At 36.1% G+C, this 115,343-nt stretch carries 99 protein-coding genes, 3 pseudogenes, 1 riboswitch and 2 other annotated features (2 of these 105 only partly in view); of the genes and pseudogenes, 65 read left to right on the forward strand and 37 right to left on the reverse strand.

The genetic code is table 11. The features are described 5' to 3' along the window. The 4 genes in view from speE to nspC are tightly spaced (at most 13 nt apart) and all read left to right on the forward strand, a layout consistent with a single transcriptional unit that may run on beyond the window. Positions 1–618 carry the 3' portion of a polyamine aminopropyltransferase gene (gene speE, locus AC4BC5_RS07495; RefSeq protein ID WP_490497475.1) on the forward strand. 222 nt of this gene lie to the left of the window's left edge, so 618 of the gene's 840 nt are visible here — the last part of the coding sequence; its start codon lies off the left edge, out of view; the stop codon is at positions 616–618. Then, positions 619–1,464 (forward strand): agmatinase, encoded by an 846-nt coding sequence (gene speB / locus AC4BC5_RS07500; protein WP_490497476.1) that lies wholly within the window; start codon positions 619–621, stop codon positions 1,462–1,464. A 13-nt stretch (positions 1,465–1,477) separates the two neighbouring features. Further along, positions 1,478–2,680 carry a saccharopine dehydrogenase family protein gene (locus AC4BC5_RS07505; RefSeq protein ID WP_490497477.1) on the forward strand — a complete coding sequence of 401 codons (1,203 nt, stop codon included), beginning with the start codon at positions 1,478–1,480 and terminating at the stop codon, positions 2,678–2,680. After that, entirely contained in the window at positions 2,680–3,828 is a 1,149-nt protein-coding gene (gene nspC, locus AC4BC5_RS07510) for a carboxynorspermidine decarboxylase (protein WP_490497478.1), read from the forward strand. The genes AC4BC5_RS07505 and nspC overlap by 1 nt, the downstream gene beginning before the upstream one ends. A 70-nt stretch (positions 3,829–3,898) precedes the next feature. On the opposite strand, the gene AC4BC5_RS07515 is transcribed toward nspC, so the two are convergent. The 3 genes from AC4BC5_RS07515 to AC4BC5_RS07525 form a co-directional block, all read right to left on the reverse strand. Beyond that, positions 3,899–5,043, reverse strand: a protein-coding gene (locus tag AC4BC5_RS07515; RefSeq protein ID WP_490494800.1) for an IS3 family transposase whose coding sequence is annotated in 2 segments (ribosomal slippage) — positions 3,899–4,770 and positions 4,770–5,043 — 1,146 coding nt in all. Because the reading frame shifts where the segments join, the coding sequence is not laid out codon by codon here. A gap of 109 nt (positions 5,044–5,152) precedes the next feature. After that, positions 5,153–5,827 carry an MIP/aquaporin family protein gene (locus tag AC4BC5_RS07520; protein WP_490497521.1) on the reverse strand — a complete coding sequence of 225 codons (675 nt, stop codon included), beginning with the start codon at positions 5,825–5,827 and terminating at the stop codon, positions 5,153–5,155. A gap of 373 nt (positions 5,828–6,200) precedes the next feature. Next, the gene (locus AC4BC5_RS07525) at positions 6,201–7,067 is read right to left on the reverse strand and encodes a DNA adenine methylase (protein ID WP_490494801.1); all 867 of its coding nucleotides are present in this window, start codon (positions 7,065–7,067) and stop codon (positions 6,201–6,203) included. A 93-nt stretch (positions 7,068–7,160) separates the two neighbouring features. Between AC4BC5_RS07525 and AC4BC5_RS07530 the strand changes: the two genes are divergently transcribed. From AC4BC5_RS07530 to AC4BC5_RS07540, 3 genes are read left to right on the forward strand one after another with little or no spacing between them, the layout of a single operon-like run. Further along, positions 7,161–9,407, forward strand: a complete 2,247-nt coding sequence (locus AC4BC5_RS07530) for a DGQHR domain-containing protein (protein WP_490494803.1) — start codon at positions 7,161–7,163, stop codon at positions 9,405–9,407. Positions 9,408–9,453: 46 nt separating this feature from the next. Next, a complete protein-coding gene (locus tag AC4BC5_RS07535) occupies positions 9,454–9,798 on the forward strand; it encodes a MutH/Sau3AI family endonuclease (protein WP_490494805.1) in 345 nt (114 codons plus the stop codon). Continuing rightward, a complete protein-coding gene (locus AC4BC5_RS07540; RefSeq protein ID WP_490494806.1) occupies positions 9,771–10,955 on the forward strand; it encodes a MutH/Sau3AI family endonuclease in 1,185 nt (394 codons plus the stop codon). The genes AC4BC5_RS07535 and AC4BC5_RS07540 overlap by 28 nt, the downstream gene beginning before the upstream one ends. Before the next feature lie 25 nt (positions 10,956–10,980). Here AC4BC5_RS07540 and dcm read toward each other — a convergent pair whose 3' ends face one another. Further along, entirely contained in the window at positions 10,981–12,255 is a 1,275-nt protein-coding gene (dcm, locus tag AC4BC5_RS07545; RefSeq protein ID WP_490497522.1) for a DNA (cytosine-5-)-methyltransferase, read from the reverse strand. 275 nt (positions 12,256–12,530) lie between these two features. On the opposite strand from dcm, the gene AC4BC5_RS07550 reads away from it, so the two are divergent. The 10 genes from AC4BC5_RS07550 (at position 12,531) to AC4BC5_RS07595 (ending at position 23,649) form a co-directional block, all read left to right on the forward strand. After that, positions 12,531–13,235, forward strand: coding sequence for an HAD family hydrolase (locus AC4BC5_RS07550; RefSeq protein ID WP_490494808.1), 705 nt, complete (start codon positions 12,531–12,533; stop codon positions 13,233–13,235). A gap of 168 nt (positions 13,236–13,403) precedes the next feature. After that, the gene (locus AC4BC5_RS07555) at positions 13,404–14,324 is read left to right on the forward strand and encodes a peptidase U32 family protein (RefSeq protein WP_490494810.1); all 921 of its coding nucleotides are present in this window, start codon (positions 13,404–13,406) and stop codon (positions 14,322–14,324) included. Positions 14,325–14,336: 12 nt separating this feature from the next. Continuing rightward, on the forward strand, positions 14,337–15,578 hold the full coding sequence (locus tag AC4BC5_RS07560) for a peptidase U32 family protein (protein ID WP_490494811.1): 1,242 nt from the start codon (positions 14,337–14,339) through the stop codon (positions 15,576–15,578). A gap of 141 nt (positions 15,579–15,719) precedes the next feature. Then, on the forward strand, positions 15,720–16,172 hold the full coding sequence (locus AC4BC5_RS07565) for a GNAT family N-acetyltransferase (RefSeq protein ID WP_490494813.1): 453 nt from the start codon (positions 15,720–15,722) through the stop codon (positions 16,170–16,172). 63 nt (positions 16,173–16,235) lie between these two features. Beyond that, a complete protein-coding gene (gene gor / locus AC4BC5_RS07570; RefSeq protein WP_490494814.1) occupies positions 16,236–17,579 on the forward strand; it encodes a glutathione-disulfide reductase in 1,344 nt (447 codons plus the stop codon). Positions 17,580–17,850: 271 nt separating this feature from the next. Beyond that, positions 17,851–18,714, forward strand: a complete 864-nt coding sequence (locus AC4BC5_RS07575) for an SAM hydrolase/SAM-dependent halogenase family protein (RefSeq protein ID WP_490494815.1) — start codon at positions 17,851–17,853, stop codon at positions 18,712–18,714. 2 nt (positions 18,715–18,716) lie between these two features. Then, the gene (locus tag AC4BC5_RS07580; RefSeq protein ID WP_490494816.1) at positions 18,717–19,271 is read left to right on the forward strand and encodes an ECF-type riboflavin transporter substrate-binding protein; all 555 of its coding nucleotides are present in this window, start codon (positions 18,717–18,719) and stop codon (positions 19,269–19,271) included. Positions 19,272–19,376: 105 nt separating this feature from the next. Further along, a complete protein-coding gene (locus AC4BC5_RS07585) occupies positions 19,377–21,083 on the forward strand; it encodes an ABC transporter ATP-binding protein (RefSeq protein ID WP_490494817.1) in 1,707 nt (568 codons plus the stop codon). After that, entirely contained in the window at positions 21,080–21,919 is an 840-nt protein-coding gene (locus AC4BC5_RS07590; protein ID WP_490494818.1) for an energy-coupling factor transporter transmembrane component T family protein, read from the forward strand. Before AC4BC5_RS07585 ends, AC4BC5_RS07590 begins: the two co-directional genes overlap by 4 nt. 173 nt (positions 21,920–22,092) lie before the next feature. After that, a complete protein-coding gene (locus AC4BC5_RS07595) occupies positions 22,093–23,649 on the forward strand; it encodes an IS1182 family transposase (RefSeq protein ID WP_490494819.1) in 1,557 nt (518 codons plus the stop codon). Between the two features lie 104 nt (positions 23,650–23,753). Here AC4BC5_RS07595 and AC4BC5_RS07600 read toward each other — a convergent pair whose 3' ends face one another. The 4 genes from AC4BC5_RS07600 to AC4BC5_RS07615 all read right to left on the reverse strand — a co-directional run bounded on the left by AC4BC5_RS07600 (position 23,754) and on the right by AC4BC5_RS07615 (position 27,797). Next, positions 23,754–24,740 (reverse strand): polyprenyl synthetase family protein, encoded by a 987-nt coding sequence (locus tag AC4BC5_RS07600; RefSeq protein ID WP_490494821.1) that lies wholly within the window; start codon positions 24,738–24,740, stop codon positions 23,754–23,756. Positions 24,741–24,754: 14 nt separating this feature from the next. After that, positions 24,755–25,306, reverse strand: a complete 552-nt coding sequence (locus tag AC4BC5_RS07605; RefSeq protein WP_490494823.1) for a Gx transporter family protein — start codon at positions 25,304–25,306, stop codon at positions 24,755–24,757. A gap of 12 nt (positions 25,307–25,318) precedes the next feature. After that, positions 25,319–25,741 carry a NusG domain II-containing protein gene (locus AC4BC5_RS07610; RefSeq protein ID WP_490494824.1) on the reverse strand — a complete coding sequence of 141 codons (423 nt, stop codon included), beginning with the start codon at positions 25,739–25,741 and terminating at the stop codon, positions 25,319–25,321. Between the two features lie 121 nt (positions 25,742–25,862). Next, positions 25,863–27,797, reverse strand: coding sequence for an FAD-dependent oxidoreductase (locus AC4BC5_RS07615; RefSeq protein WP_490494826.1), 1,935 nt, complete (start codon positions 27,795–27,797; stop codon positions 25,863–25,865). A 273-nt stretch (positions 27,798–28,070) separates the two neighbouring features. Between AC4BC5_RS07615 and pplA the strand changes: the two genes are divergently transcribed. The 7 genes from pplA to tenA all read left to right on the forward strand — a co-directional run bounded on the left by pplA (position 28,071) and on the right by tenA (position 34,671). Next, the gene (pplA, locus tag AC4BC5_RS07620; RefSeq protein WP_490494828.1) at positions 28,071–29,009 is read left to right on the forward strand and encodes an extracellular electron transfer flavoprotein PplA; all 939 of its coding nucleotides are present in this window, start codon (positions 28,071–28,073) and stop codon (positions 29,007–29,009) included. Positions 29,010–29,138: 129 nt separating this feature from the next. Then, the gene (locus tag AC4BC5_RS07625; RefSeq protein ID WP_490494830.1) at positions 29,139–30,248 is read left to right on the forward strand and encodes an FAD:protein FMN transferase; all 1,110 of its coding nucleotides are present in this window, start codon (positions 29,139–29,141) and stop codon (positions 30,246–30,248) included. Positions 30,249–30,265: 17 nt separating this feature from the next. Beyond that, positions 30,266–31,210: a 1,4-dihydroxy-2-naphthoate polyprenyltransferase gene (menA, locus tag AC4BC5_RS07630; RefSeq protein WP_490494832.1), complete on the forward strand. Its 945-nt coding sequence runs from the start codon at positions 30,266–30,268 to the stop codon at positions 31,208–31,210. A 47-nt stretch (positions 31,211–31,257) separates the two neighbouring features. Then, positions 31,258–31,347: riboswitch (TPP riboswitch) on the forward strand. A gap of 105 nt (positions 31,348–31,452) precedes the next feature. Continuing rightward, entirely contained in the window at positions 31,453–32,016 is a 564-nt protein-coding gene (locus tag AC4BC5_RS07635) for an ECF transporter S component (protein ID WP_490494834.1), read from the forward strand. After that, positions 32,013–33,350: an ABC transporter ATP-binding protein gene (locus tag AC4BC5_RS07640; protein WP_490494836.1), complete on the forward strand. Its 1,338-nt coding sequence runs from the start codon at positions 32,013–32,015 to the stop codon at positions 33,348–33,350. The genes AC4BC5_RS07635 and AC4BC5_RS07640 overlap by 4 nt, the downstream gene beginning before the upstream one ends. Beyond that, a complete protein-coding gene (locus AC4BC5_RS07645) occupies positions 33,341–33,994 on the forward strand; it encodes an energy-coupling factor transporter transmembrane component T (RefSeq protein ID WP_490497523.1) in 654 nt (217 codons plus the stop codon). Before AC4BC5_RS07640 ends, AC4BC5_RS07645 begins: the two co-directional genes overlap by 10 nt. Positions 33,995–34,014: 20 nt before the next feature. Beyond that, a complete protein-coding gene (gene tenA, locus AC4BC5_RS07650) occupies positions 34,015–34,671 on the forward strand; it encodes a thiaminase II (RefSeq protein ID WP_490494838.1) in 657 nt (218 codons plus the stop codon). Between the two features lie 80 nt (positions 34,672–34,751). Here the strand turns inward: tenA and AC4BC5_RS07655 are convergent, their stop codons facing one another. The 3 genes from AC4BC5_RS07655 to AC4BC5_RS07665 are packed head-to-tail and all read right to left on the reverse strand — an operon-like array spanning position 34,752 to position 37,387. Next, positions 34,752–35,708 (reverse strand): biotin--[acetyl-CoA-carboxylase] ligase, encoded by a 957-nt coding sequence (locus AC4BC5_RS07655; protein ID WP_490494840.1) that lies wholly within the window; start codon positions 35,706–35,708, stop codon positions 34,752–34,754. A 31-nt stretch (positions 35,709–35,739) separates the two neighbouring features. Continuing rightward, positions 35,740–36,090 carry a hypothetical protein gene (locus AC4BC5_RS07660; protein WP_490494842.1) on the reverse strand — a complete coding sequence of 117 codons (351 nt, stop codon included), beginning with the start codon at positions 36,088–36,090 and terminating at the stop codon, positions 35,740–35,742. Beyond that, positions 36,068–37,387: a DUF1576 domain-containing protein gene (locus AC4BC5_RS07665; RefSeq protein WP_490494843.1), complete on the reverse strand. Its 1,320-nt coding sequence runs from the start codon at positions 37,385–37,387 to the stop codon at positions 36,068–36,070. The genes AC4BC5_RS07660 and AC4BC5_RS07665 overlap by 23 nt, the downstream gene beginning before the upstream one ends. A gap of 362 nt (positions 37,388–37,749) precedes the next feature. On the opposite strand from AC4BC5_RS07665, the gene rpoB reads away from it, so the two are divergent. The 9 genes from rpoB to AC4BC5_RS07710 all read left to right on the forward strand — a co-directional run bounded on the left by rpoB (position 37,750) and on the right by AC4BC5_RS07710 (position 53,655). Continuing rightward, positions 37,750–41,364 (forward strand): DNA-directed RNA polymerase subunit beta, encoded by a 3,615-nt coding sequence (gene rpoB / locus AC4BC5_RS07670; RefSeq protein ID WP_490494844.1) that lies wholly within the window; start codon positions 37,750–37,752, stop codon positions 41,362–41,364. A 127-nt stretch (positions 41,365–41,491) separates the two neighbouring features. After that, the gene (rpoC, locus tag AC4BC5_RS07675; RefSeq protein WP_490494846.1) at positions 41,492–45,142 is read left to right on the forward strand and encodes a DNA-directed RNA polymerase subunit beta'; all 3,651 of its coding nucleotides are present in this window, start codon (positions 41,492–41,494) and stop codon (positions 45,140–45,142) included. A gap of 114 nt (positions 45,143–45,256) precedes the next feature. Continuing rightward, the gene (locus AC4BC5_RS07680) at positions 45,257–46,246 is read left to right on the forward strand and encodes a LacI family DNA-binding transcriptional regulator (RefSeq protein WP_490494848.1); all 990 of its coding nucleotides are present in this window, start codon (positions 45,257–45,259) and stop codon (positions 46,244–46,246) included. Positions 46,247–46,381: 135 nt separating this feature from the next. Beyond that, positions 46,382–47,350, forward strand: a complete 969-nt coding sequence (locus AC4BC5_RS07685; RefSeq protein WP_490494849.1) for a PTS sugar transporter subunit IIAB — start codon at positions 46,382–46,384, stop codon at positions 47,348–47,350. Between the two features lie 13 nt (positions 47,351–47,363). Beyond that, entirely contained in the window at positions 47,364–48,185 is an 822-nt protein-coding gene (locus AC4BC5_RS07690) for a PTS mannose/fructose/sorbose/N-acetylgalactosamine transporter subunit IIC (protein ID WP_490494851.1), read from the forward strand. 14 nt (positions 48,186–48,199) lie between these two features. Beyond that, a complete protein-coding gene (locus AC4BC5_RS07695) occupies positions 48,200–49,027 on the forward strand; it encodes a PTS system mannose/fructose/sorbose family transporter subunit IID (RefSeq protein ID WP_490494853.1) in 828 nt (275 codons plus the stop codon). Between the two features lie 20 nt (positions 49,028–49,047). Continuing rightward, the gene (locus AC4BC5_RS07700) at positions 49,048–50,709 is read left to right on the forward strand and encodes a glycoside hydrolase family 13 protein (protein WP_490494854.1); all 1,662 of its coding nucleotides are present in this window, start codon (positions 49,048–49,050) and stop codon (positions 50,707–50,709) included. A 103-nt stretch (positions 50,710–50,812) separates the two neighbouring features. After that, positions 50,813–51,835 carry a LacI family DNA-binding transcriptional regulator gene (locus tag AC4BC5_RS07705; RefSeq protein ID WP_490494856.1) on the forward strand — a complete coding sequence of 341 codons (1,023 nt, stop codon included), beginning with the start codon at positions 50,813–50,815 and terminating at the stop codon, positions 51,833–51,835. A 203-nt stretch (positions 51,836–52,038) separates the two neighbouring features. Next, positions 52,039–53,655: a glycoside hydrolase family 13 protein gene (locus AC4BC5_RS07710; RefSeq protein WP_490494857.1), complete on the forward strand. Its 1,617-nt coding sequence runs from the start codon at positions 52,039–52,041 to the stop codon at positions 53,653–53,655. 175 nt (positions 53,656–53,830) lie between these two features. Here the strand turns inward: AC4BC5_RS07710 and AC4BC5_RS07715 are convergent, their stop codons facing one another. Genes AC4BC5_RS07715 through AC4BC5_RS07725 form a run of 3 tightly spaced genes read right to left on the reverse strand, consistent with a single transcriptional unit; the run spans position 53,831 to position 57,075 of the window. Further along, on the reverse strand, positions 53,831–54,691 hold the full coding sequence (locus AC4BC5_RS07715) for an ROK family protein (protein WP_490494859.1): 861 nt from the start codon (positions 54,689–54,691) through the stop codon (positions 53,831–53,833). 12 nt (positions 54,692–54,703) lie between these two features. Continuing rightward, positions 54,704–56,074: a glycoside hydrolase family 1 protein gene (locus AC4BC5_RS07720; protein WP_490494861.1), complete on the reverse strand. Its 1,371-nt coding sequence runs from the start codon at positions 56,072–56,074 to the stop codon at positions 54,704–54,706. Continuing rightward, a complete protein-coding gene (locus AC4BC5_RS07725) occupies positions 56,071–57,075 on the reverse strand; it encodes a LacI family DNA-binding transcriptional regulator (protein ID WP_490494863.1) in 1,005 nt (334 codons plus the stop codon). The genes AC4BC5_RS07720 and AC4BC5_RS07725 overlap by 4 nt, the downstream gene beginning before the upstream one ends. Before the next feature lie 175 nt (positions 57,076–57,250). Then, positions 57,251–57,491 (forward strand) — a binding site (T-box leader). A 53-nt stretch (positions 57,492–57,544) separates the two neighbouring features. On the opposite strand from AC4BC5_RS07725, the gene AC4BC5_RS07730 reads away from it, so the two are divergent. From AC4BC5_RS07730 to AC4BC5_RS07760, 7 genes are all read left to right on the forward strand, one after another. Beyond that, a complete protein-coding gene (locus tag AC4BC5_RS07730) occupies positions 57,545–58,648 on the forward strand; it encodes a 5-methyltetrahydropteroyltriglutamate--homocysteine S-methyltransferase (protein WP_490494865.1) in 1,104 nt (367 codons plus the stop codon). A 31-nt stretch (positions 58,649–58,679) separates the two neighbouring features. Continuing rightward, a complete protein-coding gene (locus tag AC4BC5_RS07735) occupies positions 58,680–59,156 on the forward strand; it encodes an S-ribosylhomocysteine lyase (RefSeq protein WP_490494866.1) in 477 nt (158 codons plus the stop codon). A 109-nt stretch (positions 59,157–59,265) separates the two neighbouring features. Then, the gene (locus tag AC4BC5_RS07740; RefSeq protein ID WP_490494868.1) at positions 59,266–60,042 is read left to right on the forward strand and encodes an SDR family NAD(P)-dependent oxidoreductase; all 777 of its coding nucleotides are present in this window, start codon (positions 59,266–59,268) and stop codon (positions 60,040–60,042) included. Positions 60,043–60,055: 13 nt separating this feature from the next. After that, on the forward strand, positions 60,056–60,925 hold the full coding sequence (locus tag AC4BC5_RS07745) for a MetQ/NlpA family ABC transporter substrate-binding protein (protein ID WP_490494869.1): 870 nt from the start codon (positions 60,056–60,058) through the stop codon (positions 60,923–60,925). Between the two features lies 1 nt (position 60,926). Next, positions 60,927–61,607, forward strand: coding sequence for a 5'-methylthioadenosine/adenosylhomocysteine nucleosidase (locus AC4BC5_RS07750; protein ID WP_490494870.1), 681 nt, complete (start codon positions 60,927–60,929; stop codon positions 61,605–61,607). A gap of 453 nt (positions 61,608–62,060) precedes the next feature. After that, complete coding sequence (locus tag AC4BC5_RS07755; RefSeq protein WP_490494871.1) at positions 62,061–63,584, forward strand: ABC-F family ATP-binding cassette domain-containing protein; 1,524 nt, start codon at positions 62,061–62,063, stop codon at positions 63,582–63,584. A gap of 4 nt (positions 63,585–63,588) precedes the next feature. Further along, positions 63,589–63,885: a hypothetical protein gene (locus tag AC4BC5_RS07760; protein ID WP_490494872.1), complete on the forward strand. Its 297-nt coding sequence runs from the start codon at positions 63,589–63,591 to the stop codon at positions 63,883–63,885. 52 nt (positions 63,886–63,937) lie between these two features. Here AC4BC5_RS07760 and AC4BC5_RS07765 read toward each other — a convergent pair whose 3' ends face one another. Next, positions 63,938–65,380 (reverse strand): DUF1958 domain-containing protein, encoded by a 1,443-nt coding sequence (locus AC4BC5_RS07765; RefSeq protein ID WP_490494873.1) that lies wholly within the window; start codon positions 65,378–65,380, stop codon positions 63,938–63,940. Positions 65,381–65,476: 96 nt separating this feature from the next. Further along, positions 65,477–66,205 (reverse strand): DUF554 domain-containing protein, encoded by a 729-nt coding sequence (locus AC4BC5_RS07770; RefSeq protein WP_490494874.1) that lies wholly within the window; start codon positions 66,203–66,205, stop codon positions 65,477–65,479. A gap of 202 nt (positions 66,206–66,407) precedes the next feature. Between AC4BC5_RS07770 and AC4BC5_RS07775 the strand changes: the two genes are divergently transcribed. The 7 genes from AC4BC5_RS07775 to AC4BC5_RS07805 all read left to right on the forward strand — a co-directional run bounded on the left by AC4BC5_RS07775 (position 66,408) and on the right by AC4BC5_RS07805 (position 72,284). Beyond that, the gene (locus AC4BC5_RS07775; RefSeq protein WP_490494875.1) at positions 66,408–67,499 is read left to right on the forward strand and encodes an ABC transporter substrate-binding protein; all 1,092 of its coding nucleotides are present in this window, start codon (positions 66,408–66,410) and stop codon (positions 67,497–67,499) included. After that, positions 67,489–68,325, forward strand: coding sequence for an alkaline phosphatase family protein (locus tag AC4BC5_RS07780; RefSeq protein ID WP_490494876.1), 837 nt, complete (start codon positions 67,489–67,491; stop codon positions 68,323–68,325). The genes AC4BC5_RS07775 and AC4BC5_RS07780 overlap by 11 nt, the downstream gene beginning before the upstream one ends. Then, positions 68,322–69,119, forward strand: coding sequence for an ABC transporter permease (locus AC4BC5_RS07785; protein ID WP_490494877.1), 798 nt, complete (start codon positions 68,322–68,324; stop codon positions 69,117–69,119). Before AC4BC5_RS07780 ends, AC4BC5_RS07785 begins: the two co-directional genes overlap by 4 nt. Continuing rightward, positions 69,116–69,946: an ABC transporter permease gene (locus AC4BC5_RS07790; protein WP_490494878.1), complete on the forward strand. Its 831-nt coding sequence runs from the start codon at positions 69,116–69,118 to the stop codon at positions 69,944–69,946. Before AC4BC5_RS07785 ends, AC4BC5_RS07790 begins: the two co-directional genes overlap by 4 nt. After that, positions 69,921–70,946 (forward strand): ABC transporter ATP-binding protein, encoded by a 1,026-nt coding sequence (locus tag AC4BC5_RS07795; RefSeq protein WP_490494879.1) that lies wholly within the window; start codon positions 69,921–69,923, stop codon positions 70,944–70,946. The genes AC4BC5_RS07790 and AC4BC5_RS07795 overlap by 26 nt, the downstream gene beginning before the upstream one ends. A gap of 71 nt (positions 70,947–71,017) precedes the next feature. After that, positions 71,018–71,287: a GTP-binding protein gene (locus tag AC4BC5_RS07800; protein WP_490494880.1), complete on the forward strand. Its 270-nt coding sequence runs from the start codon at positions 71,018–71,020 to the stop codon at positions 71,285–71,287. Between the two features lie 97 nt (positions 71,288–71,384). Then, the gene (locus tag AC4BC5_RS07805) at positions 71,385–72,284 is read left to right on the forward strand and encodes an NAD(P)H-dependent oxidoreductase (protein WP_490494881.1); all 900 of its coding nucleotides are present in this window, start codon (positions 71,385–71,387) and stop codon (positions 72,282–72,284) included. Positions 72,285–72,373: 89 nt separating this feature from the next. On the opposite strand, the pseudogene AC4BC5_RS07810 reads toward AC4BC5_RS07805, so the two are convergent. Next, positions 72,374–72,637 (reverse strand): annotated as a pseudogene (locus AC4BC5_RS07810) (YbaK/EbsC family protein); the annotation flags it as partial. A gap of 204 nt (positions 72,638–72,841) precedes the next feature. Continuing rightward, entirely contained in the window at positions 72,842–73,261 is a 420-nt protein-coding gene (locus AC4BC5_RS07815) for a hypothetical protein (RefSeq protein WP_490494882.1), read from the reverse strand. Between the two features lie 137 nt (positions 73,262–73,398). Between AC4BC5_RS07815 and AC4BC5_RS07820 the strand changes: the two genes are divergently transcribed. After that, a complete protein-coding gene (locus AC4BC5_RS07820) occupies positions 73,399–73,791 on the forward strand; it encodes a DUF4809 family protein (protein ID WP_490494883.1) in 393 nt (130 codons plus the stop codon). 232 nt (positions 73,792–74,023) lie between these two features. On the opposite strand, the gene mnmM is transcribed toward AC4BC5_RS07820, so the two are convergent. Genes mnmM through AC4BC5_RS07835 form a run of 3 tightly spaced genes read right to left on the reverse strand, consistent with a single transcriptional unit; the run spans position 74,024 to position 76,215 of the window. After that, positions 74,024–74,587 (reverse strand): tRNA 5-(aminomethyl)-2-thiouridylate-methyltransferase MnmM, encoded by a 564-nt coding sequence (mnmM, locus tag AC4BC5_RS07825; RefSeq protein ID WP_490494884.1) that lies wholly within the window; start codon positions 74,585–74,587, stop codon positions 74,024–74,026. Further along, complete coding sequence (gene mnmL, locus AC4BC5_RS07830) at positions 74,562–75,545, reverse strand: tRNA modification radical SAM protein MnmL/YtqA (RefSeq protein ID WP_490494885.1); 984 nt, start codon at positions 75,543–75,545, stop codon at positions 74,562–74,564. The genes mnmM and mnmL overlap by 26 nt, the downstream gene beginning before the upstream one ends. Positions 75,546–75,564: 19 nt before the next feature. After that, positions 75,565–76,215, reverse strand: a complete 651-nt coding sequence (locus AC4BC5_RS07835) for a phosphatase PAP2 family protein (RefSeq protein ID WP_490494886.1) — start codon at positions 76,213–76,215, stop codon at positions 75,565–75,567. 274 nt (positions 76,216–76,489) lie between these two features. Here AC4BC5_RS07835 and AC4BC5_RS07840 point away from each other — a divergent pair. The 4 genes and pseudogenes from AC4BC5_RS07840 to AC4BC5_RS07855 all read left to right on the forward strand — a co-directional run. Next, a pseudogene (locus AC4BC5_RS07840) lies at positions 76,490–78,499 on the forward strand (LysM peptidoglycan-binding domain-containing protein); the annotation flags it as partial. 262 nt (positions 78,500–78,761) lie between these two features. Continuing rightward, complete coding sequence (locus AC4BC5_RS07845) at positions 78,762–79,688, forward strand: LysR family transcriptional regulator (protein WP_490494887.1); 927 nt, start codon at positions 78,762–78,764, stop codon at positions 79,686–79,688. Between the two features lie 45 nt (positions 79,689–79,733). Continuing rightward, positions 79,734–79,956: a binding site (T-box leader), on the forward strand. 56 nt (positions 79,957–80,012) lie between these two features. Further along, on the forward strand, positions 80,013–82,427 hold the full coding sequence (gene leuS / locus AC4BC5_RS07850) for a leucine--tRNA ligase (protein ID WP_490494888.1): 2,415 nt from the start codon (positions 80,013–80,015) through the stop codon (positions 82,425–82,427). Between the two features lie 134 nt (positions 82,428–82,561). Beyond that, the gene (locus tag AC4BC5_RS07855) at positions 82,562–83,677 is read left to right on the forward strand and encodes a glycerate kinase family protein (protein ID WP_490494889.1); all 1,116 of its coding nucleotides are present in this window, start codon (positions 82,562–82,564) and stop codon (positions 83,675–83,677) included. 45 nt (positions 83,678–83,722) lie between these two features. Here the strand turns inward: AC4BC5_RS07855 and AC4BC5_RS07860 are convergent, their stop codons facing one another. The 3 genes from AC4BC5_RS07860 to murE form a co-directional block, all read right to left on the reverse strand. After that, complete coding sequence (locus AC4BC5_RS07860; RefSeq protein ID WP_490494890.1) at positions 83,723–84,133, reverse strand: Ohr family peroxiredoxin; 411 nt, start codon at positions 84,131–84,133, stop codon at positions 83,723–83,725. A 121-nt stretch (positions 84,134–84,254) separates the two neighbouring features. Beyond that, positions 84,255–84,482 (reverse strand): hypothetical protein, encoded by a 228-nt coding sequence (locus AC4BC5_RS07865; RefSeq protein ID WP_490494891.1) that lies wholly within the window; start codon positions 84,480–84,482, stop codon positions 84,255–84,257. A gap of 105 nt (positions 84,483–84,587) precedes the next feature. After that, a complete protein-coding gene (gene murE / locus AC4BC5_RS07870) occupies positions 84,588–86,099 on the reverse strand; it encodes a UDP-N-acetylmuramyl-tripeptide synthetase (RefSeq protein WP_490494892.1) in 1,512 nt (503 codons plus the stop codon). A 177-nt stretch (positions 86,100–86,276) separates the two neighbouring features. Here murE and AC4BC5_RS07875 point away from each other — a divergent pair, with 177 nt between their 5' ends. Then, a complete protein-coding gene (locus AC4BC5_RS07875) occupies positions 86,277–87,923 on the forward strand; it encodes a putative polysaccharide biosynthesis protein (protein WP_490494893.1) in 1,647 nt (548 codons plus the stop codon). Between the two features lie 53 nt (positions 87,924–87,976). Further along, the gene (locus AC4BC5_RS07880; RefSeq protein ID WP_490494894.1) at positions 87,977–88,696 is read left to right on the forward strand and encodes a pseudouridine synthase; all 720 of its coding nucleotides are present in this window, start codon (positions 87,977–87,979) and stop codon (positions 88,694–88,696) included. 49 nt (positions 88,697–88,745) lie between these two features. Here AC4BC5_RS07880 and AC4BC5_RS07885 read toward each other — a convergent pair whose 3' ends face one another. Continuing rightward, positions 88,746–89,603, reverse strand: coding sequence for an RluA family pseudouridine synthase (locus AC4BC5_RS07885; protein WP_490497524.1), 858 nt, complete (start codon positions 89,601–89,603; stop codon positions 88,746–88,748). A 190-nt stretch (positions 89,604–89,793) separates the two neighbouring features. Here AC4BC5_RS07885 and AC4BC5_RS07890 point away from each other — a divergent pair, with 190 nt between their 5' ends. Next, positions 89,794–91,971: a PBP1A family penicillin-binding protein gene (locus AC4BC5_RS07890; RefSeq protein WP_490494895.1), complete on the forward strand. Its 2,178-nt coding sequence runs from the start codon at positions 89,794–89,796 to the stop codon at positions 91,969–91,971. Between the two features lie 66 nt (positions 91,972–92,037). Then, positions 92,038–92,379, forward strand: a complete 342-nt coding sequence (locus tag AC4BC5_RS07895) for a YlbF/YmcA family competence regulator (protein WP_490494896.1) — start codon at positions 92,038–92,040, stop codon at positions 92,377–92,379. 40 nt (positions 92,380–92,419) lie between these two features. Here the strand turns inward: AC4BC5_RS07895 and AC4BC5_RS07900 are convergent, their stop codons facing one another. After that, the gene (locus tag AC4BC5_RS07900; RefSeq protein WP_490494897.1) at positions 92,420–92,977 is read right to left on the reverse strand and encodes a hypothetical protein; all 558 of its coding nucleotides are present in this window, start codon (positions 92,975–92,977) and stop codon (positions 92,420–92,422) included. A 256-nt stretch (positions 92,978–93,233) separates the two neighbouring features. Here AC4BC5_RS07900 and AC4BC5_RS07905 point away from each other — a divergent pair, with 256 nt between their 5' ends. Genes AC4BC5_RS07905 through AC4BC5_RS07915 form a run of 3 tightly spaced genes read left to right on the forward strand, consistent with a single transcriptional unit; the run spans position 93,234 to position 98,070 of the window. Next, on the forward strand, positions 93,234–94,418 hold the full coding sequence (locus tag AC4BC5_RS07905) for a metallophosphoesterase family protein (RefSeq protein WP_490494898.1): 1,185 nt from the start codon (positions 93,234–93,236) through the stop codon (positions 94,416–94,418). Beyond that, positions 94,418–97,084, forward strand: coding sequence for an ATP-binding protein (locus tag AC4BC5_RS07910; RefSeq protein WP_490494899.1), 2,667 nt, complete (start codon positions 94,418–94,420; stop codon positions 97,082–97,084). The genes AC4BC5_RS07905 and AC4BC5_RS07910 overlap by 1 nt, the downstream gene beginning before the upstream one ends. A 41-nt stretch (positions 97,085–97,125) precedes the next feature. Beyond that, positions 97,126–98,070, forward strand: coding sequence for a 3'-5' exoribonuclease YhaM family protein (locus tag AC4BC5_RS07915; protein ID WP_490494900.1), 945 nt, complete (start codon positions 97,126–97,128; stop codon positions 98,068–98,070). 41 nt (positions 98,071–98,111) lie between these two features. Here AC4BC5_RS07915 and AC4BC5_RS07920 read toward each other — a convergent pair whose 3' ends face one another. The 3 genes and pseudogenes from AC4BC5_RS07920 to AC4BC5_RS07930 form a co-directional block, all read right to left on the reverse strand. Beyond that, positions 98,112–99,083 carry a peptidylprolyl isomerase gene (locus AC4BC5_RS07920; RefSeq protein ID WP_490494901.1) on the reverse strand — a complete coding sequence of 324 codons (972 nt, stop codon included), beginning with the start codon at positions 99,081–99,083 and terminating at the stop codon, positions 98,112–98,114. Positions 99,084–99,207: 124 nt separating this feature from the next. After that, positions 99,208–99,561 carry a YtxH domain-containing protein gene (locus AC4BC5_RS07925; protein WP_490494902.1) on the reverse strand — a complete coding sequence of 118 codons (354 nt, stop codon included), beginning with the start codon at positions 99,559–99,561 and terminating at the stop codon, positions 99,208–99,210. Beyond that, positions 99,562–99,999, reverse strand: a pseudogene (locus AC4BC5_RS07930) (HIT family protein); the annotation flags it as partial. Between the two features lie 139 nt (positions 100,000–100,138). Here AC4BC5_RS07930 and AC4BC5_RS07935 point away from each other — a divergent pair. From AC4BC5_RS07935 to manA, 5 genes are all read left to right on the forward strand, one after another. Further along, positions 100,139–101,068 (forward strand): ROK family protein, encoded by a 930-nt coding sequence (locus AC4BC5_RS07935; RefSeq protein ID WP_490494903.1) that lies wholly within the window; start codon positions 100,139–100,141, stop codon positions 101,066–101,068. A 103-nt stretch (positions 101,069–101,171) separates the two neighbouring features. After that, complete coding sequence (locus AC4BC5_RS07940) at positions 101,172–101,966, forward strand: CppA C-terminal domain-containing protein (protein ID WP_490494904.1); 795 nt, start codon at positions 101,172–101,174, stop codon at positions 101,964–101,966. A gap of 77 nt (positions 101,967–102,043) precedes the next feature. Further along, on the forward strand, positions 102,044–102,550 hold the full coding sequence (locus AC4BC5_RS07945; RefSeq protein ID WP_490494905.1) for a P-loop NTPase family protein: 507 nt from the start codon (positions 102,044–102,046) through the stop codon (positions 102,548–102,550). A 21-nt stretch (positions 102,551–102,571) separates the two neighbouring features. Then, on the forward strand, positions 102,572–103,561 hold the full coding sequence (locus AC4BC5_RS07950; protein ID WP_490494906.1) for a serine hydrolase domain-containing protein: 990 nt from the start codon (positions 102,572–102,574) through the stop codon (positions 103,559–103,561). Positions 103,562–103,596: 35 nt separating this feature from the next. Next, entirely contained in the window at positions 103,597–104,547 is a 951-nt protein-coding gene (manA, locus tag AC4BC5_RS07955; protein WP_490494907.1) for a mannose-6-phosphate isomerase, class I, read from the forward strand. 74 nt (positions 104,548–104,621) lie between these two features. On the opposite strand, the gene AC4BC5_RS07960 is transcribed toward manA, so the two are convergent. Further along, positions 104,622–105,641, reverse strand: coding sequence for a LacI family DNA-binding transcriptional regulator (locus tag AC4BC5_RS07960; protein ID WP_490494908.1), 1,020 nt, complete (start codon positions 105,639–105,641; stop codon positions 104,622–104,624). A 205-nt stretch (positions 105,642–105,846) separates the two neighbouring features. After that, on the reverse strand, positions 105,847–108,117 hold the full coding sequence (locus AC4BC5_RS07965; RefSeq protein WP_490494909.1) for a glycoside hydrolase family 65 protein: 2,271 nt from the start codon (positions 108,115–108,117) through the stop codon (positions 105,847–105,849). Between the two features lie 248 nt (positions 108,118–108,365). On the opposite strand from AC4BC5_RS07965, the gene AC4BC5_RS07970 reads away from it, so the two are divergent. Next, the gene (locus AC4BC5_RS07970) at positions 108,366–109,175 is read left to right on the forward strand and encodes an endonuclease/exonuclease/phosphatase family protein (protein ID WP_490494910.1); all 810 of its coding nucleotides are present in this window, start codon (positions 108,366–108,368) and stop codon (positions 109,173–109,175) included. A gap of 36 nt (positions 109,176–109,211) precedes the next feature. On the opposite strand, the gene AC4BC5_RS07975 is transcribed toward AC4BC5_RS07970, so the two are convergent. From AC4BC5_RS07975 to AC4BC5_RS08000, 6 genes are all read right to left on the reverse strand, one after another. Next, positions 109,212–109,676, reverse strand: a complete 465-nt coding sequence (locus tag AC4BC5_RS07975) for a PTS sugar transporter subunit IIA (protein WP_490494911.1) — start codon at positions 109,674–109,676, stop codon at positions 109,212–109,214. A 3-nt stretch (positions 109,677–109,679) separates the two neighbouring features. Beyond that, positions 109,680–110,135, reverse strand: a complete 456-nt coding sequence (locus AC4BC5_RS07980) for a hypothetical protein (RefSeq protein WP_490494912.1) — start codon at positions 110,133–110,135, stop codon at positions 109,680–109,682. Positions 110,136–110,137: 2 nt separating this feature from the next. Next, positions 110,138–110,902, reverse strand: coding sequence for a MurR/RpiR family transcriptional regulator (locus AC4BC5_RS07985; protein ID WP_490494913.1), 765 nt, complete (start codon positions 110,900–110,902; stop codon positions 110,138–110,140). Positions 110,903–110,965: 63 nt separating this feature from the next. Next, complete coding sequence (locus tag AC4BC5_RS07990; RefSeq protein WP_490494914.1) at positions 110,966–112,297, reverse strand: 6-phospho-alpha-glucosidase; 1,332 nt, start codon at positions 112,295–112,297, stop codon at positions 110,966–110,968. Positions 112,298–112,313: 16 nt separating this feature from the next. Further along, positions 112,314–113,909 carry an alpha-glucoside-specific PTS transporter subunit IIBC gene (locus AC4BC5_RS07995; protein WP_490494915.1) on the reverse strand — a complete coding sequence of 532 codons (1,596 nt, stop codon included), beginning with the start codon at positions 113,907–113,909 and terminating at the stop codon, positions 112,314–112,316. An 807-nt stretch (positions 113,910–114,716) separates the two neighbouring features. Then, on the reverse strand, positions 114,717–115,343 hold the 3' portion of the coding sequence (locus tag AC4BC5_RS08000; RefSeq protein WP_490494916.1) for a type 1 glutamine amidotransferase. Its footprint extends 36 nt past the window's final position; the window shows 627 of its 663 coding nt (coding positions 37–663); its start codon lies off the right edge, out of view — the gene reads right to left on this strand; it ends in the stop codon at positions 114,717–114,719.

Below are 115,343 nucleotides of genomic sequence, written 5' to 3' on the forward strand. Positions count from 1 at the left end.
ATCATTAAAGATGTCTTGGTAATTGGTGGTTGCGATGGAGGCGTATTGCGAGAATTAGAAAAATATAAAGGCATTGAAACAATTGATGTTGTCGAGCTTGATGAACAGGTTATCCAAATTTGCCAAGAATATTTCCCCAAAAATCAAGAAACTTTTTCGGACGAACGAATTACGTTGTATTTTCAAGATGGATTGAAATTTGTTCGTGGTAAAGAAGACGCGTATGATTTGGTCATTGTTGACACAGCGAATCCTTTTGGGGTCAATGAGAGCTTGTTTACACGCGAATTTTATGGTAACTGCTACAAAGCTTTGCGTGAAGCAGGAACGTTGATTAGCCAACATGCCAATGGTTTTTATGAAGAGGATGAAGAAGCATTCCGCCATATTCGCCAACGTTTAACATCTGTTTTCCCAATTAATAAGTTATATTTGAGCAGTGTTCCAAGTTACGCAGCTGGTTATTTATTGTTTAGCTATTCAGCTAAAACTGCTGACCCAGAAATAGATGTTCAAATTGACGCGTGGGAAAAGCAAGAAATCTATACACGTTATTACAATACGGATATCCATCGAGGCGCGTTTTGTCTACCAAATTATATTAAGGAGCTGTTGTAGATGCAGGCAAATATTGAAACATTTATTGGGTGTGACGCATCCTTTGAAGAAGCACAAACGGTGTTATTTGGTGCCCCTTTTGATTCAACGACTTCTTTTCGTCCAGGGACACGTTTTGCCAGTAAAGCAATTCGCGGGGATTCTTTCGGCCTAGAAACGTATAGTCCATATCAAGACAAAGATTTAGAAGATATTGCCGTGTTTGATTCCGGTGATTTAGAATTATCATTTGGACGTGTCGATTTGGCTTTAAAAGAGATTAAAGAGCAGACAGCTACCATCCTGGCTGCGGATAAACGTCCGTTTATGATTGGTGGCGAGCATTTAGTGACTCTAGGTGCTTTTGAGGCTGTGCTAGAAAAATATCCGGATGTACACGTCATTCAACTCGATGCGCATACTGATTTACGCCAAGAATATTTGGGGGCGGAATTATCACACGCAACAGTGCTACGACGTATTTGGGATTTAGTTGGAGATCATAAGATTTTTCAGTTTGGAATTCGCTCAGGAGAACGGGCTGAGTTTCAATTTGCGCGTGAACATACGCATTTGCAGAAATTTAATTTTGATGGCTTAGAAGAAGTTGTCGCACAATTAGCAGATAAACCGATTTATTTAACGTTAGATTTAGATGTTTTAGATCCATCAGCTTTTCCGGGGACAGGAACTCCTGAAGCAGGTGGGGTTAGTTTTGAAACGTTATTAGCAGGTCTGTTAACTATTTCAGACTTAAATATCGTGGGGATAGATGTCAACGAATTGTCGCCACAGTATGATTTAAGCGGCGCATCGACAGCGTTAGCGTGTAAAATTATCCGCGAGTTATTACTTGCAACTAATTAGGAGAGTGAAAAAAATGGCAAAAGCATTAATTATTGGCGCAGGTGGCGTCGCAGGAGTAACCGTTCATAAATGTGTTCAAAATAGTGAAGTATTTGAAGAAATTTGTATTGCCTCAAGAACGAAGCAAAAATGTGATGAGTTAAAAGCTAAATTAGATGGTCAGGGTTGTAAAATATCAACAGCTCAAGTAGATGCTAATAATGTGACAGAATTGATTGATTTAATCAATGAGTTTCAGCCAGACATCGTAGTTAATTTGGCGCTGCCTTATCAAGATTTAACGATTATGGATGCTTGCTTGGCAACGAAAACCCATTATTTAGATACTGCCAACTATGAACCAGAAGATACAGCGAAATTTGAATATAAATGGCAATGGGAATATCGTGAAAAATTTGAAAAAGCTGGAATTACTGCAATTTTAGGTTCAGGATTCGATCCTGGTGTGACAGGTGTCTTTTCGGCCTATGCACAAAAACACTATTTTGATGAAATTAATTATATTGATATTTTAGACTGTAATGCTGGAGATCATGGCTATCCTTTTGCGACAAACTTCAACCCGGAAATTAATATTCGTGAAGTTTCAGCGAAGGGGAGTTATTGGGAAAACGGTCACTGGATTGAAACTGAACCAATGGAAATTAAAAAAGTCTATAATTTTCCTGAAGTCGGTCCTAAAGACATGTATTTATTACACCATGAAGAGCTAGAATCATTGGCATTAAATATTAAAGGCATTAAACGTATTCGCTTCTTTATGACATTTGGAGAAAGCTATCTTACTCACTTAAAATGTCTAGAGAATGTGGGGATGACATCGATTGAACCAATTGTGTATGAAGGAAAAGAAATCATCCCATTGCAATTTTTAAAAGCTGTTTTACCAGATCCTGCATCTTTGGGTCCACGTACTAAAGGAAAAACGAATATCGGATGTATTTACCGTGGTAAAAAAGCTGGGAAAGACGTCAATTATTACGTATATAATGTTTGTGATCATGAAGCATGTTATGCAGAAGTGGGTTCACAAGCCGTGTCCTATACAACAGGTGTACCTGCTATGATTGGTGCCATGCTTGTGGTAAATGGCGAGTGGAACAAACCAGGCGTGCATAACGTTGAAGAATTGAATCCAGATCCATTTATGGATGCTTTGAATACTTGGGGCTTACCATGGGTGGAAGAGTTTAACCCAACTTTGGTGAGTGAATAATGGAACCAGTCATTCACTGGGACATCACAAATGTTCAGACACCAGCATTTGTTGTGGAAGAACAGTTATTGCGTAATAATTTAGAACGTCTCAAGCAAGTAAAAGAAGCAACAGGGTGTAAAATATTACTCGCACAAAAAGCTTTTTCAATGTATTACTTTTATCCTTTATTGGCAGAATATCTTGATGGTACCACAGCTAGCGGCATTTATGAAGCTCGTCTAGGCTTCGAGGAGTTTGGTGGGGAAACCCATGTTTTTTCACCTGCGTATCGAACAGAGGAGTTTACCGAGGTATTACCACTGTGTGACCATATTGTCTTTAATTCGTTAAGTCAGTGGCAGCATTTTAAAAAAGCGGCTTTAGCTAGTGGAAAATCATTAGGATTACGCATTAATCCAGAGTGTTCTACCCAAGAAGGTCATGCAATTTATGATCCATGTGCGCCTGGTTCTCGTTTAGGGGTTTTAGCAAGCGAGTTAACAGCTAACGATTTAATTGGAATTGATGGCTTGCATTTCCATACCTTGTGTGAGCAAAACTCGGATGATTTAGTCACTACACTACAAGTAGTAGAAGAAAAATTTGGTCATTATTTACCACAAATGAAATGGCTTAATTTTGGCGGGGGACATCATATCACTCGCGAAGACTACGATGTTGAGACTTTAATTGAAGCTATTCATCATATCCAAGACACCTACCAAGTAATGGTTTATTTAGAACCGGGTGAAGCAGTCGCATTAAATGCTGGCTATTTAGTGGCTCAAGTTTTAGATATTACTCAAAATCATGGAGTTACAAATGCCATTTTAGATACCTCGGCAACTTGCCATATGCCTGATGTCTTAGAGATGCCTTACCGACCGTTTGTAATTGGGAGTGGCGAAGCTCAAGAAAAAGCACATACGTATCGTTTTGGTGGGCCAACTTGCTTAGCAGGTGATATAATTGGCGATTACTCTTTTGATGAACCATTAACGATTGGCTCTAAAGTAATCTTTTGTGATATGGCAATTTATTCGATGGTTAAAACCAATACCTTTAACGGTATGCCTTTAGCGAAAATTGTGGCGGTAGATAGTAATCAGCGTATAACTACAGTCAAAGAATTTGGTTACGAAACATTTAAAGACCGTCTTTCTTAAGACACAAAAAAAGTGAGGGAATTATTCGGGACTGACCCTATAAATTAAGACACAAACAAAAAAGCATATACTAGGCTATAGATTTACGATATTCTATCGGAGATTTATAGCCTAATTTTTGTTGAATTCGAATTTTATTATAGTAATTAATGTAATCTATAACTGTCTGTATTACAATAGATGTAGGTTCATTATTGAGCCTATCTAAATAGAACGTTTCAGACTTTAGAGAGGCATGAAACGATTCGATGCAAGCATTATCTGAGGGTGTCCCTTTTCGGGACATGCTCATGGTAATGCTTTTTCTTTGTACTTCTTCTTGATAACGATATGAGGTGTACACCGATCCCTGATCACTATGCAGTAAACAATCGGTTACTTCTGGAAGTTGTTCTAAAGTTTTAAGAACAAAATTAATATCTTGTTTTTCACCAATATTGTAAGCAATGATTTCACCATTATACAAATCCATGATAGAAGACAAATAAAGTTGCTTTCTTCCAAAAGGTAGATACGTAATATCTGTAACTAGCTTTTGGAATCGTTCATTAGAATTAAATTGACGATTTAGTTTGTTTTCAACAACCTTAAAAGGTTGTCCCATTTTTTTACGTTTTTTAACTTTCACTTTACAATTCCAGTTATATTTTTGCATGATACGTTGAACAGTATTTTTACTCACTTTTCTTTTTCTATTTAATAGGGCAGTAATTTTTCTATAACCATATCTATACTTATTTTCTAAACATAATTGTTGTATATCTAATTCTAAATCTGTTAATTGTCTAATTTTTTTATTTTTAAGCCAGCCATAGTAAGTAGAACGAGGTATTTTGAATAAACCACATAACTCAGTAACGGTCATTTTTCCTTTCATACTAGAAACTAAATCTATAAATATTTTGGGTTCCACATCCTTTCCAATTCGTTGTACTTTTTTAGGATATCTAACTGCTGAGTTAAAAATCTATTCTCAACTTTTAATCGTTCTATTTCAGATACATATTCAGGTCCTTTGTTAAAACTATATTGTTTGCCAACTGGTTGAAGAAACCTATGTGTTTCTCCCTTTCTATACCAACGCCACCATGTTTCAACTTGTGTTTTATTTTTAATATTTAATTCTGTCATAATTTCTTTAGTTGTCATTCCGGATAATTTTAATTCAATCACCTTATTTTTTACTTCAATTGGATATGCCACTCTTGTTCCCATCAAAAAACACCTCCTGTTAAATTCATTTTAATTGAATTCAACAGAAAGTGCTTTTTTATTGTGTCTTATTATTTTGGGTCAGTTCATTCAGTCCTTCGCTTTTTTGTGATTAATCTTCTTCGCTACCCATGAATTTTGCTGCAAAAGAAGCAATTGCTGAACCAACAAGTGGTGCTAATAAGTATACCCAGTAGTGTGCTAATGCTGAACCACCCGCAAAGATTGCAGGACCAAAGCTACGAGCAGGGTTTAGTGAACCACCAGTTAAGTTTAAAGCTACAATGATTAGGAAAGCTAACGCTAAACCAATCGCAATTGGTGTTAGACCAGCATTGCCATATTTTTTACTTGTGACCATTAAAATGACAAATACGAATAAGAACGTAATGATTGCCTCAAATGAAAACGCTTGTTCAGCCGTAATATTTGGGAAATCAGTTTGTCCAAAACCATCTTTTGGTAAACCCAATGCATGAATGAAAATTGATAAAACACCAGATACTGCAATTGCACCTAAAAATTGAGCAATAATATAAAAAATACCATCTTTTACTTCTAATCGTTTATTCAACATCATGGCTAAAGAAACCGCTGGATTAAAATTTCCTCCAGACACCCCACCTACAGCACACGTCATAATTGTAACAGCTAGACCAAATGCTAAACCGATACCAAGATAGCCAATAGCTGTCTCTCCTGTGTTAGCAATCGCCACTGTCCCTGTTCCTAAAAATACCAGAACAAACGTGCCAATAAATTCTGCGCAATATTTTCTCATAAAAATCGATTTTTTGTTATTCTATTTTCTTCAACTTAGAGAAATAACAATTTTGTCCATGAATACGTTTGTAAATTAAGTGTTTATAAATCAATGATTATAAGAATATTAAACGGATATTTTTTTCGTGAGTATGTATAACGGTTAGCATGAAATATTTTGAAATGTATAAATTTATGTTTTTATTTTGTTTTTTAAGTTTAAATGAGCATACTTCAGCGTTTTATACAACAATCTCTATTCAAGAACCTCAACGCATTTCTGCCGAGAATATTGTATATTATTTACGTAGCGAAAAAGACAAAATATTTCGGTTGGTGGAGTAAGGATTTCTAAAAACAGAACTATCTAAAAATTAAATAGCTCTGTTTTAATTTTATTATAAAGGATAATTAGTGTAGATAATTTCTGATGATGTTAGTATTGCTTTAGGGTTAACTACTCTGGCAATATCTGTAATTTTTTTCTTATGTAACACTAAATGATTATATATTTGTTGAGAGTAGCTAGAATCAGACATTGATAACATTATTTCAGCATTTGGACTATTACTAAGTACATTTATAAAGTCAGTAAAACGATCATGTTGAAAAAAACTACTAGTATATATTCTATGATTTTGAGTTTGAACAGTTTCTGGAATATAGGGAGGATCTAAATAAATAAAAGAATTTTCTAATAAATGATTCTCAGAAAGACTTCTTATAAACTCTAAATAATCCAAGTTTGAAAATGAGACATTTTGTATTAATTCAGAGATTTGCAAAAACAACTCTATATTAAAATTAGCATTATCTCTTTTACCAAAAGGTACATTATATTTACCTTTACTATTGAGCCTATATACTCCATTAAAACAAGTTTTATTTAAAAACCAAAAAAACGCAGCTCTAGTTACATAATCCACTTGATTATTATTGTAAAAATCACGAATACTGTAATAATAGATTTCTTTATCTGTTATTGTGGAAAATGTAAGGTAAGTTTTACTCATGTCAGATATTTGTTCAACTAGAAAATCAGGATTCTCTTTTAATTGAATAAAAAAATTAATAAGATCATGATTAATGTCATTGACATAGTATTCATTGTAATTCTTTTTTGATAGAATATTAATAAGCATTGTTGCAGAACCTAAAAACGGCTCGATATAACGTTCGTTATCATTTATTAAAGGTAAAATATGTTTGATGATTTTTCTTTTTGAACCCGACCATCTAATCGGGGAAGTTATTATTTTATCCATTTGATCATCTTTCTTATTAAGTCGTTAATTATTAGTATAGGGTTAGAATAAATTAAAATCAATATTATTTTTTGTTAATTGGGAGGTTATAATATGTTGGAAGGGTTAGTTACTGGTAAAGAGTTAATTACAGCAAAAAATAAAAGAATAAAAAATTATGATACTAAAAAAATTCTTAAAGGGAGTGAACAACCATACTATGAGCTTGATTGGATTTTGGATAAAGAGTTAAAAACAGAAATTAGAATAAAAAAAGAAAAGCCTATGGATGAACAATTTGAGAACTACGTTTGGAATGTTTTCTATAAATTAGGCTTTATAAATATGAATAGAGATAGAACTTTTAAACTAGTATATGGAAAGAGCAAGGGAACAACTCAGCAAATCGATGTCTTTGCTGCCGACGAAGAAACTGCAATAGTTATTGAATGTAAATATACTAGTCAAAAGGGGAAAACTTCAAATTTTAAAAAACAAATTGAAGCAATAGCTGGACAAAGAGAAAATATTATTCGTGCTATTAATGCTGATGGTAATAAAAGAAAAGTAAAATTTATTTTAGCTACTAAAAATTATATGTTAAGTAAAGTTGATAAAGAAAGATTAGAAAATTTTGAAATAGAGCATTTTTCTGAAGAAACTTTGGAATATTATGCTGATCTTGCTAAACATCTAGGCAGAGCATCTCGCTTTCAATTATTAGGACAATTGTTTAAAAATAGAAAAATAGAAGGCATGAAAAATAGAATTCCAGCAATTAGAGGGAAAATGGGAAATAAAACATATTATGCATTTTCAATAGAACCTGAAAAATTATTGAAATTGGGGTACGTATTACATCGAACAAATTCTAATAAAGCGGAACTACCATCATATCAACGCATTATAAAAAAGTCTAGATTAGATAGTGTACAGGAATTTGTAGCTAACGGAGGATTTTTCCCAAATTCTATTGTTGTAAATATTGATAGTAAGAAATTAAAGTTTGATAAGACTAGTGCTACGCATGACTCTAGTATTAGTGATTTAGGAGTTTTATATTTGCCGAATGTTTATCGTTCTCTTTACATCATAGATGGACAACATCGACTATATGGATATTCTAATTCAGAATATGCTAGCAAAAATACTGTGCCTGTAGTTGCTTTTGTGGAGTTAACTAAACCCGAACAAGTTAAGCTATTTATGGAAATTAATGAAAATCAAAAAAGTGTATCTAAAAATCTGAGAAATACGTTAAATGCTGATTTACTTTGGGATTCTGATAAAAAGAGTGATCAAATGAAATCATTAAGTTTAAGAGTAGCACAATCTTTAGGAATAGAGGACCGCTCCCCATTACAAAATCGAATTGTTTTTGGTGAAGATAAAGCAAATGAGTATACTTTTTTAAAAATTGAAAGCGTTGCAGAATCAATACAAAAAACAGGGTTTCTTAATAAGTATTCTTCTAAAAATGAACTTACAGACAATGGATTGTTAGATAAAAATAATAATGAAATGACTCTTAATATTTTATCGAATTATTTAATTGAAATGTTTAGATTTGTGAAAGAAAACGCATCTGAAGAATGGAACAAAGGAAAAAATGGTGTACTTTTAACAAATGTGGGAGTTCATAGCTTTATTAGATTGTTTTATACAGTTCTACATCATATTGAAAAAGATAAAAATATAAAAATGATTTCTCAAAATTATCAAGAAGTAGTTAAATTAACCATCCCATATATGAAAGTTGTATGTGACTATATAAATGATTTAGAAAGCACTGAAAGGATACGAATCAGGAAATCTTTTGGAGGTGGTGCAAAGAGTTCATATCAAAAAAGGATGCAAGTTGTAATAAATGAACATTTTCCTAACTTTAAACCTGATGGAATTGAAAAAGATAAGATTGAATTTAAAAAAACTTTTAATGATTATGGAAAAGAGATACTCCCTAAATTGAAGTATGAGATTCGTAAACGTTTTGAAACTTCTATGGAAATTCTCTATGGAAATAATTGGGATAGACAATTACCCAAGAATATATATTTGTCTGCAGGTAAACGACAAATTGATAAAAATTATTCATTAAGTAGTGGAAGTGAATATACTTTGGCAGATGTTTTAAATTTAGAAGATTATGCTAATGTAGCTGTTTCAAAAAGTAATTGGCGTGATGTTTTTGAAAAAGAATTTTCGAAACCATCTGAATTAAAGAGAAAGAAAACGAAAGAACAAAAAATACAATGGTTAAACGATTTAGCAAAATTAGATTCAAGAAACCTTTCAGAGTATAGCATTACTATGGAGGAAAATTCTTTATTGGAAGAATTAGAAAAGTGGTTGTTGGCATAATTAAATACTTATAAAATGAATATTAGGATAATGTGGAGGTTATTAGATGCAGTCACTCTACAATACAAAAGAACACGTGCATAATCGTGGTTGTGAGGCAGTTGGTAAGCCAATTTCAGAATTGGTTAACGAAATGGAAATGAAAGTGTCTGGTAAAAAGTCACAAGTTGGTGATGCATGGGAATCATGGTTTGGTGTAGAAAAAAATAGTATTGCTGGTGCAGATTTACCTGAAGCCGGCGTAGAATTAAAAGCAACTGGAGTTCGTGAAACAAAAAATGGAAAATCGGCAAAAGAAAGATTAGTATTAAACATTATTAATTATATTGAAGAATTTGATAAAACGTTTGAGACCAGTTCATTTTGGAAAAAAATCGTTATATGGAATTAGGTTTTTATGGTTATGATAAAGAAAAGACATGGCTTGAGTGGAAAATTTTACAATCTGTCTTGTTTACATATCCTAAAAAAGATTTGCTAATTATCAAACAAGATTGGGAGAAAATTCATAGTTATATTGTTTCTGGAAGAGCACATGAGTTATCTGAAGGCTTAACGATGTATTTGGGAGCATGTTCAAAAGGCGCAAATAAGAATTCTTTACGAGTGCAGCGAGAAGATTTACATGCACCTAAAGCGATGCAACGCGCATATTCTCTGAAAAGCAGTTATATGACCTATCTTTTGCGAGAGTATGTTTTTGGAGAAAATGAGGATCCAAAAATTCGAGTGAAACCTTTTTTACCAGGAGAAGTTTTTGAAAATCAAGAAGAATATTTTATAAAAGAAAGTATTGTCAAAGATGTAAGTATTTTAGAAAATGAATCGTTAGAACAATACATTTTAAAATGTTTGAATCGTTATAGTGGGAAGACCATTATATACTTAGCGGAATTATTTGGTATTCAAAAAAATAGTAATGGAAATTTTCCTAAAAGTATCAATGCCATGCTAGCAAGTAGAATGTTAGGAATTTATGGTAATTTAGAAAAAACAGAGGAATTTTTTAAAGCCAATATTTCTCTAAAGACCATTCGTGTAAGTTTAAATGGAACTATTAAAGAAAGTATGAGTTTTCCAGCCTTTAAATTTAAAGAATTAGCATCTGAAAATTGGGAAGAGTCTACTCTGAGAGATACAATGGATGCGTCTAAATTTTTATTTATTGTGTTTAAGGAACAAGTTAAAGATAATTATGTATTTAAAGGTGCAAAATTTTGGACAATGCCAGAAAAGGATTTAGATACAATTGTACAAGATGCATGGCAGGAAACAGTAGATACATTGAATAATGGAGTAGAGCTAGCGTACCAAGGAAATTCAGTTAAAAATAATTTTATAAAAAAAAGCGATAAGCGTATTATACATGTACGTCCGCATGCTAGCGTATCTTCTTATTTAGCAGAAGATACAGTCAATGCTGATCAATTACCTGTTCCAGCAAGATGGAAAAATAAACCAGAAACATATGCGGATGATTGGATGACGAAGCAATGTTTTTGGTTAAATAACGACTACATTCTTTCACAAATTGCAGATTTATTATGAAAAAATACAGTGAGCAATTTAATGCTCACTGTATTTTTTGTAATTCGTCGCCAATACGTTCAACAATTTTAGTAACTAAAGCATTTCCCATAAAAAACATACGCATTCTGTCAGTAACTTCTACTATCTCTCCATTTCTCAGTTTCTTCCATCGGGTCCAATCATCTGGAAAATCTTGTAAACGTTCTGCTTCAATAGGTGTTAATAATCTGTAACGCCCATTGATTTTTAAAAAGTGGGTAGAGCGATTCACAGATCCTTCCGAGGTTAACATCGTTCTACCTGGTAAAGATAAATCATCATATGGAGACATTCCTCCTTCAGAAAAAACATATGTGTGTCCATCTATAGAAGTACGTTCAATCTTTTTAGGGCCTCTTAGATAGTTGAATTTTTCTAGCTTAGCTTTATCATTTAAATAATATTTTTCATCGATAGTTTCTTCAGGTTGTAAAATTTCACCTAAAGTAATAGGTTTTTCGTTACCTAATGGAACCGTATCGATAGTAAAATAGCGTCCATGACGCATAATCCCAGTATTCCATACTGTACCTGTAAAATTATCTGAAATTGCGACAATATCGCTAGGTAATTCATAGAAAGCATGTCTAGATTTATAGGGTGTGTTCATGATTGGAAATTGGCGTGCAAACAATCCTTCTTTAAAAATATATTCATCGTATAATGATTCTTCATCGAAGAAGGTTTCTGGTTGTTTTTCTTCAAACTGATAATCCATTTTTTTAGCAAAAGGCGTATCGTTTTTATATACAAAGAAAAATACACGGCGACGACGTTGACTTCTTCCATATTCAGCTGCATTTATTACGCGCCATTCTACTGAATAACCTAATTCATTAAATGAAGCTAACATGATAGCAAAATCACGTCCACGTTGTTTAGACGGCGATTTTAATAAACGATCAACATTTTCTAAAATAAGATATTTAGGTTCAATAATTTGAGTAGCACGAATGATTTGCCAAAATAATACACCTTTTTTTCCTTGAATACCCATTTCATTTTTTTTACTACGAGCGACAGAATAGTCTTGGCAAGGAAAACCTCCTACAATAATATCGGCATCCATGTCTTCAAATTGCTTATCTGTAATGTCTTCAATACTGATATTGATATTCTCACTATCGGAAAAATGGTAATCATAGACTTCAAACGCATCTTGCGATTTGCGAGATGGCTCCCATTGATTAGCCCATTTTGTTATGAATAGGTCTGGGTTAGAATTTTCCAAGCCGACTCTAAAACCACCGACTCCTGCGAAAAGCTCCAAAACTTTCATTTTTTTTGTCATTAAGCGAACATCCTTTCGGTTTAGCTAACCATACTATACAAAAAATCACAAAAAAGATCAAATGATTTGATTCTATTATTAATATTCGAAAAACTTTGAAATAATTGCTACAAAATTAATATTTTAACATGAAAGTGAAGAAGGTGTAAGTTAATTTTTAATTACTCTTCATCACTATTTTTATGTTACACTTTTTATAAATGAGATGTCTCTACAAAATATACTTAATCAAGTGCATCAATAAAAACTAAAGGAGTCGTTTTATGCAAGCATTATTTTTCGATGTAGATGATACACTATATGATCAGTTAGTGCCCTTCAAACGAGCAATTAACGAGCAATTGATTTTTCCAGAAGAGGCGTTGGAACAATTGTATTTGGAATTTCGTAAGGTGAGTGATGCTTATTTCCATTTGTCTGAAAGTGGTCAAATTTCAATGGAAGACATGCGTGTCCTTAGAATTCAGCGAGCGTGTCAGCAATTTAACCGAGAACTTTCTCGGGAACAAGCTTTGGCTTTTCAAGCGGATTATATTCGTTTTCAAGGAGAAATTGAGTTGAGGGAAGATATGAAAGCGGCATTGGCGTTTTGTCAGCAAGAACATATTCCATTAGGAGTGATTACCAATGGTCCAACGGCTCATCAATGGCGTAAAGTGCATCAATTGGGTTTAACACAATGGATTCCTGAAGAACATATTTTCATTTCGGCACAAGTAGGGATTGCTAAGCCGGATGTGAAGTTGTTTCGTCATGTGGAACGTTCAATGCGCATAATGCCAAAACAAGCAATTTACATTGGGGATTCTTATGCAAATGATATTGTTGGTGCAAAGGATGCTGGTTGGCAAGCTATTTGGTTAAATTATCGTAATCATCTTGCGACAGAAGCAAAGCCTAGACAAGATTATCTATTAAAAACGAATCAGCGAGTAACGCCACTCATCAAAAAATTATTTTTGAACTAATGAAAAGTATTTCTAATTCTCTATGGATTGGAAATGCTTTTTTTATTAGTTGAGAACAAGTTACGCTATTCACTATTCGTTCATAAAATTAGTGAATTTCAACACAATAGCTGTTGGAAATTTTTCTTCCTTGTGATAATATGAATTAGTTACAAGGAGGATGACGAAATGATTGAATTAATCGCAACTGTTGAATCAACAGAACAAGCAAAGAAATTATTACCAATCGTTGATACGATTTTCTTTGGAGAAGAAATGTTTGGCTTACGTTTACCCCAGTCGTTTTCAAGAGAAGAGCAAAAAGAATTAGTCAAACTTGCTCATCAAGCAGGTAAACAAGCGATGGTCGCTGTAAACGGGCTGATGCATCCTGAAAAAATGAAATTAATTCCTGAATATTTAGCTTTTTTACATGAGATTCAAGTTGATAAAATTTCTGTTGGGGATGTAGGTGTTATATATGTCTTGAATAAACATCCAGAGTGGCAATTACCTTTTGTTTACGATGGTGAAACCTTAGTTACGAGTGCCCGTCAAATTAATTTTTGGGCAAAACGAGGGGCAACGGGTGCTGTTTTAGCCAGAGAAGTTCCTTTTGACGAAATGAAAGCCTTGATACAAACAGTTGATGTACCCGTGGAAGTTTTAGTATACGGTGCAACATGTATTCATCAATCAAAGCGTCCATTACTGCAAAATTACTACAATTTTACACAACAAAAAGAAGATATGAGCAAAGAGCGAGGTCTATTTTTATCAGAACCAAAAAAAGATCATACGCATTATTCTATCTATGAAGATAGTCATGGGACGCATATTTTTGCAAGTAATGATGTTTGTTTAATGAATGAATTAGCGGATTTGCATCAGCATGGTTATCAGACATGGAAGCTCGATGGCCTATTTAGTAGTGGACAAAACTTCGTAGAGATTGTTCATTTATTTAATCAAGCCCGACAACTAATTTCGGCTGGTGAATGGACACCGATAGTGGCGGCTGATTTGTACAAAAAAGTACAAAGTTTTCATCCGGAAAATCGTGATTTCGATACAGGTTTTTATTATATTGAGCCAAATAAAATTAAATAAGGAGCCAGAGAAATGACTGTTAAACAAGCATTAAAACGTCCAGAAGTCCTAGCTCCAGCTGGGACTTTGGAAAAATTAAAAACAGCGATTCGTTATGGTGCAGATGCCGTATATATTGGTGGCAATGCCTATGGATTACGGAGTCGCGCAGGTAATTTCACATATGAGCAAATGGCAGAGGGCGTGGCGTTCGCTCAAGAGCATCATGCAAAGGTCTACGTTGCAGCAAATATGGTTACCCACGAACAAAACCAAGCAGGTGCGGGAGAGTTTTTCCGTGAACTGCGAGACGTTGGTATTTCCGCTGTCATTGTTTCCGATCCAGCATTAATTGAAATTTGTGCGACCGAAGCACCAGGCTTGCCGATTCATTTGTCGACCCAAGCTTCAGCGACTAACTATGAAACACTTGAATTTTGGAAAGAAGAAGGTCTAGAACGAGTGGTTTTAGCGCGAGAAGTTTCTATGGAAGAAGTGGCAGAAATTCGCAAAAATACAGATGTGGAAATTGAAGCCTTTATTCATGGAGCCATGTGTATTTCTTATTCAGGGCGTTGTACATTATCCAACCATATGGCGATGCGAGATGCGAATCGGGGCGGTTGTTGTCAATCTTGTCGTTGGAAATACGATTTATATGACTTACCCTTTGGTGGCGAGCGTCATAGCCTGACAGAAAAGGGAGCAGTTGCCGAAGAATTTTCAATGAGCGCGGTGGATATGTCAATGATTGAACACATTCCTGATTTGATTCAAAACGGTGTTGACAGTTTTAAAATTGAAGGACGCATGAAATCGATTCATTATGTGTCAACCGTTGCCAATGTTTATAAAGCCGCAGTGGATAGTTATATGAAAGATCCTGAAAACTATGTCTGCAAACAAGAGTGGATTGACGAGTTATGGAAAGTTGCACAACGTGAACTTGCGACAGGTTTTTATTACAACACACCTTCTGAAAATGAACAATTATTTGGTGAACGTCGTAAAATTCCTGAATACAAATTTGTTGGCGAAGTATTGAAGTATGATGAAATTACTCAAATAGCAACAATTCGTCAACGAAATCTCTTTGAAGTGGGGGATGAAATTGAGTTTTATGGTCCCGGTTTTCATCACTTTGAGCAAATTGTACAAGAGATGTATGACGACGAGGGTCAAAGTATTGATCGTGCCCCCAATCCGATGATGATTTTAACTATGCCAGTCAATCAAGCAGTTCAACCAGGTGATATGATTCGTAAACGTAAATAAAAGTCTAAGCTAAAGCAGAGAAAACCAATCTGATTTAGCTTTTTTGATTCTATCGTTTATTATATATTACAGACAAAGAGTTGGAATTTTTAAATTATGTACGATTGAAGTCTAAAATAGAAGGATTGTTAGGAGAAAATTATGAGAATTGAAGAAACTAGAAATGTTACGCAAACCCATTATGATTTATTATTAGAAGCGGATCCTTCATTGGCATTAGTTGAGGCATATCTTCAAAGAGGACGGTTATTTGAAGCAATAATTGCAGATAAGGTTGTAGGTGTATTGATAATGTTACCTACCCGTCCGGCAACCCTTGAAATTGTTAATTTAGCTGTAAATGAAAATTACCGAGGGCAAGGAATTGCACAGCATTTGTTGAAAAGAGCTTTATCAGAAGCTAAAGCTATGAACTATGCAACTGTTGAAATAGGAACAGGCAGTACAGGAGTAGAGCAACTTTATTTGTATCAAAAATGTGGCTTTCGTATGACGCATATTGATCGGGATTTTTTTGTACGTCATTATCCAGAACCTATTGTTGAAAATGGTTTGGTTTTAAAAGATATGGTGCGCTTGTCTCAAGATATCTGAAATTCTTGACGGATAAGCAGGGCAATGATAGCTTGAAGAGTGAAAATGATTGGAGGAAATACTGTGAAAACATTTGATTATATTGTTATCGGTGGCGGTAGCGGGGGAATTGCCTCGGCAAATCGTGCGGGAATGCACGGCGCTAAAGTCTTATTAATTGAAGGTAATGAACTAGGTGGTACCTGTGTAAACGTCGGATGTGTACCTAAAAAAGTGATGTGGCAAGCAAGTGAAATTTATGAAACCATCAAACGAGATGCAAAAAGTTATGGGATTTATCCACATGTGGATAAATTTGATTTTAACCAACTTGTGGATAACCGAGAAAATTATATAAATTTTTTGCATGGCGCCTATAAAAAAGGCTTAGATAGCAACAATGTAGAAGTGATAAAAGGTTATGCACAGTTTGTGGATAACTCTGTAGTTGAAGTGGATGGTGAACAATTTACCGCAGCAAATATTTTAATTGCCGTAGGTGGGCAACCAAGTGCTTTGGAAGTACCTGGTGGGGAATATGCGATTGATTCAAATGGTTTCTTTGAATTAACCAACGCACCACAGCATTTAATTGTGCTAGGTGCAGGGTATATTGCAGCAGAGATTGCGGGTGTGATGAATGGCCTAGGTAGTAAAGTCTCATGGGCTTTCCGCAAAGAACGCCCATTACGTCATTTTGACAAAATGTTAGCAGACAATTTAGTTGAAATTTATGAAGAACAGGCCATGGCGATTTATGCAAATTCTGTTCCTGCAAAAATTGAAAAAAACGGAAATGACTATACAGTCACATTTGAGAATGGTCATACGTTAACTGGAGATTGCGTATTATTTGCAGGGGGACGTAAACCAAATGTGGATAAATTGGGATTAGAAAATACAGAGGTAAGATTAGATGATCGTGGATTTATCCACGTGGATAAGTTCCAAAATACAACTAGTCGAGGTATTTATGCAATTGGCGATGTTATCGGAAAGATCGATTTAACACCGGTTGCTATCGCAGCGGGGCGTCGTTTATCTGAACGACTATTTAATGGACAAAAAGATTTATACCTTGATTACAACTTAGTCCCAACAGTTGTGTTCACACATCCACCTATTGCAACAATTGGTTTAACTGAAGAAGAAGCATTGAAAAAATATGGTGAGGATGTAAAAGTTTATCGATCTCGTTTCACGCCAATGTATTTTGCTTTAAATGAGTATCGTCAAAAATGTGAAATGAAATTGATTTGTGTTGGTAAAGAGGAAAAAATTGTTGGATTACATGGAATTGGTAAAGGCGTCGATGAAATGTTACAAGGATTTGCTGTAGCAATTAAAATGGGCGCAACGAAAGCTGATTTTGATAATACCGTGGCGATTCATCCAACCGGTTCTGAAGAATTTGTGACAATGCGTTAAACAGAGGTCTGTGATATCAGGAAAAACAAGACGAAAATAGCTGAACAAAATAGCATGAGTTACGCCAAATTAAGGCGAAATTGCGACGAGGACCAACTGGACCACAGGAGCAATCTTCTATTGTTCGGATTACTGTCAGTCTACCTATGTCACAGGCCCTTTTTACGAACATTTTAGAGCTTTTATCTGAGAATACTTTCCGATTAATTGACCTATCCGTGGGAAAACTGTAGGATGATGGCAAGGTTCTTTGTTGATAAGGAGGGAAAAGATGAGTAGTTACTTAGTTTTACAGACAGATTTTGGTTTGAGTGATGGTGCAGTGAGTGCGATGCATGGCGTGGCACACATGGTAAATTCTGAAGTGATCGTGCAAGATTTGACGCATGATATTCCCCCATACGATATTTGGGTAGCGTCTTATCGTTTGTATCAAACGGTGAAATATTGGCCGAAAGGTACGGTGTTTGTTTCAGTGGTCGATCCCGGAGTGGGAAGTGATCGCCGAAGTATAGCATGTGAAACGAATTCCGGTCATATCATTATTACACCAGACAATGGATCCTTAACGCATGTCCAGCATTATGAAGGATTAAAGGAAGTACGTGTAATTGATGAGGTGGAAAGTCGTTTGCCTCATTCAGAGGAAAGCCATACGTTTCATGGAAGAGATATTTATGCGTATAATGGCGCACGTCTAGCAAGTGGTGAAATTACATTTTCTGCGTTAGGAGAGGTGTTACCAATCGAAGAAATTACTGTTTTACCATTAGTTGATGCCAAACGAGATAAACACATCTTAACGGGGAGTATTGATGTACTTGATGTTCGTTTTGGTTCACTTTGGACCAATATTCCTTTAGCCTTTTTACAAGAAGAGGGGATTGTACACGGTGACTCATTACAAGTCACTATTTTCCATCATGGAAAGAAAATCTATCAAAATATTCTTCAGTTTGCTCGTTCATTTGCCGATGTTCAAGTGGGGGAACCTTTAGTTTATGTCAATTCGTTAGTTAATATAGGTGTCGCGGTCAATCAAGATTCTTTTTCGGACTTATATCATATTGGGACTGGCACGCAATGGCAAATTCAACTACGAAAAGCACCAAAAATAATTTTTGAGGAAGTGTAAAAATGAAAAAAGATTTTTCAGTCAAGACGATTGTTGCCATTGGAATTGGCTCGGCAGTATTTGTTATTTTAGGACGATTTGTTTCGATTCCATTAGTTGGTATTCCAAATACTAATTTGGAAACGACTTATCCATTTTTGGCTTTGATGGCAGCTTTATTTGGACCTATTCCAGCCGCATTAATTGGTCTTATTGGTCATACATTAAAGGATTTAATTTTTTATGGTACGCCATGGTGGTCGTGGGTAGTTTGTTCAGGAATTATCGGTTGGATTTTAGGTCTAGCAGTAGGCAAGACTGATTTAACTAGTGGTGAGTTTTCAACAAAAGAAATGATTCGTTTTAATGTTATTCAAATTGTTGGTAATGCGGTTGTTTGGGGAATTATTGCGCCAACGTTAGATATTTTAATTTATAGTGAGCCAGCAAATAAAGTTTATTTACAAGGATTAATTTCAGCAACAGCAAATGCTATTGCAATCGGGATTATCGGGACCTTATTGATGAAGGCTTATGCGTCTACACAAACGAAAAAAGGCAGTCTAAAAAAAGATTAAACTAGAGAGAAGGAAGGATATTTTCCTTCTTTCTTTTTTGTGGGAATATCATTTATTGCAAAATTTTGGTAAGATTGGAGAAGAATAATAACTGAGGAGAAGACAATGACAGAACCAATAATTGTATTTAAGGATTTTTCATTTCAATACAATAGCCAATCAGAACCAACCTTAAAAAATATCAATTTAACGATTCAACAAGGTGAAAAAGTCTTGATTGTGGGGCCATCTGGGAGTGGAAAGTCGACGTTTGCCCATTGTTTAAATGGGTTGATTCCTAACCAATATGAAGGTGAAATAACTGGCGAGGCATGGATTGCAGGAAAAAAATTGCAAGAAACCTCGTTATTTGATTTGTCGTTTACGACCGGAACAGTATTGCAAGATACAGATGGACAATTTATCGGTCTGACTGTTGCGGAAGATATGGCATTTGTTTTAGAAAATGATGGTGTCAGACAAGCTGAAATGCGTAAAAAAGTCGCAAAATGGGCAGAGTTAGTTGATATTGGCCACCAGTTAGATAAGCGTCCACAAGATTTATCTGGGGGGCAAAAGCAACGAGTATCAATGGCAGGTGTGATGATTAATGATGCACCATTATTATTATTTGATGAGCCTTTAGCTAATTTGGATCCAGCAGCAGGAAAAGATGCAGTTGAACTAATTGACACCTTGCATCAGCAAACGCAAGCAACAGTGGTTATCATTGAGCATCGATTAGAAGATGCTCTTGCAAAACCAGTGGACCGAATTATTGTTTTTAATGACGGGCAAATTGTTGCTGAACAAAAGCCGGATGAGCTGTTAAAAACGGCCATTTTGGCAGAAAACGGCATTCGGGAACCGCTATATGTGACAGCATTAAAATATGCGCAAGTTGATTTACAAACAGTGAAGCATTTAGCAGATGTGACACAAGTAGCTGGCGAACAGTTAGCAGAACAAATGATAGACTGGCAAAGCAGCTTATTCGATTTAGAAATCCCTGATAAAAAAGCGGTTTTATTTGAGTTAACTAAGTTGACTTATCGTTATCGTCCACAAGATTCTTATGTGTTAAATCAATTAAATACGAAGTTTTACCAAGGAGAACGCCTAAGTATTGTTGGGAAGAATGGTGCGGGAAAATCAACTTTATTCAAGGCATTATGCGGTTTTATTCGCCCAGAAGGAACAATGGAATGGCAAGGTAAAGACATCGGTAATGACTCGATTAAAGAACGAGCAGACAAAATTGGGTATGTTATGCAAAATCCTAATCAAATGATTTCGCAAAAGCTGATTTTTGATGAGGTAGCATTAGGTCTACGCTTGCGAAATATTGAAGAAAAGGAAATTGAAAAGCGGGTTTTTCATGTATTAAAAGTTTGTGGTTTGTATCCTTTTCGCAATTGGCCGATTGCCGCTTTAAGTTACGGACAGAAAAAGCGTGTAACAATTGCCTCGATTTTAGTTTTAGAACCGGAAATGTTAGTTTTGGATGAACCGACAGCTGGGCAAGATTTTCGGAATTATTCAGAAATGATGGCTTTCATTGAAGAACTGAATCACCTAGGTAAAACTATCGTTATGATTACACATGATATGCACTTAATGCTTGAGTACAGTGATCGTGTTTTAGTGATTAAAGATGGCACAATTCTAGCGGATACCACGCCAATTCAATTGTTGACCAATGAAAAGTTAGTTCAAGAAGCTTCTTTAAAGGAAACTAGTTTATTCACGTTTGCGAAGCATCTAGGCTTAAGTGATCCTGTTGCTTTTACACGGAAATTTATTCAATATGATTGGGAGGTACGCAAGCGATGAATCAGCAAACTTTAGGTTATCATCCAGGTCATACATTTTTGCATCAGTTGAATGCTACAACAAAGTTGATTTTTTTATTGGTAGTAACCATAGCTACGATGACAACTTATGATACACGTTTTCTAATATTTGTAGGAGTTATTTCTTTAGGATTATTTAAATTAGGAAATATCAAATGGCATCAAATTTCCTTTGTCATGAAATTTATTTTATTTTTTTCTTTATTAAATATTTTAGCTGTCTATTTATTTGAACCAGAATATGGCGTTTCTTTATATGGGACAAGGCATGTATTATGGGCAGGTTGGGGACGTTTTACCTTCACTCAGGAAGAATTATTTTACCTAGGTAATTTAGCATTGAAATATTTTAGTACGATTCCATTAGCCTTAACTTTTTTATTAACGACAAATCCAAGTAGTTTTGCTTCAAGTTTAAACAAGTTAGGAATTAGTTACAAGATTAGTTATGCTGTTGCATTGGCATTGCGTTATATCCCTGATATTCAAGAAGACTTTTTCAGTATCTCGCAAGCCCAACAAGCACGTGGCCTAGAGATGTCCAAGAAAGGGAAGCTTTCGCAACGAATCAAAGGAACATCCCAAATTGTCTTACCATTAATTTTTTCAAGTTTGGATCGAATTGAAACAATTAGTACAGCAATGGAATTGCGTCGTTTTGGACAGAAGAAAAAAAGAACCTGGTATGTGGAAGAACCATTTAAGATGAATGATTATTTAATAATAGCATTAGCTCTAAGCTTATTTTTGGTGACGTTGGTTTTATTTCATGTTAATGGAGGGCGTTTTTATAACCCATTCTCATTGATTAATTGATGGTCTCTTTTAGAGAAGGTGTGAACCAAAAAGGGCCTGTGACATAAGTCCCATGAAAAAGCGCCAAAAATGACGAGTAATCGTTCATTTCTGGCGCTTTTTAAGGTAAAATAAAAGGAAGCACAACTCTGACCTTGCACTTCCAAATTTTTATCCTCGAAAGGACAAAAACAATGTACCCAAATTATAACATAAATCAACTAACTTTAAACCTATCAACTGAATTTATTCCAAAAGAAAATCATGTCGCTTGTTTTATCAACGAATTGGTTGAATCTTTACAGATCCATGAACCGTATCTTTTCGGTCGCCCACGAGAATATGAGTTGCGTGCGATGTTAAAGTTGGTTCTTTTTGCGTACACTCGTGAGACGTTTACCAGTCGAAAAATTCAACGATTGGCAGAAGAAAATCTTTATGCCCGCTGGTTGACACAAGAAAGTGAGCCTTCTTATCGGACAATTGCCCGCTTTTGTGTCTCGAAAGATGTCGAAGAACTGACCAATAAAAGTTTGGATTCTTTGGTTCACTACCTTCGAGAACGCAATCTGATTGATGATGCTCTTTTTATTGATGGGACAAAAATCTTGGCGGATGCCAATAAATTTAGCTTTGTTTGGAAGAAGAATACGATTCGTTTTGATCAAATGAACCGTGAAAAAATTCTGACCTTAATGACAGAACTTCAAGAAGCCTATGAAGTCAAACATATTCCTGAAGGATCTAATCTGACGTTCGATTTATTGGATGAGCTTTTGACACGAATGGAGTTGCGTTTAGAAGACTTGGAAGAAGAAGTGATGGAAACCTCGAAGATTTCTCCTAATCCTGCGAAACAAAAACGAAGAGAACTGAAAACCCAGAAGCGCAAGCTTACTGAAAGACGAGAAAAAATGGCAGAACATCAAACACAGATGTCTATTTATGGTGCCCGAAACAGTTATTCAAAAACAGATAAAGAAGCAACATTTATGCGAGTGAAAGAAGATCACATGATGAATGGACAACTGAAACCAGCGTACAATCTTCAAATCGCTACGTGCAAACAATTTGTTTTGGGATACGATGTTTTTCAAAACCCAACAGATACAAAAACATTAAAGCCTTTTTTAGAAAAAATGAAGCTAGACAAACAAGCTTCTTATTATATTGTCGCCGATGCCGGTTATGGTTCTGAGAGTAACTATCGCTATTTAGAAGATAAATTGCCACAACACACGGCGCTTATTCCGTATGGCACGATGTTGAAAGAACAAAGTAAAAAATGGCAATCTGACGAACGGAAAGTGATGAATTGGACGTATTTTGAAGAGGAAGATTATTATAGTGATCCCAAAGGTGTTCGCTTCAATTTTCATGCCTATCGCCAACGGACAGATAAAGACGGTTTCGTTCGAGATTTCAAAGAGTATCAAGCTGAAAAAGTGGATGACTCTTTACGAGAAGTTCCAGAAGCATTGACACCCAAAGGATATGTAAGAAAAATTCTTGTCAATCCAGCTTGGGAATATCACAAAGCCAAACAAAGAGAGATGCTTTCTGACGAAAAAACAGGAAAGATCTATGCTCGTAGAAAAACAGATGTCGAAACAGTCTTCGGAAAAATGAAGGCTTGTTTGGGTTTCACTCGATATACGGTTCGAGGGCTAAACAAGGTTCGAAAGCAATCAGGCATCTTGATGATGGCCCTTAATATGATGAAATTAGCCACATTAAATAGAAAGAACTAGCACTGTACATAGAAAACCAGAATACCCACGAAAATCAAACTCAATTTTCGTGGGTATTCTGGTTTATAACTTGGATTGAGACGTACTTACGTCACAGGCCCTTTTTAATTTTCTCTTGTCAGAATACTTTCAGTAATTGAAAGTAAAGTTGCTTTAGTTTGTAAAGCATTGTTTGGCAACTTATGAATCCCTTTGAGAGCTTTTTTTGTATAATCAGCAGCTAAAGTTTGTGCTTTTTTTACGCCACCTAATTCATGTACTAATTGATGAATTTGTTGTGCGTCTTCTTGAGTCATCGCTTCTCTTTTTTCTAATAGAGGGATGAGAGCAGCACGATTATCTTGTAAAGCATACAATAAAGGTAATGAATAGATACCTTGACGTACATCTTCTAGCACGGGTTTACCAATGGTATCAGCTGATTGACTATAATCCAAAATGTCATCGATAATTTGAAAAGCCATTCCAATTTGTTGCCCAATTTCACCGGCTTTTCTTGCAAAATTAGTAGTATTTCCACTTTCCAAAGCTCCGATAAAACAACTCAAAGAAAAAAGTTCAGCAGTTTTCCCTGAAATATTTTCAAGGTATGCGTCAATCGTCATTTCTAAATTGTAATGATTGTCCATTTGACCTAATTCACCAGACAGAATTTTTTCCATGCTACGTGAGTTGAGTTGGAGACTTTTCATTGAACCTGCATAGTCGGCCATTAATTTAAAACAGCTGACAAAAAGATAATCACCTGCATAAACAGCAGTTGTATTATCAAATTTGGCACGTACGGTTGGTAAATTACGTCGTACGTCAGCTTCATCGACAATATCATCGTGAATCAATGTTGCCGTGTGGAGCATTTCAATAGCAGCTGCGAGAGCGATGGCTTTTTGGCGATCTTGCTCAGGCCCAAATTGCGAAAAGAGGAGTTGATAGGCTGGACGTAAAAGCTTTCCACCTGCTTGAATCATTTCTAATATGGCCTGTTGTACGGGTTTGTTTTTTAATTGGATGGCGTTTTCCATTAATGCCAATGTTTGGGTTAACTCTGGTTGTAAGTGTGGGTACGCCTGCCACATTGGATGAATTTTCATAAAAATCTCCTTTGTTACGTTTTCCATGAGACGTGTGTTTGTTCTTCATATTCGGTTTGAAAGCGACGCAAAGTATCAACACGTTGCAATAGGTAGTTTGCAGAGATACCTATTGCAATGCCTGATAAGATGCCTAAAAATGAGAGAATTGGCAAATAAAGCATTACGGTCCAAGATTGAGCAATCCAAGAAGCGGTTACCAATTGTCCGACATTATGCATGAATCCTCCTGTTGCACTGATTCCAATGATACTGACACGATTTGGACCAAGCTGTTTGACTAGTAGCATACCACCATAACTTAATAATGCCCCACTCATACTATATAAAAAAGTGGAAATTGTTCCGCCGAGTAAAGTGGTCAAAATTAATCGCATCCAAAGTAACATGAAACTTTCTTTTTTAGGCATTGTGAATAAAGCAATAATCGTAATTAAATTGGCTAAACCTAATTTGGCACCCGGTGCAAAAGCAAAAGGATAGGGAATCATATTTTCAATAAGACCAATGATAACTCCTTGAGCAACAAGTAAAGCAATAAAAATAATTTTTCGTAAACGGCTCATAATTAACGACGACTAATAAATTAAATCGTCCATGTCACTCCCATCTGCTATTTGAATTTCAATTACAAGTTTATGTGGGAGGCACACGATGGTCTCGCCATTTTTTGATGCCCAACCGCGACGGACACAAATCTGATCGCCACAATCAGCTTCTTTAATGCGGATACGATCACCTTGGATTTCAATTAAGTTCGAATCGCCATCGTCATCTTCGTATAAATAAGTAAATGTTTCTTGCCCTTCAACTAAATTAAAGGTTTTAATTTCTTCTCCATCTACACGCAAAATAGCTTGTTTTTCGACAACCACCGATTCTGCTGTTTGTTGCATAGAGAAAAGGATGATTGGTAAAAAAGAACTCATAATTAAGACCAAAACGATGACGCCATCCCATGGTTTTAAGCGACTATTTTTGATAAATTCTTTGATGTTCACGAGAGGGTCCTCCTTTTGATGATTTCTTTTTTATTCTAGCATAAACTAAAAATTCTGTATAAACATTTTGAAAATGGCTGGAACGTGATGAAGTCTCTGTCCCAGCCATTATCTTTATTTTTTATTTTTGACCATACATTGATTTCGGTTTTCCATACCACCAATTACCAAGAGTACGTTGTAACCATGGAATTACCCAACGGTCTAATCCGACTGCACGACCAGAACCATTCATTAAGGCAAAGGCAACAGGAATGAACCAGATATTTACCCAGAAGAACATTCCAGATAGACAGAATGTTGCAACTAAGACAATTGTTGTGGCACTAAATAACCAAGTGAAGAGACCAGCAATAATTGCAAGTGCAATTCCGATTTCAATAAAGACCATCATTTTTTGGAAGAACATTGCAACTTCCATGTTTGGCATAAAGATTTTCATTACGCTAACGAACCAGTCTGGCGCTTTTTCAAGGACGGCCATTGGTTGTTCGCCATATCCATAACTTAAACCAAAGTGAGCAACCGTTTCCGCAGCACCTGCACCGGCATCAGTGGCACCACTTGCTGCACTAGCAACGTCTGCACTGGCTGAACTTGCCGCGTCCGTTGCTGCTTGGTAATCCCATGTCCAAGGGAAGACACTGTCACCTTGGAACCATGAACCTTCACCAAACCAAGTACCTGGTTTTAGCCATTCGCCTTCACCAACAATTTTCTTAAAGGCTTCTAAGAACCAAACCAAACCGTAGAAAATACGTAGTGGGACACTCCATAAGACGTTTCCGTAACGAGAAGTATGTCCACGAGCGACATTTCGATCATCTTTAATGTGGAAAAATTCATGCATCATGTATTGGAACATATAATAACCAGAACGAATATCAAAGAAGTACTTCAAGTTAACAATATGTTTCATAATAATTGCTAAGAAACCACTTAAATGAATTTTGTTGAATAAGTTTGCAACTCCCCATTTAGAGCCAATAGAAACCATAAATCCTTGGTAGTTTCCTTTAAACTTATGTTTTTCGCCACCTTTAATTGCCGCTACAATATTACTTGCAGCAGTGTGACCAGTTTGTTCCGCTGCTTGAACGATTTGTGGTGTTGGTGTGTTTGGAAATTCTTCGTAGAAAACTAAGTCACCGATAACGTAGATATCTTTATCTTCATAACCTTTTGCTTCCATGTACTCATTTGCAACCAAACGATTTCCACGAGCTTTTTCTAATCCAAAGTCAGCAGCATCAGAAGTTGCTTTAACTCCAGCAGTCCAAATTAAGGTATGTGTTGGAATTGTTGAACCATCTTTTAATTTAATGAAGTCTGGTGCAACTTCAACGATTGGTGCGTTTAATACTAATTCAACATTTTTGGCTTTTAAGTAACGTTCCGCTTTCGCAGCATCGTTACGTCCTAACATATTTAAAATTGTTGGCATTGCTTCGACAACTTTTAAAGTGATCTCGCTTGGATCTAATTTGTAATCTTTTGCTAGACGTTCTTTCCAATCGATTAATTCACCAATCATTTCAATTCCAGTAAAACCAGAACCACAGACAACAAAAGTTAACATTGCTTTACGAACAGTTGCATCTGGTTCTAAAGCCGCTTTTGCCACAGTTGATAAGATGTGTTCACGAATGCGGACAGCATCCTCAAATGACCACAATGTAAAGCCATTTTCTTTAACACCTGGTGTACCAAAGTCATTTGGTTCGCCACCCATTCCTAAAACAAGGTAATCAAATGGGTATGAACCTGCTTTAGTTGTAACAACTTTGTTTTCTTTGTCAATTGATGTAACCGTATCTGTTACCAATTGTACGTTTTTTTTGCGAGCGAACAAATGTTGCAAGTCATATTGAATCGCATCCGGTTCAACACGTCCTCCAGCAACTTCGTGAAGCTCGGTCATCATTGTATGATAAGAATGACGGTCGATTAACGTAATAGTGACATCGCTATCTTTTTTTAGCTTTTTCGCTAAAAACTTAGTTGCAGATACACCAGAGTATCCAGCACCGACAACGACAATATTTTTCTTTGTCATTGAAAATCTCTCCTTTAATAGTAAAAATATAATGGTAATAATTACACAATCTATTACATTATAACGAGAAATTACTCGTTTGTCTAAACTTTTTTAAAAATTTCACAAAAAAAAGTTAAAAACTATGATACCTGTGAAACTTAAAAAAATCAGTACTTTTTATTTGTTTTTTTGATAATATAGTTGACTTATTTCAAAATTCCTTTAAAATGTTAGATGAATCACAAACTTCTTTGTGAATAATTTTTTTAGAAAGAAAAAGGTGGGAACAAGATGAAAACAAGAAAATTTATGGTAGGGATGACAGTATTTGCTTTTTCAGCATTAGTATTAGGAGCATGTTCACCAGATAACAATGATGAAAGCAGTGCAAGCAGTTCAGCAGCTTCATCAGAAGTAGTAGAATCATCAACAGCGACATCTTCAACAGAAGCAGGAGAAGCGGCACCAGGTGTTGTTTTACAAGATGGTACTTACAACTTAGAAGAAAAAAACTATAACAATGGCTACCGTGTAGTATTTTCTATGGAAGTAAAAGATGGAAAAATCGTTGAATCTAAATATGATAATGTAAATGAAGAAGGCAAATCAAAAACTGAAGACGCTGACTACAATAAAAATATGAAAGACAAATCTGGTATGTCACCAGAAGAGTATATTCCTAAATTAAATGAAGAATTTTTAGCAGCTCAAAGCGCTGATGGCGTGGATGTTGTGACTGGAGCAACACATAGCTCTCATTCATTCCAAAACTATGCACAACAATTAATTCAAGCAGCTCAAGCTGGCAATACAGAAACAATTGAAATTGACAATGGTGCAGAATTAAAAGATGGCACTTATACTTTGGAAGAAAAAAATTACAGCAATGACTATCGTGTTGTTTTCTCAATTGACGTAAAAGACGGCAAAATCGTTGAGTCTAAGTACGATAACGTGAATGAAGCTGGCGAATCAAAAGTTGAAAATAAAGAATACAACGAAATGATGAAATCAAAAGCTGGTATATCACCAGAAGAATTTATTCCTAAATTCAACGAAGCTTTAGTAGCTCAAATGGCTAACGAAGGTGGCACACCAGGAGACATCGAAGCAGTATCAGGTGCAAGTCATAGCCAACACACATTTGTTCTTTATGCAGAGCAATTAATTAACTCTGCTGAAAAAGGTGACACAGCAACAGTTGAAGTGGATAACTTTGTAGAACAATAAAGAAACAATCTATATTTGCGAAAAAAGGCTGGGATTTTTTATTCCAGCCTTTTCTTTTGCGAAAAAAACTTTTCAATTAGACAAAAAAAAGCTATGATAAACAAGACAATAAATAGAAAGAGGAACAACATGAAGAAAAAGTTAAGTCTAGTCTTAGTAGCACTTATTATGGTTGTAAGTATGGCTGCTTGTAGTAACGCTACCAAAAAAAATGCCACTACCGAGTCTTCTGTTTCCGTTGCGAAGGGTTTACGTGAAAAACCTTATGCGAACGAAGAATTTTTATTAGGAACGTATGTCCGTATTCGTGTTTACGATGAAGGAAAAGAAGAAGCGTTAGCACCTGCCTTTGAACGCATTGCAGAATTAGGAGATAAAATTACGATTAATCAATCTGGTTCAGAGGTCGATGCAATCAATGAACAAGCGGGAATTGCACCTGTCACTGTGTCAGATGATATTTACGACTTGTTAAAACATGCGTATGAATATAGTGTAGAGTCAAATGGAGGCTATAATCTGGCGATTGGAGCGATTACGCAATTGTGGCGAATCGGATTTGATGATGCGCGAAAACCTGAACAATCAGAAATTGATGAAGCATTGAAGCATATTGATTATCATAAAGTTACTTTCAATGATGCAGATAAATCTGTGTATCTGGAAGAAAAAGGGATGATTATTGATTTAGGTGCAATTGCTAAAGGGTACATTGCCGATGAAGCAGCAAAAGTGTTGAAAAAAAATGGTGTAACATCCGCAATTGTTGATTTAGGGGGCAATATTTTAGTTGTTGGTCACAGTTGGCGTGGAGAAAATGAAGATTGGAATGTCGGCATTCAAGATCCTAATAACGCGCGTGGAACAATTTTAGGCTCAATCAAAGAAAGCGACAAAACGATTGTTACTTCAGGAATTTATGAACGTTACTTAGAAGTAGATGGTGAAAAATACCATCATATTTTTGATTCTAAGACAGGGTATCCCTATGATAATGATATTGCTAGTGCAACTGTTATTACGGAAAAATCCATTGATGGTGATGGTTTGACGACAGTTATTTTTGATAAAGGTGTCAAAGCAGGTCTGGAATATATTGAACAAAATACACCAAAAGGCACGGATGCTATTTTTGTTACCAAAGAAGGTAGAGTATACGTGACTGATGACATTAAGGACACTTTTAAGTTAGATAAAGATTCTGGCTATACAATGGGTGACCGCAGCGAACTTAAATAGCAATCTAGGAGGAAAAAATGTCACTGAAGAATTTTTTAGAAGTTGTTGAGATCCGTACAAAAGTTGCGAGTCTTTTTCCATTTCTTATAGGGGTGCTGTATTCATTAGCACATTTTAATGAATTTCATGGGTTTTATACGGTGTTATTTTTCATCGGCATGTTAACTTTTGATATGACTACTACTGCGATTAACAATTATATGGACTTTAAAAAAGCGCAATCGGAAACGTATAAATATGAACAAAACGTGATCGGTCGTGAACGAATCTCTCCAGCATTGATTCGTAAAATGATCTTAATTATGTTAGGCATTTCAGCGATTATTGGGTTATTGTTAAGTATGATGACTGGTTGGCTGTTTTTAATTATGGGTGGCGTAGTTTGTTTGGTTGGAATTTTCTATACATTTGGTCCAATCCCTGTTTCACGCATGCCTTTAGGCGAAATTGCTAGTGGTTTAACGATGGGCTTAGGCTTATTTGCGATGACGGTTTATTTGAATACAGTGAATCAACGCGTGTTTTACCTAGATATTAGTTTTAAAAATAACAGTTTTTCCTTAGCTGGCCAATTCTGGGGCATCTTGGCAATTTTTGTAGCTTCTTTACCTTTAGTTTTTACGATTGCAAATATTATGTTGGCAAATAATTTACGTGATTTAGAAACGGATATCGAAAATAATCGCTATACATTGGTGTATTACATTGGTCGTAAAAAAGGCGTCCAACTTTTTCAAGTAATGATGTATGCTTGTTATGCTACGATTTTATTAGGGTTTTTATTTTGGGTATTCCGTTGGCCAATCTTAATTGTGTTTATTAGCTTGCCAAAAATTCGTCGCAACTTGATGAGTTTCCAAGAAACATTGCCACATCCTAAAAGCTTTGGCTATGCTATTCAAAATATGGTATTGTTTAATGCCAGCTATGCATTAGCATTACTATTGAGTTTACTTTTTTAGAGTAGACGCTTGAATAAAGGTATGCTATACTTTAAAAAAATTGAATATAGAAACATTTGGGGTGCTGTATAGCTGAGATTATACCCATTGAACCTGAAACAGTTAATACTGGCGCAGGGAAATGTGTTTATTATTGTGATGAGTGCCTGACTAAGTTTATTTAGTCAGGTTTTTTATTTGCATGATCTGTCGATGAGCAGGACTCCTTTTGCTTCTATTTTAGAATGAAAGGAGTCTTTTTTATGCAAAAATGGTCATTGCAACAAGTAGTTTTGCTTGCGCTTTTAGCGTTTTTATTTGGTGGGGTATTTATGGGGGCGGGTGTACTGTATTCATTATTAAATGCTGTATTAACGCCTTTGGGGCTTAGTCCGTTTGCCAATGAAATATTATTTGGATTATGGACGATGGCAGCACCAGTCGCTGGAATTTTAGTGCCCAAAAAAGGAAGTGCAACGTTAGGAGAACTATTAGCAGCTTTAGCTGAAATGCTTTATGGTTCTTATTTTGGTCCAGGTGTTTTATTATCTGGTCTGATTCAAGGTTTTGGAACGGAACTAGGATTTATACTGACAAAATATCAACGTTATGACAAAGTTACTTTATTTTATGGAGCGATTGGTACTACCGTCTTAAGTTTTATCTTTGAATTTTTCAAATTTGGTTATGGAACATATGGCTTAGGAATGGTCATGGCGTTGTTAGCCGTTCGTTTTGTTTCAGTGGTCTTTTTTGGCGTATTTCTAGTCACACAGATTATGAAAATCTATCAAAAAATTCAAAATGCTAAGGTGTCTGTTTCATGATTGAATTGAAAGAAGTTACTTTTCAGCAGCAACAACAAGTGATTTTTGATCATTTGTCATTTAAATTTCCAAAGCATCAATTTACATTGATTACAGGAGACAGTGGTAGTGGTAAATCAACATTATTTCGATTGATTGCTGGTTTTGCTCAACTGCCATATACGGGAGAAATTTTGTTAAATAATAAAAATTTAACAACTGCTTCGATGAAAGAAAAAGCTCAAGCAGTTGGGATGGTTTTTCAAAATCCCAGTCAGCAATTCACCATGCGAACACTGCGTAAAGAAATCATTTTTGCATTAGAAAATTTAGGTTTGCCTGTTTCTGAAATTGATTGGCGAATGAAGCAGGCATTAGAACTAGGCGAGACAGCGCATCTTGCTGATAGAGAGCTGAATCAATTATCTGGAGGCGAGCAGCAACGAGCTGCATTAACAGTCATTTTAGCCATTGATGCACCTATTTTATTATTGGATGAACCCTTTGCTAGCATTGATCCTGAATCACGATTGCATTTCATTCAAAAATTAAAACAATTACGTACTCAAGGAAAAACAATTATTTTGAGTGATCATGAGTGGTTAGGTTATCAAGGGGTTGTTGACCAAGTCGTTGAATTGAAAGAGGGCGCATTGCATTTGTGTTCTCTCGATAAATTAGATCAAGGGACTCCGAATTTTCGTCTGAGTCAATCAGAATGTAACATGCCCTCGTTTTTTGACTTAGAAAAAGTGCAAATACAACGAAATAAACAATTGTTGCTTGATACAAGTTGGCAATTAAATAAAGGGATTACAACTTTAACAGGCGCTAATGGTGCTGGGAAGACCTCATTATTAAAAGCTATGTCGCAATTAGAAAAATATCGGGGAAAAATGTTTTTGAATGGTAAAAAGTTAAGAAGAAAAAGACAACTTTATCAAAGCATGTCATTAGCTGTACAAGATGCATCCAAACAATTTGTAACAGTAACAGTTCAAGAAGAATTGTCTTTTAGTGACCATCAAAATTTAGAGATTCGTGCAAAACAACAAGCTGCATTAGCCTTTTTTACTATTAAACCTACGCAGAGTCTGTTTCATTTAAGTGAAGGGCAAAAGAAAATTGTACAATTGATTAGTATGTTGAGTCTGAATTTAGATTTTCTATTGTTAGATGAACCCTTTGTTGGTTTGGATCAAAAAGCATGCACATACTTTGTGGAATGGATACAAGAACAATCCGTGCAACAGGATTTTTTAATTGTGACACATCGACTAGCACCGTTAGCTGACATTAGTCATCATCACATTGTATTAAAAAATCAGACATTACAAGTAGGTGAATATTCATGAAAAAAACCAATGCGTTAACTATGACATTATTTATTCTTGTTTTGACACTTGAAATTTCTTTTACAAGAACAGTTGCCTTGAATGTTTTTTTGATTGGATTAGCTGGATTGTTTTTCTTATATCGAAGAAAATGGGTTAGTTTCATCCTTTTGGTCGTGCTCCCTTTAATTCCAGCACTTTCCACCTATTGGTCAGTCATACTGAATGGAAATGGTAGTGAAGATGCAATCTTGTTATTGACACGAACTTACGCATTTGCAGCATTAGGCTTATCGTTTGCCGTAGGCGTAGACTTAGAAGAGTTATTATTAGTTATAGAGCAAAAAGGTGTTGCGCCAAACTTCATTTACGGTTTATTAGTGGTGGTACATGCCGTACCTGCTATCAAAAAGGAAGTACGTGCCCTACAAGAAGCCAGTTTATTGAGAGGCAAAAGACTTTATTTTTGGTCACCCATGTTATATATAAAAACAATTTTCCTTGCTTTTTCTTGGCGTGATCAATACACCGAAGCGATGTACTCACATGGGTATGATGAAATGGGAATAAGAACGCATCACCAACAATATGTTACTTCTTATAGTGGTGTGGTGATATTTAGTTGCTTATTTTTTATTGGAAATATATCGTTGTTTTTTTTATAAAAATTTAGGAGGAATGAAAGATGTTTACCGCGTTAGCAAGAGAAAAAGCCAATCCGTATTGGGAAGGAAGCTTTAGCCATCCCTTTATTCAACAATTACAAGCAGGAACTTTAGCACCAGAAGTCTTTCGTTATTATTTGATTCAAGATCGTTATTATTTAGAGCATTTCGGCAAATTATATCAATTAATTGGGGAACAATCGGAACGATCAGAAGTAAAAGAATTAATGAAAACCAATGCAGAACATCTGGCGTTAGGGGAAGTGGCTATTCGCAAGAGCTTCTTTGCAGAATTAGGAATTACAGATGAGGAAATTCAGAATACAGAGATTGCTCCAACGGCATATCACTATGTTTCGCATATGTATCGCCAATTAATTGAAGGCACACCCAACATTGCTGTAGCAGGCATGCTGCCATGTGCTTGGTTGTATCAAGAAATTGGGACACGCTTGATTGAAAAAGGCTCACCTCATGCGTTATATCAACGTTGGATTGAAACATATGCAGGTGAGGAATCTCAGGAAGCCATTCAAGTGGAACGAAATTTATTGGATCAGTTATATAGTGAAAGTACGCCAGTCGAACAAGAGCAAATGCTAGCAGCTTTTGTCATTAGTAGTCAGATGGAATACGCTTTTTGGGAGATGGCACAAACTTTAGAAACGTGGCATTAAAAAATTTTTATAAGAATAAAACGCAAACCCATGCTGTCAACTAGCGAGTGTTTGCGTTTCGTTCTGCTTGCGCTTGGCTGTTAATCAATTGATTGCAGACTAATTTCACCAGAAGATAGTACTCTCATACCCTCTGAAGTTAAAACCAATAATTCGCCAGTATCAGAGATTGCTTTAGCGACACCACTATAAGTTATCCCTTGCTGAACAAAGGTGACGATTTTGTTTAAAACAAACGATTTTTCACGATAAACGTTGAGATAACTATTGTCAGGCAACCCTTCAAGTAATTCAAAGAAATTTTGCCAAATTAGTTTGATTAATTGATTTCTAGAAACCGGTACTGCTCCATTCGGAAAAAGTGAACTGGCTTTTTTTTCTAAACCATCTGGAAATGTTTCTGGTGGAATAGAAAAATTAATTCCCATTCCTAAAACGACATGTGAGATACGTCCAGTTTCAAAGTCGCTGGTAGCTTCTGATAAAATACCACAAATCTTTTTGCCATCTAAATAAATATCATTGACCCATTTAATATCTGTCTTGCGGCCAGTAACTTCATCGATTGCTAATGAGACCGCAACAGCGGCCAACAAGGTATACTGAGGTAATTCTTCAAAAGATTGGTTTGGATTTAATAAAAGGCTCATATAAATTTGCCCACGTGGACAAAAGAATGGTCGGCCAAAACGACCATGTCCGCCAGTTTGCGTTTCAGCAAGATATAAAGCTGGAGTGTTTTGCTGTTCCATTGCCCCTAATTTAGCGTCTTTCATTGTCGATTCTGTTTCATCCATTAATAGGATATTTTCTAATCGTAAATCATTGGTTGCAATATTATCAGCTTCCAAAACATCAGAAGGCAAATATTGATAGCCATTCGCATGGCGCTCAATTTGATAGCCCATTTTTTCTAATTCGCGCACAGCTTTCCAAATGGCAGTACGTGAAACGCCAATTTCTTGCGCTAATTTTTCACCTGAAAGGACCGCGTTGTTTTTACGTAATAATGCAAGCACTTTTTGTTTTGTATTCATCAAGAAGGATCTCCTCTCATCATTGTTTTAACTATCTAAAATGTTTACGGAAAATTTTAATGGTTAATAAATTATTCGCATAGATAATATCCGCCTGATCAATCATTGCTCCTAACAAGTAATAGTCCTCTTCTTCATGATGTGATTGTGAACCACCTAAAAGTTCATCATAGTAATTTTCAAAGCTCAAGTCACGAGGCGTGTTGAGCATTTCCAAAAAGTCATAAATATCTTCAGGAAGTTCTTGGCATTGACCTTGGATTTTTGCATGGAAGCCTTCTTTGGGAAAATCTAATTCAATCGACAGTTGTTTAATATCATGAGAAAAGAAATACATTAGTAGTTCATCGACAATCCGTCTAGATTTTTCTTTTTCCAGCATGTTTTTTTCCTCTCTTTACTTGGGTTATTGTATCCAACAACGGTACCATAAAAGCGGCAACAAAACCACAAGAAAATCCATTATTGTACAAATTTAGACCACCATGTAAATAGGCAACATTTGAAACGAGCGTCATATGGAAAAAGCCTGCTATAACACCATAGATAGCGCCATAATAACCACTGATTGGCGCTAAACTCGTTCCGAAAATGGCAGTCAATAACACTGTAAATGTTTCACGTGAAAACTCTGGTGATAATTTGGAGGCTAAGACGACGCCGATTAAAATAGGCAAGCTATTGCGCCAGTGATTCCCAAATGCGCTAAAACCAACGGCCGTTAAAATACCACCAATTAACGGACCTGAGAGTTCACCACCCATAACAAAAATAAAGCCAAGCATTAAAAAGCCCATTAATGCCATATTTATGAATGTTGCTCCGACTTCTGCGATAACGATAAAGTCAGTAACAAGTTTTCCAGAGGAAGCAAAAATGGCACGCATACCTTTAAATGAGCGGTGATTTAATAAGTAACCCAAAATAAAAAGTAAAGTAAATAAGGTAAATAGAAAAACAGCTGATTTGCTATGATATTCTGTTGACAACAGTTTAGGGATTGCAATGTCACCGCCGAATAAGCGGAAAGCACTAGTTACAAACATGGCGACAATTCCTGAAGTAAAACCGACATTATATAAAGAAAATCCTTGATGAAATTGTAGAAATTGTGAAGCTAGTGGAGGCAATAAGAAACCTACTAAAATTCCTACAGTATAGCCTAATAAAATACCAAGTGGTAAGGGTAAGCCGGTACCAAATGTCAAATAACTAATAACTGGCGAGGAAGAACTACCAAATAATGCAACCAACAAAAACTGTGAATAAGGTTTACGTACTGTTTTAGCATATAAGTATACACCAATAATAATTGGTAATGAGTTATACAAATTTTTACCAAAAAAAGAGAACCCAGAAACTGTAAAAAAGGCAGCGATTAATGGACCGCTCACAGTTACCCCACGTGATTTCACTAATAAAATACTGGCTAATGTTAAAATACCGCTATTAAAAAAAGCACTTCCGAAGTTTCCTACTGCAAAGTAATCTGTTAACAAATTACTAGGAGATGTAAAAATATAGAGGGTACCTTTCCATAAGTCTTGCGGTGTTTCGCTACAAACGCCAATTGCTATTAACAATAGACTATACGCTATTAGTAACCGATATTTGAGCACTTGTGAGTTTAAATTATTTAGTTTGTTGCGTGTATGTAACGTAATTGTTTTGTTTTCCATAATTCACTTCCTACCATTCTATAATTCTAGGTAACTATACAGTGATTTTTTTCTGAAAGTCAATTTTGAAAACTGTATGCAAATTCTCAAGGGTTAGACCTTGACGAAAATTTACGGAGTGTGTATAATAAGTAGTTGCAAAAACTATCTGAAAAGAAATGAGCAGGAACGAAATATTGTCCGTTTCGGCTTAGTAATAAGGAAACAAAAATAGAACTTCAAAAAAAGAAGCACATCTATTTTTGGTTTTTTTTTGCTTAAAAGCCGCAAAAAATGTTCAGTGTTACGTAATTTTAATATTTGTAACACAAATGCAATTATCGGATAGGTATTTTGAAAGAATTTTTAGAGGGGTGAAGAACTTGGCTGGACACGTAGTAAAATACGGAAAGCATCGCGAACGTAGAAGTTTCGCACGTATCAGTGAAGTATTGGAATTACCGAATTTGATTGAAATTCAAACAGATTCTTACCAATGGTTCTTAGATGAAGGACTAAGAGAAATGTTTGAAGACATCTTGCCAATCGATGACTTTAATGGAAACCTGTCCTTGGAATTTGTAGATTATGAGTTGAAAACACCAAAGTATACGGTAGAAGAAGCACGTGCACATGATGCAAACTACTCTGCACCGTTACATGTGACATTGCGTTTGACAAACCGCGAAACTGGCGAAATCAAAGCGCAAGAAGTATTCTTTGGAGACTTCCCGTTAATGACAGAACAAGGAACATTCATTATCAACGGAGCAGAACGTGTTATTGTATCTCAATTAGTACGTTCACCTGGTGTGTATTTCCATGGGAAAGTAGACAAAAACGGAAAAGAAGGTTTTGGTTCAACTGTTATTCCTAACCGTGGTGCATGGTTAGAAATGGAAACAGATGCCAAAGATATTTCTTATGTACGTATTGACCGCACACGTAAAATTCCATTGACAGTATTGGTTCGTGCCTTAGGTTTTGGTTCTGATGATACAATTTTTGAAATTTTCGGTGATAGCGAATCATTACGTAACACAATTGAAAAAGACTTGCATAAAAACGCAAGCGATTCTCGTACAGAAGAAGGCTTAAAAGATATTTATGAGCGTCTTCGTCCAGGAGAACCAAAAACAGCAGATAGTTCTCGTAACTTATTAAATGCTCGTTTCTTTGATCCACGCCGCTATGATTTAGCTGCAGTTGGTCGTTACAAAGTGAATAAAAAATTAGACTTGAAAACTCGTTTGTTGAATCAGACATTAGCTGAAACATTGGTTGATCCTGAAACAGGTGAAATCATTGTTGAAAAGGGTACAGTTTTAACTCATCAAGTAATGGATAATACATTAGGAACTTACCTAGATAACGGGTTGAACTCTGTTACTTATTATCCATCAGAAGACGGTGTGGTAACTGATCCGATGACCGTTCAAGTCATTAAAGTATTTGCTCCAAAAGATCCAGAACGTGAAGTGAATGTCATTGGTAATGCGTATCCTGATACAGAAGTACGTACGGTTCGTCCTGCGGATATCATTGCTTCAATGAGTTATTTCTTTAACTTAATGGAAGGTATTGGTAATGTTGATGATATCGACCACTTAGGAAATCGTCGTATTCGTTCGGTTGGGGAGTTATTACAAAATCAATTCCGTATCGGTTTAGCACGTATGGAGCGTGTTGTACGTGAACGTATGTCTATTCAAGATACTGAAACATTAACACCACAACAATTAATCAATATCCGTCCTGTGGTTGCAAGTATCAAAGAATTCTTTGGTTCTTCTCAGTTATCACAGTTCATGGATCAAACAAATCCATTAGGTGAATTAACACATAAACGTCGTCTATCAGCCTTAGGACCTGGTGGTTTGACTCGTGACCGTGCCGGTTATGAAGTTCGAGACGTTCACTATTCTCACTATGGTCGTATGTGTCCAATTGAGACACCTGAGGGACCGAATATCGGTTTGATTAACAGTTTGGCTTCTTATGCGAAAGTGAATAAATACGGATTTATTGAAACACCTTACCGTCGTGTGGATCGCGAAACAGGTACAGTAACAAAACATATTGATTACCTAACAGCTGACATCGAGGATCATTACGTAGTAGCCCAAGCAAATAGCCCATTAAACGATGATGGTTCATTTAAAAATGATTTAGTTATGGCGCGTGCGACAAGTGAAAACTTAGAAGTATCAATTGATAAAGTTGATTACATGGACGTATCTCCAAAACAAGTAGTTGCTGTAGCGACAGCATGTATTCCTTTCTTGGAAAATGATGACTCCAACCGTGCTTTGATGGGTGCCAACATGCAGCGTCAAGCAGTACCATTGATTAATCCTCAAGCTCCTTGGGTAGGAACTGGTATGGAATACAAGTCAGCCCATGACTCAGGTGCGGCTTTGTTATGTAAACATGATGGTGTTGTCGAATATGTAGATGCATCAGAAGTACGCGTTCGTCGCGACAACGGTGCCTTAGACACGTATACAGTCACAAAATTCCGTCGTTCTAACTCTGGAACAAGCTACAATCAACGTCCATTAGTTTCTTTAGGCGAAAAAGTGGATGCAGGGGATATCTTAGCTGACGGACCATCTATGGAAAGCGGCGAAATGGCATTAGGTCAAAACGTGTTAGTTGCTTTCATGACATGGGAAGGTTACAACTATGAGGATGCTGTTATCATGAGTCGTCGTCTAGTAAAAGACGATGTCTATACTTCTGTCCACATTGAAGAATATGAATCAGAAGCTCGTGATACAAAATTAGGACCTGAAGAAATTACTCGCGAAATTCCTAACGTTGGGGAAGATGCATTAAAAGACTTAGACGAAATGGGTATTATCCGTATCGGTGCTGAAGTGCAAGATGGCGACTTATTAGTAGGTAAAGTCACTCCTAAAGGGGTAACCGAATTATCTGCAGAAGAACGTTTATTACACGCAATCTTCGGTGAAAAAGCACGTGAAGTACGCGATACTTCATTACGTGTTCCTCACGGCGGTGGCGGTATTGTTCATGATGTTAAAATCTTTACCCGTGAAGCCGGGGATGAATTATCTCCAGGCGTGAACATGTTAGTTCGTGTTTATATCGTTCAAAAACGTAAAATTCACGAAGGAGATAAAATGGCGGGTCGTCATGGTAACAAAGGGGTTGTCTCTCGCATTATGCCTGAAGAAGACATGCCGTTCTTACCAGATGGCACACCAGTCGACATCATGTTGAATCCATTAGGGGTACCATCTCGTATGAACATTGGACAAGTATTGGAATTACACTTAGGGATGGCCGCACGTCAATTAGGCATCCATGTAGCAACTCCAGTATTCGATGGAGCATCAGATGATGACGTATGGGAAACAGTTCGTGAAGCAGGCATGGCCCGCGATGCGAAAACTGTTTTATATGATGGACGTACTGGTGAACCATTTGATGGACGTATCTCTGTTGGTGTTATGTACATGATTAAACTTGCTCACATGGTTGATGATAAACTTCATGCTCGTTCAATTGGACCTTACTCATTGGTTACACAACAACCTCTTGGTGGTAAAGCTCAATTCGGTGGACAACGTTTTGGAGAGATGGAAGTTTGGGCGCTGGAGGCTTATGGTGCAGCGTATACCTTACAAGAAATCTTGACATACAAATCAGATGACGTTGTTGGTCGTGTGAAAACATACGAAGCTATCGTTAAAGGTGAACCAATTCCAAAACCAGGTGTACCGGAATCATTCCGCGTATTAGTAAAAGAATTACAATCACTTGGTTTAGACATGCGTGTATTAGATATCGAAGATCAAGAAATCGAATTACGCGACATGGATGATGAAGATGATGATTTAATCACAGTTGATGCGTTAACGAAATTTGCGGAACAACAAAATGCCCGTGAAGCTGAGAAAAACGCACAAAGCGGAGTAGAAGTAAAACCGGCTGATGAAGAAAATTCACCAGTTGATGCTCCATTAGATTAGACAGTAAGACAAGATTTTAAAAATAGGCTTAGAATTAGAGGAGTTGTAAATTCTCTAATTCTAGCGTATTTTATCAAGATTTGTTCGTCTGTTTTGTAGCCATTAAATGAAATGGAGGGAACCCCTTTTGATCGATGTAAATAAATTCGAAAGTATGCAAATAGGTTTGGCTTCTCCCGAAAAAATCAGAAGCTGGTCTTACGGTGAAGTAAAAAAACCTGAGACTATTAACTATCGTACATTAAAACCTGAACGTGAAGGGTTATTTGACGAGCGTATTTTCGGTCCTACAAAAGACTGGGAGTGTGCATGTGGTAAATACAAACGTATCCGTTATAAAGGGATTGTTTGTGACCGTTGTGGCGTAGAAGTAACACGCTCAAAAGTTCGTCGTGAACGTATGGGCCATATTGAGTTAGCTGCTCCAGTTTCTCACATTTGGTATTTCAAAGGTATTCCATCACGTATGGGTCTTGTTTTAGACATGAGTCCTCGTGCATTGGAAGAAATCATTTATTTTGCTTCTTACGTAGTAATTGAACCTGGAAATACAAGCTTAGAGAAAAAACAATTATTAACAGAACGTGAATACCGCGAAAAACGTGATCAATACGGTCAAGAATTTACAGCTGAGATGGGTGCAGATGCCATCAAGAAATTGTTAGATTCTGTTGACTTAGATGGCGAAGTTGCTGAATTAAAAGAAGAATTAAAAACAGCTTCTGGACAAAAACGTACACGCGCAATTCGTCGTTTAGATATTTTAGAAGCGTTCCGTGCTTCAGGAAACAAACCAAGTTGGATGGTTATGGATGTTATTCCAGTAATTCCGCCTGATTTGCGTCCGATGGTTCAATTAGAAGGTGGTCGTTTTGCGACTTCTGATTTGAACGATTTATATCGTCGTGTGATTAACCGTAATAATCGTTTGAAACGTTTATTAGACTTAAATGCACCAAATATCATTGTTCAAAATGAAAAACGTATGTTACAAGAAGCAGTAGATGCTTTGATTGATAATGGTCGCCGTGGCCGTCCAGTAACAGGACCAGGTAATCGTCCATTGAAATCTCTTTCTCATATGTTAAAAGGGAAACAAGGTCGTTTCCGTCAAAACTTATTAGGTAAACGTGTAGACTATTCTGGTCGTTCCGTTATCGTCGTAGGTCCTTTCTTAAAGATGTACCAATGTGGTCTTCCAAAAGAAATGGCTATCGAATTATTTAAACCGTTTGTTATGCGTGAGTTGGTTCAACGTGAACTAGCGTCAAACATTAAAAATGCAAAACGTAAAATTGAACGTGGCGAAGATGATGTTTGGGACGTGTTAGAAGACGTTATTAGAGAACATCCAGTTCTTTTGAACCGCGCACCTACTTTGCATAGATTAGGTATCCAAGCCTTTGAACCAGTTTTAGTTGAAGGTCGTGCTATTCGCTTGCATCCACTTGTGTGTGAAGCTTACAATGCCGATTTCGATGGAGACCAAATGGCGGTTCACGTACCATTAAATGAAGAAGCACAAGCAGAAGCACGTATGTTAATGCTTGCAGCACAAAACATTTTGAATCCAAAAGATGGTAAACCAGTTGTTACGCCATCTCAAGATATGGTCTTGGGGAACTATTACCTAACAATGGAAGAAGACGGACGCGAAGGCGAAGGTATGATCTTCCGTGATATGGATGAAGCAGTAACTGCATGGCGTAATGGTTACGTTCATTTACACTCTCGTATTGCGGTAAATCCAAATACATTGGGTGACAAACCATTTACAGCAGAACAAAAATCTCGCTTGATGGTGACAACAGTTGGTAAAGTAATCTTTAACTCAATTATGCCACCAGAATTTCCTTACTTGAACGAACCAACTGACTTTAACTTGACTGTTCAAACACCAGACAAGTACTTTGTGGAAGCCGGAACCGATATTCCAGCATTTATCAAAGAACAAGAATTAGTTGGACCATTCAAGAAGAAAAACTTAGGAAATATTATCGCTGAAGTCTTCAAACGTTTCCGTGTTACAGAAACCTCTCGTATGTTGGACCGTATGAAGGACTTAGGTTATAAACATTCAACACATGCTGGTATCACTGTTGGTATTGCAGATATCATGGTTTTACATGAAAAACATGATATTATCGAAAATGCCCATAAACAAGTTGAATCAATTACCAAACAATTCCGTCGTGGATTAATCACAGATGAGGAACGTTATGAACGCGTAATTAGCGTTTGGAATGCTGCCAAAGATGCTATTCAGCTAAAACTGATGGAATCATTAGATGCGAAAAACCCAATCTTCATGATGTCAGACTCTGGAGCCCGTGGTAATATCTCCAACTTTACACAGCTTGCTGGTATGCGTGGTTTGATGGCTGCTCCGAGTGGTAAAATCATGGAATTGCCAATCATTTCAAACTTCCGTGAAGGGTTAACTGTCTTGGAAATGTTTATTTCTACCCATGGTGCACGTAAAGGAATGACCGATACTGCCTTGAAAACAGCCGATTCAGGTTACTTGACTCGTCGTTTGGTAGATGTAGCCCAAGATGTTATTATCCGTGAAGATGACTGTGGTACTGACCGTGGTATTAACATCCGCTCAATCCGCGAAGGAAATGAAATTATTGAGTCTCTTGAAGAACGTTTATTAGGACGTTATACTCGTAAATCAGTAATCCATCCTGAAACAGGTGCGTCATTGATTGGACCAAACGAATTAATTACTGAAGATATCGCAAGACAAATCATTGATGCTGGTATCGAAGAAGTAGCAATTCGTTCAGTATTTACATGTAATACAAAACATGGTGTATGTAAACATTGTTATGGTCGTAACTTAGCGACTGGTAACGAAGTTGAAGTGGGAGAAGCAGTTGGTACAATCGCCGCTCAATCAATCGGGGAACCTGGTACACAATTAACAATGCGTACGTTCCATACCGGTGGGGTTGCCGGAGATGATATCACACAAGGTCTTCCTCGTATCCAAGAAATTTTCGAAGCCCGTAATCCGAAAGGGCAAGCGGTCATCACCGAAGTAACTGGTGAGGTTGTCGATATTTCTGAAGATGCGTCAACACGTACGAAAGAAGTAACTATCAAAGGTGAAACTGATACACGTACGTATGTTGTTCCATTTACTGCACGTATGAAAGTAGCGCAAGGCGATACGATTAATCGTGGTGAACCATTGACAGAAGGATCAATTGAACCAAAACACTTGCTACAAGTTAGCGATGTGCTTTCAGTAGAAAACTATCTATTACGTGAAGTACAACGTGTTTACCGTATGCAAGGGGTAGAAATTGGAGATAAACATATCGAAGTAATGGTTCGTCAAATGTTACGTAAAGTTCGTGTAATGGATCCAGGTGATAGTGATATTTTACCAGGTACATTAATGGACATTTCTGACTTTAAAGACCGCAACTACGATACAATTGTCGCTGGTGGTGTACCTGCTACTTCTCGCCCAGTCTTGCTAGGTATCACGAAAGCTTCATTGGAAACAAACAGCTTCTTATCTGCTGCTTCATTCCAAGAAACAACTCGTGTATTAACTGATGCTGCAATCCGTGGGAAGAAAGATCCACTTCTAGGCTTGAAAGAAAATGTTATCATCGGTAAGATCATTCCAGCTGGTACTGGTATGCCTCGTTACCGCAACATGGAGCCCAAAGAAGTAACCGTTGCAAGTGAAAATGTTTATAGCATTTCAGACATCGAAGCACAAATGGCTGCTGAAGATGCATTGAATGAATTTAAATAAAACTCAAAAAATCTCTTACTTTTTAAAGTAGGAGGTTTTTTATTTTAAAATGGTAACCGTTCTTTAATTATTGTATGATAGAGAGGATAACAAAAGATTGGAAGGAGGAAAAAAATGCCAACAATGAATGATGTGGCAAAGTTAGCGGGAGTTTCACGTGGAACGGTTTCTAATTATATTAATGGTGTCAAAGTAAAAGAAGCTTCACAAAAAAAGATTCAATCAGCCATCGAGGAACTGGACTATATTCCTAATGTCACGGCTAGAGAATTAAAAATGAATCGTTCAAATGTCGTTGTTTTTATTCTTCCAACTACACATACGCCTTTTTTTGCAGAACTAACTCATGAGATACAACAAGCATTAAAAAAAGAAAAGTTTAAAATGTTACTATGTAATTCAAATAATGAAATTAAAGAAGAATTGGAATATATCCAAATGGGTAAAGAGCAAAAAGTTGCCGGTGTCATCACAATCTCTTATTCAGATTTAGCTCCTTATCTGACGACTGATTTACCGATTGTATCTATTGAAAAACGGATTGCCCCTAATATACCCTGTGTTTCTTCTGATAATTATAAAGGTGGGGAACTAGCAGCAAAAAAACTTGTTGAAAAAGGTTCAAAAAACCTGTTGTTAGTGACACGTAATACTAAAAAAACAGCCTTTAATTATGGTGAAAGAGCGCAAGGTTTTGCTGATTATTGTCAAGAGAATCATATTGCGTATACAGTATTTCAATCAATGAATCATGAAGATAAGTTTTATCCGGAATTAAAACAATTTTTAATAGAAACATATAAGGAAACCTGTGTTTACGATGGAATATTTGCGGTTGCCGATCAATATGCAGACTTTTGTTTAAGCACTCTACAGATGTTGGACTATCCGATACCAGCGGCAATTCAAATTATTGGTTTCGATGGAGGAAAAATGTATCCACAGCAAGAGCGGTTTATTTCATCTATTCGTCAACCAGTTCAACAAATTGCACAAAACTGTATTAAAGCATTAAAACAAATTTTCAATAATGATGTTATCAATGCACAAGAAACTATCTTTTTGCCAGTTGAGTACTTAGAAGGAAAAACAACTCGAAAATAAAATATAAAAAAGCCTTTACAGAAAAGGCTTTTTTGTGTATATTATTAGAGAAATGGAACGTTCCAAATATATTTCGATATATTTGGATATATTTGCTAGTAAAAATGGAACGTTCCAAAAAACAGGAGGAAAGTTATGAAAAAATTTGTAATAGCTACACATGCGAAAATGGCACAAGGATTACAAAGTACTTTAGAGTTATTTGCAGGTACTGATTTAGATATTACTTACATGACTGCTTATGTGGAGGATGTACCTGATATTGAAGAACAAATTGCTGTTTTTTTTGACAATTTGAAAAATGACGACCAAGCGGTAATTTTTACAGATATGTTTGGTGGTAGTGTTAATCAAAAAATGACTATTGCTGCACAAAACAGGGAAAACGTTTTTATTATAGCAGGCTTCAATTTACCTGTGATTATTGAAGTTATATATGGTGCAGAATTTTATACACGCGAAATTATTCAGCAACTTGTTATAAATGGTCAAACAGCAATGCAAGTAGTTGAAACTGGACTTACTAAAAATGAGAGTGCGCCAGTGGTTGAAGAAGTTGAAAATACAGTAGATACAGTAGAAAAGGAAGTAGTTGAACTAGCTCCTTCAAAGTTTGAAGGAATAATACCAACCACTTTACGTGTAGATGAACGATTAATACATGGACAAATTGCAATGGTTTGGTCCCGTGAATTGAATTTACATGGAATTTTAGTTGCAAATGACGAAGTAGCTAAAAATGAAACACAGCAAATGGCGTTAAAAATGGCTGTTCCATCAGGAATTAATGTCTTAATTCGTTCAGTTGATGATGCAGTAGCAGTTTTAAACGATTCTAGGGCACAAACACGGCGAATTTTGGTGCTAGTTCGAACTGTGGCAGACGCCTTACGAGTCGCAGAAAAAGTACCAAATATGACATATATCAATATTGGAAACGTAGGTAAAGCCGTTGAAGGCAATAAAAAAACACTAACTCAATTTGTCATGTTAACAGAGGATGAACTTGCTAAATTAGGCGAATTAGTCAAAATTTATCCAGAAACGGCTCTACAAAATGTTCCTTCAGATAAAAAAGAGTTAGCCACATCATTTGTGAAATAAAGGAGAGAAAATTATGTTATTGGAAGCAATTATTGTAGCACTTGTCGTTTTCTTAACCGTGGGCGGACAAGAACTTTTAGGATTTACGATGTTGGGACGCCCAATTGTTATTGGTCCTTTATTAGGTTTATTGCTTGGAGATATTCAAACAGGTTTATTAATAGGTGCAGCCTTGGAAACAATCTTCATGGGTGTGATTAATATTGGTGGAGCGAGTTCAGCAGAACCAGGTTTGGCAGCAGCCTTAGCAACGGCTTTTGCTATTAACATGAATGCTGGAGTAGAAGTAGCGATTCCAATCGCTGTGCCCTTGGGTATTATTGGCTTACAAGTAAAAACATTATTGTATGTTGCTGTAGTTGGTCCATTTGCTACGAAATTTGATACGATGGCACAAGAAGGAAACGCTAGAGGAATTGCCCGTCTGCACTTTGGGTTATGGGCGTTGCAATGGTTTATTTACTCATTAATTCCATTTTTTGCTATTTTATTTGGATCAAAAGCAACACAAACTGTTTTAGAACAAATCCCTGAAGTGATTGTACATGGATTAAGCATTGCTGGAAATTTATTGCCTGCTGTCGGAATGGCAATGTTATTGAAAATTTTATGGGATAGTAAAGTAGCTGTTTATTACTTCTTAGGCTTTGTATTAATTGCTTATTTCCAAACGCCACTGATTGCTGTAGCTGTACTTGCATTGATTGTAGCTATTGTGAGTGCCAGTCGCGATTTAGATTTAAAACAAATCAAACAACAATTGACTAGTGTACCAACGGGAAACGCATCTACAAAAAGCAAGACTGAAATTGAAGTAGATGAATTTTTCAAATAAGGAGGAACAATAAAATGACGAAACAAACGCAAGCAACCATTAGTGAAAAAAAATTATTAAAACAACTATACTGGCGTTCTTTTACACTTTATTCAGCAGTAACACCTTCTAAACAAGGTGCGTCAGGTTTTTCTTATGCGATGCAGCCATTTTTAGATGTCTTTTATAAAGGGAATGAACAAAGTAGAAAAGAAGCAATGGTTCGTCAAATGTCTTATTTTAATACGAATATTGCAATGTATCCTTTTGTTTTAGGAATTGTTGCTTCAATGGAAAAAGAAAATAGTGAAAAAGAAGATTTTAATGCAGAATCGATTAATGCAATTAAAACAAGTCTAATGGGACCTTTGGCAGGAATCGGTGATTCTGTTTTCTGGGGCGTTCTACGTACATTATCTGCTGGAATTGCTGTAGGTTTAGCGCAAGCTGGCAATGTGTTTGCACCGATTGTTTTCTTACTGCTATTCAATGTACCTGTCCAAATTTTACGTTGGAAGGGTGGTCAATTAGGTTACTCGTTAGGATCAGCCTATATTTCTAGTCTCTATGAAAATGGTCTAATTAATATATTAACAAAAGCTGCTAGTATTGTCGGTCTAGCAATGGTCGGCGCTATGACTAGCCAGATGGTCAATTTAGACATTAAATGGAATATGATGATGGACGGGGAAGTTGTGATGAACACCCAAGAAATGCTAGATCAAATTTTTGTAGGTTTGATTCCATTATTAATTACGTTATTTAGTTTTTATTTGATGAAAAAGAAAAATGTCTCTATTAACTATTTAATTTTTGGCATTATTATTTTAGGAATTGTATTATCTGTTTTAGGTATTGCTTAAAGGTTGAAAGGAGATAGAAGATGCGAGACACATGGTGGAAAGAAGCAGTTATTTACCAAGTTTATCCTAAAAGTTTTAACGATACGAATAACGATGGTATCGGGGATTTAAAAGGGATAGAAGAAAAACTGCCTTATTTAAAAGAATTGGGAATTGATGCGATTTGGATTAGTCCAGTATACCTTTCGCCTCAAATTGATAATGGCTATGACATTGCAGATTATTATCAAATTGATCCAATGTTTGGCTCAAACGAGGATATGGATACTTTAATTGCAGCAGCTCATGAATTAGGTATTAAGATTATTATGGATTTTGTTGCCAACCATACATCCGATCAGTGTGTTTGGTTTCAAGAAAGTCGTAAATCAAAAGATAATCCATACAGTGATTTTTATATTTGGAAAGATGCTGGACCAGATGGCAAAGAACCAAATAACTGGGGATCTAGTTTTGGCGGCTCTGCTTGGACATGGGATGACGCACGTCAACAATATTACCTACATTATTATGCAAAAGAACAACCGGATTTGAACTGGGAAAATCCTAAAGTCCGAGAAACTATTTACGAAATGATGCATTATTGGAAGCAAAAAGGAATAGATGGTTGGCGTATGGATGTTATTACATCTATTTCCAAAGATTTAGACTTTCCAGATAATGACATTCCATTCTCAAAATCTAATCAACATAATGGACCAAGAATGCATGAATTTATTCATGAAATGAATCAACAGGTCTTAACTCCATTAGATATGATGAGCGTTGGAGAGGCACCTGCAGCGAAAGCTTCAGATGCACATTTGTTAGTAGATCCTAAACGAGAAGAATTGGATATGGTATTTACTTTTGAACATATGCACATCGATCGTAAAAAAGCAGATATCAACGGTCGTTGGGCGTTACAGGCACCTGATTTTGTTTCGTTAAAACGTATCATGAGTGATTGGCAAATAAATTTGCGAGACCGTGGATGGAATGCTTTGTATTTTGAAAATCATGATCGGGCACGAGTGATTTCTCGATGGGGCAATGATACTGATTATCGATATGAGTCAGCTACGGCTTTTGCTACCATTTTGCATGGTATGCAAGGTACGCCATATGTGTATCAAGGAGAAGAAATTGGGATGACGAATCCTCAATTTGAACTTGAAGAATATGTTGATATTGAACTTCGTGGTAATTATGAACATTTTGTTTTAGACCAAAAAACGATTTCTAAAGAAGATTTTTTAAGTGCTGTGCATAAGGTTAGCCGAGATAACGCACGAACACCGATGCAATGGAATGACGAAAAAAATGCTGGTTTCTCTACGAATGAACCGTGGTTTAAAGTAAATCCAAATTATAAAGAAATTAATGTCGAAGCGGATTTACAATCAGAAAAATCTATTTTTAATTACTATAAACAATTGATTGCCTTGCGTCATCAAGAGGCAATTTTGAAGGATGGCACCTATGAATTGCTTTTACCAGAACATCCTGCAATATTTGCATATAGACGTCAATTAAATAATCAGACATGGATTGTACTTGCTAACTTGTCGAATCAAATTCAAGATATTTCGGAAATTTTTAGCAAAGAGTATCGTTTTATTATTCAAAATACACCACGTAACACGATTCATCAGGAACTACAACCTTATGAAAGTTTTATCATTGAACAAATAAGTGAATAACTAAGTAAGAGAATCATGCTTTTATAAAAGCATGATTCTCTTTGCTGTGATAGCATCTCTTTTTAAAGTATTGTATGATAAGAGTGTGGAAGGAGAGAAAACGATGCCTACAATTAAGGATATTGCCAAATATACAGGGGTCAGTCCAACAACTGTTTCAAATGTCATTCATGGACGAACGACTAAAGTATCAGCAGAAACTAAATTAAAAGTTGAAAAAGCCTTAAAAGAATTAAGGTATCATTCTAATATGGCTGGCCGTTTATTAGCAAAAAATGGCTCGCGAATCATTGGTGTCATTTTCCAAGATGACAGTGCGATTGCCACTCATACATACGATAATCCTTATTTAGGTGAATTCGTACAAGCTGCGGAAACGGCTATTAGGGAAGCTGGCTATTTTATGATGTTTCAACGTGTGTCTTCAGTTGATGATGGACTAAAGTTAGTTCAAATGTGGAATTTAGAAGGTGTCGTTTTGTCAGGAACATCCCCCAATGACTTGAAGGAATGGACGAATAGTTTGAAGATTCCGATTGTCTTTTTAGACATGTATCCACCGCAAGAGGAAGATATTTTAACTATTGGCGTGAATGATTTACAAGCAAGCTATGAGATGACGCATTACTTAGTCTCTAAAGGGCATCAATCGCTGGCTTTTATCGCTTTTGGCGAATCTTTTGACGATTGGATAGGAGTCGATGCAAAACGTGCACAAGGCGTAAAGAAGGCCTTGGAAGAATATCAATTACAACCCAATTATTTCATTGCGCCAAACAATGAAGACGCCTTTGCGTTATTTATTCAAGAACTTGCTAAAAAATATGTCGGGCGTATTACCGCCTTGTTCTTTGCTTCAGATTTAATGGCTGTACGTGCACAGTCCGTATTATACAACCAAGGTTGGAACATCCCAGAAGATTTTTCGATTGCTGGTTTTGACGGGACGTTATTAGCAAAGTTAGCAACTCCACAAATTACGACTATCTATCAGAATATATTGCAAAAAGCTGAAAAAGCCATTCAATTATTAGTAGCTGATATTACAGGAAAGCCTATCAGACAACGGAAAATCCAAATTGCGACAACTTTTATTGAAGGACAATCGGTCAAAAAAGTCCAATGAAAGCGTTGACTATTATAATGATAAACTGTATAGTGTTAACAGATGGTGTTTCGAAACACCTAAATCAATCTCCAAGTCCAGAATAAAAGAGCTTCTTTTATTCTGGTAAAAAAATAACGTTTGGTGTTACGTAACACCTAAGTAAAGTATAAACTTTAAATGAATCATTGGATTGCAGATTAAAGTATTAGGAGGAAAAAAATATGAATAAACATTGGTGGCAAGAGGTCGTAGTATATCAAATTTATCCACGTAGTTTTAACGATAGTAATGGCGATGGCATTGGTGACTTACGAGGAATTATTGAGAAACTTGATTACCTAGAAAAACTAGGAATCGGAGCTATTTGGTTATCACCAGTTTATCAATCACCAAATGATGACAATGGGTATGATATTTCTGATTATGAAGCCATTATGGATGAATTTGGCACGATGGCAGATATGGATGAACTGTTAGACGAAGCAAACAAACGCAATATTAAAATTGTGATGGACTTAGTAGTAAACCATACCTCAGATGAACATGCATGGTTTGTGGAAGCTAAAAAAGGGAAAGATAATCCATATCGTGAGTATTATGTATGGGCAGATCCAGTGAATGGTGAAGCACCTAATGATTTACGTTCAGCATTTTCTGGTTCAGCATGGGCATTTGATGAAGCAAGTGGACAATATTATTTACATCTTTTCAGTAAAAAACAACCGGATCTAAATTGGGAAAAGCAAGAAGTTCGCCAAGCAGTCTATGATATGATGAATTTTTGGATTGATAAAGGGATTGGTGGTTTCCGGATGGATGTTATCGATTTGGTAGGGAAAGTGCCTTTAAAAGGAATTACTGGTAATGGACCTCAGCTACATGAATATTTACAGGAAATGAATCAAGCAACTTTTGGCAATTACGATTTGTTAACTGTAGGTGAAACGTGGGGAGCTACACCAGAAATTGCAAAAATGTATTCTGATCCAAAGCGTCATGAATTGTCTATGGTTTTCCAATTTGAACATATTGGGTTAGATCAACAAGAAGGAAAATCAAAATGGGACTTACAGCCAATTGACATTGCGGAACTAAAAACAGTGCTAGCTAAATGGCAAACAGAATTGGGTGATGAAGGCTGGAATTCATTATTTTGGAATAATCATGACTTGCCACGGATGATTTCTCGCTGGGGAAATGACCATAAGTACCGCGTGCAAAGTGCAAAAATGCTAGCGATTTTACTGCATATGATGAAGGGAACACCTTACATTTACCAAGGGGAAGAAATTGGGATGACCAATACATTGATTACGGATATTTCGCAAGCTGAAGACATTGAAACAATTAATTTATACCATGAACGGCTAGCAGAAGGGTATACAGAAGAAGAAATTCTAATTTCAATCAATGCTAAAGGTCGGGACAATGCTCGTCGACCAATTGCTTGGAGTAACGCTAAGAATGGTGGGTTTACCTCGGGAACACCTTGGTTAGCCTTAAATGATAACTATAAAGAAATTAATGTTGAATCTGCGTTAGCTGATAGCAATTCAATCTTCTATACGTATCAAAAACTAGTACAATTACGTAAAGAACATCCGATTATGATTTGGGGTGATTTTGAATTAGTAGATACGGTTGCTGAAGTGTTTAGTTATTACCGAACTTATAAAGATGAACGTTGGTTAGTTGTGACAAACTTTTCAAATGAACAGCAATCATTTACGTCAGAAGAAGAAATTTTAGAAACGGTGATTACCAATGATGAACCGGTGACTACTCTAAAAGATCTTATTTTAAAACCATGGCAAGCATTTGTTGTGAAAGTGAAATAAAAAAATTAGGTCTGTGATATAAGAAAGAACAAGACGAAAATATCCGAACAAAATAGAATGAGTTAGCCATCAAGGCGAAATTGCGATGAGGGCCAAGCTTCTATTGTTCGGATATTTTACGGTCAATCAACTTAGTCACAGACCTATTTTTATGGGGATGATTTTCTAATGTTTTTTAAGAATAAATGTGTTGGAAGTTAAAGGCTGCACCAATCAGATTAGCATTATTTTGGTATTCACAAGCACGGACTTCGGGCATAATTGAAGGAACCCCAAATGCTGTTAATAAAGCAAGCAAGCGGACTTTGACTTCTTCTGTAACTTCTGGTCGAGCCGAGATGCCACCACCGATAATCACCATGTCAGGATCAATCGATACTTGAATATTATAAAGAGCTTCTGCAATATTTTGGTACATTTCATCTAAAGCAGAGATAGCTTGCTGATCACCAGTATCTTTACGCTCAAATAACTCTTTTCCAGTGATTGAGTGTCCAATTTTTTCAGAGAAACGCGAAGCAGTGTTAACAGCAGTGCCATTATAGCTTAACGAATTACCGTTACGGTTTTGCATTAAACCAAATTCACCACCAAATAGATGTGCACCTTTATAAAGCTTACCGTTGATGAAAATCGCGCCACCTACCCCTGTACCAATGACTACAAATACGGCATGATTGACCCCTTGACCAGCACCAATTTCAATTTCACAAATACCAGCACAGTTGGCATCATTTTCAATCGAAACAGGGAGTCCTAGATAAGATTCTAATTCATCAAAAATAGGGCGCTCATGAATATAAGGAACTGCACTAATCCCATCAATACGCCGGTCTGCAACATTGACTGCACCTGGCGAGCTAATCGCGACTCCTGTAATTCTTGTTTCATAAGAATCAATTACTTTTTTCAATTGGCTTTGGAGTGCTTCAAAGGTGTCAGGCGTTGGAAATTGATTGACATGATGTAATGTTTTTTGATCCCATAAACCATATTTTACAGCAGAACCACCAATATCAAAGACTGCAATACTCATATTTATTCTCCTTTAAAATCCATTATTTTCTGCTAGTTGTTTATACCAAATACCACTTTTTTTCAAGCTACGAGCAAAGTTATTTTCTAAATCCACGCGATAGAAGCCGTAACGGTTACGATAGCCATTTAACCAAGACCAGCAATCGACAAAAGTCCATGTATGATAACCAAAACAATTACTACCTTCTTCAATACCTTTGTGAAGGTAGGTTAAATGATCTTGCATAAATTCAATGCGATATTCATCTTGGATCATGCCATCTTCCATAAATCGTTCTTCATCAGCGACCCCCATACCGTTCTCACTGACATACCAAGGCAAGTTATTGTAGTCATTTTTCATCATAAGCGCAACATCGTAAAGCGCTTTTGGATAGATTTCCCATCCACGATAAGGGTTAATTTTCTTTTCAGGCCAATCGTAGTGTCCGTATAAATCACTTGGCATTTTTGCTGGGAAGTTAGGTTTTTCTGGTGCTTGAACTCGACGTGGTTGGTAGTAATTTAAGCCAATAAAGTCAACCGTGTTCTCTTTTAATAGCTGTTTATCAGTTGCTTGAGTAATCGGTGTTAACTCATGTTTTTGGATGAGTTCGATTAACGCTGCTGGAATTTCCCCATGAACGGCAGGATCGAGAAAACTACGCGTATTCAATAAATCAGAGGCCTCTTTTGCTTGTAAGTCTTCTGTTGATTCACTGCGAGCATAAGCTGGCGAAATATTTAAAATTAGGCCAATTTGTCCGTCAGGTAGAACGTCACGAAAAGCTTTTACTGCACAGGTATGAGCTAATAATGTATGATATCCGACTTGGACCGCTTTTTTAAAGTCGACAACGGCTGGATAATGGAATTCAAATAAATAACCACATTCAATATGCACAAGCGGTTCATTAAAAGTCGTCCATTTTTTGACAATATCTCCGAATAATTCAAAAGCCGTTTTTGCATAAAATGCAAAAGCGTCTACGGATTCACGTGTTTCCCAACCACCTTTTGCCATTAGCCACATCGGCATATCAAAATGGAATAAATTAACAATCGGTTCTACTCCATGACGAATCATTTCTTGAAAATAATCGCGGTAAAAAGCCACAGCTTCGTCATTAATCGTTTGACCATCAGGAAGAAGACGTGTCCATGCGATGGATGTACGTAGGGAATTTAATCCAATCTCTTGCATACGCTGACAATCTTCTTTATAAAGCTCATACATGTTAGAAGTATTGGTAGGTCCTTGATGGTCATTGAATTTTTCTGGATTAATCTGGTACCAATAATCCCAGGTTGAAGCTGATTTACCATTTGTTAAACTATGTCCTTCTGATTGTGGGGCTGAAATTGCGGCACCCCATAGGAAGTTCTCTGGAAATTTTTTCATTTGATTTCGTCCTCCATAAAATTAGCGATAGAATCACGCCATAAAATTTCGTTGTTACATACATAGGTTGTCGCTGTTAAAGCTTCTTTTGATTGAATACGTTCAATTATTCTTTTTGCAGCTAGTTGACTAATTTCTTTGATTGGTTGTCGCAAGACTGTCAGTTTAGGATAAACAATTTCGCTTAAATCAAAATAGTCGAAACTGGCAAAAGAAATATCTGTGCCGATTTGTTTCTCACTTTCATAAAGTGCTTGTAAGGCACCTAGCGCTGTTTTGTAATTACACACAAAGACAACTGAGATATCTTGCTTCAGTAATTGTTGCATATTGTGATAGCCACTTGCTTTTGAATAGTCGCCAAAATAGATTGTTGACGTTACGTGAGGATGCTTATTAAGTGCTTCCTGGATACCAGTCAGTCGTTCTTTAGCGATAATATCCTGTTGTGGGGCAGCAATAATGCCAATATGTTGATGCCCATAAGCAATAATTTTTTCAATCACTGTTTGTGTACTTTGACGATTATCCATCACAATAGAATCAACGTTATCTAAAGGTAAGGGTGTATTAATTGATGCGACAGGAATGGTTAAGCCTTTGATATATTGCTGGTCAAGTGTGGTTGGCTCAATTTCAAATAACAATAGCCCATCAATTTGTCGTGCCATTAGAAAGTCTAGTTTTTCTTTTAAGCGACTGGCATCGTCTCGTAAAGCACTGACGACAATACTATAACCTAGCTGTTCTAACTCATCTGAAACAGTCGCAATAAATGTTGCAGAAAACTGATTTTGGACATGATTCATCAAAAGACCAATGGAACGAGTTTGTTTATTTTTGAGACCACGTGCCAAAAAATTTTCTTGGTAATTTAGTTCCTTGATGGTAGTTGCAATTTTTTCCATATTGGAAGGCTTTAATTGATGCCCATTTAAATAACGTGAAACGCTACCGACGGATACACCTGCTTGTGCGGCTACTTCTTGAATTGTTGCCATATTCATCCTCCATTTCAGCCTATTTTTGAATCGATTCAAAAATAGAGTAGCATAAATAAAAATAAATGAAAACCCTTTTTTTAAAACAATATAAAATTTATGAAGTTGTATGATATTTTCATTTTTCTATTGACTTTAGGAAAACAAGTCTGATATATTCATTACAACTTCATAAATAAACACTGTGAAAAAGAAAGTAGTGAACTCATTTTTTTCGTTAGAGAGTCTCGGTAGCTGAAAAGAGATAAAAAATACGTTCGACGAAAATGGCTTTTGAGTGGATCTTCTGAATAATTAAGAAGATACGGTTTGCCCCGTTAATTGGCGACAGTCTCCACAAATTGTGGGTACTGATAGAGGTAGTGTTTGTGAGAATACTACGTGATAAGGTGGTAACGCAGAGTAATGCCCTTAGATGTCTTAGGATATCTAAGGGCTTTTTTTTATAAAATAAAAAGGGAGAGATAATATGACTATTCCATTTCGTTGGGATCAAGTAGGAAGTTTTTTGCGTCCAGAAGAATTAAAAGCAGCACGCGCAGCCTTCAAAGAGGGAACAATTACGAAAGAAGAATTGTCTGCAGTTGAGGACAAGGCGATTATTGCATTAATTGCAAAACAAAAAGAAATCGGCTTAAAATCAGTGACTGATGGCGAATTTCGTCGTCGTTGGTGGCATCTAGATTTTATTGCAGGTTTAAATGGTATAACCGTTTATGATTTTGAAACCACTGCTTTTGGGTTAAAAACAGAAGCACAAGGAACCTATGTTAGTGGGAAATTATCTTTTGATTCAGCTCATCCGTTTTTAGATCATTTCCGTTTTACAAAAGAGCATGCAGGCGATGTACTAGCAAAACAAACAATTCCTGGTCCAAATATGATTTTTCTTGATTCATTTATTCTATCGAAGCAATACCATGACAACCCAGTCTATGAAAGCAAAGAATTGTTTATTCAGGATTTGATTACAACCTATCGTCAGGTCATTCAAGCATTTTATGATGCAGGATGTCGGTATTTACAATTAGATGATACTAGCTGGGGTGGCTTATTTGATGATCGTTTTCGAGAGTTGATTGTTAATAATGGGTATAATCCAGATGAATTAATTCAAGAGTTTGGAGATATTACTGAAGCTGTTTTAGAAGAAAAACCTGCTGATTTAGCCGTTACTTTCCACTTTTGTAAAGGGAACTTTCAGTCTCATTGGTTGTATAACGGCTCTTATGATAAGATTGCGAAGCGGCTATTATCAATTGAGGCATTTGCGGGTTTCTTTTTAGAATTTGATGACGAGCGTTCAGGTAGTTTTGAACCGCTAAAAAATATTAAAGATCAGCGGATCGTTTTAGGGTTAGTAACAACAAAAACATCAGAACTAGAAGACAAAGAAATATTAAAAGGACGCATTAAAGAAGCAAGTCGATATGTACCATTGAATCAATTATGTTTAAGTCCACAATGTGGTTTTTCTTCAACGCATGAAGGCAATAAAGTCAGTGAAGAAGATCAGTGGAAAAAATTTGCATTAATTATTGAAACAGCCAAAGAAGTTTGGGGCGACCAATAGTCGTTTCATTAAAAATAGGAGGAATAAAATTATGGCAGAAGTAGAAAGCTTTACACTGGATCATACAAAGGTAAAAGCACCGTATGTTCGTTTAATTGCAGAAGAACATGGAACAAAAGGGGATGTAATCGCTAATTATGATTTGCGATTTTTACAACCAAACGAAAAAGAAATGCCAACAGGAACAATTCATACGTTGGAACATTTGTTAGCTGATTTGATGCGTGATCGTTTGGAAGGAATTATTGATATTTCTCCATTTGGTTGCCGTACAGGATTCCATTTAATTACATGGGGTGTTCCAAGTGCAGCTGAAGTTGCTAAAGCTTTAACAGAAGTATTAACGATTATCGTTAATGAAACAAAATTTGAAGATATTCAAGGTGTATCCGAAAAAGAGTGTGGAAACTATCGAGATCATTCTTTATTTGGAGCAAAAGAATATGCCAAGTTGGTACTTGAACAAGGAATTAGCGAGGATGCATTTGAACGTAATATTGTTAAATAAAGCTTGAATTGATTGCCTTGGTATTACTCTGTGATTACCGTGTAGTTCCAGGGCTATTTTTTTATCTAAAATACGCTTGAAATGTGCGTTTTATTGAGGAGGGAGTCAAGTGGGATACTTTTCAGAATTAGTTGATAAAGTTGTCTTAATAATTGGTAGTAAACAAGGGATTGGCGAAGCTGTTGTTTCAACGTTTTTAAACGAAAAAGCGATTGTAATCGCTGCAGATATTGGTTTTGAAGAAGAGAAAATGGTGAAAGTGAATGACCATCTTTATCAAATACATTTAGATGTTAGTCAAGAATATGCGCTGCAGAATCTTGTGGAAGAACTAGAAAATTACCAAGTGATTCCCGAGGTGTTTGTGGATGTGGCTGGAATTTCTACTATGGATTTCTTAACTGAAAGTAAAACGACTGATTTTGATAAAGTATTAGCTGTTAACACTCGTGGTGCTTATTTAAGTAGTAAATATATTGTCAAATTAATGCAAAAGCACCAGAAAAAAGGACGCATTCTCTTCATTGCTTCTCAAGCTGGAAAAAATGGTTACCGTGGCATGTCCGCCTATGTTGCATCCAAACATGCTGTATTAGGATTATGCAAAACATTAGCGCTAGAAGTAGCAAATCAAGGAATTTTGGTTAATGCGATTTGTCCAGGAATTATTGAAACACCTATGAAACATCGCGAGCGTATTGAAGGTGGTTCTATCCGTGGGATGACAGCACAAGAAGTTCTTGAAGAAGACAACAGTCAAGTACCACTAGGTCGAACAGGTACACCGCAAGATGTAGCAAATGTTGTTTTATTTTTAGCAAGCCCGTTAGCTAGTTATATGACTGGACAAGCCATCAATGTAACAGGCGGTATGACAATGAATTAAAGGAGCGAATCAAATGAAAAAATGGTTAAGTAGTTTATTGATAGCAAGTATCCTTTTGTTAGGGGCTTGTGGAAATCAAGAAAAGACAGAAGAGACAAAAGAAACAAAAGAAGTAGCAAAAGAAGAAACAATTCGGATTGCTTCAGTGGGACCAGATGCAGAAATTTGGCGTTTTATTGCAGAATCTGATGCCGTAAAAGAAGCTGGAATTAAACTAGAGGTTCAAGATATAACAGGCGGTGCGATTACCAACAATGCTGTTGCAGATGGAGATGCAGATGCGAACGCTTTTCAATCAATTGGCTATCTAGAAAGCTTTAATGCAGAAAGCCCTGTTAAATTAGTCCCAGTCGCAACAACTTATATTGAACCAATGGGAATTTATTCAAATAGATTCAAATCAATTGAAGAAATTACGGACGGTGCAACTGTTGCTTTAGCTGATAATCCTTCTAACACTACCCGCGGGTTACGTGTGTTGGAATCAGCAGGTTTGATTAAATTAAAAGCTGATTTTGATGACGGGATTGGGACACCAGATGATGTTGTTGAAAATCCTAAAAATTTAAAGTTTACTTTAATTGATGATTTGACAGGACCACGTGTTTTACCCGATGTTGATTTAGTATTAATTAGTAATACCATTGCTTTTGAAGGGGGTCTAAATGTTTTAGAAGACGCTATTTATCGTGAAGAAGCTGACGCAACAACTCGTAAAAGTATTAACATTATTGCGGTTAAAGAAGATCGTGTAACTGAAGCTCTTTTACAAAAGTTAGGTGAATTATATCATGATCCAAAAGTGCAAGAATTTGTTACTGAAAAATTTGATGGGACAAAAGTAGAAGTTGATGAACCAGTAAGTGATGTATGGGAGGACTAAAGTGAAAATTGCAATCGTTGCTGCAATGGCAGAGGAATTGGCACCCTTTCGTGCTAATTTTGCTACAGCTGTTGTTTGGCATAAAGGAAAAACTATTATTGAAAAAGCTGATGAGACGTTATATTTAGTGGAATCAGGAATTGGGAAAACCAATGCAGCTGCCACTGCAGCATGGGTTTGTGAAAAAGTCCAACCTGATTTAATTATCAATACAGGAACAACTGGCTCTTTTCGTTCAGAGTTTGCATTAGGAGATATTGTCTATACTGATAAGTTTGTCTATAGCGATGTTGATGCGACTGGATTTAACTATGCCTTTGGTCAAGTACCACAGATGCCCGCTGATTATCCTGTAGCTGAAAAGTGGTTGGCTAAAATTGCAGAGGCGTTGAGAGCAAGTTCGATTCATGCTCATTTGGGTACGATTGTGACATCTGATTCGTTTATGAGTGATACACAATCTATTGCTGCCATTCGTCAAGCATTTCCTACAATCGCTGCTTCAGATATGGAAAGCTGTTCGTTAGCACAAGTAGCAAGCTTTTATGAAATTCCAATTATCAATGTTCGTGGAATCTCGGATCATGTAGGGGATACTGCGCCGGAAACGTTTGACAACACATTGAATTATGCTGCAGAACAAGCTTTTCAAGCAGTAAATACTCTTTTGAAGCAGCTATAAAAAAAGCTGATGTCACTGTGCTGAGAAGTTCCTAATTTTCGAAGAATTGAAAATTAGGAACTTTTTATGATTTCCCCATAATAAGCTTCTGTTCAAGGGACTCTGAACTTGACATTAAAAAAATCCCAAAATGTTTGTCGATTATCTTTTTCAATGGTTCGGTCATTGGGCGCCATTTTTTTAATATTGCCAAGTGGACAATTTTTCTAACGCATGTTAGACTTACGTGTGATTAGAAAGGATGATGGTTATGTTTTACGAATCCTATTTAAAATTTATCAGAAAAGTAGCTCTTAACAATTGAAGATGAGGCATTGTTAAGAGCACGCTATAGATACTTCATCAAAAAGGACGAGGCTTATTTGTGGTGTTCTTTTTGGTGAGTGATAGATAGAGCCGTGGACAATGCGTCTACGGCTGTTTGTTTGTACAGATAAAGAAATGGAGAGAAAAATGCTAAGTTTAATTAATATTACCCAACAATTTGGAGATAAAATTTTATATGAAAATTTAAATCTACAGGTCAATAAAGGAGAACATGTTGGTTTAATCGGACAAAACGGTGCTGGTAAGTCAACGTTAATTAAGATTATTACAGGAGAACAGTTACCCGATGATGGACGCGTAGAAATTGCGAAAAATTGTCATATGGGCTATTTAGATCAATATGTCCGTGTGAATGAAACATTAACGATTGAAGAATTTCTTAAAACGGCTTTCCAAAAAGAATTAGATATTGAACAAGAGATTACCGAACTTTATACCACCTATAGTGAAACTTTAGAAGATAAACTCTTAGAGCGAGCTGGTCGCTTACAAACGCAACTTGATCAGGGCGAATTCTATCAAATGAATACCTTAATTCAAGAAATGGCGACAGGTTTAGGAATTGATGTATTAGGCCTAGATAGTTTGTTAAAAAATTTAAGTGGGGGCCAACGTTCAAAAGTTATTTTAGCTAAATTGTTGTTGGAAAAACCAGATATGTTGGTATTAGATGAGCCAACGAACCATTTAGATGATACCCATGTCCAATGGCTGACAGACTTCTTGAAAGGCTTTAACGGGACTTTCCTAGTTATTTCGCACGATCGAGCTTTTTTAAATGACATTACAACTCATATAGCCGATATTGAATTTGGACAGTTAACAAAATATACAGGAAACCTAACAAAAGCTTTAAAACAAAAAGAAGCCAATCGCGAAAGTTATTTGCGTCAATATGAATCGCAAAAACGTCATATAGAAAAAACGGAAGCTTATATTCGTAAATATAAGGCTGGTTCACGTTCAACAATGGCAAAAAGTCGTGAGAAACAATTAGATAAAATTGAGCGTTTAACACCACCAAGTGATACAGCAAAACCAAATTTTCAGTTTCCTTATAAACCAATTGTCAGCACTTTGGCCTTAACAACAGATGCTTTAGTAGTAGGCTATGATAAACCCTTGTTAAATCCGATTAATTTGACGATCCGTTATGGTGAAAAGATTGCGATTCGTGGTTTTAATGGTATTGGAAAATCGACTTTATTGAAGACGCTGATTGGTGAAATTCCTGCGATTTCTGGAGAATATCATTTCCCAGCCAATACTAAAATTAATTATTTTTCTCAAGAATTAGTTTGGGAATCACCTTTGGAAACACCTCTGCAATACCTAGGTAATTTATATGAAAAAGCAACAGTGAAGGATTTGAGACGCCAATTATCAAGAGCAGGCCTAGTTAATCAATTAGCACAAGAACCGTTAAAAATGTTAAGTGGTGGCGAGCAGACAAAAGTAAAGCTAGCTCAAATGACCATGACAGAAGGTAACTTATTAATTTTAGATGAACCAACCAACCACATCGATCAAGAAACAAAAGAAAGCTTGCAGCAGAGTTTAGCAGAATACGAAGGAACCGTTATTGTTGTGTCTCATGAACAAGATTTTTATGAAAATTTTGTAGAACGTGTAATTGAAATTGAGGGATAAGTAGATGATTGAACAATTTAAAGATTTACATTTAACCGTGATGGAGTTACCTGTTGAGGTAGTTGAAAACAAGCCCATTTACTCAGGTTATCTCAGAGAGTTACCCTTTATTACTGGGGAAGGTAATTCTCGAGTAGACCTGTATCGGATGCTGATGGAACGGTATCAAGAGTATGTAGAAACGCAAATAGTCGAAGAATCTACCGAGGAAATGACCTCGTCGTTATTAAGTGTCGAACAATTACTTAAGTATTATGATGGTGAAGTTTTTGATGGCTTTGATATTGATTTAGAGAAATAAAAGTAAAAAACCAAACGACCACTTTAGTCTAGAGTGGTCGTTTGGTTTTTTGCTATAAAAGGTATTGAATAATAAGCGTAGCAATACCAACTAAAAAGGTGCCTAAACCAGTCCAAAACACAATTTTTTTCACTGGTAGAGGTGATGTCTGAGGGCGTTTACGACGGTTATCTTTTTTCTTTTCATGAGGAATAACAGGGATAAACAATGACATTAGCAAGAAAATCAAACCTAATAACGTGATTCCCAATGCAAGAATAGTTAATTTAGTAATTTCAACAACTTTAATGATTTTGGCTAAAAAGGTATGTTGTTCAATATTTTCCTCGATATTCGAAGTAACTTCACGATAAGAAACACTTATAGGAACGACAGTAGTTGCTACTACTGGTAGAGCTTTTTCCAAAGTTAGTTGGTCATCTTTCAAAGCAAAGGTTGGTTCTTGTCCTTTCTTCACGACAGCATACCAATCATTTTCTATTTGAATCGTCTGCTTATTAATTTCTTGTTGTCCTGCAGAAGTAATTTCTTTGTACTCATAATCAGCAAATACTTGCTTCATTAATGTATTACTGATTGGAAATAAAGCTTGTTTACTTTCGGGATTTGCCAAGTCACCGACTCCAGTAAGGACAGTGATGACGCGTAAGCCATTTCGTTTTGCAGTAGTAATTGAGTTGAAGCCAGTTGCTGATTGACTTGTCTTAATACCATCGACACCTTTAAAGGCAAAAGGGCGACTGTACAAGGAATCATTATCTGTTTCAAATTTTTCTTCATATAAAGAATCAGGTAAAACTGTAAAAGAAGTTTCTTTAGTAATCTCTAAGATTGATGGAAATTCACGAATTAAATGATAGGCTAGAATAGCTAAATCTTTCGCAGTAGTTAAATTTCCTGTATTAAAATCATAGCCTTCTGGTTGATAATAACCATCAAATTGAATTGCAGGAATACCGGTAGCAGTATTGAATGTGGTTTGCGTCATTCCTAATTCAACCGCTTTGTTATTCATCTGTGTGATAAACCGACCATCTTGTTCTTCTAGTAAGTTAGCAAGCATTAATGTAGCAACATTTGACGAAGGAATTACTGCTAACTTGATTAAATCACGTACCGTGTATTCAATGCCTGCAATAATATTATTGTTGTTTAATGAATGAATTTGTCCGATAGCCTCGTCATTTTGCGTGGCAATAACTTTTTGGTCTAAACTTAAGGTGCCTTCTTGAATTGCTTCTAAAATTAAATAAATTGTCATTAAATTTGAAAGCTCTGCAGTATCAATACTTTTAGTTGCATCTTGTTCCCAAAAAATTTGACCATTTTCAGCTTCGATAACAATACCTGTTCCTGGTAAATCTGTTTCTGGAATATTGTAATTATCCCGAGTGAGTTGCTCAAGTAATGTATCTGCAATCACCGGCTTTGTCACTGTGAATATATAGAAAAAAGCCAATAGACTAATTAGAAATCCAATTTTTTTCGTTTTCAAAACAGCTCTCCTTTAGATATAGTATTAACTATTATTTTAGCATAATTTTAGAAAAAATGAGTCAACGACACAGTCAAGCATCACTGACTCATAGGTTTATAAGAATGGCATAATCCAGTTTACCCAAAGCCAACTAAAAGGCATGACCAAAATCATAGCAGGAATCATATCTGCTGTTGGAAACATTTTGACATGAATCATCCGAAAACCAGTTGCTAGCATTAAAAAACCTCCACAGGCTTTGAAATCTAAAATCATATCTGGTGTGGTCAATGGGAAAATAATCTTGGCAGCATAAAATAAAGTGCTGAAAATGAGTAGTTGTGGAAGAGCGATGACAGAAACCACAAATCCTAAATTGCAGGCAAAAATTGCTGCAGTAAAAAAATCTAAAATAGATTTAGAGATTAAAATGGAATGATCACCAGTCATTCCCGAATCTAAGCTCCCATAAATTCCAGTGCCACTTGCACAAAATAAGACGATAATAGTGACTAACGAGCGAATAAATTCCTCTTCATTAATTGTTAAATGATCGGATGGAAAAAATTTAGCAATAGGCCGTTGCATTAATAGCGCACCTTGATTAATTCTATCACCGAGTCGAAAAAATAATCCTAGGCTGGTTCCAATAACTAAAGCAAAAATTACAGCAGGCATGTATTTCATTGGTGCAATAGCATAGATACCCATACCCATTGAACAAACACCAAAAATCATCGTCAAATTATTTTTAAATTCTTCACTCAGATGATGGCCTAGGACTCCTCCAAGAATCCCTCCTAACAAAATTGCACCTGTATTCACTAACACCCCTGTCGGCATCCATTTCCCTTCTTTCCCTACCTATTACAATAGTCTAGCAAATAAATGACTCATTTATCAATAGTAAGTTGAGATTATGTATTTACAATAATTTAACATTTCTAACAAAAGATCCACAATCTTCACTGACTCTTTTCGTAAAATTTGTTAGAAATTAAAAGAGCTTTGTTACGATAGTCTCATCAAAGTATGAGGTGAAAAAATGAAAATTTCAAAAAAATTTACGATTTTAGCATTAACTAGTTCTATTTTAATTCCTGTGTTAGCAGCATGTTCTTCTGAAGAAAAAGAAAGTAATGCTTCTGAAGATGATACGCTAGAAACCATCATTGAAAAAGCTAAAGAAGAGGGAGAAGTTGCTAGTTTGGGAATGCCCGATACTTGGGCTAACTGGGTAGATACTTGGACTGATTTAAATGAAAAGTATGAATTAAAACATACCGACACGGATATGTCTAGTGCCGAAGAATTAGCAAAATTTGAATCAGAAGGTGCTAAAGGAACAGCAGATATTGGTGATGTAGGTATTAGTTTTGGACCATTAGCAGCTAGTAAAGAATTAACCTTACCTTATAAAACGAGCTATTGGGATGAAATCCCTGATTGGGCAAAAGATCAAGAGGGGCATTGGTTGTTGAGCTATACAGGAACGATTGCTTTTCTAACGGATAAAAACAATGTAAAGGAAGCACCACAATCTTGGGCTGATTTGGCAAAAGGTGACTATCAAGTAGCAGTGGGAGATGTAACTAAAGCTAATCAAGCACAATTTGCAGTGTTAGCGGCAGCAATTGCTCAAGGTGGAGATGAATCTAATATTCAACCAGGTTTAGATTATTTTCAAAAGTTTGCACAAAACGGTCGCTTATCTTCAGTAGATGCCAGTGTAGCGAACTTAGAAAAAGGTGAAATTGATGTGACAGTCGTTTGGGATTTTAATGGTTTAAATTATCGCGATCAAATTAATTCAGAGCGTTTTGAAGTAACGATTCCCACAGATGGTTCAGTAATCAGTGGATACACGACAATTATCAATAAAAATGCACCTCATCCAAATGCTGCAAAGTTGGCACGTGAATATATTTTATCTGATGAAGGTCAAATCAATTTAGCGAAAGGCTATGCTCGCCCAATTCGAGAGAGTGTGGAATTACCAAAAGACATTGCAGATAAGCTATTACCTGCATCGGATTATACGTCTGCACAACCAGTTGAAGATAATGCTAAATGGGATGAAACGGCTATGTCACTTCCTGAGTTGTGGCAAAAGGAGGTTCTCAGCCATGCCAAATAAGGCACTGGAGGAAAAATTAATTTTGATTGTGCTAGATGGTTGTCGTTATGATAGTGCAGTTGAACAAATGGGGGTCATGAATCATTTTGTTGAACATCAACAAGCGACTCTAATTAAAGTAATTGCAGAAATGCCCAGCAATTCGCGGCCATTATACGAAGTTTTAGCGACAGGTGTCCCTAGTTATCGTAATGGCATTTTGACTAATGGTCATGTCCGCCGTTCACAAGAAGTTTCTCTATTTGATTTAGTGAAACAAGCAGGAGGTACAACAGGAGCTGCTGCTTATTATTGGCAAAGTGAATTATTTAATGAAGCACCTTATGATATTGCTCAACATCGTATCCAACATGATGAACATCAAGCAATTCAACATGGTATTTTCTATAGTGAAGACCATTATCCAGATTCACATGTTTTTGCAGATGCTAACTACCTGATTCAAACTTATGCACCTAACTTCATGTTGATTCATTCAATGAATATTGATGATGTGGGCCATAAATTTACAGCGAATTCTAGAGAATATGCTGCAACAGTGAATCAAGCTGATATGATTTTAGGGATGTGTTTACCTGAATGGTTAAAGCAAGGATATCAGATTCTAGTCACTGCGGATCATGGAATGGATGACAAAGGTTTACATGGTGGTAGTTTAGCTGCACATCGCGAAGTTCCTTTATTTATCTTTTCAGCGAAGTTTCCAGAAAATAGTGGCATTCAACAGATGAATCAATTGGAATTAGCACCGTTAATTTGTAATTTATTAGGTATTGATGCTTCTGGTAAAATGCAAATTGGCAATTCGAGGGGGAAAAGTTCATGAAAAGATATGCAGGATTACTCCCTTTAATTAGTTTGTTAGCGGCATTTTTAATTGTGCCGCTGATTTTTATGCTAGTAAGTAGTTTTCAAAATGACCAAACAGGTGCATGGACAATTACTAACTATACAGAATTTTTTAGTAACTCGTATTATTATCAAGCGTTTTTTAATAGTTTATTAATTACGATGGTTTCTTGTATTTTAGGACTAATCGGTGCAATAGTGTTATGTATTTGTCTGTTGCAACTATCTGAAAAAACCCAAGAAAAAATAACTTTTGTCTCAAATCTAGCAGCAAATTTTGCAGGAATTCCTTTAGCATTCTCATTTATTATTTTACTAGGTAATGCCGGGGTAATGAAATTAATCATGCCATCTTTGCAGGTTTTTGACTTGTATTCGTGGTGGGGACTTGGATTGACATATGTTTATTTTCAAATTCCTTTAGGTGTATTATTTCTTTATCCAAGTATGCGTGAATTAAAAAAAGAATGGGCAGAAGTTGCCTCTACTCTAGGTGCAGGTTCGTTTTATTATTGGCGTAAGGTTGCTTTGCCATTTTTACGTCCATCCCTATTAACCACCTTTATTATTTTATTTGCGAATGGAATGGGTACCTATGAAACAGCTTATGCACTAACAGGTAGCAATGTGAATTTAATGACAGTACGAATTGCCTCGTTAGTCTCAGGTGATGTTTTTGCAAAACCCAATATGGGAAGTGCCTTAGCAGTTCTATTTGGGTTAATGATGATTACGTTAATGACAGTTGTTGGACGAAAGGGGAAAAAATGAAAAAATTTTTTGTAACAATAACGTTGAGTTTGTTTGCTATTTACTACCTCAGTCCCTTATTAGCAACTTTTTTTTATGCTAGTTCAACTTCGTGGGAAAAAAGCATTTTACCCGACGATTTTACCTTGCAATGGTTTGTCCAATTAGTGAGTGATAGTGCCTTTTTATGGGCAGTTGGACGTTCATTTATTTTGGCAACATTGATGACGTTGATAGTATTTGTTGTTTTAGTGCCAACCATGATTTGGATCCATCTATACTTTCCTCGTTGGGATCAAGCTTTGCAAAAAATCGTCTTATTACCTTACGCTATACCAGGAGTTATTTTAGTTACAGCGTTACTTAGAACTTATTCTAAGTCTGATATACCCATGTTTTTTGTGTTGTTAGGCGCTTTGTTTGTTTCAATGTTACCGATTGTTTACCTAGGTATTAGTAATCAGATGAAATTAGTGAATATGAAAGAGTTAGTTGAAGCCGCAGAAACACTAGGCGTGCCAATTTTTCCGATTATTCGTAGTGTGCTGATACCTAATTTAAAAGTAGGAACAACTCTAGTATCGCTAATGGTATTTTCATCTGTTTTTGGAGAATACATGTTAACGAATCTATTGATAGGTGGTCGCTTTGAAACGTTACGAATTTATATGCTTCGTCGAATGAATGAGAACGGTCATGTTGCTAGTGCCGTGATGATTTTGTATTTTCTATTTTTACTAGCAACTGCGTTTAGTATTTTTTATTTCACTAAAAAACAGACGAAAAAAATAGTTGTAAAAGAAAAAGTGGAGGAACCCGTTTATGAAAAAGTACTTAACCATTCGTGATTTGTCATTGTCTTTTGGTGAAAAGAAAATTTTAAAACATATTTCTTTTGAGGTTCAAAAAGGCGAATTTGTAACATTGTTAGGACCAAGTGGTTGTGGTAAATCGACACTATTACGTTGTATTGCTGGTTTAGAACAACCGCAAGAAGGCATTTTAGAACTAGATGGTGAGGAAATTCAAGATCGTTCCACAAGCGCTCGCGATATTGGTTTTGTTTTTCAGCAGTATGCCTTATTTCCGACGATGACTGTTTTTGAGAATGTTGCATTTGGTTTAAAGGCTAGAAAATTAGATAAGGAAGCCATCAATCAACGTGTGTTTAAATTATTAGATTTAGTTCAATTGACTGAATTTGCTGATATCAATGTCCAACGCCTCTCTGGAGGTCAAAAACAACGTGTCGCTTTAGCACGAGCACTTGCAACGGAACCCAAAATTTTATTATTAGATGAACCTTTGAGTGCTTTGGATGCTAAAATTCGCAAACAATTACAAAAAGATTTGCGCCATATTCAAAAAGAGTTGAATATGACTATGATTTTTGTTACACATGACCAAGAAGAGGCAATGTTAATTAGCGATCGAGTCTTTGTCTTAGAAGCCGGTGAAATTGTGCAAGCTTCTTCCCCCTTTGACCTTTACACTGCGCCAGAAAATCCATTTGTTGCCGAATTTATTGGCAATAATGTAAGTTTTGATTGGGAAGAACTTAACGAATATACAACAGTTTTTTCAGGAATGGGCAATCGTCATTTGTATTACATTCGCCCAGAATTAATTGCCACTAAAGAAACTAAAGGAACCTTTCGTATTCCTGTGAAATTACAAAACGTAGTTACATTGGGGAATATTAGACGTTATCGTTTTGAAACAAATCGTGGAAAAGAAATTTTTGTAGATCGTTTAAATGATTGGCAGGAAGTGCCCGATACGCACTTTTTGTATATTGATGCCGAAGATGTGATTGTTGTTGATGTTCAACGAGTTGTCAATGAATAGCTTAAGACACTTACCATTGTTGGTAGGTGTTTTTTTTAGTTACAATAGGTTGTAAGACAGAGACGAAAGAAATGAATAGAAAAAAAGTTATTGGTATCTTTTCGCATGTAGATGCTAGTAAAACAACTTTAACAGAAGCATTATTATATAAAAGTGGTCAAATTTCTCAATTGGGAAATGTCAATAAAGGCACTACTTTCTTTGATTATGAACTGTTACGTCATTATGCAGAAGTTACTTTTTGGATGGAACCTGGTGTTCTAGGACAAGTAATTATTTTACTTAGTCCTATACTTTGTCAATTTTTTCCATTTTTATTGCTCACTAATTCACTAAAATGAAATCAAATTCTCATTGTATTCAAAGTGAAATTTCTAAATGTATACGCTATAATTTAATCGAATTGATAATAAATTCACAAAATATGGAGGGAAAGAAGTGAAAAAACTAAGTGTTTTAGGGATTCTTGTAACAAGTTTGTTGGTTTTTGCAGGATGCTCAGCAGATAGTGGGCAAGAGAATAGTGCAGCATCTGAATCAATTGAAGTGACAACTGAGAAAACTGTGAAAGAGACAGCAGAAACTTCAGAAGTTTTATCAGGAGCTTCTTCAACCGATGCAACAACATCTGCTTCCATCGTACCAGATGAGTTAGTGGCGACTTATGACCCAAAAGGTTTTTCTGATGATGCAGATAAAGAAAAAGCTTTGTTTGTCATAGCTGATCCACGCGCATACAGTGTGACCAACGATTTAGCCAATACAGCGATGGCGTATTTTGAATCAAAAGATATGGAAGTAGAAAAACGTGATTTATATGAAATTGGCTTTAATCCAGTTTTATCTGAAGAAACCTTCTACAATGCCAAAGATGGTGTTGGGGAAACACCAGAAGATGTCAAAACAGAACAAGAATTTGTAACCCAAGCAGATCATATTATCTTCGTTTATCCAAACTGGCACGACACACCAACAGCAATTGTCAAAGGCTATATGGAACGTGTTTTTGCGAAACAATATGCATATAAAGACAGCGACAGTGGTTTGGAAGGATTGTTGACAGACAAAGATATTTACACCATTATGAACTGTGGCTATCTAGGTGGTGGTCGTGGATTTATCGGTGATGGCGTTGGTCAAAACGATGAAACTTGGGATAAATACATGGAAGCCTTCAAAGTATTTGACGATGATACAGCTGGTTTCTGGGGCGTAACGAATAAAGGTCGCTTTATGAATGACCAAACACCAAGTAATGATTCCGATAACTACGCAGAAGAATTAGAAACCTTACGCAATGATTTACAGACACATTTAGACAAAGATTTCTTTAAATAAAAAGTAAGAACCCTCGAACTTTTTGAATTAGTTCGAGGGTTTGTTTTACGATTATCGTGCTACTTTTGAAAAGTGACGTACAAATATAACTACATTGATGCTATCAACTGAATAGTATGTCCACTTTGTTCAATAACAGTAAGGAGATTGTCGAAGCTCAGAAAAATAGTCGCCGTATTGTCGATTGGATGCACACCTATCAGATGTATTTGAGCTAATTCTTCATCAATACACAAAATTACCTCATGTATGGAATCATTTAGCAAACCTAAAGAACTGACAGCACCTGTCGTTACACTTAGATATTTTTGTAAATCTATTTCTGAAGCAAAGGAAAGTCGGGTAGAGCCGAGTTGTTGTTGGACGGTTAAAAAAAATCAATGTTCTTTAGAACAACTAACAACTGAAATCAAAAAGATTTTGTAAGATTTGTAGAAACAAGTCAAAGTATTTGAATGCGAGAGAGAATTTAGCACCAAAAACTTACCACAATCAAGCAAGTTTTTGGTGCTAAGGCATTTTACTGTTAACAGATTTATATCACAAGCTATTTTCTATTATAAAGCACCAAAAGTAGCATGAATATAAGGAGAAATTACAATTTTTGGAATTCCCTCGGTGATTACTTGATTTTTATCTAGGTAAATATCTATTGATTTTTGAATTTCTTCTTTGCTTAATTTGCTTAAAATCAACCATTCTTTATTTTTATCATTTACTTCTAAAATCTGAATGCCTTTGGGTGGTCGGGGTGATTCTTTAGGGTTTATCAAGGGAAAATCAGTGAATTTCACAGTGTATCGAAAGTACGCAACATAACCATTTCTTTTTTTGAACAGAACAGCAATAATTATTCCAACAGATACAGAGAAAACTAAAATAAAAAGCCATTCACTAAGTATTTGGTAACCTAAAAAATCAAAAAGAACAAATAGAAAAATTAGAATCAAATCAATTGTCAACGATTTTCTCATCATTATTCCCTCCTATATGCAATAAGTTAATCATAGCGCTTTCTTGGTTAGTGAACAAGAAAAATTCACATCCTAAATAATTATTAGTAGTAATTACCACTATATATGTTAAAATAATCACAAAAAGGAAGGTGAAAATAATGCAAGCAACAATTCATTATTCAACTGATTTAATCAATGGGGGATGCAATGCATGTCCAACTGTAAAAACAACGTCGTATAGTCTTACTTTAGGAAACCTTAATACGCCTTTAGACAATTTGGATGTGTCTTCGTTAGTAATGGCAATCGTTCTAAATGCAGGGTTTCGTCAAGAATTAGTTTTAGATTTCATGAGTGAATATGTAGAATTTCAACATGATGGGAAAAAAGTTCAGTTTTTGGATGAGTATGGAAAAAGTGTCTATACATCTGGTCAAAAAGAAATTGTTTGTATGCCTATGAAAGAGCAAACCGTAATATTTGATAAGGTCAATGAGGTTTTAACTGAGATTTTTGAAATAGAACCAGTTGAATTTGTAATAGGAGAGTAATTACTGCCTCATAGTATTCCTGTTAAATGGTTCCTACAAACGAGTGGCAGCTGACTTAAGTAAGATACTATCAACCTTTAGATAATGAACAAAATTTTAATAGCTTTTACACTTGAAGAGAAATAGCGAGTAGAAAAAGAGATGGGAATACTACAAAACTAGTTGCTATCATTTACTTGTCTAACAAACAAAGCATGACAGATGACATGGATTTAGATGTCATCTGTCATGCTTATTTTTTTTCAATACAAAATAAAATAGGGGGTTGATTCTTTTGGTTAATAAATTGATAGCTTAAGACAGTGTATTCTTCTTGTGATAAGGTTCGACAATAATTAGATACAGTAGTTAATTCTGCTTGACCACCTTCATGCCCGTAATATGCAACAATGATGATTCTTCCTCTACAAGCCAGATGATTTAAACAGCTAGCTAAGGCTTGCTGAGTTGTTTCTGGCAAGGTAATCACTTGTTTATCACTTTTAGGAAGATAACCTAAATTAAATATCGCTGCATGGATTTTTTCGTCTTTACCTAGGTAATTATCTAAATGCTGATGTCCGTCATGAATTAACTTGACACGCTGTTCCAAAGTGCTCTCACACAACCGTTTTTTAGTAGTATTTAAGGCTTGTTCTTGAATATCAAAGGCAAATACCTTCCCTGTTTTACCTACTAATTCAGCTAGAAATATCGTATCATTTCCGTTTCCCATAGTAGCATCAACAACCAGATTCCCTGGTTGAACAACTTCTTTTAATAAAGTATGGCTAAAATGTAAAGCTGTTTGCAACATGTAAATGTTCCTTTCGTACATTGAATTTACCTTGGTATGAATTTCTTCGTAACAATTCTTCATCAATTGCATTTAATGTTTCCCATTTTTTTAAACTCCACATTGGTCCCACAAGGGTATCTCGAGGTGCATCGCCTGTTAAGCGATGAATAATAATTTCTTCAGGAATCATTTCAAGCTGATTGCAAGTGATCTCTACATATTTTTCAAGAGAAAGTAACTGCAAACGCCCCTCGTGATAGTCGCGTAACATTCGGGTATTACGCATTAAGTGAAGCAAATGTAGTTTGATTCCTTGAATGTCTGAATCGACAATTGTTCGCCGGACATTTTCCAACATCATTTCGGGCGTTTCTTGTGGTAAGCCGTTGATTAAATGTGTACAGACTCGAATCTGGTGTTTACGCAGTTTGGCAACGCCATCAAGATATGTTTGATAATCATGTGCACGATTGATTAAACGACTAGTTTCTTCAAAGGTTGTTTGCAATCCTAGCTCTACCCATAAATAAAGCCGCTCGTTTAATTCAGCCAAATATTCTACAACATCATCAGGTAAACAGTCAGGGCGAGTACCAATCGATAAACCAACAACACCAGGTAAATTAATGACTTGTTCAAAGCGTGCTTTAATTTCAGCAAGCGGTGCATGTGTGTTTGTAAAATTTTGAAAGTAGACGATATATTGATCGACATGTGGCCATTTTTTATGCATCCGTTGAATTTCTTTATTAAATTGGACAGGTAGTGGATCTTCAGGCGCTAAAATCATATCGCCAGATCCAGAAACACTACAAAAGGTACATCCGCCATGTGCAACAGTACCATCGCGATTGGGACAGTCAAAACCACCATCAATGACAACTTTAAAAATTTTGCTGCCAAACTCTTGGCGTAAGGCATAGTTCCAAGAGTGATAACGTTTATTTTTATCTTCCGTATAGAGAAACGGGTTCATATTAATTACTCACTTTCTATTAGAGTTGTTTGCTTTTAAAGCGCCAAATAAAGCGTTGTTTTTGGTAGTAGGGATAAGTTAACAAGAGCCAGCCTAGCCCTAAAGAAAACCCACCGATGATGTCACTAGGAAAGTGAACGCCCAAATAAATTCGACTTATACCAATTAATAAAATACAACTACCTAAAACAATTTGGCATCCACGTTTTAAATACGTGTTTTGAATAAAGATAGGTACAAAGAAAATTAATGTACCATATAGAACCATGCTAGCAGTAGAATGACCGCTAGGGAAACTGTAACTGTGTTCAGTTACCAGATGTTCTAACGTTGGACGCTCACGCATAAATAATAATTTAATCAAAGGATTAAAAATGCCTGAAATACCAATAACACCTAGGGAAAACCAGGACGCTTCTGCATAGCGTTTTCCGTATAATAAAACAAATAACAAAGCTAAAAACAAGGTAGCGATTGTGATTGGATTGGCAAATTTAGTAATCCAAAGAAAAAATGGATTCCAAGTAGGGTATAACGAACGCACCCCATTTGTTATAAATTGATCAAACGGTTGAATCCATGTGGGGTAAAACTTAATTACATAACCTAAAAATGCAAAAAGAACGAGTGAGCAACTGCCCACAAATTGAGTGTATAGTTTATTATTCATAAAAACTCCTCTATATTTATTCAAATTAACGAGTATATTATAGCATAGACCTTTTCTATAATGAAAAATACCTTGTGATTTTTCCGTAATAAATCATTTTAAAATTCGAGATGAAACTCTAGATAAAAGCTAATACCATAAGGGTTTCAACAGATGTGTAGAAATGTACATATTACAAATATTTTACAAATTGAGTTTTGCGATGCTTAAACTTTTATTAAGAAAAAATAACCTGTATACTAAAAAATGTATTAAAAAAAATGGAGGTCAAAAAATGGAGAAGACTTTATCAAGAAAAGAACTTAAACGAATAGAACAGCATCCGCATTTATATCGTAAAATGAAAAAAAGTGCTGCAGTTTTAGGAAGTACTGTTACAGCAATTTCTGTTGCAACACCGTTACTACCGACTGTTGAAGTAGAAGCTGCTGAAAATGAATCTCAACAAACTGCTGTTTATTCTTCAACAAATTCTAATGCATATATCGAGCAACTAGCTGCGCATGCCCAGTCAATTGCTGGTCCTAATAATTTATATGCTTCAGTAATGATTGCGCAAGCGGTTATTGAAAGTGGTTGGGGACAAAGTGGACTGTCACAATCACCATATCATAATCTGTTTGGAATAAAGGGTAGTTATAATGGCGAAACTGTGTACATGAATACACAAGAGTATTTAAATGGACAATGGGTGACCATGAAAGAACCATTTAAAAAATATCCTTCATTTACAGAGTCATTCCAAGACAATGCGAATACGTTAAAAAATGTCTCTTTACAGCCCGGTGTATATTATTATTCAGGTGCTTGGAAAAGTAATACGTCTTCTTATCGCGATGCTACTGAATGGTTAACAGGCCGCTACGCTACTGCACCAAATTATGCTAGTGCATTAAATAATGTTATTGAAAGTTATGATTTAACACGTTATGATTCCTCAAGTTCTGCAAATTCTAATGGAATAATAAATACTAATACGAACAAACCAACTGATGACAAAATTTCAACATCAGCAAAGCCATCTGCCAATGGTCAAAGCTATAAAGTTCAATCAGGAGATTCTGTTTGGTTAGTTGCCAATAAGCATGGAATGACAATGGATGAATTGGTCAGTTTAAATGGAATTCAAAATAACTTTATTTATCCAGGTCAAACATTGATTGTATCGAAAAGTGATTCTAGTTTTGCTAACAAACCAAGTCAACCCAATACATCAGAACAATCAAATAAACCAGCAAAGCCAACTACAAACACAAATGGTCAAGGGTCATATACAGTGAAGTCAGGAGATTCTGTTTGGTTAGTTGCAGATAAACATGGAATGACAATGGATGAATTGATTAGTTTAAATGGAATTCAAAATAACTTTATCTATCCGGGTCAAACCTTGAAGGTATCTAAAGGTGGCTCAGTTTCTAGCAATAAACCAAGCCAAGCAAGTACTTCGGCAACGTCAAATAACAACACTGGAAGTCAAGGGACATATACAGTGAAGTCAGGAGATTCTGTTTGGTTAGTTGCAGATAAACATGGAATAACAATGGATGAATTGATTAGTTTAAATGGAATTCAAAATAACTTTATCTATCCGGGTCAAACTTTGAAAGTATCTAAAGGTGGTTCAGTTTCTAGCAATAAACCAAGCCAAGCAAGTACTCCGGCAACGTCAAATAACAACACTGGAAGTCAAGGGACATATACAGTGCAATCAGGAGATTCTGTTTGGTTAGTTGCAGATAAGCATGGAATGACAATGGATGAATTGATTAGTTTAAATGGGATTCAAGATAACTTTATCTATCCAGGTCAAACTTTAAATGTCTCAAAAGGTAACTCAGCTTCTGCCAATCAGCCGAGTCAACCTAAAGAGTCAACCATACCGACAACACCGACACAACCGTCAGTGTCACAAACCAACAATAACACTGATAAATATACGGTTCAATCTGGTGAATCTGTTTGGTTGATTGCTGATAAGTTTGGTATAACAATAGACGATTTGTGCAATTGGAATAATATCCAAAATAATTTCATCTATCCAGGTCAAACTTTGATTGTAAAAGGTAATTCGACTTCTGCCAATCAGTCGAACCAATCAAACGCACTGGCTACACCAACTACCAACGTAACAACAAACAATAATGCTAATGTAACAACATACAAAGTTCAATCAGGGGATTCCGTTTGGTTAATTTCAGATCGATTTGGAATCACGATTGATGAGCTAAGTAGTTGGAACAACTTAGAGAATAATTTTATTTATCCAGGTCAAACACTAAAAGTTGCTTAGTCGCAAAGTTTAAGAGAATGGCTCCTGAAAGTTTTGTTTTTCACAAAGCATCAAAGATAAACTCAAGGCACTTTCGTAAAAGAAAGTGCTTTTTTTATAATATTATCATCTTATTTTAACATTAAAGTTGTCAAATTTTAATTATAATATTTGTTATATAGAAAAAAATTCAAAAAAATAAGATAAAAAAGATTGACCAGTAAACAAGTGGTTCGTTACTATAGAGAATAAATGAAATGAATCGGGAGGAAATTGAGTGAATATTCAACAAATGCGTTATGTCGCAGCAATTGCCAATAATGGTAGTTTTCGAGAAGCAGCTAAAAAATTATATATTTCGCAACCAAGTCTTTCCCATGCCATTAAAGAGTTAGAAAAAGAGTTAGATGTTCAACTTTTTGAACGTACGAGACAAGGAGCTTCATTGACTTCTGAAGGAATGGATTTTTTTCAATATACCCAGCCTATTTTGGCTCAAGTGGAGTTATTAGAAAACCGTTATTTAGCAAATGAAGAAAATGAAAAGCATTTTTCTATTTCTAGTCAACATTATGATTTTCTATCAATTATGATTAGTCAGTTAATCCGAGATTTTCCTGATTATAATGATTTTCGAATTTTTGAAAGTACAACTTTAAATGTTATTAAAGATGTGGAACAATACCGAAGTGAATTTGGTATTTTATTATTTAATGATTCAAATCAAGCAGGTTTAAGTCGCTTATTAGAAAATGGGGAATTAGAATATGAGATTTTAACAACGTTTCATACCCATATCTTTATGCGAGAAGGACATCCTTTAGCAACTAAATCCGTGATTGACTTAGCTGATTTACATGATTATTCACAAGTTCGTTTTACACAAGAAACGAATAATTATACGTATTTTGCGGAAGATTTAATTGATTTTCCAGGTATTACTCAAGTAATTCATACGAGCGATCGAGCAACACTTACAGGTATTCTACAGCGAACAGATGCCTATGGTTCAGGTTCAGGTTTAGTAGAAGATCCATGCAGTCAAGGGATTGTTTTAATTCCTTTAGCTAATTCACCAGAAAATAAAATGGTGATGATTAAAAAGAAAAGTCGCAGAATATCAGCGATTGGCGAAGCTTTTTTAACAAATTTGAAAAGATATTTCATGGATTTTCAAGAAACCCAGAAAAATAAAAAGAAATAAATTGAATTCAATGCGCTTTTTTGATAGTATGAACTCAATAATGACTTATGCGCATTTGAAAAGGAGTAGTAAATGGCGTTCTTTTTTTAGAGAGTACATGGTTGGTGAAAATGTACAAAAGACCTGTTGAACTCGCCTTTGAGTGTTTGATTTTCTTGAACCTTAATATAAAAGTGTGTAGAGAAAATCCGGTGACGACCGTTACAACGTTTGAGGTTGGAGTATGTCCAACGAATATAGGTGGTACCACGTCAATTACGTCCTATAAGAGGCTTTTTTGTGCTTCTTATAGGACTTTTTATTTTATTAAGGAGGCGTCAAGTAGTGAATTATAATCACAAAGAAATTGAAAAAAAATGGCAAAAGTATTGGGCCAAAAACAATACGTTTAACACGCATGATGAAACAGGTAAACCTAAATTTTATGCTTTAGATATGTTTCCATATCCATCTGGTCAAGGACTACATGTTGGGCATCCAGAAGGTTACACAGCGACAGATATTTTAGCACGTTTTAAACGTAGCCAAGGTTACAATGTGTTGCATCCAATGGGGTGGGATGCTTTTGGTTTGCCTGCGGAACAATATGCATTAGACACAGGAAATGACCCTGCTGAATTTACAAAGAAAAATATTGAAACATTCCGTCGCCAAATCAATTCATTAGGTTTTAGTTATGACTGGAATCGTGAAATTAATACCACTGATCCGGATTACTACAAATGGACGCAATGGATTTTTACAAAATTGTACGAAAAAGACTTGGCTTATGAAGCTGAAGTCGCAGTAAACTGGGTTCCAGAATTAGGAACAGTTATTGCGAATGAAGAAGTAATTGATGGGAAAAGTGAACGTGGTGGGTACGATGTTGTACGTAAACCAATGCGTCAATGGATGTTGAAAATTACAGCATATGCTGATCGTTTATTGGAAGATTTAGACGAACTAGATTGGCCAGAAAGCATTAAAGATATGCAACGCAATTGGATTGGCCGTTCAGTTGGTGCAAATATAACTTTTAAAGTTGCTGGTACTGATAAAGACTTTACCGTTTTTACTACTCGTCCGGATACGTTATTTGGCGCAACTTATGCTGTATTAGCTCCAGAACTAGAACTTGTTAAAGAAATTACTACTCCTGAACAAAAAGCAGCAATAGATGCTTATATTGAGGAAGCTTCCAAAAAATCAGATTTGAATCGTACAGATTTAGCTAAAGAAAAAACGGGTGTCTTTACAGGCGCTTATGCGATTAATCCAGTAAATGGTAAAGAAATTCCAATTTGGATTGCTGATTATGTTCTAGCAACTTATGGAACTGGGGCAATCATGGCAGTTCCAGCACATGATGAACGTGATTATGAATTTGCTAAAACTTTTTCTTTAGAAATCATTCCCGTTCTTGAAGGTGGCAATGTAGAAGAAGCGGCCTTCACAGAAGATGGGGTGCATATTAATTCTGATTTCTTAGACGGCATGAATAAAGAAGAGGCTATTGCGAAAATGGTCGCATGGTTGGAAGAAAATGAGGTTGGTAAACAAGAGGTTAGCTACCGTTTACGTGATTGGTTGTTTTCTCGTCAACGTTATTGGGGTGAGCCAATTCCAGTGATTCATTGGGAAGACGGAACAACAACGACTGTTCCTGAATCTGAGTTGCCATTACGTCTACCAAAAACGGATGATATTCGTCCAAGTGGAACAGGTGAGTCTCCATTAGCAAATATTGATGAATGGGTAAATGTAGTTGATCCTGAAACTGGTAAAAAAGGTCGTCGCGAAACAAATACAATGCCACAATGGGCAGGAAGTTCATGGTACTTCTTACGCTTCGTTGATCCACATAACAAGACTGAATTAGCAAGCTATGAAAAACTAGAGCGCTGGTTGCCAGTCGATATTTATATTGGGGGAGCGGAACACGCAGTTTTACACTTATTGTATGCGCGTTTCTGGCATAAATTCTTGTACGATTTAGGTGTAGTACCAACGAAAGAACCATTCCAAAAATTATACAATCAAGGAATGATTTTAGGTTCAAATAACGAAAAAATGTCTAAATCACGTGGCAATGTTGTGAATCCTGATGACGTTGTAGCACAGTATGGTGCCGATACTTTGCGTTTGTATGAAATGTTTATGGGACCATTGGATGCTTCAATTGCCTGGAGTGAAAATGGTTTAGAAGGAAGTCGCAAGTTCCTTGACCGTGTATGGCGTTTAATCGTAGACGAAAATGGCAAAATGCGTGACCGCATTACCACTTTTAATGATGGTAAATTAACAAAAGTTTACAATCAAACTGTTAAAAAAGTTACGGAAGACTTTGAGCACTTACACTTTAATACTGCTGTTTCTCAACTGATGGTTTTTGTAAATGAAGCCTACAAAGCAGATGCACTTCCTTATGAATACGTTGAAGGATTTGTCCAATTGCTTGCTCCAATTGCCCCACATTTAGGCGAAGAGCTTTGGTCAATTCTGGGGAATGAACAAGATATCTCATATGTTGCCTGGCCAACATATGATGAAGCAGCCCTTGTAGAAGACGAAGTTGAAATTGTCTTACAAGTTAATGGTAAAGTCCGTGCTAAAATAAACGTACCTGCTAAAGCGAACCGTGAAGAATTAGAAGCAATTGCTAAAGCAGATCCTACAATTCAAGAACAAATTACTGGAAAAACAATCCGTAAAGTGATTGCTGTACCAGGAAAACTAGTTAATATTGTAGCTAATTAAGTAAAAAAACAAAAACCGCTCATTCTGCTTTTCATGGAATGAGCGGTTTTTACCTAGGTAAATCAAATATGGCTATAAAGATTATTTTTTAAATAGAAGAAATAATCTATAATAGGGAAAAAGGATGTGATTGGATGAAAGTCGTAGCGATGCTGGATTCATTTAAAAATTGTGCAACTTCAGAAGAGTTAAATACTGCTGTTTTAGCTGGATTACCTGATAACGTATGGACGGAAAAGGTCAATATTCCGATTGCTGATGGCGGGGAAGGAACGATGGCAGCAATTTATGCTGAGCTTGGTGGTTCATGGCAAACAGTGACAACTAGCGATCCATTAGGAAAACCCATCACGGGCAGCTATTTGTTAAGTTCTTATGAAGGTCACCTCATAGCAATAATCGAAGCAGCCGTATTTATTGGTATTCATTTAGTGGAGCCATCGGATGAGGTTGTTCGCCAAGCTACTTCTTATGGTTTAGGATCAGTGATTAAGGATGCATTAACACATGAAGTGACACAAATTTATTTAACTTTAGGAGGTAGTGCGACTTCAGATGGGGGTTTGGGATTACTACAATCTTTAGGAGGAAAAATTACAGGTAACTTAAAGGGAAATCCTTTGTTGGCAATCCAACACCTTGATTTAAAAGACATTTACCCTGATTTAAAAAATGTAGAATTGCTAGCTTTAGCTGATGTTGTTAATCCTTACCTAGGTAAAAATGGGTTTGCTAAAGTTTTTGCACCACAAAAAGGTGCGTCCACAGCAACTATCGAACAGATGGAATGCCAAGCACAATTAGTTGTACAAGAAGTGAGGCAGCAAATTCATTTAGACCTAGCTACTATTTCTGGTACAGGAGCAGCAGGAGGTTTGGGAGGTGCTGTCGTTGTATTAGGTGGTAAAATTGTACCGGGTTTTGTTACCTTGCAAAAAATATTACGATTAGAAGAAAAAATTCAAGATGCTGATTTAATCTTTACTGGAGAAGGAAAAATTGATAGGCAAACAGATCAAGGAAAAGTACCTTATGGTGTTGCTCAGTTAGCAAAAAAAATTGAGATACCTGTTATTGGATTATGTGGAAGTCGCACAGCCGATATTGGAAAAATGACCGAGGGAACCCTAGGTGTTTTTAGCATTCAACAAGCACCTATCTCATTGGAAAAAGCTATGGAAAAAGAGCGAACATTAAAAAATGTCCAATTATTGGCTAAAGAGTTGGCTCAAGTATTTATGTACAAATAAAAAACAAGCTGCTTAGAGTAATAAACAGCTTGTTTGGATTATTAATTATTCAGCATCATAAGTGACTTCAACGTTCCCATTGATGGCTTTTGAATACGGGCAAATATTGTGTGTTTCTTCCATGTATTTCAAGGTTTCCTCTTTTGAAAGACCTTCGATTTTACCAATTAAATGTACTGCTAAATGCAATGTATGATAATCAGGTAAATCACCTAATAATGTTACTTCTGCACGAACAGACCGAGGTAGGTCACCATGGCCATCACGTTCTAATGGGAAAATAAGAGCACCATTGAAACATGCAGAAAAGCCTGCAGCAAATAATTCTTCAGGGTTTGTATAACCTTCTTTTTTCGTTCCAGTTGTTTTGACTTCGAAATCACCATTTAACGATTTACTTACGCCTTCACGACCGCCTTCGTTAATCACTGTTGAAACGCCTAATTTTTTACTCATACAATAAACACCCTTTCATTTTTTAATCTATCTTAACTATAGTATAAAATGAGAAGAATGGAAACCGAAGTGCCTTATTATTTGAAGACAAAATAAAAGAGCGTAAGAAGTTACGCTCAGTTTACTTTTTTGTATAAGCAATACCGCAAAATAGTGCTCCTGTAGCAATGATTGGTAAAAACAATACTAAAAACAAGCCATGTGGCAGTGCAGAGCGGGTATGTAAGTGAGCCACATCAGGTAGACCAATCACACCTGTTGCTGTTAACAGTTTCCAACCTAAAAAACTAACGACCACAATCATCAATGCAGTAACTGCATAGAAAAGAAATTTCTTTTGTTTGCCCATGAAGCGTATCCCCTTTAATTTTACATTCACAATTATTATACAAGAAATTAAAAGAAATAATAGAAAATTTTTCAAAAATTTTCCTTTGTAATCATTTTGCAATAATTAGGCATTTGCTTGGATGAGTCGTTGTGTAATATGGAAGTCTCCCTCGTAAGGTTCTTGCACTCCCCGAACTTTCATCATTTGTTCGGTACCTTTACCCGCTAAAATTACGGTATCATCTGCTTGTGCCATTTCTACTGCGGTAGTAACTGCTTTCGCTCGATCTAATTCAATTTGAACAGATAATTGTGGGTTAGTGATAGCGTGGGAAATCTCCTCAATAATTGCTGCGGCATCTTCAAAACCAGGATCATCACTAGTTAAAATAGCAATATCAGCACATTCACTCAAAGCTTTACCAATATCAGGACGACGTGAAAGGGCTTTGTCGCCAGCGCTGCCTGTTACAATAATGACTCGGCCTTTTGGTCTTAGTTCTTTGGCGAACGCACCGATAGCTTTGATACTTAAATAATTGTGAGCGTAATCAATAAAAATATAGGCGCCATTGGTTTTTTCTAATAAGTTCATGCGACCAGGAACATGGCTTTGTGGTAAGCTTTCTTGGATAATTTCTTTCGCAACTCCAGCTAATCGTGTCGTCAAAATAGTTGCAGCAGCATTATCATGATTAAATGTTCCAAATAAAGCAAGTTGGTAATCGCCATTTGCATCTAATTCATCCTGAGTTGCTTCTAGATGGAAACAACGTGGGTTATCTAGTGATTGAATGCGATACGTACCTGTTTTTTGTCCAAAGGTGTAATAAGGGACTTGTTCTTTTTGGCAAATTTCTTCTAGCGTATCAAAATGATCACTATCATGATTAATTACCATCTGTTTACTGTTTGACAGCAATTGGCACTTACATGCGAAGTATTCTTCAAAGGTTGCATGCTCAATGGGACTAATATGGTCAGGACTAATGTTTAGAAAAATACCTGTTTCAAAAGTCAATCCAAAGACTCGCTTGGTTTTGTATGCTTGTGAAGAAACTTCCATTACTAAATGAGTCGTTCCGCTGGCTACTGCTAAGGCCATTTGACGATAAAGATCTAGAGCTTCAGGTGTTGTTAATTTGGACGCATAGAACGTTTTTCCATCTAATGTCGTTTCTTCGGAAGAAAACAAGGCTACTTTTTGATTAAACGCTTCATCTAAAACTTTTTTGATGAAATAAGCAGCGGTTGTTTTTCCTTTAGTACCAGTAATCCCAATTTTATATAATTTATCTTGTGGTTGCTGATAAAAAGCTTGTGCCACAATTGCCATGGCTTCACGAATATCGGTTACCAGAATGCCTTGTGCAGCAACGTCATAAGACACTTCAGACAGATAATGGGTAACGCCATCTTCCACTGCAGCTTCTAAAAGTTCTGCTTTAAAGTTTAATCCTTTACAAAAGAAAAGCGTTTGCTCTTTTAAGTCACGTGAGTCATAAGAAAGATAAGTAAACGTAATATCAGCTGATTTTTTTAGCATGTGCTGCCATTTTTCATTATCTGGCGTTTCTTGAAGTAAGTGGTGGTTGCTTAAAAGGTTATAAAGTTCATTAATTGTCATGGAATACATAAATAAGTTTACTCCTTGTCCTAAAGTTCTAGCTAATTATAGCATAGGATAGCAGAAACGGGCATTTTCGCAAGTTGAAATATTAAAACGGTGTAACGAATAGAAAAATAGATTGCGACAAAAAGCATTTCGCATTAGAATAAGAGATATGTATGAAAGAAAGTGGAGAAGAACTCAATGACAGATAATACAAAACAGGCTTCATCTGAATTGACAAATGAAGACAAAATGGCGCGTGGTTCTGCTTGGATGACCATTGGTAATATTGGCTCTCGGTTAATGGGTGTTATCTATATTTTGCCTTGGTATTATTGGATGGGTGAGTATGGCGATGTAGGGAATGCCTTGTTTAATATGGGATATAATGTTTATGCGCTTTTCATCATGGTTTCAACTGCAGGAATCCCTGCAGCGATTGCCAAACAAGTCGCATATCATAACTCAAGACAAGAGTATCGTACAAGTCAGCGTTTATTCCATCGTTCCTTGCAAGCAATGGCCGTTTTAGGGCTGGTTAGTGCGTTAATTATGTATTTTGCTGCACCGGTGTTGTCGCAAGCTGCTGGTGGTGGTGTCGATTTGATTCCATCAATGCGTTCGTTAAGTGTTGCAATTTTAGTGATTCCAGTGATGAGTGTAATTCGAGGATACTTCCAAGGAATTCAAAATATTGCGCCATTTGCGATTTCTCAGCTAGTAGAACAAGTCGCACGAGTTATTTATATGCTGATTGCTACCTTTATGATTATGAAATTAGGGGATGGTGATTATGTTGCTGCAGTCACCCAATCAACATTTGGTGCCTTTATTGGAGCGTTGGCAGGAGTAGGAATTTTAATTTATTATTTCCGTAAAGAAAAAATAAAAATGGATATTTTAGCAGAACACAGTAAAGAGACTGGCGAAGTTGATACGATTAAATTACTGATATCAACAATTAAAGAAGCCGTACCATTCATTATTTTAGGTGCGGGTCTTACCATTTTTAAATTAGTTGACCAGTATACATTTGTTCACACAATGAGTGGTTTTACTGAATATTCTAAGAATCAATTGATTTCATTAATGGCATTGTTTGGAGGAAATCCAGATAAGTTATCAATGGTTGTTATTGGTCTGGCAACCTCAATGGCAATTGTTGGCATGCCACTATTGACAGAGTCATACGCAAAACAAGATTATATTGGTATGGCCAAGTTAGTTACGAATAATCTACAACTATATGCATTCGTGATGTTACCAGCTACGTTTGGAATGATGATTCTAGCGTATCCTTTAAACACGATGTTTTATAAACCAGATCAATTAGGAGCAAATTTGTTAATCGCTGTGTGTATTTCTGGTTTAGCTCAAGGCTTGTTTATGGTAACTTCTATGATGTTACAAGGAATGTATGAAAATGGTTCAGCCGTTTTATTCTTCGTTATCGGTCTAATTGTCAAAATTGCTACACAAACTATATGTATTCGGACGCTAGAAGCTTACGGACCAATTGTTTCAACTACGCTAGGGATGAGTGTCGCTTGCTATCTAAACTTATGGAAAATTCATAAGAAAACGCGATTCAATGCACGTTTTACATGGAAACGAATAGCGTTAATCACCGTTATGACGGCGATTATGGTTTTAATTACTAGTCTTTCGAAAGTTGCTTTAGAAATGGGATTAAGTCCAGAGAGTAAAGCTCAGTCGTTTATTATTATTCTGGTTGTAGCAGGGATTGGCGTGCTTGTTTATGTCTATATGGCTTTAAAATTACGCCTTGCAGACAAATTACTTGGTTCAGGTATGGCAAGGTTTAGAAAAAAATTACACATTAAATAGGGATAGGTTCGGAAGGAATTTTCTTCCGAATTTTTCTGTTGAGAGGAGAAGAAATGCGCTTAGATAAATATTTAGCCGACATGGATTTTGGCTCACGTAAAGAAGTGAAAAATTTTATAAAAAAAGGGCTTGTTTCAGTCAATGGCACAGTGATTAAGTCTGATAAATTTCAAGTGAAAGAAAATGAAGATAAAGTGCTTTTTGATGGGGAAACAGTGAGCTATCAAAAATATTTCTATTACTTATTAAATAAACCAGCTGGAGTGATTTCAGCAACGATTGATGATTACGATGAAACTGTAATGGATTTATTCGATGACGAATATTATCGCGATGATTTATTCCCGGTCGGACGTCTAGACAAAGATACAGAGGGTCTATTGGTAATTACGAATGATGGTGCGTTAGCACATCGCTTACTTTCACCTAAACGCCATGTGGAAAAAGAATATTATGCGAAAGTTGCTGGTATTATGACACAGGCGGATGTGGATGCTTTTGAAAAAGGAATAACGATTGATGGTGAGCGCTGCTTGCCTGCTAAACTAATGATTGATGCTCTTGATGAAGAAGAGGGAACATCAGAAATCCGATTAATTTTGCATGAAGGAAAATTTCATCAAGTAAAACGTATGGTACAAGCAGTGAATAAAGAAGTGACTTATTTAAAGCGTATCCGGATGGGTGGTTTGGTTTTAGATGCGTCACTTGACTATGGAGCGTATCGAGTGCTAACAGCAGGTGAACGATCACTTTTAGAGTATAGAGAATAAGTGTTTAAGGAAAACAGCTTTGATTCGTTTTGAATCAAAGCTGTTTTCTTTATTCCCATAACCCGGGAACGGCCATTACATGCATCGTATCTTTAGTAAATGGATGAACCAAAAACATTTCATAAGCATGAAGGAATAAGCGGCTACCTGCTTTTGTTTGATATAAAGGATCGCCAACAATCGGGTGTCCTAAGCTTGCAAGATGAACACGAATTTGATGGGTACGACCAGTATCTAATAGACAGTAAATCTCACTAGTTTTTTGATGGACGGCATGAACTGTCACGTGTGTAATAGCAGTTTTGCCTTTACGTTCATCGATGATTCGCTTACGGCGGTCATGACGATCACGCCCAATTTTTTTCTCAATGGTGCTATCTTTACTTAATTTTCCCCAAACAACTGCCTGATAACGGCGATAAATAGCTTTTTGTTCTAACAAGCGCCCTAAGATGGGCAGAACTAAAGGGTTTTTAGCAAATAAAATTACACCACTGGTTTCCTTATCTAAGCGGTGAACGACGTAAGCTCTTTGGTCTTTTTCAGCAAGATAGGCAGCTAAATCATTTAAAAGTGTGCCTGTTTCATCTGGCTGATTCGGATGAGTTTTTACTCCTGCAGGTTTATTGACTAAAATAATATGTTCATCTTCAAATAAAGGCTGAACAGCTTCTTTATTTCCGAGTTGGATTTCCTGATAATTATAATCCGTCTCTTCTAAGCGTAAGGTGACTACATCGCCTGCTGCTACTTCTTGATGAAACATGGCGATTTCATTATTGAGTAAGACATTTTTACGAATGCGTAAAAAATGACGAACTTTACGAGGAACTAACCATTCCTTCTCAAGTAAATCACGGATTGTCATCGGCTTTTGTGAAGCAGGTAAAGTAATGGAATATTCCACAGCCATCGCTCCTTTCGATTGCCATTATATCATCTTTAACGGTTTTTTAAGAAAAAAACAACGAAAATGTGATATTTCAATGGTAAACTAGGCAAAGTCGAAGTTTATGTTAAAATGACGTAACTTACGTCTCTAGTCGTATTTTCTTATTAGAAAAATATGCTACACTTTGTTAGAGGAGGGGGAAACGATGGATTTTCAGCGCTTTTTAGCTACAATAAAAAAATATTTGGGTATTATAAAAGAATACTTGATTCGTTTTTGGCAATGGATAAAACCCTATCTAATTCAGTTCCATCACTGGCGCAAACGAGTTTGGAAAAAATATCATGTAAATAAGATTATCATTTTATTGGTACTAGTGGGTACCTTAGTTATGAGTATCTACTTATTTTATATTGCAAAAACAACTAAGGTTTCAGAGTTAGAGTCAGGATTACGCGAATCCACGATTATTTATGATAAAGATAATCAAGAAGCAGGACGAATGTCTGCACAAAAAGGAACTTATGTTGATTTAGATCATATATCACCTTATGTCGTAGATGCAGTTATTTCTACTGAGGACCGTAGTTTTTATTCGCATCACGGATTTGATATTAAGGGGATTGGACGCGCAGCGGTTCGAATGGTAATCAATCGTAGCACTAGTGGCGGTGGTGGTAGTACTATCACACAGCAGCTAGCGAAAAATGCGTATCTAACAATCGATCAAACCTTTAATCGAAAAGCTAAAGAAATATTTTTAGCAATTGAAATTGAAAAAAAATATTCTAAAGATGAGATTTTGGCAATGTACCTAAATACGTCTTATTATGGCAATGGTGTTTGGGGCATTCAAGATGCATCCCAAAAATATTTTGGTGTGGATGCGACAGGTTTGACGATTGGTGAGGCAGCAACATTGATTGGTATGCTAAAAGGCCCTTCAATTTACAACCCAATTGATGAACCCGAAGCAGCAATGAATCGTCGTGATACTGTTTTACAATTGATGGTAGAAAACGGCAAGTTAGACCAAAATTCGGCAGATCAAGAAAGTCAGGTGGCAATTACTGATTTACTATATGATGCCTATAATCGGACCGATGCTGGTTATCAATATCCTTATTACTTTGATGCTGTTATCAATGAAGCTGAACGTGAGTATGACATTGATGATGCTGATCTGATGAATCGAGGCTATAAGATTTATACGGCATTAGACCAAAATTATCAAAATGCAATGCAAGATACTTATGCAGAAAATGGCTATTTCCCACCAAATGCTGAAGATGGCACTATGGTTCAATCAGCATCCGTCGCTTTAGACCCTGCGACAGGCGGTGTACGTGGGTTAATTGGTCGTCGGGGGGACTACACGTTTAGAGGGTTCAATTTTGCAACAGATATGAAACGTTCCCCAGGTTCTACGATTAAGCCGCTGAGCGTATATGCTCCAGCATTAGAAGCAGGTTACAAACCTGATAGTATTTTAAAAGATGAGCCACAAAGCTATTATGATGCGAAAAATTACAGCGGGACTTATGAACATGAAATCCCAATGTATCAAGCAGTAGCCCGTAGTTTGAATTTACCAGCGGTTTGGTTATTACATGAAATCGGCTTGGACAAAGGTTATAATAAGGCAAAAGCATTTGGTTTGAACTTGACAGACTCTGATAAGTATTGGGGTGTAGCACTGGGGGGCTTAGAATATGGGGTATCGCCAATGACAATGGCAGGAGCATATGGAGTCTTTGCTAATGGTGGTACGCTGTATACACCACATTTGATTACAAAAATTATTGATTCAACTGGGGCTGTTATTGTTGATAATACGCAGCCTAAAGGAAAAAAAGTAATTTCTCAAGAAACAGCCAATGAAATGACGAGTATGTTATTAGGAACCTTTTCAAATGGTACAGCAATGGAAGCTGCTCCATATAACTATACGGTTGCTGGCAAAACAGGAACAACAGAAACCAATTTCGATGCAACTAAAAATAATGACCAATGGATTGTTGGTTATACACCAGATGTTGTGATCTCAACTTGGTTAGGATTTGAAAAAACAAGTAAAGATCATTATTTAGAGGGGACCAGTGGTGAAACAGTTGGACCAATCTTTAAAGCACAAGCGGATATGATTTTACCTAATACACCAGGAACGAACTTCTCTGTAGCAGATGCTTACTGGACAGAGGGGCAAGTGATGTCACCAGATGAAGTTTCCGAGGATAAAAATACTACTGAGGAAAAACAACCGTGGCAAGAAGATCTCAATAAATTTACCGAAGACGCAAAAGATGGTATGCAAAAATTTGGTGAAAAAGTGAAAGAAGGCGCCAAAGAATTATTCCGTGGTATCCGTGATCGTTTGAGATAAGCATTAGCCACATGAAATAGAACATGTTACAATATGAATAACTTTAAAGAAAAGCGAGGGACAATTATGTCTAACATTTATGATACAGCGAACCAACTAGAACGTGAAATCCGTGAGATGGAGCAATTTCAAGAACTAAGCGAAACTTTTACAAAACTTAAAGCCGATGAAAATGCTTATGGATTGTTCAAACAATTCCAAGAACTCCAAATTTCACTTCAAGAAAAAATGGCTGCTGGTGAAGAAATGACAGATGAAGATGCAGCAAAAGCACAAGCATTAGCTGTAGAAATTCAACAAGAGGCATTAATTGCTGATTTAATGCGTGTTGAACAAGCTTTTAGTACAGTAATTAATGATTTGAATCGCATCATCATGACGCCATTAAGAGAGTTATATCAAGATTAATAAGAAGGAGCAGTACGAATTGACGTACTGCTCCTCTTTATTAATTTTTCTTTTTCCAAAATTGATACCATTTCTTTTTCTTAGCTTCTAAATCAGCTTTTAATTCAGCTAGTTCTTTTTCTAATTGTTCTTTTTCAGAGGTTAAAGCTTCAGCCTTTTTCATTTGTTCTTCTAATTTAGCAACTTGGGCTTCTAGCTCAGAAGAACGTTTATCGTCATCATCAGTGGGTTCTTTAGGTGCTTCTAAAGCAAAGTATTGATGAAGTTCTTTTATTAATTTTTTATCTTCAGCATTCAGTTGTTGCTGTTGATCGATTAATTTTTGTAATTGCTCAATCTGTTCGTCTTTTTTAGCCAATTGCTCGATTAGATAATCGTTAATAGGGCTGCTTACTTCATTTTGTGTAGCTTCTTCATTAATGTCTTCCCCTAATTCATCAATGATTCGTTGAACCCCATTTTCTTTAATATAAATCGTATTGTTTTCTTTATAGTAATGATCTTCAGGTAGTTTTTTATAACGATAGATCACTTTATCACGGGATACACCTAATTCGTTTGCTAATTGAGTAAGTGTTTTGCCGGTTTGTTCTGTCATAATTTCCATTTCTCCTTTACCTAGTGATTACTTAGGTATTAACTAAGTGTTTCAATAGATAGATTTTATCATAAAATCATACAGAATGCTTGAATAATCTTTAATTTTTTGATTTTTCTACGTAAGCGCATCATTTTACCGAGGTAATAACGATGGAACAGTGATTTTTGGTTTTATGCGAACGAATTTTCGCATTTTGCTGACTGGAAACAGAAAAAATGGTAGAATAATAGGAAAAAGAGGAGGATTTTGAAATATGTTGCGATTTATTCATTGTGCAGATTTACATTTTGATCGAACGTTTGAAGGATTGCATTTGCTTACGCATGTCAAAGAGTTGCCTCTTGCAAATAACCAAGTGTTAGAAAAGATTGTTACGCTAGCGTTAGAGGAACAAGTTGATTTTTTGTTATTTGCAGGTGATAGTTTCCATCAAAATCGTCCTAGCCTAAAAACACAACATCAGTTTTTTGAACAAATGAATCGTTTGAAGGAACAAAATATTCCCGTATATATGATTTTTGGCAACCATGATTACTTTGAAAAAGAACGTTATTGGTTTGACTTTCCAGAGAATATTCATCTATTTACAGAAGAAGATGTCCAAACAATTCATGGTGAAAATAAGGCAGGCGAGCGTTATGCGATTAGTGGTTTTAGTTATCAACATCCGTGGATTACTGCTTCCAAAGTGAGTGAATTTCCTAAAAAACAAGCGAAATATCATATTGGAATCTATCATGGTGATAGTAATGGCGAACGATATGCACCTTTTCAGATTCAGGAGATGAAACAAAAAAATTACGATTATTGGGCATTAGGACATATTCACGTACCGACTGTGTTATCAGAAAAACCGCCAATCATTTATCCTGGTACGCCTCAAGGGCATACTCAAAAAGAAAAAGAAACAGGTGTCCAACTGGTGACTTTAGATGATGTAGCCGTACATTATGAAACCAAAGTAGTTGCTGCTGTAACTTGGGAAACATATGAATTGTCGCTAGCAGGAATAAAATCCCGGAAAGATGCTTTACAAGCGATGAAGGCCTTTTTTCAAACATCCCAGCGTCAATTAGTTAAACTTTCGTTGAAAGAAACAGAGCACCTGTCAAAAGATTGGTTAAATAATCGTGAAAAGCCTGAATTAATTGCATATTTAAATGATTATTTGGCAAATAAAAACTTTGAACAAATTGTTTATCAATTAGAAGTGAATGAAGTATCTGAGACTGAGAAACTAATATTGCCTGGTAAAGAAGTGATGGCCCAACTGTTGGCTAGTTATCAAGCAGATGAAGTGTTTGAAACAATCATTGGAGAATTAGCCACACATCCTCTAATCAAACGAACGATTTCATCACAAGTATTGAAAGAAGAAACATTAGCTAAAGTGAAAACAACACTAGAGCAAGCATTTTGTTGGAGTGAGGAAGAATAATGAGGATAACGAAAGCAGAAATTACCGGTTTTGGTCATTATCGTCAACAAACATTTGAATTTTTAAAAGGTAATCAACTGTTCTTTGGGCAAAATGAAGTCGGTAAGTCAACATTGTATCAATTTATTCAAGCGATGTTATTTGGATTTCCTAAAAAGAGCCTACGCAAACGAGACTATACGCCGCAAGATGGTGCCGCTTATGGAGGAAAATTGTGGGTAGAAATTGAACCGTACGGTGAAATAATGATTGAACGTTATCGTCAAGTCAATCGTGGACAAGCCAAAGTATGGATTGGCTCAGAAGAAGGCGATGAAAAGTTATTTCTACAATTGATTGCGCCTCTTAGCCAAGAGGTATTTCAAGAAGTCTTTACGTTTCAACAAGAACAGCTCTCTCAAATTGAGCGTATGCAAGAAAAAGAATTGCACGCGGCGTTAATTTCTTTAGGAATTAGTGGCAGCAAACAACTAATGGAGCAAATCCAAGATTATTCCAAAAATAATCAACAACTTTTCAAGCCTCGTGGACAACGACTACCCTTGAATAAACGTTTAAACGAATGGCAACGATTAAAAGAAACTATTCAACAAAAAGAAGCTCAAGAAAATGATATGAAGCGAGCGTATCAACAAGTATCTGTCTATACAAAACAACAAAAAGAATTACGTCAGCAGTTGCAGCAGTTGCAACAACATCAACAAGAATTGAATCAACAAAAAATAAATTGGTCATTGTATGAAGAATGGCAACAATTACTACGCATGAAAGAAAGTAGTATGAATGAAAAAGAACAAAAGCAATTACGACTTTTTTACCAAGAATACCAACAACTCTCTGAAGAAATTAATAAAAAGCAAGCCGAGTTATCGCGTTTAGAGCAAGGTCAAGAATCAAGTCATTATTTCTTTTACTTAGATAAAGAAAGTAAGATTCAAGAGTTGTTACGACAAAAAGTTCGAATTATTCGAATGATTGATGAGTATGAGCGGGTAGATGAAGAATATGCAAATCTTAATTCTGCATTAACACAGCTTGTGGATCGTTGGGGATGGAAAAAAACCACGGCTCCCTCTGAGTTAGATCAGCAAATTTTTCATTTATTGAACCGCCTAGAGGAATTAGATGAGGCTGTTTCTCAGCATCATTTACGTATTCAGTGGTTAACAGAACAACAACAATCAGTAGAAGTAGAAATTAACAAGATTGAAAGTAAGTACCCTGAGTTGTTAGCAAAAACAACTACACAACGGTATGTTTTACCAGCTGTTGGTGGGGGTCTGTTGTTAATTAGTTTCTTATTGCCAGCACCTTTAAAATATATTGGCTTGTTAGTTGGAAGTGTCGCTTTGTTAATAGGTGGGGGTGTATTTTTTTATAAAAAAATTAATCCTACATCACAAATAAAGCCTCTTTGGCAAGAAAAACTTTTACAATTAGATACCTATGCAGCTGAAATTGCAGCAGAAAATGAGATGTTGGAACAAATACAGCAAGAAAAGCAACAGTTATTGACTTATTTGCAACCGTCTTTTGGTAGTAATACAAACTATCATACGTGGCATCAAGTTTTACAAGAGTATGAGCAAGCTGTTACTAGCTTTCATAACTATACTACTTCGCTAGCAAGAAGTACCGAGCAACGCGAACAATTAGTCAATGAATTAGAAAAAATTGAAGAAGAGTTCCAATTGTTTAGTGAATGGTTACCTTTGGAGAATAAAGATATTCAAGCCAAGTTGACAGTACTAGAAGAATTTTCAGATAAAATGCAAGATATTAAATTAACACGCCTTCAACAACCAAGTACATTAATTGCGCAACAATTAAAACGGAGCAAAGAAGAACAGCATGTCTTATTTGCCAAATATCAGAGTTTACTCGAGAAATTTGGTTTAGAACATCCAACAGAAATACCTTTGTGGATGAAGCAGTGGGAGCAACAGCAAAAGCAGATGGAACGAAAGATAGAGCTCACGAAGCTCTTAACACCTATTTTTCCAAAGAAGATACATTTTGAAGAGTTAACAAAACAATTACAAACTGTTCAGGAAAAACAAGAGAAGGTACAACAAGAAATTTCGCAACTGTTGGAAGAAAAGCAACGTGTACAATTACAAATTGAACAACTACAAATTGATGGCGTCTTAGATGAATTGTATCAAGAGGAAAGCCGTTTGCTTTCAGAAATTCAAGAACTGGCAATTACTTGGAGTACGAATCAAGTGCTAAGTGCGAGCTTAAGTGACTTAGCAACTGAATTATCAGAACAACAATTACCGCAGTTACTTCAACAAGCTTCTCATTATTTTGAGTTGTTAACGAATGGGCGGTATAACAAAGTCTTATTAAGTGAAGGGATCTTACATGTAGCTTCCGATCAAACATTCCTTGATATTTATACACTTTCCACTGGAACCAAAGATCAATTAATTATGGCCGTTCGTTTTGCGTATTTATCTTTACAAGGACAGACAATGGTCAGTCCAGTCATTATTGATGATGGTTGGTTGCATTACGACAGTTTACGTAAAGAACAATTGGCAAAATTATTTGCAGAATTTGGAAAAAAACATCAAGTCATTTGTTTGTCTTCTGATCAAGAAATGGTAAGCTATTATCAAAGATTGCAACAACCAGTAATGGAAATTAAGCAAAGGATGTGAAAAACGCTTGTTTTACCTAGTTAAAACAGAACGTTAACCAAATGAAAAAATTACGAGAATTAGCAGTAGATGAGGAGTTTCAAGCATTTGTGTTAGTTAAAAATGCTGATGTGCGCATTGCGAAGAATGGGAAAAAGTTTATTGCATTTACGTTTCAAGATACTTCAGGTACGCTAGATGGTAAATTTTGGGATGCTTCTGAAGATGAAATCAAACGTTTTGAAGCTGGTCGTGTCGTGTATCTAACTGGTAAAAGAGAAGTATACCAAGGAAATCCTCAAGTGAAAATTTTACAATTGCGTACGGCAAAAGCGGAAGAACCGAATGATCCAAGTTTATACATGGAGCGTGCGCCAATTCAAAAAGAAGCGATGGAAGAAGAGATTAGCCAGATTCTTTTCGAGATTACCAATCCTCATTGGAATCGAATTGTTCGTTTCTTATTAAATCAATATAAAAAAGAATTTTTCGAATACCCAGCAGCTAAAAGAAACCATCATGCGTTTGCAGGAGGACTTGCCTACCATACAACGACTATGCTTCATCTAGGGAAAGCAATTGTTCGAGAATACCCAGAATTAAATGCGTCATTGCTTTACGCAGGTATTATTTTACATGATCTAGGGAAAGTAATTGAGTTAAGTGGTCCAATGTCGACAGAATACACATTGGTAGGGAATTTGGTTGGTCATTTAGTGTTGATTGACGAAGAAATTACCAAAGCTTGTTTGGCGTTAAAAATTGATGAACATGAAGAAGATGTAGTTGTTTTGCGTCACATGGTATTATCACATCATGGGTTATTAGAATATGGTTCTCCCGTTCGTCCACGAATTATGGAAGCAGAAATTTTGCACCAAATTGATAATTTAGATGCAACGATGCAAATGCTTTTAACATCCATTCGCCAAACTGAAGCTGGCGAATATACCGACCGTATTTTTGGCTTGGATAATCGCAGTTTTTATGTACCAAAAAATATTTAATAAAATCCCCGTCACCTGTTTTATTGTGACGGGGATTTATGCTATTTGCTTTCTTCTGTAGAAGCTTTAGTGTCAGATTCTTTTGTATTAGATTCTTTGGTATCTGTATCAGAAGATTTTTTAGTATCTGCTGCATCAATGAAGTTTGTTAAAATATTTGAGAATGCTTCATCTTTGATTTTTACATTCGCTTCAACTAACTCTTCACCAATAACTTTTGTTGTAAATTCGCTATCGTTTAATTTGGTATCAGTTGCGATTTCTTTGATTTTATCTTCAAATTTAGACATGTCATTGCCTTTGGCTTGGTTTTTAACCATTTTTACAACGTAATAACTAGTACCATATGCAGAATTCACTGCGATTGGTTCAGAGATTTCGCCATCTTTTAAATCCCAAGCTGCAGCTTTCACTTCTTCTGGAATAGTAGTAGCTGCGGTTGATGAATCAAATTTAACTTTACCACTATCTTCTTTTGAAGCATCAACTGATTTTTCTTTGGCAACTTTACCAAAGTCCGCATCTTTTTTACTTACTTCTTTTTTCACTTCTTTTGCTTCATCTTCAGATGTCACCGCAATTAATTGCGCTTCAACTTCTGGATGGAAAGAATCCCAAGTAGCTTTTAAGTCGGCATCAGTTAATTTTACATGTGCTTTTAATCCTTCTTTAAAGGCTAAGCTTTCACGAATACTGTTTTCAACATCTTTACGAGACATACCAGAAGCTTTTAGCTGATCTTCGAAAGTATCGCCAAAAACATTTTTGATTTCGTTTTCAACGTCTTTATCTGTGACTTTATCTCCGTATTTCGTTGTGAAAACTTTTGATAAAATCATATCAAAAACAACTTGTTGACTGTTTTGATCTGTTTTAGCTTTTTCATAGAAATCCTCAACGGTTAATTTGCCGCCTTTCATACTTGCGATTTCTGAATTTGTGTTACCTGAGCAAGCAGCTAATGATAAAACGCTTATTGCGCTGAAAACTGCTAAAAGAATTTTTTTCTTCATTTTGTTAAGCACTCCTGTTATTAGATTTCAATATGTTCACAGCAATAACTATACCATACTCCTTTTCAGAAAGGAAAGTGTTGGTAAAATCTTTCGAACAAAATTCATACAAATATCTTTTTTTTTACTTTTTCTTAGACTCATTTTGAACAGGCAGTGAAGCAATATGCTGATTTATTTCTTCAACTTGTTCATTAATTCGCGCCAAACGGGGTTCTGCTTGGAACTTAAAGGCATTCATATCTTTTTGAAGAGATTTCGTAAAGTAAGGAATAGTTTCTTCAACTGTTTGCTGAGTTTGTGCGAGTGCTTGTTGAAAATTTTGTAGACTGTCATTAAATTCTTTGGTCGATTCCGTAACGTCATCAATGTATGTTTCCACCATTTGTTGTGTTTCTTTCCCACTGCGCGGTGCCATTAACAAGCCACTAACCCCACCGACTGTTGCGCCAAATAGTAAACCTTTTATAAAACTCATTTATTTCACCTGCGCTTTGATTTTTTCAGCAATAGCAAGCATCTCTTCTGGTGTGTAATCGTCCATGTGTTTGCCAAAGTGCATAGAAAAATCATCCTCTTTCCCGTAGCGTGGAATTAAATGAACATGTGAATGAAAGACCGTTTGATAAGCAACTTCACGATTATTATTGACAATGTTTAATCCTTGTAGCTCGGGGAAAGATGCTTCAAGTGCGCGAGCAATTTTAGGAATGCGAGTAAAAACATCAGCTGCTAGGTCTTCTTCATATTCAAAAACATCAGAAACATGCTTTTTAGGAATAACTAATGTATGCCCTTTGGTAACTTGAGTAATGTCTAAGAAGGCATAGACTTTATCATCCTCATAGACTTTATAACTAGGAATTTCTTGGTTGATAATTTTACAAAAAATACAGTTTTCCATAAAAAACTTCCTCCTCTTTCTTTTATAGTTACTTTACCATATTCTTGTGATTAGCTGTAATTATTTTCATTTCCGGATAGGACCTTGCTTGTTAAAGCGTTTTATTTCTTCTATACTGTAGAAAGAAATGTTAATTGAAGGAGTTTTCACGATGTATATAGGAATTGATATTGGTGGTACTCAAATTAAATACGGATTAGTAGATGATATGGCCCAAGTATTTGCAAAAGGGATAGTGGATACTCCGAAAGAAAAAGACCTATTTTTAGAACGAGTCACAGCAATTATTACAGACTACCAAAGTAACTATCCAGAAATTGTGGGAGTAGGCATTAGTGCACCGGGTGTGATTCAAAAAGATGGCACGATGACAACAGCTGGTGCAATTCGTTCTTTATACGGAAGTAACTTAAAAACAGAAATTGAAGCGCGTGTGGATTTGCCAGTCGTTATCGAAAATGATGCAAATGCAGTGGCTATTGCTGAAAAATGGGTAGGTAATGCCCAAGATTTAGAAACCTATTTATGTGTCGTATTGGGGACGGGCATCGGTGGAGCAATAGTTATCAACGGAGATATTTTCCGTGGTGCACGCGGTATGGCTGGAGAGTTTGGTTGGTCAATTATTAATGATTTACCAGCTGAGGGGAATATTGAATTTGTTAGTTTAAATCTGCGCGCATCTGTAGTAGGTGGCTTATGTCGTTTATATAATAACGCCTTGAAAGAAAATCAATCAAAGACGCCGCCAACTTGGGATGCACGTGAAATTTTTAAACGTTACGACGAGAATGAAGCCATTGCGCATCAAGTAGTTGCTTGTTTTTATCAAGATTTAGCTATTGGTTTAATGAATTTAATTAGTCAATTTGATCCTGAAGCGATTTTAATTGGTGGCGGGATTAGTGCTAATGAGCAATTTATTACTGGACTTCAAGAAACGATGGAGATGATTGAAAGCCGTCATGAAAGTATTAATTTTATTAAACAGTATGGCTGGACACCAATTTTACCAACTAAACTAAAAAATGATGCAGGAATTATCGGTGCAGTTTATCCACTACACAAAAACAAGCAGTGAGAAATGACTGTTGAAAAGTTCTGAAAATATCTAGAGTTTTGGTTGCGTGAATGTTTTTTTAAAAGTACAATGATTTGAGAAGAAACAAGGAGGCCGGAAAAAGATGGCAGGTTTTAATTTAGGCACCACTACTGCATTAGCAACAGTAGCTATTCGTGTTAAAAATCGTGATAAGATGATTGGTTTTTATCGTGATTTAATTGGGTTTGTCTTAAAAGGGGAAGAGAATGCCTTAGCAATTATGGGGACGCTGGAAGATAAAAGTGAAAATCTATGGTTAGAAGAGAGTCCACGTGCACAAGATTACTTTGGTGCGATAAAAAAATTACAATATATGACTTTACGAGTTGGTGATGTAGCAGAATTAAGTGAGATGTATGCTCGGCTAAAAAAAGCAGAATATCCATTTACTATTTCGCTTAATTCGACAGAAATAAGCATTCAATTAACCGATCCAGAAGAAAATCAACTAAAAATTTATACCCAAACTGATAAGGCGCTAGCTGAAACAGAATTATTAGATAGAAGCACAGGAAAACATGCGCATTTATCTGCAGATACCTATTTTGAACATATTCACTTAAATGTGGTGAATGTTACTGAAGAAGCAGCCTTTTTACATGAAATTTTAGGATTTGAAAACAAAGATCAAGGGTATCACTTAGATAATCAGCACTTTCATATAGGTTTAAACAAAGCAGAAAGTGAAGCAATTGCAGTGGAGAGTCATGAAATTTTAGGTCTAGAATTTTTAAAATTTTTTATTAGCGAAGAAAATATTTTGGCTTTAGAAAAACATTTAAACGATTTGAAAAAAGAATTTTTTATTGATAAAAAGAAATCAATTTTAACTATCTATGATGCAGTTGGCATTGAATGGTGGTTTGTGCGTCATTAGAAAAAAAGTCATAAGTTGTTGCGAAGAGCAGTCACTTATGACTTTGTTTTTGCGCTTTTAGAAAGGAGCCGAGCATAATGAAAGTAGCAATTTTAGGGTACTCAGGAAGTGGGAAATCAACTTTAGCAAAACATATTGCAACGACCCAACAGAGTGCTTGTTTGCACTTAGATACTGTACAATTTACCAAAAACTGGCAAACCCGTCCAGATGACGAAGCAAAAGCTATCGTAAAAGCATTTTTAGAAAAAGAGAGCTGGGTAATCGATGGAAACTATACACGTTATCATCAAGCAGAGCGTCTAGCAAAAGCCGATCAAATTATTTTGTTGTTATTTCCACGTTGGCATGCTTTACAACGAGTAGTGGCTCGTTATTTGAACTATCGTGGAAAAACCCGACCAGATATGGCAGAAGGTTGTGAAGAAAAAATTGATTGGGAATTTTTATGGTGGGTTCTCTATAAAGGACGGACAAAACCAATTCGACAACATTATCAAGAAATTAAAGATATGTATCCTGATAAAACGCTGATTGTTCGGAATCAATCAGAATTAGAGAAATTATATCAACAAACTAAATAGTCATTTGAAAGGAGCGTATTCATGTATCCTAAAACTCAAGCTGTAATTGCCGAAAAATTAGCACAAGGGGTTTTTCCTGGTGTGGTCTATCAATTTATTGAATCAGAAGTTGAAACTCATGTTCTAGGAGCAGCAGCTATTTTGCCTCATACAGAAACAATGACGCAACAGCATTTATTTGATGTAGCTTCTTTAACCAAGGTTATCTGTACGACAAGTGTTGTGCTACGATTATGGGAACAGGATAAAGTAGTAATCGATGCTCCGCTCAAACAATATTTGCCTACTTTTGAAGATGAACAAATAACATTGCGTCATTTGTTGACACATACTTCAGATATTCAAACTTGGATTCCAAATCGTGATCAATTATCTGCTCGTGAATTACGAAATGCGTATCTAGGAGTGAAGCCAGGGGAAAACCTAGGTAAAACAGTGACATATACTGATGCAGGAACGATTTTATTAGGCTTTATGCTAGAAGAACAACTAGGTAAACCTGTCACCACTATTTTTCGAGAAGAAGTGTTAGAACCGCTTGGAATGAAAAATAGTCAATTTCTGCCCCTCTCAACTAATCTGGTTGTACCGACCCAACAATTAGAAAATGGCGCAATATTACGAGGAGTCACCCATGATCCTAAAGCGCGTATTTTAGGAGAACATGCAGGTAATGCAGGCTTATTTACGACAATTGATGATATTTTTCTGTTCATTCGTGCTTATTTTGAAGGGAGCTATTTAAACCCGACAACTATCGAGTGGTTATTGCAAGATCATACCCCAGATAAAAGGGGAAAACGTTCATTAGGATGGGATTTGAAAGAAGATATGTTTTTTCATACTGGTTATACAGGAACATTTCTACTAATTGATCCTAAAAAACAGCAAGGATTCGCCTTTCTGTCGAATCGTGTGCATCCGCTAGATAAACGTGAAGAGTATAAACGACACAGAGATGAAATCATTGCTCAGTATTTATCTGAAAAACGATTACAAAAAGTGTTATAATAGGCACATAGAAAAGAAATGAGAGGAGAGAAACAATGCAACCATTATTTATGGAACCTGTATTTCAAGAGAAAATTTGGGGAGGAAGTCGTTTAAAAACCGTCTTTGGTTTTGACATTCCCAATGACCATATCGGTGAAGACTGGGCAATTAGTGCTCATCCACATGGCGTTAGTGTTGTACAAAATGGACCTTATAAAGGGCAAACTTTAGATAAATTATGGGCAGAGCATAAAGAGTTATTTGGTCATCCTACTGAAGAAGTTTTTCCATTATTAATAAAAATTTTAGACGCTGAGGATGATTTGTCCGTGCAAGTTCATCCAGATGATGCCTACGGTTTGAAGCATGAGGGAGAACTTGGGAAAACAGAATGTTGGTATATTATTGATGCTGCACCTGGAGCAGAAATTATCTATGGACATTCAGCGAAAACGCGTGAAGAATTAGCCCAAATGATTGGCGAAGAACGCTGGGACGATTTATTTGTTCGCATTCCTGTTAAAAAAGGAGATTTTTTCTATGTACCTAGTGGCACGATCCATGCGATTGGTGAGGGGATTTTAATTTTAGAAACCCAACAAAGTTCTGATACAACTTATCGTGTATATGATTACGATCGTACAGATGATCAAGGCCAAACTCGTGAGTTGCATATTCAACAATCAGTTGATGTAACAACTGTTCCTGCACGTACTCCAGAACTAAGTATTACCGAGGTAAGACATGGGGAATCTGCTGTAGTTACTTATTTAAAAACGGACTTTTTTAATGTCTATGAATGGCAAGTTAAAGGTTTCTTAGGCTTCAAAAAACAAGCTCCTTATACATTAGCTACAGTAATTGAAGGTTATGGGAAATTAGTTGTTGATGGTCAAGAATATGAACTAGAGTTAGGGACTAGCTTTATTTTACCAAACCAAATTACAAGCTGGGAAATCCAAGGTGATGTGAAAATCATTGCTTCAGAGCCGGGTGAGAAGTAATTTAAAAAAGCATGATAGCAAAAAAAAAAGACAAGTTTGAACCTTGGAATAAGGAGGGAACTTGTCTTTTTAATTTAGTCTTTAGTTTTTCTTTTCATGACTGATTCACGCTTAATTAAACGATGAGGAACTACCACACGAATACTACGCTGTTGTTTGTTGTTTAATTGATCCATTAAACGTTGGGTGGCAATTTTCCCTAGAGAAGGGACATCAATGTCAATACTTGTTAAATAAGGATGAATTAATGTTGCGAAAATAGAATTGTTAAAACTGATGATAGAAATGTCTTCGGGAACACGGTAACCGTACAAACTAACTAACTGCATGATTCGTACAGCGAATAAGTCATCTAAGACAACGATAGCAGTTGCTTTCGTTTTTGCCAGTGTTTCTTCAAAAGTGACGTAATCATCTGGCGTTTCAAAAGTGGCTGCTGGGTGAACGGGCAGATTAGCCATCATTAAGGCTTTTTGATAGCCGAAAAAGCGTTCGTAATATAAATTCTCATGTGTGATATTACTTGCAAAGAGGATTTGCTCGTGACCTTCAGTTAAGAGGTATTCAGTTGCTTGTTTGCCTAATAATTGATTGTCATTGTCTACATAAATTGTTTTTTCTTCCGCCATATAAGGCTGTCCAATTAGTGTAAAAGGCACCTCTTCTTCCAACAAGTAACGAATAATTGGATCATCTTTATCGGAATAAGTCAAAATAAAACCGTCAACTTGTTTTTGGCGGTGCATTCGTTGGACGTTTTCTAGCAAAGTATGAAAATCTCGTGCAGAAGCAATCGCCACAGACATTCCGTAATTGCGTGCTTCATCATTAATTGTTTCAATAGTTTCTAGATGAAAAGGGTTACCAATACGCTCTTTTGAATCTAATGGCGGTAATACCACACCGATTGCACTAGAAATCTGTTTGCCGAGATTGCGTGCAGCTAAATTTGGGGTATAACCTAACTCATCCATTACTTTCCGGACTTTCTTTTTGGTCTCTTCCGAAATGCTCGGATGGTCATTGATGACACGGGAGACAGTAGACGTCGCCACACCCGCTTTTTTTGCTACATCTTTTACCGTAATACTCATGTTTTCCCACCTCTCGAATATAGTATCACAGGAAACAATTACCTGCTAGCTTGATTTGAAAAGACGGGTCTGTGACATAAGGAAATTAAGACGGAAATATCCGAACAAAATAGAAATCAGTTACGCCAAATCAAGGAGTAATCTTCTATTGTTCGGATATTTTACTGTCAATCAACTTATATCACAGTCCCGCTTGCCAAAAATCTTAGTTATTTTTTACAGGAATTTCTAAAGAATCTTCTAGTGTATAACTGTCATTGTAAACAGATAAGGTTAGAGACTCTCCTTCAATTAGTTTCAAAGTTACATGTTCTTGTGTTACGGAAACGGATAACAAACGATTGCGATAATTGATATGGAATGCATAGGAATCCCATGTTTTTGGAACAAACGGAGCAAAACTTAACAGCTCATCAAAAGTTTTCATTTGGGCAAAACCTTGAACAATTCCTAACCAGCTACCCGTCATTGAGGTGATATGCAAGCCATCTTCGGTATCGTTATTATAGTTATCTAAATCTAAACGGGCTGTACGTTCGTACATTTCTAACGCCTTGTCTTCCATCCCTAATTCAGCAGCTAGAATCGCATGGATTGAAGGTGATAATGAAGATTCATGAACCGTCATTGGTTCGTAGAATTCAAAGTTACGGCGTTTTTCTTCTTCAGTGAATTGATTACCTAAGAAATAAATTCCTTGTAAGACGTCAGCTTGTTTAATGAAACAAGAACGTAAAATGCGATCCCATGACCAATTTTGATTCAACGGTAGGTGTTTTGGATCTAATTCAGTGACGTTCATTAAATCTTTATCTAAGAACGTATCGTGTTGTACGAAAACTCCTAATTCCTCATCTACAGGGAAGTACATTTTTTCAATGATTTCAAGCCATTTAGCTTGTTCTTCTTCTGAAATCGTAATAGTTGTTTCATCTTGATAACGTAAATAGTTCTCTAAAGTATAGTTTAATACCCAAGTCGCAATGGTATTAGTGTACCAGTTATTATTGATGTTGTTTTCGTACTCGTTTGGACCGGTTACGCCATGAATCATATACGCATCATTGCGTTTTGAATAATGAACACGATCTGCCCAGAAGCGGGCAATTTCAACTAGAACTTCTAAACCACTTGTTTTTAGGTATTCTGTGTCGCCTGTGTAGTTTGTGTAGTTGTAAATCGCATAAGCAATGGCTCCGTTTCGATGGATTTCTTCAAACGTAATTTCCCATTCGTTGTGACATTCAATTCCGGTGAAAGTTACCATTGGATAAAGTGCACCTTTAAGACCTTGTTGTTGTGCATTGTGTTGAGCTTGTGGTAATTGATTGTGACGATATTTTAATAAGTTTTTAGTGACATTTGCATCAGCTAAAGCAAGATATAATGGGACTGCATAAGCTTCTGTATCCCAATAGGTTGCACCACCATATTTTTCACCCGTAAAGCCTTTAGGTCCAATATTTAGGCGTTCATCTTCACCATAATAAGTTGAGAAAAGCTGGAATAAGTTAAAACGAATGCCCTGTTGCGCCGCATCGTCGCCTTTAATGGTTACATCAGCCAGATTCCAACGCTTGCGCCAAGCATCTGCTTGCTCCTGACGTAAGGCATCATAATCTGTACCAAAATGATTTAGAAAGTCCATTGCTGTATTCACTTGTTTTTCTTCTTCAAAATCACGACTTGTTACTACGACTACTTCTTTTTCTAAACGGATTTTTTCACCAGCGTTTACATTGAAATCAAAAGAAGCAGCGATTGCAAGAGTGCTTGTTTCGATTGTTGTAGGTAAAACGTTATGTGACATAGCAGAAGTTACTGTAAATTGTTCGATGCCAAAATCATTGGGAACTGTTCGCGCTGTTAGATAGTTAATATCGTTAGTAGTTCCTTTGGCTAATTCTTCCCAGAACATTTCGTCGTAGTTACTATCCTCATTATGAACGTTGTTATCTAATTTAGATACAATATGAATGTCAGCGTGACCTTCTAAAACTTCCGCATCCATCCGAATCATTGCCAATTCTTTTTTAACGATACTTAAGAAACGTTCAAAAGAGAAAGCGACGGTCGCATCACCAATAGTAACCGTAAATCGACGGGATAAAATTCCTGTTTCCATATCAAGTTCCATGTAGAAATCTTTTGGTTCAATCACTGAAAGGTCAACAACTTCACCATTAACTAAGATGTCCATGGCGATAAAGTTCACTGCATTGATAACTTTCCCAAAATATTCTGGATAACCGTTTTTCCACCAACCAACACGCGTTTTGTCAGGGTACCATACACCAGCTAGATATGTTCCTAAGTGATGATCTGCACTATATTGTTCTTCAAAATTACCACGCATGCCCATGTAGCCGTTTCCAATACTGGTTAAAGATTCTTGTAAACGACGATTTTCGACATCGAGTTTAGTGGTAGCGATTTTCCATGGATGAATATCAAAAAGACGTTGAATTTGTTGCATAATTTACTTCCTCCGGATCATTTATTTTATAAGTCTATATTAAACGCAAACGGTTGCGTTAGTCAAGTCTAAGTTTAAAGATTAACCTATTTTCTTTTTCAGATGAAACTATAGAGAAACCGATTGCGTTTTAACGAGAATTTAGTTTGCTGAAAGAAAAAGATAGTTGTTTCAATATACGAAGTGTACTACAATATTTGATGATGTTGCTGTTAGTCATGGTTTGAGAGTGAGGATTTTAAAAAGTAATGAAAGTGTTGACATTGAATACACATAGTTGGGTAGAAGAAAATCCAGAAGAGAAATTTGAACAATTAGCAGAAATGATTTTAAAAGAAAATTATGATGTGATTGCTCTGCAAGAAGTCAATCAAGGAATATATTCAGAACCAGGAATTGTGGGAGAATTATACTGTCCAACAACGGATAGGGTGATTCATGAGGATAATTTTGCTTTACGCTTAGTAGATTATTTAGCTGCGAATGATGTGGAATATTACTGGACTTGGACATTTTGCCATGTTGGGTATAAAAAATTTCATGAAGGCTTGGCACTATTGTCTAAAAATCCGATTTTGCCAAAAGATTATTTAGTCGCTCAATTTGATAATGAGGAAGATCATCGTCGTCGTCCGTTGTTGACAGGTGTGACAGAAGTAGCTGGACGAATGGTTCGTGTATGTAGTAGTCATTATTCATGGTGGTCACCAGATGGTTTTGTAGTAGAGTGGAAAAACACGGTGGCTGCATTAAAAGATAGCGACTATCCTTTGTTAGTGATGGGAGACTTTAACAATCCTGAAGGTACAGAAGGCTATCAGTTAGTGACTACAAGCGAGTTAGGGTTAATTGATACCTTTGTAGCATCCGAGAAGCAAATCGGCTCCTACACCGTTTCAAAGGCGATTGATGGTTGGAAAGATAATCAAGGAAATTTGCGAATTGATTATATTTTTGCTACCGAAGAATTAGTACCAGAAACATATCAAGTAATGTTTGATGGCATTAGTGGACCTGTTGTTAGTGACCATTTTGGAGTTGCGGCAACATTCAAATAAAAAAAGTTGTGGGGAAAAATTTCCTCACAACTTTTTTTAATCTAAAGCAAAAATTTCTTCTTTAGCCGCAATACTGCGTTCTTGGACACTAGGCAATTCTTTTTCTTCAGGGAATAGTACCATTAAGGTTGAAGCTTTGCCTTTTTCTTTTAACAATTGGTGATCAACACGTGCTAATAAGGTATCAGGTGACACTTTATCGCCTTCGTTTACATGAATATCGAAACCTTCTCCGTTTAATTCAACTGTATCGATTCCGATATGAAGTAAAATATCTTTGCCATTTTTAGCTTTTATCCCAATAGCATGTTTTGTTGGAAAAATGGTTGTAATTGTTCCTTCGACTGGGGCATAGATTTCGGCAATCGAAGGTTCGATTGCTAAACCTGGACCCATCATACCTTCTGAAAATACTGGGTCGCTTACTTTAGATAATGGGATTAACGTACCAGTAGTTGGGCTGTGTAGTGCTGTTTTTTTCTTTTTAAATAATGAAAACATCGTTTACGCTCCTCTCAAACGCCAAGCAATGAATAGCGTTAATAAACTTAATAATAAAATAAATCCAGTTGCAAAATAAAAAATTAATCTAATTTGAGTGGATGTACTTTCTTTGACTGGTAATAATGCACGGCGGAAGAAGAAAGTTAAGACTGCCCCAATGATATTACCTGTAATTAGTTGTTGAAAAATTGAAACAAAAACAAACTGACCTAGCAAACCTTCTCTGCTTTGTGAAAATCGACTAACAAAAAAGAGGACTGCTGCTTGAAAAAGCATCAAACAAGAAATTAGATTTCCTAATGCCACACCAGGAACATATTGAATTAAGTCTTGCATCGCTACATCTTTTATTATACTTGAAATTAGTAAATAAACATAAAATAAGATGGGAGAAAGAACCCAATAAGTTAATAAAATTTGTTGTAGTCGTTTAGCATTATTCATCCATTGTAGCATAGTTATCCCTCCGTTAGTTGGTAAATCCCGTAAGAACGATATAAGTAATCAATTAAACAATGTAAAGTAATTAAAGAAATGACCTCACTATGTTTTTGCCCAATATTGAATGGTGAGCAAAAATAGTTTAAATGATGTGTACTATTACGAGCAAAATAGTTATTTCCAGATGCCGTAATCGCAATTACAGGGATTTGACGCATATTAAATGTCGTCAGATTTTCTTTTACATTGGCTGTTTCTCCACTGACTGAAGTTACCATAAAACAATCGTCACTAGTAATCATAGGCATTGCCATATCCAATTCAGTCTTATTAGGTAGGATAATGACTCTTTTTTCCAATGATAGCATCATTTTTGAAAATTCTTCTAATGGTTTTTTTTGAGAAAATCCAGTTGAGTAACAATAGATTGTCTTGCTTGTGCTGAGTAAGCGATTGATTGGTTGTAAATCAACTGATCGGACATAATCCAGTGTTCGTTGGATGTCGTCGAGTTGTTTATCGTAGATTTGTTTTTCACTTTCTTCAACTAGGACATGCTGTTGTTCTTGTCGTAAAAAGTATTTGAATTCAGAATAGCCGGAAAAGCCCATTTTTTTTGTCAATCGTAAAATAGATGACTTGGATGAATGGACTCGTTCGGCTAAATCAAGAATACTTAAGTTAATAACCTCACCTGTATTTTCTACAATGTAGTGCAAAATTTCTAAGTCTAATTCACTTAAATCTTTGGCATAGTGATGAATCAAACGTTGCAATTTCATCAAATCCCTCCTCCTGTTATTATTATAACTGAAAAAGAAGGAGAGATAAGTAAGTTCTAATAATTATTTTAATTCTGGCCAAAATTCTTTGTTTGCTTCGATTAAATCATCTAATAATTGTTTCGCAACTCGAGCATTCGGCACGATACGTGACAATGTTAGAGCTTGCCATAGTTTTTGGTAAGAACCTTCCACCCATGCTTCAACAACTAATTTTTCAACGGAAACTTGTTGTTCCATCAATCCTTTTTGGAATTGTGGAATTTTACCTTGCGTTAATGGTTCTGGACCATTAGAGCCAACGACACATGGTACTTCAACCATAGCAGTTTCATCAAAGTTTACAATCGCGCCGTTGTTTGGTACGATCAGTAACATTCTTTCGTGTGTGTTGTAAGCAATTGCACGTGCTAAATCAACGATATAACTTGCATGTTCATCGATTTCAAGAGTTGTTCCTTCCGTATTTCCACGGGCAGCAATTGCGTTACATTCACCAAAGACATGTTTTTCACGGCCAGCCATGACTTCATTGGCACGTGTGTAATCAGGATTTGAATGAGCCACTTCATCTTGTGGATAGAAGTAATACTTCAAATACGTATTTGGTAAAGTATCTGGATCGACAGCGTAGACTTCACGCGCTTTAGCAAAGGTATGCATCCAGCTTTCATCTAAATGTTGAGATTCTTCAATTTCATCTTGTAGCGAATAACCATATTGGGCAACATGTTCTTTAATTTTTGGCATTAAGTCATTGCCATCTTTATCACGAATATCTGTCCACCAACCAAAATGGTTTAATCCGTAATAACGAACGACCATTTCTTTACGTGAGTTCAATCCGATTGAGCGAGCCATGCGTTCTTCAATTCCGACAGGCATATCACAAATGTTGATGATTTTTGAAGTTGGACGTAATTTACGGGTTGCTTCTGCAACGATTGCTGCTGGATTAGAATAATTTAACATCCAAGCATCTGGTGAGTATTTTTCCATATAATCCAAGATTTCTAAAACACCACCGATTGAGCGCATACCATAAGCAATTCCACCAGGACCACATGTTTCTTGTCCAACAACCCCATATTTCAATGGAATTTTTTCATCTTTTTCGCGCATTGCATAAAGGCCAACACGAATATGTGCCATTACAAAGTCAACATCAGTAAAAGCTGTTTCGGGATCAGTTGTTGCAACAAACTTGATCTCAGGCGCTTTTTCTTTTAATAGGATTTCGCAAGCATCTGCGACTTGTTTTTGACGGTCTTCATTATTATCGTAAAATTTGATTTGACGAATAGGGAAACGATCTAAATTGTCCAACAACATTAGGACAATTCCAGGGGTAAAGGTACTTCCTCCACCAGCAACGACGATTGAAAATTTTTTCATGATTTTATAACACTCCTTAATCTTTAATATCTAATAACTGTTCAAATTGCTCTCTAACTTGTGGAACATCCAATCCAACGATAACTTGGAAAGCTTTTCCATTGCGAACAACCCCATGAGCACCACCAGAGCGGAAAGCGTCATCAGCTGCTACCATTGCAGGATCGTTCACTGTAATTCGTAGACGTGTCGCACAGTTGTTTACTTTTTCAATGTTATCTGAACCACCAAAAGCTTCTAAGTAAACAGCTGCTGATTCACGGTAGCGATTGCCTTCAAGCTCACCAGCATCACTAGTGTCACCAGCTTTTTTCGCTTTGTAATCTTTTTTCGTAAATAGTTTGATATCGTCAGAAACAGCTTCACGTCCTGGCGTTGGTAAATCCCATTTTAAAATTAAGAAACGGAAAATTAGGATATACAATACTGAGAATGCTAAACCAATCGCTAATTGTGTAAAGATTTCTGTCTTATGATTTGCAAACATTGGAATCCAGTTTTTTGCTAATAAATCTAGGAAACCACCGCCCATGTCTCCAGAAACGCCAAATGCGTACATTGTTGCTGTCATTGAAGCAGCTAATACTGCATGAATGGCAAATAGTGGAGGAGAGATAAATAAGAATGTGAATTCTAATGGTTCCGTGATCCCTGCCAAGAAGGCTGTTAAGGTTACTGGTATTAAAATAGAAATAACTTTCTTTTTGTTTTCTGGTTTTGCAGTAAGATAAAAAGCAGAAGCAATCCCAATAGAACCAAACATTTTAGAGTTACCATGCATTGCAAAACCACCTTCTGGGAATAATTGTTTTAATGGTTTTGTTGAAGCAGCGAACTCATTTAAATTCGCCATCCATGCACGTGTGATACCATCTGGTGTTACTGCCGGACCAAATACAAATGGCGAGTAAATAAAATGATGTAGTCCAGTAGGAATTAATATCCGTTCTAAGAAGGTGTATATCCAGACACCTAAGACACCAGAACTTGCTAAGAAACCTTGCATTGAATTAATCCCGTTTTGAATTTTCGGCCATACAAGTGCTACTAGAAACGCAATCGGTAACATTAAGAAAAATCCAATAATAACAACAAAAGAAGAACCTTGGAAAATTCCTAACCAGTCAGGTAATTTTGTATCAAAAAAGCGATTGTGAATCCAAACAACAATGGCAGAAATTACAATTGCACCTACAATACCTGTGTCTAGTGTTTTGATATTGGCAATTAATTTCAAACCACTTGTTCCGCCAGCATCCATAGCGTAATCAACACCAAAGAAATTACTGAAGTTTTTTAACATTCCACCAACGAAGTATTGGAATGTTAAGTAGACGACAAAGGCTTCCATCACTGCACGAGCATTGGCTTTTTTCGCTAGGCCAATCGGCAATCCAATAACAAATAGTAATTCCATTTGATTGAAGACTGTCCATGCTCCGTCTTCGATAATTGACCAAACCCCATACCAAGCGGTTCCTTCAGTTGCGATACTTCCTACTAACATCGGATTTTTACAAATAATTGCTAATGAAACCATTAAACCCGAGAATGAGAAAAGTAGAACTGGTGTAAACATTGCGCCACCAAAGCGCTGAACTTTTTCCATCATAATTGAGAAAACTCCCTTCTAAAATAACTTACGTGATTACTTTAATCTATACTGATAGCGTTTACAATAGGCTGAGATGTTTATGGGACAAAAAGAAGGAAGATGGAACTAGGTGTCAGTTGGTGGGAAAATTCCCACAAAAAACGAGACTCATTTATAAGTCTCGTTTCAGGTTTTAAACAAATAGCAAAAAAACTTTCTGCCTTAAATATTGCCTTCTCTTAAATATTTGAAAAATTAGTATATATCAAAAGAGGTATTCTTTATTTCTTTTTCATTTCGAAATAGTACAATAATATATAGCCAATAGAAACTCCTATTAAACCTGACAATTCATAATTAAGAAAATAAGAAATTGATAGGTTATTATCTATTTTCAAAATAATGATTTTTACACATAGATAAAGAACTATGGGTAACAAATAAATGAATCGTTTTTTTACGCATGTAATTATCCTCCAACATTAATTAAAGTTTCTTTTTTTTCTAAATTTGTGTATAGAGTCGTAGTTTCCAACTTGTTTAGTGCGCTATGTATCAGAATAAGCTTTTACATTTTCTTTCATAATAATAGTTTACAGCATCTGTATCTTCATACGTTGTTATCGTTAAATAAACATTTTTTCCTAGTTTGATTGGTTTCTTTACCGAAGCTATAATGAGCTAGCTACAGTTGCCACGAATTTTTCATCCAGTTTAGTATCAGAATTTCTCTTAATTATATAAGAAAAGACTGTAGATTGCATCCAAAATGTGGACGTTATCTACAGTCTAAAACGAGACTCATTTATAAGTCTTGCTTGCAAATTATGCTTGATATTTACGGTCGTATGCTAAATCAATTAAGCGTTGTGCTAAGGCTTCGTTACGAGCCAAAATTGGTCCGTGAAAGTAAGAACAGAAAACATTGCGATAAATTGCGCCTTCTGTTTGGTCTTCACCATTGTTTCCAAAACCTTCAACTACTTTTCCAAGTGGTCGTTCGCCTTTTCCTAAGAAAGTACGGCCATTATGGTTTTCAAAGCCTTCGTAAGTTTCATCGAACGCTGCATTATAGATTTTTACATCACCAATGAAGCGATTGTTATCTTGGCTCAAAGTATAATGATCCAATGCACCGATGCCATAGATTTTTTCACCGCCAGCACCAATGTAATAGTGGCCAAGTAATTGATAGCCACCACAAATGGCCAAAATGACACCATCATTTTCAATAAACGTTGTTAGACTGTCTTTTTTACTTTGAATATCTTGTGAGACAATCAATTGCTCGTAATCTTGTCCGCCACCAAAAAAGACTAGGTCATAACGATTTGGATCAAATGGTTCATGAATGCTAACAATTTCAATTTCTAACTCGATATCCATTTTTTTAGCGACGTAATTTAACATCAAAATGTTGCCGTTATCGCCGTACGTATTTAACAGATTTCC

This window comes from Enterococcus sp. AMC2644, from assembly GCF_058216475.1.

Coding starts and splice junctions, on each gene's coding strand:
- speB (WP_490497476.1), top strand. CDS start 619: ATGCAGGCAAATATTGAAACATTTATTGGGTGTGACGCATCCTTTGAA.
- AC4BC5_RS07505 (WP_490497477.1), top strand. CDS start 1,478: ATGGCAAAAGCATTAATTATTGGCGCAGGTGGCGTCGCAGGAGTAACC.
- nspC (WP_490497478.1), top strand. CDS start 2,680: ATGGAACCAGTCATTCACTGGGACATCACAAATGTTCAGACACCAGCA.
- AC4BC5_RS07525 (WP_490494801.1), bottom strand. CDS start 7,067: ATGGATAAAATAATAACTTCCCCGATTAGATGGTCGGGTTCAAAAAGA.
- AC4BC5_RS07530 (WP_490494803.1), top strand. CDS start 7,161: ATGTTGGAAGGGTTAGTTACTGGTAAAGAGTTAATTACAGCAAAAAAT.
- AC4BC5_RS07535 (WP_490494805.1), top strand. CDS start 9,454: ATGCAGTCACTCTACAATACAAAAGAACACGTGCATAATCGTGGTTGT.
- dcm (WP_490497522.1), bottom strand. CDS start 12,255: ATGAAAGTTTTGGAGCTTTTCGCAGGAGTCGGTGGTTTTAGAGTCGGC.
- AC4BC5_RS07550 (WP_490494808.1), top strand. CDS start 12,531: ATGCAAGCATTATTTTTCGATGTAGATGATACACTATATGATCAGTTA.
- AC4BC5_RS07555 (WP_490494810.1), top strand. CDS start 13,404: ATGATTGAATTAATCGCAACTGTTGAATCAACAGAACAAGCAAAGAAA.
- AC4BC5_RS07560 (WP_490494811.1), top strand. CDS start 14,337: ATGACTGTTAAACAAGCATTAAAACGTCCAGAAGTCCTAGCTCCAGCT.
- AC4BC5_RS07565 (WP_490494813.1), top strand. CDS start 15,720: ATGAGAATTGAAGAAACTAGAAATGTTACGCAAACCCATTATGATTTA.
- AC4BC5_RS07575 (WP_490494815.1), top strand. CDS start 17,851: ATGAGTAGTTACTTAGTTTTACAGACAGATTTTGGTTTGAGTGATGGT.
- AC4BC5_RS07580 (WP_490494816.1), top strand. CDS start 18,717: ATGAAAAAAGATTTTTCAGTCAAGACGATTGTTGCCATTGGAATTGGC.
- AC4BC5_RS07585 (WP_490494817.1), top strand. CDS start 19,377: ATGACAGAACCAATAATTGTATTTAAGGATTTTTCATTTCAATACAAT.
- AC4BC5_RS07590 (WP_490494818.1), top strand. CDS start 21,080: ATGAATCAGCAAACTTTAGGTTATCATCCAGGTCATACATTTTTGCAT.
- AC4BC5_RS07595 (WP_490494819.1), top strand. CDS start 22,093: ATGTACCCAAATTATAACATAAATCAACTAACTTTAAACCTATCAACT.
- AC4BC5_RS07600 (WP_490494821.1), bottom strand. CDS start 24,740: ATGAAAATTCATCCAATGTGGCAGGCGTACCCACACTTACAACCAGAG.
- AC4BC5_RS07605 (WP_490494823.1), bottom strand. CDS start 25,306: ATGAGCCGTTTACGAAAAATTATTTTTATTGCTTTACTTGTTGCTCAA.
- AC4BC5_RS07615 (WP_490494826.1), bottom strand. CDS start 27,797: ATGACAAAGAAAAATATTGTCGTTGTCGGTGCTGGATACTCTGGTGTA.
- pplA (WP_490494828.1), top strand. CDS start 28,071: ATGAAAACAAGAAAATTTATGGTAGGGATGACAGTATTTGCTTTTTCA.
- AC4BC5_RS07625 (WP_490494830.1), top strand. CDS start 29,139: ATGAAGAAAAAGTTAAGTCTAGTCTTAGTAGCACTTATTATGGTTGTA.
- menA (WP_490494832.1), top strand. CDS start 30,266: ATGTCACTGAAGAATTTTTTAGAAGTTGTTGAGATCCGTACAAAAGTT.
- AC4BC5_RS07635 (WP_490494834.1), top strand. CDS start 31,453: ATGCAAAAATGGTCATTGCAACAAGTAGTTTTGCTTGCGCTTTTAGCG.
- AC4BC5_RS07640 (WP_490494836.1), top strand. CDS start 32,013: ATGATTGAATTGAAAGAAGTTACTTTTCAGCAGCAACAACAAGTGATT.
- tenA (WP_490494838.1), top strand. CDS start 34,015: ATGTTTACCGCGTTAGCAAGAGAAAAAGCCAATCCGTATTGGGAAGGA.
- AC4BC5_RS07655 (WP_490494840.1), bottom strand. CDS start 35,708: ATGAATACAAAACAAAAAGTGCTTGCATTATTACGTAAAAACAACGCG.
- AC4BC5_RS07660 (WP_490494842.1), bottom strand. CDS start 36,090: ATGCTGGAAAAAGAAAAATCTAGACGGATTGTCGATGAACTACTAATG.
- AC4BC5_RS07665 (WP_490494843.1), bottom strand. CDS start 37,387: ATGGAAAACAAAACAATTACGTTACATACACGCAACAAACTAAATAAT.
- AC4BC5_RS07680 (WP_490494848.1), top strand. CDS start 45,257: ATGCCAACAATGAATGATGTGGCAAAGTTAGCGGGAGTTTCACGTGGA.
- AC4BC5_RS07685 (WP_490494849.1), top strand. CDS start 46,382: ATGAAAAAATTTGTAATAGCTACACATGCGAAAATGGCACAAGGATTA.
- AC4BC5_RS07690 (WP_490494851.1), top strand. CDS start 47,364: ATGTTATTGGAAGCAATTATTGTAGCACTTGTCGTTTTCTTAACCGTG.
- AC4BC5_RS07695 (WP_490494853.1), top strand. CDS start 48,200: ATGACGAAACAAACGCAAGCAACCATTAGTGAAAAAAAATTATTAAAA.
- AC4BC5_RS07700 (WP_490494854.1), top strand. CDS start 49,048: ATGCGAGACACATGGTGGAAAGAAGCAGTTATTTACCAAGTTTATCCT.
- AC4BC5_RS07705 (WP_490494856.1), top strand. CDS start 50,813: ATGCCTACAATTAAGGATATTGCCAAATATACAGGGGTCAGTCCAACA.
- AC4BC5_RS07710 (WP_490494857.1), top strand. CDS start 52,039: ATGAATAAACATTGGTGGCAAGAGGTCGTAGTATATCAAATTTATCCA.
- AC4BC5_RS07715 (WP_490494859.1), bottom strand. CDS start 54,691: ATGAGTATTGCAGTCTTTGATATTGGTGGTTCTGCTGTAAAATATGGT.
- AC4BC5_RS07720 (WP_490494861.1), bottom strand. CDS start 56,074: ATGAAAAAATTTCCAGAGAACTTCCTATGGGGTGCCGCAATTTCAGCC.
- AC4BC5_RS07725 (WP_490494863.1), bottom strand. CDS start 57,075: ATGGCAACAATTCAAGAAGTAGCCGCACAAGCAGGTGTATCCGTCGGT.
- AC4BC5_RS07730 (WP_490494865.1), top strand. CDS start 57,545: ATGACTATTCCATTTCGTTGGGATCAAGTAGGAAGTTTTTTGCGTCCA.
- AC4BC5_RS07735 (WP_490494866.1), top strand. CDS start 58,680: ATGGCAGAAGTAGAAAGCTTTACACTGGATCATACAAAGGTAAAAGCA.
- AC4BC5_RS07745 (WP_490494869.1), top strand. CDS start 60,056: ATGAAAAAATGGTTAAGTAGTTTATTGATAGCAAGTATCCTTTTGTTA.
- AC4BC5_RS07755 (WP_490494871.1), top strand. CDS start 62,061: ATGCTAAGTTTAATTAATATTACCCAACAATTTGGAGATAAAATTTTA.
- AC4BC5_RS07760 (WP_490494872.1), top strand. CDS start 63,589: ATGATTGAACAATTTAAAGATTTACATTTAACCGTGATGGAGTTACCT.
- AC4BC5_RS07770 (WP_490494874.1), bottom strand. CDS start 66,205: ATGCCGACAGGGGTGTTAGTGAATACAGGTGCAATTTTGTTAGGAGGG.
- AC4BC5_RS07775 (WP_490494875.1), top strand. CDS start 66,408: ATGAAAATTTCAAAAAAATTTACGATTTTAGCATTAACTAGTTCTATT.
- AC4BC5_RS07780 (WP_490494876.1), top strand. CDS start 67,489: ATGCCAAATAAGGCACTGGAGGAAAAATTAATTTTGATTGTGCTAGAT.
- AC4BC5_RS07785 (WP_490494877.1), top strand. CDS start 68,322: ATGAAAAGATATGCAGGATTACTCCCTTTAATTAGTTTGTTAGCGGCA.
- AC4BC5_RS07790 (WP_490494878.1), top strand. CDS start 69,116: ATGAAAAAATTTTTTGTAACAATAACGTTGAGTTTGTTTGCTATTTAC.
- AC4BC5_RS07795 (WP_490494879.1), top strand. CDS start 69,921: ATGAAAAAGTACTTAACCATTCGTGATTTGTCATTGTCTTTTGGTGAA.
- AC4BC5_RS07800 (WP_490494880.1), top strand. CDS start 71,018: ATGAATAGAAAAAAAGTTATTGGTATCTTTTCGCATGTAGATGCTAGT.
- AC4BC5_RS07815 (WP_490494882.1), bottom strand. CDS start 73,261: ATGATGAGAAAATCGTTGACAATTGATTTGATTCTAATTTTTCTATTT.
- AC4BC5_RS07820 (WP_490494883.1), top strand. CDS start 73,399: ATGCAAGCAACAATTCATTATTCAACTGATTTAATCAATGGGGGATGC.
- mnmM (WP_490494884.1), bottom strand. CDS start 74,587: ATGTTGCAAACAGCTTTACATTTTAGCCATACTTTATTAAAAGAAGTT.
- mnmL (WP_490494885.1), bottom strand. CDS start 75,545: ATGAACCCGTTTCTCTATACGGAAGATAAAAATAAACGTTATCACTCT.
- AC4BC5_RS07835 (WP_490494886.1), bottom strand. CDS start 76,215: ATGAATAATAAACTATACACTCAATTTGTGGGCAGTTGCTCACTCGTT.
- AC4BC5_RS07855 (WP_490494889.1), top strand. CDS start 82,562: ATGAAAGTCGTAGCGATGCTGGATTCATTTAAAAATTGTGCAACTTCA.
- AC4BC5_RS07860 (WP_490494890.1), bottom strand. CDS start 84,133: ATGAGTAAAAAATTAGGCGTTTCAACAGTGATTAACGAAGGCGGTCGT.
- AC4BC5_RS07865 (WP_490494891.1), bottom strand. CDS start 84,482: ATGGGCAAACAAAAGAAATTTCTTTTCTATGCAGTTACTGCATTGATG.
- murE (WP_490494892.1), bottom strand. CDS start 86,099: ATGTATTCCATGACAATTAATGAACTTTATAACCTTTTAAGCAACCAC.
- AC4BC5_RS07875 (WP_490494893.1), top strand. CDS start 86,277: ATGACAGATAATACAAAACAGGCTTCATCTGAATTGACAAATGAAGAC.
- AC4BC5_RS07880 (WP_490494894.1), top strand. CDS start 87,977: ATGCGCTTAGATAAATATTTAGCCGACATGGATTTTGGCTCACGTAAA.
- AC4BC5_RS07890 (WP_490494895.1), top strand. CDS start 89,794: ATGGATTTTCAGCGCTTTTTAGCTACAATAAAAAAATATTTGGGTATT.
- AC4BC5_RS07895 (WP_490494896.1), top strand. CDS start 92,038: ATGTCTAACATTTATGATACAGCGAACCAACTAGAACGTGAAATCCGT.
- AC4BC5_RS07900 (WP_490494897.1), bottom strand. CDS start 92,977: ATGACAGAACAAACCGGCAAAACACTTACTCAATTAGCAAACGAATTA.
- AC4BC5_RS07905 (WP_490494898.1), top strand. CDS start 93,234: ATGTTGCGATTTATTCATTGTGCAGATTTACATTTTGATCGAACGTTT.
- AC4BC5_RS07910 (WP_490494899.1), top strand. CDS start 94,418: ATGAGGATAACGAAAGCAGAAATTACCGGTTTTGGTCATTATCGTCAA.
- AC4BC5_RS07915 (WP_490494900.1), top strand. CDS start 97,126: ATGAAAAAATTACGAGAATTAGCAGTAGATGAGGAGTTTCAAGCATTT.
- AC4BC5_RS07920 (WP_490494901.1), bottom strand. CDS start 99,083: ATGAAGAAAAAAATTCTTTTAGCAGTTTTCAGCGCAATAAGCGTTTTA.
- AC4BC5_RS07925 (WP_490494902.1), bottom strand. CDS start 99,561: ATGAGTTTTATAAAAGGTTTACTATTTGGCGCAACAGTCGGTGGGGTT.
- AC4BC5_RS07935 (WP_490494903.1), top strand. CDS start 100,139: ATGTATATAGGAATTGATATTGGTGGTACTCAAATTAAATACGGATTA.
- AC4BC5_RS07940 (WP_490494904.1), top strand. CDS start 101,172: ATGGCAGGTTTTAATTTAGGCACCACTACTGCATTAGCAACAGTAGCT.
- AC4BC5_RS07945 (WP_490494905.1), top strand. CDS start 102,044: ATGAAAGTAGCAATTTTAGGGTACTCAGGAAGTGGGAAATCAACTTTA.
- AC4BC5_RS07950 (WP_490494906.1), top strand. CDS start 102,572: ATGTATCCTAAAACTCAAGCTGTAATTGCCGAAAAATTAGCACAAGGG.
- manA (WP_490494907.1), top strand. CDS start 103,597: ATGCAACCATTATTTATGGAACCTGTATTTCAAGAGAAAATTTGGGGA.
- AC4BC5_RS07960 (WP_490494908.1), bottom strand. CDS start 105,641: ATGAGTATTACGGTAAAAGATGTAGCAAAAAAAGCGGGTGTGGCGACG.
- AC4BC5_RS07965 (WP_490494909.1), bottom strand. CDS start 108,117: ATGCAACAAATTCAACGTCTTTTTGATATTCATCCATGGAAAATCGCT.
- AC4BC5_RS07970 (WP_490494910.1), top strand. CDS start 108,366: ATGAAAGTGTTGACATTGAATACACATAGTTGGGTAGAAGAAAATCCA.
- AC4BC5_RS07975 (WP_490494911.1), bottom strand. CDS start 109,676: ATGTTTTCATTATTTAAAAAGAAAAAAACAGCACTACACAGCCCAACT.
- AC4BC5_RS07980 (WP_490494912.1), bottom strand. CDS start 110,135: ATGCTACAATGGATGAATAATGCTAAACGACTACAACAAATTTTATTA.
- AC4BC5_RS07985 (WP_490494913.1), bottom strand. CDS start 110,902: ATGAAATTGCAACGTTTGATTCATCACTATGCCAAAGATTTAAGTGAA.
- AC4BC5_RS07990 (WP_490494914.1), bottom strand. CDS start 112,297: ATGAAAAAATTTTCAATCGTCGTTGCTGGTGGAGGAAGTACCTTTACC.
- AC4BC5_RS07995 (WP_490494915.1), bottom strand. CDS start 113,909: ATGATGGAAAAAGTTCAGCGCTTTGGTGGCGCAATGTTTACACCAGTT.